This is a genomic window from Sorangium sp. So ce426 (genome assembly GCF_051475585.1).
GTDB lineage: Bacteria > Myxococcota_A > Polyangia > Polyangiales > Polyangiaceae > Sorangium > Sorangium cellulosum_B.
The window spans coordinates 12,927,940-13,043,282 of sequence record NZ_CP150341.1 but is presented as its reverse complement, the minus strand read 5'-3'; the positions used below and the strand labels follow the sequence as shown (position 1 = coordinate 13,043,282).

84 protein-coding genes (1 of these 84 running past the window's edge) are annotated in these 115,343 nt (G+C 70.6%); 46 read left to right on the top strand and 38 right to left on the bottom strand.

The window, feature by feature from the left end:
- Together WMF44_RS49080 and WMF44_RS49075 are read right to left on the bottom strand one after the other, a co-directional pair.
- A protein-coding gene (locus WMF44_RS49080) for a T6SS phospholipase effector Tle1-like catalytic domain-containing protein (RefSeq protein ID WP_437296946.1) crosses the window boundary here: on the bottom strand, positions 1–391 show its 5' end (the start). The gene continues 1,043 nt to the left of window position 1, outside the view; 391 of the gene's 1,434 nt are visible here — the first part of the coding sequence; its start codon is at positions 389–391; its stop codon lies beyond the left edge, outside the window.
- Complete coding sequence (locus tag WMF44_RS49075) at positions 384–779, bottom strand: hypothetical protein (protein ID WP_437296945.1); 396 nt, start codon at positions 777–779, stop codon at positions 384–386. The genes WMF44_RS49080 and WMF44_RS49075 overlap by 8 nt, the downstream gene beginning before the upstream one ends.
- A gap of 409 nt (positions 780–1,188) precedes the next feature.
- On the opposite strand from WMF44_RS49075, the gene istA reads away from it, so the two are divergent.
- Positions 1,189–2,754, top strand: a complete 1,566-nt coding sequence (gene istA / locus WMF44_RS49070) for an IS21 family transposase (RefSeq protein ID WP_437296944.1) — start codon at positions 1,189–1,191, stop codon at positions 2,752–2,754.
- Complete coding sequence (locus WMF44_RS49065; protein WP_437296943.1) at positions 2,754–3,575, top strand: ATP-binding protein; 822 nt, start codon at positions 2,754–2,756, stop codon at positions 3,573–3,575. Before istA ends, WMF44_RS49065 begins: the two co-directional genes overlap by 1 nt.
- Positions 3,576–4,162: 587 nt before the next feature.
- Here the strand turns inward: WMF44_RS49065 and WMF44_RS49060 are convergent.
- From WMF44_RS49060 to WMF44_RS49035, 6 genes are all read right to left on the bottom strand, one after another.
- A complete protein-coding gene (locus tag WMF44_RS49060) occupies positions 4,163–6,226 on the bottom strand; it encodes a type VI secretion system Vgr family protein (protein WP_437296942.1) in 2,064 nt (687 codons plus the stop codon).
- Between the two features lie 4 nt (positions 6,227–6,230).
- A complete protein-coding gene (locus WMF44_RS49055; protein ID WP_437296941.1) occupies positions 6,231–7,163 on the bottom strand; it encodes a DUF4123 domain-containing protein in 933 nt (310 codons plus the stop codon).
- Entirely contained in the window at positions 7,163–7,552 is a 390-nt protein-coding gene (locus WMF44_RS49050; protein ID WP_437296940.1) for a PAAR domain-containing protein, read from the bottom strand. Before WMF44_RS49050 ends, WMF44_RS49055 begins: the two co-directional genes overlap by 1 nt.
- A 59-nt stretch (positions 7,553–7,611) precedes the next feature.
- Positions 7,612–9,690, bottom strand: coding sequence for a type VI secretion system Vgr family protein (locus tag WMF44_RS49045; RefSeq protein WP_437296939.1), 2,079 nt, complete (start codon positions 9,688–9,690; stop codon positions 7,612–7,614).
- Positions 9,691–9,949: 259 nt separating this feature from the next.
- Positions 9,950–10,561, bottom strand: coding sequence for a hypothetical protein (locus WMF44_RS49040; RefSeq protein WP_437296938.1), 612 nt, complete (start codon positions 10,559–10,561; stop codon positions 9,950–9,952).
- A 38-nt stretch (positions 10,562–10,599) separates the two neighbouring features.
- Complete coding sequence (locus tag WMF44_RS49035; RefSeq protein ID WP_437296937.1) at positions 10,600–13,032, bottom strand: DUF2169 domain-containing protein; 2,433 nt, start codon at positions 13,030–13,032, stop codon at positions 10,600–10,602.
- Between the two features lie 227 nt (positions 13,033–13,259).
- Between WMF44_RS49035 and WMF44_RS49030 the strand changes: the two genes are divergently transcribed.
- The 19 genes from WMF44_RS49030 to WMF44_RS48940 all read left to right on the top strand — a co-directional run bounded on the left by WMF44_RS49030 (position 13,260) and on the right by WMF44_RS48940 (position 33,171).
- A complete protein-coding gene (locus WMF44_RS49030) occupies positions 13,260–13,643 on the top strand; it encodes a (2Fe-2S) ferredoxin domain-containing protein (RefSeq protein ID WP_437296936.1) in 384 nt (127 codons plus the stop codon).
- Between the two features lie 14 nt (positions 13,644–13,657).
- On the top strand, positions 13,658–14,101 hold the full coding sequence (locus WMF44_RS49025) for a hypothetical protein (RefSeq protein ID WP_012241832.1): 444 nt from the start codon (positions 13,658–13,660) through the stop codon (positions 14,099–14,101).
- A gap of 5 nt (positions 14,102–14,106) precedes the next feature.
- Positions 14,107–14,673, top strand: coding sequence for an isochorismatase family protein (locus tag WMF44_RS49020; protein WP_437296935.1), 567 nt, complete (start codon positions 14,107–14,109; stop codon positions 14,671–14,673).
- A 139-nt stretch (positions 14,674–14,812) separates the two neighbouring features.
- A complete protein-coding gene (locus WMF44_RS49015) occupies positions 14,813–16,219 on the top strand; it encodes a sigma-54-dependent transcriptional regulator (protein WP_012241830.1) in 1,407 nt (468 codons plus the stop codon).
- Positions 16,220–16,424: 205 nt separating this feature from the next.
- Positions 16,425–17,402 (top strand): type II secretion system protein GspC, encoded by a 978-nt coding sequence (gene gspC, locus WMF44_RS49010; protein ID WP_437296934.1) that lies wholly within the window; start codon positions 16,425–16,427, stop codon positions 17,400–17,402.
- Between the two features lie 41 nt (positions 17,403–17,443).
- Positions 17,444–17,761, top strand: coding sequence for a hypothetical protein (locus WMF44_RS49005; protein ID WP_437296933.1), 318 nt, complete (start codon positions 17,444–17,446; stop codon positions 17,759–17,761).
- Between the two features lie 55 nt (positions 17,762–17,816).
- Positions 17,817–20,390: a type II secretion system secretin GspD gene (gene gspD, locus WMF44_RS49000; RefSeq protein ID WP_437296932.1), complete on the top strand. Its 2,574-nt coding sequence runs from the start codon at positions 17,817–17,819 to the stop codon at positions 20,388–20,390.
- Positions 20,387–22,165, top strand: coding sequence for a type II secretion system ATPase GspE (gene gspE, locus WMF44_RS48995; protein ID WP_437296931.1), 1,779 nt, complete (start codon positions 20,387–20,389; stop codon positions 22,163–22,165). Before gspD ends, gspE begins: the two co-directional genes overlap by 4 nt.
- An 8-nt stretch (positions 22,166–22,173) precedes the next feature.
- On the top strand, positions 22,174–23,400 hold the full coding sequence (gspF, locus tag WMF44_RS48990) for a type II secretion system inner membrane protein GspF (protein ID WP_437296930.1): 1,227 nt from the start codon (positions 22,174–22,176) through the stop codon (positions 23,398–23,400).
- 6 nt (positions 23,401–23,406) lie between these two features.
- The gene (locus tag WMF44_RS48985) at positions 23,407–23,820 is read left to right on the top strand and encodes a type II secretion system protein GspG (RefSeq protein ID WP_437296929.1); all 414 of its coding nucleotides are present in this window, start codon (positions 23,407–23,409) and stop codon (positions 23,818–23,820) included.
- A gap of 3 nt (positions 23,821–23,823) precedes the next feature.
- Positions 23,824–24,273, top strand: coding sequence for a type II secretion system protein (locus WMF44_RS48980; protein ID WP_437296928.1), 450 nt, complete (start codon positions 23,824–23,826; stop codon positions 24,271–24,273).
- Positions 24,274–24,297: 24 nt separating this feature from the next.
- The gene (locus WMF44_RS48975) at positions 24,298–24,996 is read left to right on the top strand and encodes a pilus assembly FimT family protein (protein ID WP_437296927.1); all 699 of its coding nucleotides are present in this window, start codon (positions 24,298–24,300) and stop codon (positions 24,994–24,996) included.
- Entirely contained in the window at positions 24,996–25,655 is a 660-nt protein-coding gene (locus WMF44_RS48970; RefSeq protein ID WP_437296926.1) for a type IV pilus modification PilV family protein, read from the top strand. Before WMF44_RS48975 ends, WMF44_RS48970 begins: the two co-directional genes overlap by 1 nt.
- Positions 25,656–25,657: 2 nt before the next feature.
- Complete coding sequence (locus tag WMF44_RS48965) at positions 25,658–26,371, top strand: type II secretion system protein GspJ (RefSeq protein WP_437296925.1); 714 nt, start codon at positions 25,658–25,660, stop codon at positions 26,369–26,371.
- A gap of 3 nt (positions 26,372–26,374) precedes the next feature.
- Positions 26,375–27,844 carry a general secretion pathway protein GspK gene (locus WMF44_RS48960; protein WP_437296924.1) on the top strand — a complete coding sequence of 490 codons (1,470 nt, stop codon included), beginning with the start codon at positions 26,375–26,377 and terminating at the stop codon, positions 27,842–27,844.
- A gap of 27 nt (positions 27,845–27,871) precedes the next feature.
- Positions 27,872–29,386, top strand: a complete 1,515-nt coding sequence (gene pilM / locus WMF44_RS48955; protein WP_437296923.1) for a type IV pilus biogenesis protein PilM — start codon at positions 27,872–27,874, stop codon at positions 29,384–29,386.
- Positions 29,383–29,979 carry a hypothetical protein gene (locus WMF44_RS48950; RefSeq protein ID WP_437296922.1) on the top strand — a complete coding sequence of 199 codons (597 nt, stop codon included), beginning with the start codon at positions 29,383–29,385 and terminating at the stop codon, positions 29,977–29,979. Before pilM ends, WMF44_RS48950 begins: the two co-directional genes overlap by 4 nt.
- Positions 29,976–31,256, top strand: coding sequence for a type II secretion system protein GspN (gene gspN / locus WMF44_RS48945; protein ID WP_437296921.1), 1,281 nt, complete (start codon positions 29,976–29,978; stop codon positions 31,254–31,256). The genes WMF44_RS48950 and gspN overlap by 4 nt, the downstream gene beginning before the upstream one ends.
- Before the next feature lie 73 nt (positions 31,257–31,329).
- Positions 31,330–33,171, top strand: a complete 1,842-nt coding sequence (locus tag WMF44_RS48940) for an STAS domain-containing protein (RefSeq protein ID WP_437296920.1) — start codon at positions 31,330–31,332, stop codon at positions 33,169–33,171.
- 28 nt (positions 33,172–33,199) lie between these two features.
- Here the strand turns inward: WMF44_RS48940 and thrC are convergent, their stop codons facing one another.
- The gene (thrC, locus tag WMF44_RS48935; RefSeq protein WP_437296919.1) at positions 33,200–34,540 is read right to left on the bottom strand and encodes a threonine synthase; all 1,341 of its coding nucleotides are present in this window, start codon (positions 34,538–34,540) and stop codon (positions 33,200–33,202) included.
- Between the two features lie 52 nt (positions 34,541–34,592).
- Positions 34,593–35,678, bottom strand: a complete 1,086-nt coding sequence (locus WMF44_RS48930) for a serine/threonine-protein kinase (RefSeq protein WP_437296918.1) — start codon at positions 35,676–35,678, stop codon at positions 34,593–34,595.
- Positions 35,679–35,820: 142 nt separating this feature from the next.
- Between WMF44_RS48930 and WMF44_RS48925 the strand changes: the two genes are divergently transcribed.
- Positions 35,821–36,129 carry a hypothetical protein gene (locus WMF44_RS48925; protein ID WP_437296917.1) on the top strand — a complete coding sequence of 103 codons (309 nt, stop codon included), beginning with the start codon at positions 35,821–35,823 and terminating at the stop codon, positions 36,127–36,129.
- A complete protein-coding gene (locus WMF44_RS48920; RefSeq protein ID WP_437296916.1) occupies positions 36,104–36,760 on the top strand; it encodes a nucleotidyl transferase AbiEii/AbiGii toxin family protein in 657 nt (218 codons plus the stop codon). Before WMF44_RS48925 ends, WMF44_RS48920 begins: the two co-directional genes overlap by 26 nt.
- Before the next feature lie 79 nt (positions 36,761–36,839).
- On the opposite strand, the gene WMF44_RS48915 is transcribed toward WMF44_RS48920, so the two are convergent.
- Positions 36,840–38,204 (bottom strand): NAD(P)/FAD-dependent oxidoreductase, encoded by a 1,365-nt coding sequence (locus WMF44_RS48915; protein ID WP_437296915.1) that lies wholly within the window; start codon positions 38,202–38,204, stop codon positions 36,840–36,842.
- 56 nt (positions 38,205–38,260) lie between these two features.
- On the opposite strand from WMF44_RS48915, the gene WMF44_RS48910 reads away from it, so the two are divergent.
- Complete coding sequence (locus WMF44_RS48910) at positions 38,261–39,496, top strand: hypothetical protein (RefSeq protein ID WP_437296914.1); 1,236 nt, start codon at positions 38,261–38,263, stop codon at positions 39,494–39,496.
- A gap of 24 nt (positions 39,497–39,520) precedes the next feature.
- On the opposite strand, the gene WMF44_RS48905 is transcribed toward WMF44_RS48910, so the two are convergent.
- The 9 genes from WMF44_RS48905 to WMF44_RS48865 all read right to left on the bottom strand — a co-directional run bounded on the left by WMF44_RS48905 (position 39,521) and on the right by WMF44_RS48865 (position 50,211).
- Complete coding sequence (locus tag WMF44_RS48905; RefSeq protein ID WP_437296913.1) at positions 39,521–40,588, bottom strand: GAF domain-containing protein; 1,068 nt, start codon at positions 40,586–40,588, stop codon at positions 39,521–39,523.
- 50 nt (positions 40,589–40,638) lie between these two features.
- Positions 40,639–41,607, bottom strand: a complete 969-nt coding sequence (locus tag WMF44_RS48900; protein WP_437296912.1) for a histone deacetylase family protein — start codon at positions 41,605–41,607, stop codon at positions 40,639–40,641.
- Positions 41,604–43,010 (bottom strand): aminotransferase class III-fold pyridoxal phosphate-dependent enzyme, encoded by a 1,407-nt coding sequence (locus WMF44_RS48895; protein ID WP_437296911.1) that lies wholly within the window; start codon positions 43,008–43,010, stop codon positions 41,604–41,606. The genes WMF44_RS48900 and WMF44_RS48895 overlap by 4 nt, the downstream gene beginning before the upstream one ends.
- A gap of 34 nt (positions 43,011–43,044) precedes the next feature.
- Positions 43,045–45,369: an FdhF/YdeP family oxidoreductase gene (locus tag WMF44_RS48890; RefSeq protein WP_437296910.1), complete on the bottom strand. Its 2,325-nt coding sequence runs from the start codon at positions 45,367–45,369 to the stop codon at positions 43,045–43,047.
- Positions 45,366–46,235 carry a formate dehydrogenase accessory sulfurtransferase FdhD gene (locus WMF44_RS48885; RefSeq protein ID WP_437296909.1) on the bottom strand — a complete coding sequence of 290 codons (870 nt, stop codon included), beginning with the start codon at positions 46,233–46,235 and terminating at the stop codon, positions 45,366–45,368. Before WMF44_RS48885 ends, WMF44_RS48890 begins: the two co-directional genes overlap by 4 nt.
- Positions 46,236–46,463: 228 nt before the next feature.
- Positions 46,464–47,243 (bottom strand): hypothetical protein, encoded by a 780-nt coding sequence (locus WMF44_RS48880; protein WP_437296908.1) that lies wholly within the window; start codon positions 47,241–47,243, stop codon positions 46,464–46,466.
- A 9-nt stretch (positions 47,244–47,252) separates the two neighbouring features.
- Positions 47,253–47,696: a hypothetical protein gene (locus tag WMF44_RS48875; RefSeq protein ID WP_437296907.1), complete on the bottom strand. Its 444-nt coding sequence runs from the start codon at positions 47,694–47,696 to the stop codon at positions 47,253–47,255.
- 98 nt (positions 47,697–47,794) lie between these two features.
- Positions 47,795–48,793 (bottom strand): hypothetical protein, encoded by a 999-nt coding sequence (locus WMF44_RS48870; RefSeq protein WP_437296906.1) that lies wholly within the window; start codon positions 48,791–48,793, stop codon positions 47,795–47,797.
- On the bottom strand, positions 48,790–50,211 hold the full coding sequence (locus WMF44_RS48865; RefSeq protein WP_437296905.1) for an aminotransferase class III-fold pyridoxal phosphate-dependent enzyme: 1,422 nt from the start codon (positions 50,209–50,211) through the stop codon (positions 48,790–48,792). The genes WMF44_RS48870 and WMF44_RS48865 overlap by 4 nt, the downstream gene beginning before the upstream one ends.
- Before the next feature lie 81 nt (positions 50,212–50,292).
- On the opposite strand from WMF44_RS48865, the gene WMF44_RS48860 reads away from it, so the two are divergent.
- On the top strand, positions 50,293–51,735 hold the full coding sequence (locus WMF44_RS48860; protein WP_437296904.1) for an aldehyde dehydrogenase family protein: 1,443 nt from the start codon (positions 50,293–50,295) through the stop codon (positions 51,733–51,735).
- Between the two features lie 68 nt (positions 51,736–51,803).
- Here the strand turns inward: WMF44_RS48860 and WMF44_RS48855 are convergent, their stop codons facing one another.
- From WMF44_RS48855 to WMF44_RS48840, 4 genes are all read right to left on the bottom strand, one after another.
- On the bottom strand, positions 51,804–52,601 hold the full coding sequence (locus WMF44_RS48855; protein WP_437296903.1) for a DUF4142 domain-containing protein: 798 nt from the start codon (positions 52,599–52,601) through the stop codon (positions 51,804–51,806).
- Between the two features lie 163 nt (positions 52,602–52,764).
- Positions 52,765–54,255: a ferritin-like domain-containing protein gene (locus WMF44_RS48850; protein ID WP_437296902.1), complete on the bottom strand. Its 1,491-nt coding sequence runs from the start codon at positions 54,253–54,255 to the stop codon at positions 52,765–52,767.
- Positions 54,256–54,653: 398 nt separating this feature from the next.
- Positions 54,654–55,223: a hypothetical protein gene (locus WMF44_RS48845; RefSeq protein WP_437296901.1), complete on the bottom strand. Its 570-nt coding sequence runs from the start codon at positions 55,221–55,223 to the stop codon at positions 54,654–54,656.
- A 60-nt stretch (positions 55,224–55,283) separates the two neighbouring features.
- Positions 55,284–56,768, bottom strand: a complete 1,485-nt coding sequence (locus WMF44_RS48840) for a serine/threonine-protein kinase (protein ID WP_437296900.1) — start codon at positions 56,766–56,768, stop codon at positions 55,284–55,286.
- A 290-nt stretch (positions 56,769–57,058) separates the two neighbouring features.
- Between WMF44_RS48840 and hemL the strand changes: the two genes are divergently transcribed.
- Entirely contained in the window at positions 57,059–58,372 is a 1,314-nt protein-coding gene (hemL, locus tag WMF44_RS48835) for a glutamate-1-semialdehyde 2,1-aminomutase (protein ID WP_437296899.1), read from the top strand.
- Between the two features lie 145 nt (positions 58,373–58,517).
- Here hemL and WMF44_RS48830 read toward each other — a convergent pair whose 3' ends face one another.
- Positions 58,518–60,266, bottom strand: a complete 1,749-nt coding sequence (locus tag WMF44_RS48830) for an FG-GAP repeat domain-containing protein (protein ID WP_437296898.1) — start codon at positions 60,264–60,266, stop codon at positions 58,518–58,520.
- 294 nt (positions 60,267–60,560) lie between these two features.
- Here WMF44_RS48830 and WMF44_RS48825 point away from each other — a divergent pair, with 294 nt between their 5' ends.
- The 3 genes from WMF44_RS48825 to WMF44_RS48815 all read left to right on the top strand — a co-directional run bounded on the left by WMF44_RS48825 (position 60,561) and on the right by WMF44_RS48815 (position 63,123).
- The gene (locus WMF44_RS48825; protein WP_437296897.1) at positions 60,561–61,163 is read left to right on the top strand and encodes a hypothetical protein; all 603 of its coding nucleotides are present in this window, start codon (positions 60,561–60,563) and stop codon (positions 61,161–61,163) included.
- 14 nt (positions 61,164–61,177) lie between these two features.
- Positions 61,178–62,671, top strand: a complete 1,494-nt coding sequence (gcvPB, locus tag WMF44_RS48820; RefSeq protein ID WP_012241772.1) for an aminomethyl-transferring glycine dehydrogenase subunit GcvPB — start codon at positions 61,178–61,180, stop codon at positions 62,669–62,671.
- Between the two features lie 143 nt (positions 62,672–62,814).
- Positions 62,815–63,123 carry a hypothetical protein gene (locus WMF44_RS48815; protein ID WP_437296896.1) on the top strand — a complete coding sequence of 103 codons (309 nt, stop codon included), beginning with the start codon at positions 62,815–62,817 and terminating at the stop codon, positions 63,121–63,123.
- Positions 63,124–63,134: 11 nt separating this feature from the next.
- Here WMF44_RS48815 and WMF44_RS48810 read toward each other — a convergent pair whose 3' ends face one another.
- On the bottom strand, positions 63,135–66,977 hold the full coding sequence (locus WMF44_RS48810; RefSeq protein WP_437296895.1) for a serine/threonine-protein kinase: 3,843 nt from the start codon (positions 66,975–66,977) through the stop codon (positions 63,135–63,137).
- A gap of 386 nt (positions 66,978–67,363) precedes the next feature.
- Here WMF44_RS48810 and WMF44_RS48805 point away from each other — a divergent pair, with 386 nt between their 5' ends.
- From WMF44_RS48805 to WMF44_RS48790, 4 genes are all read left to right on the top strand, one after another.
- Complete coding sequence (locus WMF44_RS48805; RefSeq protein WP_437296894.1) at positions 67,364–68,479, top strand: ABC transporter ATP-binding protein; 1,116 nt, start codon at positions 67,364–67,366, stop codon at positions 68,477–68,479.
- Entirely contained in the window at positions 68,472–69,365 is an 894-nt protein-coding gene (locus tag WMF44_RS48800; protein ID WP_012241768.1) for an ABC transporter permease, read from the top strand. Before WMF44_RS48805 ends, WMF44_RS48800 begins: the two co-directional genes overlap by 8 nt.
- A complete protein-coding gene (locus WMF44_RS48795; RefSeq protein ID WP_437296893.1) occupies positions 69,362–70,192 on the top strand; it encodes an ABC transporter permease in 831 nt (276 codons plus the stop codon). The genes WMF44_RS48800 and WMF44_RS48795 overlap by 4 nt, the downstream gene beginning before the upstream one ends.
- Positions 70,193–70,678: 486 nt before the next feature.
- Positions 70,679–73,795 (top strand): TonB-dependent receptor domain-containing protein, encoded by a 3,117-nt coding sequence (locus WMF44_RS48790; protein ID WP_437296892.1) that lies wholly within the window; start codon positions 70,679–70,681, stop codon positions 73,793–73,795.
- Positions 73,796–74,151: 356 nt separating this feature from the next.
- On the opposite strand, the gene WMF44_RS48785 is transcribed toward WMF44_RS48790, so the two are convergent.
- Entirely contained in the window at positions 74,152–74,379 is a 228-nt protein-coding gene (locus tag WMF44_RS48785; protein ID WP_437296891.1) for a hypothetical protein, read from the bottom strand.
- Between the two features lie 262 nt (positions 74,380–74,641).
- Here WMF44_RS48785 and WMF44_RS48780 point away from each other — a divergent pair, with 262 nt between their 5' ends.
- Both WMF44_RS48780 and WMF44_RS48775 read left to right on the top strand, forming a co-directional pair.
- Positions 74,642–76,153: a flavin monoamine oxidase family protein gene (locus WMF44_RS48780; RefSeq protein ID WP_437296890.1), complete on the top strand. Its 1,512-nt coding sequence runs from the start codon at positions 74,642–74,644 to the stop codon at positions 76,151–76,153.
- Between the two features lie 84 nt (positions 76,154–76,237).
- A complete protein-coding gene (locus WMF44_RS48775; protein WP_437296889.1) occupies positions 76,238–77,098 on the top strand; it encodes a carbon-nitrogen hydrolase family protein in 861 nt (286 codons plus the stop codon).
- Positions 77,099–77,266: 168 nt separating this feature from the next.
- Here WMF44_RS48775 and speB read toward each other — a convergent pair whose 3' ends face one another.
- From speB to WMF44_RS48750, 5 genes are all read right to left on the bottom strand, one after another.
- Positions 77,267–78,253, bottom strand: coding sequence for an agmatinase (speB, locus tag WMF44_RS48770; RefSeq protein WP_437296888.1), 987 nt, complete (start codon positions 78,251–78,253; stop codon positions 77,267–77,269).
- Between the two features lie 354 nt (positions 78,254–78,607).
- A complete protein-coding gene (locus WMF44_RS48765; RefSeq protein ID WP_437296887.1) occupies positions 78,608–79,681 on the bottom strand; it encodes a polyamine ABC transporter substrate-binding protein in 1,074 nt (357 codons plus the stop codon).
- A gap of 704 nt (positions 79,682–80,385) precedes the next feature.
- Positions 80,386–82,602, bottom strand: a complete 2,217-nt coding sequence (locus tag WMF44_RS48760) for a SulP family inorganic anion transporter (RefSeq protein ID WP_437296886.1) — start codon at positions 82,600–82,602, stop codon at positions 80,386–80,388.
- Between the two features lie 216 nt (positions 82,603–82,818).
- Entirely contained in the window at positions 82,819–85,905 is a 3,087-nt protein-coding gene (locus tag WMF44_RS48755) for an AAA family ATPase (protein WP_012241760.1), read from the bottom strand.
- Positions 85,906–86,344: 439 nt separating this feature from the next.
- Positions 86,345–88,021, bottom strand: a complete 1,677-nt coding sequence (locus WMF44_RS48750; protein WP_437296885.1) for a protein kinase domain-containing protein — start codon at positions 88,019–88,021, stop codon at positions 86,345–86,347.
- Positions 88,022–88,599: 578 nt separating this feature from the next.
- Between WMF44_RS48750 and WMF44_RS48745 the strand changes: the two genes are divergently transcribed.
- On the top strand, positions 88,600–89,727 hold the full coding sequence (locus tag WMF44_RS48745) for a serine/threonine-protein kinase (protein ID WP_437296884.1): 1,128 nt from the start codon (positions 88,600–88,602) through the stop codon (positions 89,725–89,727).
- A 34-nt stretch (positions 89,728–89,761) separates the two neighbouring features.
- The gene (locus WMF44_RS48740) at positions 89,762–90,748 is read left to right on the top strand and encodes an NAD(P)H-quinone oxidoreductase (protein WP_437301696.1); all 987 of its coding nucleotides are present in this window, start codon (positions 89,762–89,764) and stop codon (positions 90,746–90,748) included.
- 13 nt (positions 90,749–90,761) lie between these two features.
- On the opposite strand, the gene WMF44_RS48735 is transcribed toward WMF44_RS48740, so the two are convergent.
- Together WMF44_RS48735 and WMF44_RS48730 are read right to left on the bottom strand one after the other, a co-directional pair.
- Positions 90,762–91,313 (bottom strand): DUF2452 domain-containing protein, encoded by a 552-nt coding sequence (locus tag WMF44_RS48735; RefSeq protein ID WP_437296883.1) that lies wholly within the window; start codon positions 91,311–91,313, stop codon positions 90,762–90,764.
- A complete protein-coding gene (locus tag WMF44_RS48730) occupies positions 91,288–92,472 on the bottom strand; it encodes a hypothetical protein (RefSeq protein ID WP_437296882.1) in 1,185 nt (394 codons plus the stop codon). The genes WMF44_RS48735 and WMF44_RS48730 overlap by 26 nt, the downstream gene beginning before the upstream one ends.
- 189 nt (positions 92,473–92,661) lie before the next feature.
- Here WMF44_RS48730 and murA point away from each other — a divergent pair, with 189 nt between their 5' ends.
- The 5 genes from murA (at position 92,662) to sucD (ending at position 98,046) form a co-directional block, all read left to right on the top strand.
- Entirely contained in the window at positions 92,662–93,930 is a 1,269-nt protein-coding gene (murA, locus tag WMF44_RS48725; RefSeq protein WP_437296881.1) for a UDP-N-acetylglucosamine 1-carboxyvinyltransferase, read from the top strand.
- Positions 93,927–94,562 (top strand): ATP phosphoribosyltransferase, encoded by a 636-nt coding sequence (hisG, locus tag WMF44_RS48720; protein ID WP_012241753.1) that lies wholly within the window; start codon positions 93,927–93,929, stop codon positions 94,560–94,562. Before murA ends, hisG begins: the two co-directional genes overlap by 4 nt.
- A 125-nt stretch (positions 94,563–94,687) precedes the next feature.
- Positions 94,688–95,638 (top strand): hypothetical protein, encoded by a 951-nt coding sequence (locus WMF44_RS48715; RefSeq protein ID WP_437296880.1) that lies wholly within the window; start codon positions 94,688–94,690, stop codon positions 95,636–95,638.
- A gap of 234 nt (positions 95,639–95,872) precedes the next feature.
- A complete protein-coding gene (gene sucC / locus WMF44_RS48710) occupies positions 95,873–97,069 on the top strand; it encodes an ADP-forming succinate--CoA ligase subunit beta (protein WP_437296879.1) in 1,197 nt (398 codons plus the stop codon).
- A 95-nt stretch (positions 97,070–97,164) separates the two neighbouring features.
- On the top strand, positions 97,165–98,046 hold the full coding sequence (sucD, locus tag WMF44_RS48705) for a succinate--CoA ligase subunit alpha (protein WP_437296878.1): 882 nt from the start codon (positions 97,165–97,167) through the stop codon (positions 98,044–98,046).
- An 829-nt stretch (positions 98,047–98,875) separates the two neighbouring features.
- On the opposite strand, the gene WMF44_RS48700 is transcribed toward sucD, so the two are convergent.
- Positions 98,876–99,916, bottom strand: coding sequence for an oxidoreductase (locus WMF44_RS48700; protein ID WP_437296877.1), 1,041 nt, complete (start codon positions 99,914–99,916; stop codon positions 98,876–98,878).
- A 420-nt stretch (positions 99,917–100,336) separates the two neighbouring features.
- Between WMF44_RS48700 and WMF44_RS48695 the strand changes: the two genes are divergently transcribed.
- The gene (locus tag WMF44_RS48695; protein ID WP_437296876.1) at positions 100,337–101,359 is read left to right on the top strand and encodes a hypothetical protein; all 1,023 of its coding nucleotides are present in this window, start codon (positions 100,337–100,339) and stop codon (positions 101,357–101,359) included.
- Positions 101,247–102,722 carry an HTTM domain-containing protein gene (locus WMF44_RS48690; RefSeq protein ID WP_437296875.1) on the top strand — a complete coding sequence of 492 codons (1,476 nt, stop codon included), beginning with the start codon at positions 101,247–101,249 and terminating at the stop codon, positions 102,720–102,722. Before WMF44_RS48695 ends, WMF44_RS48690 begins: the two co-directional genes overlap by 113 nt.
- A gap of 87 nt (positions 102,723–102,809) precedes the next feature.
- Here the strand turns inward: WMF44_RS48690 and WMF44_RS48685 are convergent, their stop codons facing one another.
- Positions 102,810–103,754, bottom strand: a complete 945-nt coding sequence (locus WMF44_RS48685) for an alpha/beta hydrolase (protein WP_437296874.1) — start codon at positions 103,752–103,754, stop codon at positions 102,810–102,812.
- 268 nt (positions 103,755–104,022) lie between these two features.
- On the opposite strand from WMF44_RS48685, the gene WMF44_RS48680 reads away from it, so the two are divergent.
- A complete protein-coding gene (locus WMF44_RS48680; protein ID WP_437296873.1) occupies positions 104,023–109,152 on the top strand; it encodes an AAA family ATPase in 5,130 nt (1,709 codons plus the stop codon).
- Positions 109,153–109,234: 82 nt separating this feature from the next.
- On the opposite strand, the gene WMF44_RS48675 is transcribed toward WMF44_RS48680, so the two are convergent.
- Both WMF44_RS48675 and WMF44_RS48670 read right to left on the bottom strand, forming a co-directional pair.
- Entirely contained in the window at positions 109,235–112,771 is a 3,537-nt protein-coding gene (locus WMF44_RS48675) for a PHP domain-containing protein (protein ID WP_437296872.1), read from the bottom strand.
- Positions 112,772–112,925: 154 nt separating this feature from the next.
- Positions 112,926–114,353, bottom strand: a complete 1,428-nt coding sequence (locus WMF44_RS48670; protein WP_437296871.1) for a porin — start codon at positions 114,351–114,353, stop codon at positions 112,926–112,928.
- Positions 114,354–114,836: 483 nt separating this feature from the next.
- On the opposite strand from WMF44_RS48670, the gene WMF44_RS48665 reads away from it, so the two are divergent.
- A complete protein-coding gene (locus tag WMF44_RS48665) occupies positions 114,837–115,292 on the top strand; it encodes a hypothetical protein (RefSeq protein WP_437296870.1) in 456 nt (151 codons plus the stop codon).
- Positions 115,293–115,343 lie beyond the last annotated feature (51 nt).

Below are 115,343 nucleotides of genomic sequence, written 5' to 3'. Positions count from 1 at the left end.
CTTCGATATAGATGGTCAGGTGTCGATCAACGCACGGACCGGGCCGATCCAGCCCCGCGCTCTCCAGCTTGGCCACATTGGTGAGCCCGGCGGCATAGCTGTCGTCACTGTTGTGCTCCGGGCCGAGACTTACGTTAGTCCTGTTGTTGCCCGTACCGTCAAAGAAGAAGCTGACGCGGATGCGGATCGGCGGTAGCGGCGATGGTCTAGGGGGCTGATCGTCGTGACAGATTTGCACCGGCCCGTTCACCTCGTCGGACATGGGCACGCCAGCAGGCAAGGGGACACCGCCGTCGACCGGTTCCGGTGGTTCAAAGGGTGACTGCGAAAGCCAGTTGCCGGACCCCGCCGAGGGATCGTCCGGAAGGCCTGCATCTGTGCGATCACGCATCGTCGCGCTCCATCGCTTCGAGGTCGGCGTCGAGCGAGATCAGGATAGGTTTCTTCGCGGCCACAAGCGCGGCGGCGAAATTTCGGACCCGCGTCCCTTCGTCGAAACCTCGCTGTGTCAGCCGATAGCCGACATAACCTGTGGGCGGCATCGAGAACCCCGGCTCCGCCTGGAGAGCAATCAGCCAGAGCACGTTGCTATCTCGGGTTATCCCAAGAGCCCGAGCGAAGGCGATCACCGAGGTCACATGCCGCGCGACATCTACATCGTCTCGGCCCCGGCACCACTCGGAATGATGCTCGCGAAGATAGGCGATAGCACGCATGCTGAAAGGCCTCCCGAGCGCGTCGGAGATTGCCTGGAGTTGCTCTTTCGGGACGATCATCATTTTCAAACAAGTCAGCAGAGAGAATCGCTTGGAGCACAGCCGTGCGACAGCGGCGACGGTACCCCACGGGTAGCTTGGGAAGAATGCTACCTGGATGCATCCGTGCGTCAAGCAATGACAAGCATCGAGCATCTATATTCGTCGGTCTGAGTGCCAGTTCGCAGGGTCATGGGGCCACCTGACGGCGTTTTTCGCAGGGTCATGGGGCCACCCCAATCGCAGGAGGATGGGGCCACCCGCGCGGGGGCGTGACCCAGTTTTTCGCAGGGTCATGGGGCCAGCTTTCGAGGTTTTTCGCAGCCTCATGGGGCCAGCCCGGGACGCCGCGGTCGGGATCTGAGACGGGCTCCTTCCGACGACGGCGCGGGTCGCCGTCGGAAGGAGCCCGATGCCCTACCGAGAGCTGATCATGGTTGACATCAAGGAAATGCTCCGCCGTCGTGCGGCGGGGCAGAGCGCGCGTCAGGTGGCGCGCGAGACGGGGTTCGATCGCAAGACGGTCGGCAGGTACTTCGAGGCCGCGGCGACGCTGCCACTGCCGCTCGACCGCGAGCCGACGGACGAGGAGGTCCATGCGATCGCCCAACGCGTGCAGGCGCGCCCGGTGCCCGACGCGAGCGACGAGAGGAAGCAGATCGACGCGCATCGCGTGCGTATCGAGGCCTGGCTCGCTCAATCTCGCCCGCTGAAGCTGCGGAAAATCCACACGCTGCTCCAGCGCGACCACGGCGTCACGGCGAGCTACGACACGCTCTGGCGCTTCGCCAAGGAGGAGCTCGCGTGGCGCAAGAAGACGCCGACTGTTCGTGTCGCGGATACCGAGCCCGGCGAGGTCGCGCAGGTCGACTTCGGCCTCATGGGCAGGCTGTTCGATCCTGCGACGCAGCGAGTTCGCAACCTGTGGGTGCTCGTGGTGACGCTCGTGTACAGCCGCTACCAGTTCGTGTGGCCGTCGTTCGAGCAGACCACCGTGGCGGTGTGCGCGGGCCTGGATGCGGCGTGGCGCTTCTTCGATGCGATGGCGCGCGTGATCATTCCGGACAACATGAAAGCCATCGTGCTGCGCGCCGACGAGGTCGCCCCCGTGCTCGCGCCGGCCTTCCTCGACTACGCTCAGACGCGCGGGCTGTTCGTGGATGCCGCGCGTGTCAGGTCGCCGAGAGACAAGGCACGTGTCGAGAATCAGGTCGCCTACGTGCGGGAGAGCTGGTTCGACGGCGAATCGTTCACGAGCCTCGACGACGCGCGCGCGTCGGCTGAGCGGTGGTGCCGCGACGTCGCCGGCGCGCGCGTCCACGGCACGACGCGCGAGGTACCGCGCGAGGTGTTCGAGGCGCGCGAGAGGAGCGCCATGAAGCCGGCGCCGGCAGCGCCGTTCGACGTGCCGCACTGGACCGACGCGAAGGTCCACCCCGATCATCACGTGCAGGTGCTCCGGTCGCTCTACAGCGTGCCCACCCGCCACGTCGGCAGCACGGTGCGCGTCCGTGCCGACAGCGCGTCGGTGAGGATCTACGCCGGCACGGAGCTCGTGAAAGTGCACGCGCGCGTCGCGCCGGGCAAGCGTTCCACCGATCCGAGCGACTACCCCATGGGCAAGGACGTCGCGGCGGTGCGCGACGTCGCCTCGCTCATCGCGAGCGCGAAGAAGTGCGGAGTGCACGTCGGCGTCTACGCTGAGCGACTGCTCGCGGTGCCATTGCCCTGGACGCGCATGCGGCTGGTCTACGCGCTGCTGCGTCTGTGCAAGAAGTTCGGTAACGGGCGTGTCGAGGCGATCTGCCAGAGCGCGCTCGCGTTTGATGTCGTCGACGTGCAGCGCGTGGCGCGCATGCTCGAGACGGCGAAGACGCCGGCGTCACCGTCCACGGGTCAGCGCACGGTCGTTGCGCTGCCCACCCCGCGGTTCGCGCGCAGCACGGAGCACTTCGCGACGCGCATGCCGGCGGCTGCCGCGACCAAGGAGGACTCGTGATGAGCGCGAGCGAAGTCGACCCTGCGCTCATCACGGCGCTCAAGCGCCTTCGTCTCGGCCGGATCGCGGCGACGCTGCGCGAGCGTCTCCTGGTCGCCGAGAAGCAGTCGATGGGACACGAGGAGCTGTTGCTCATGCTGCTCACCGACGAGATCGCGCGTCGCGAGGCCAGCGCGACGGAGAGCCGCGTACGCGACGCCGGGCTCGACCCGGCCATGCGCCTGGAGCTCTGGGACAAGACCGCGAAGGTCAGCTTCGACAAGCGTCTGCTCGGCGGGTTCACGAGCCTACGCTTCCTCGAAGAGCACAAGCACATCGTCATCCTCGGCTCTGTCGGCGTGGGCAAGACCTACCTCGCGAACGCGCTCGGACACCTCGCGTGCCAGCACGGCTACAGCGTGCGCTTCTTGCGCGCGGACGCGATGCTGCGCAGGCTGCGCCAGAGCAGACTCGACAACTCACGCGACGCCGAGATGGTCGCGCTCACGACCGTCGACCTGCTCATCCTCGACGACTTCGCGCTCGAGGCGATGAACAAGGAAGAGAGCCGCGACGTGTACCAGCTCTTCCTCGAACGTACAGGCAACGCTTCGATGATCGTCACGAGCAATCGCGACACGGCCGAGTGGCTCGCGATGTTCGACGACGTGCTGCTCGCGCAGAGCGCCGTCGATCGGTTCAAGAACGCGGCGTTCGACTTCATCATCGACGGCGAGTCGTACAGACCGCGGCTCAAGCCGAAGCTCGACGAGAGCACCACGGCCGCGCCGGTGCCCGCGCGCAGCAAGCCGCCAACCCACCCACGCGGCAGGCGGCGATGACCGCTGCGGCCTCGGCGAGGACGTCGAGCCTGGGGCCGCGCCTCTGACCCCTCGCTCCGATCGGCGTGCCTCGCCCACCCTCGTCGACGGGAGCGCGGGTGTCGCTGGGGGCGGGGTGAACCTGCCTGCTCCTGAGCGTCGCGGACCCTGCCGGGATCTGCCGGGGGCCTGTGTGGCCCCATGACCCTGCGAAAAGAGAGACGTCGCCGGTCGCTGCGCGCCCGGCTCCGGGGACCTCGACACGCTTCGCGGTCTCGGGCATGGTCGAGACCGATCACGGCGTCTCCCCCCTGGCCCCATGACCCTGCGACGGGGTGGCCCCATGATCCTGCGACGTGGCAGTCTGAGCATGCTTGTCGATGTCAGCATGACCGCAAGAGTGTTCAGACCGGCCTGAAAGAGATCCAACGATTGATGTTTGATTGGCTCGCTCGGATCGAGCTGGCCGAACACTGCAAACGACAATTCGACAGGTTGTTTCGATGCCGTGCCTTCCCCTCACGCACCGTTCCGTCGTCGAATTTGGACAGATGCCGCTCGAAGGAGAGAGGTCATTGGAGATGGTTCTCCTCGAAGAGCACGACTTCCTACAACGTGTCGTCGGAGTCCACCCCCACCGGCTCCTCCGGCGTCCCCGGATGGGCTCCCCCACCTTTCCCAGCTGAGCCGCTCACGTTGATCTTGACGAGCGTGCCCTTGATGGTGACCCCCGCCGCATCCATCCGGATGAAGCCGCCAGGCCCGCGGATCGTCACGTCCTCCGTGCCCTCAGCAACGAAGTCCTCACCGGCGGCATAATGCATCTTCTTCGCCGCGCGGAGCGCGTAGCGGCCGCCAACTCGCTCACGCTGACCCAGCTCGACAGTACACGACTGCGTTCCCCGAACCTCCTCCCGGAGGCTCGCGCGCACTTCGATGTGGCAGCTCGCCTCGATCCGCTCGCGCGTATCGCGCCCGGTGACGGAATCCACCTCCTTGCCCACCCATTGCTTGGCGTACCCGTCAATCCGCTCGGTCGCATCGTTCTTGACGAGCTTCTGGCGATCATGACCCACCGTGCTCTGCTCGTCGTTCTTGACCAGCCGCCTCCGGTCTCTCTGCGCCTGTTGCCAGACGAGCTCCTTGCCCTTCAGATCCTCGAGCATCACCTCGTTGAACCCGCCCGAGCCTGGCGAGGAATCGCTCTTCCATGTGCTGCGGGTACCGTGCTCGGGCAGCGTATATGGAACGCTCTGGACCGCATTGTACGCGCGACCGATCACGACGGGCTGGTCGGGATCACCCTGAAGGAATGTGACAAGAACCTCCTGCCCGACGCGCGGCAGAGCGATCATGCCCCAGCCGCCGCCGCCCCATCCCTGATGCACGCGCATCCAGCAGGAGCTGTGTTCGTCCTTTTGTCCATCGCGGTCCCATGCGAGCTGGACGCGTACGCGACCGTACTCGTCCGCATAAATCTCCTGGCCACGTGGACCCACGACGACCGCGCTCTGAAAGCCATGGACGACCGGCTTCGGAGCGCGCCGCGGGGGGCGATACGGTGAATCGGCAAACACTGCCTGCCCGGAGAGCGTCCACTCGCCTTCTGGTGTGCCCTCGAAAGAGCTCTCCACGACGAGGAGCTTGCGTCTTGCAGGCAGCTCTGGATGGGGGTGGCTGTCGATCGAGAAGACGACGCCCGGGACAAGGTCGAAGGCGTTGGTTTCATACGAAATGCCATGAAGGCCAACACGCTCCCCGTAGAGCTCGCAATGCACCAGCTCATGTCCGTATCCAGCGTCGTGACGAGCGAAGCCTTGGTCGTCTGCAACCGGGCTGCCAGCTGGCTTGCCAGTCTCCGCGAGAAATGCGCCGGGCCGGTATCGGTACTGCTCGTAACGGTCCTCGGCAGAGGCGGCTCGTGCGGTCTCTGCAAGCGGAAACATTGGACGTCGGAAATCGTGGTCCCGCACGCTCACGGTGCCAGGCCGAACCTCACGGCTGAGGCGCACGCCGGTAACGAACTCTCGCCCGGCGCTGTCGCTCGGGTCGCTCACATAGAGAATCGGCGACATCGGACAGGGTGCCGTTGCCTCCAGGCGGTCGCTGAAGATGGGCGTCGCGAGATGCCCGTCATCGTCGGCAAAAGTGAAGGCGATGCCAGCTTCCTCGAGGAGGCGGCTCAGGAACAGGTAATCGGTCTCGGCGTACTGAACCTTGTAGTCGAGCTTGGGATAGCGGGCGCGATCGATCTTCCACCCAGCATCGATACGCCACTCGCTGAGAACACGGTCGATGATGTCGGGGATGGACAGGTGCTGGTAGATGCGGCTATTACAGCGCTGCGTAAGCTGCCATAAGGTGGGGACCAGACGGAGGTGGTACGTGGAGACGTTCAGCTGGCCGGGTGCAGTCTTGACGGCATGCACCAGCTCGGCTCGGCTGATCAGGCCGCTCCACGTTCGGCCGCCCGGCCGGGGTTCGAAGCCATAGCCAGCGTCGGCGTGGAAGGTCCCCGGGCGGCCGACGATGCCCGCGAGATCGATGGCAGGATCGGGCGATCGCGCCCAGAGCGAGACCGAGAACGGCATCGAGAGGGCCTCGTGGACCGCGAACCGATGCACAACGAGCGAGTCCTCTCGGGTCGATAGAGTCAGCGTGAGGATGGGCATCCTGTCACCCCTTATGCGGCGGGACAGCCGTCTCCGGCGCCTTGGCGAACCGCTTGAATATCGCAAGCTCGGCGCCGATGCTCGCGAGACCATGATCGGCGGCCTCGTAGAGGATGCGTTCGTTGGCGCCCAGCATCTCTTGGATCTGGAGCGGCGTACACGTGGGAATGAAGACGCCGATCACGCCAGGATCGTAAAATCTGAAGTAGACACGCTGTCCCGATTCCTCCAGCTCCACCATCAAGAACCGCCGGAAGTGCCGTCGGACCTCACGGAACGGCTCCAAGCTCGTGCAGTAGATGCCCCAACGCCTTCCCCATCCCTCGAGCACGAGCCGCGATAGCAGCGTCGAGCTCGGATCCATGGGACCAGCCAGGTAAGGCGCTACGTGCTCCAAAGGTTCGCCGGGCGGCCCTTCGTAGAGCGACTGGTGGCGCTCCACCGACTCTCGCAAGAGCTCCAGGATCCGGTCGTCGCGGGCGGCGTCCAGGAGTGCGTACAGGGGAACGCGCGAGGACGCCTCCCGCAGCCTCTCCAGCGCTCGCTCCGCGAGCGCGTGGCGCTTGGCGCGGAGGCGCCCCGCGTCCTCATCGACCTCGTCCTCGTTCTCCTCTTCCGGCGGCGGTGTACGGGCCTCGAAGTAGACCATGAAATCCGCTTCACCGGCGTGGATCCATGCGCCGTGCTCCACCTCGGCTTCGGTCACCGGCGCGCCGTTGAGCTGCGTGCCCGTCATGCTCCGGAGGTCCCGCAGCGTGCAGCGTGCGCCGTCCCACGCGAGCTCGAAGTGCACCGCCGAGAGTCTAGGATCGTGCCGCACCACGAGCTGCGCCATGTCCCCTCGCCCAACCCGCAGCGTCTTGCCGGGCTCGATGGCGACCTTCGTGCCTGCGAGCCTCCCCCAACGGACCTCGACGATACACCGCGGCGCCGGCATCAGCGCCGCTCCCGCTTGCGGCGCGCCTCGCGCTCCTTCCGTTTACGCTCGCAGTCCTCGCAGAAGGGCTTCTCCGTCCTCAACGTCTCCGCCTGAGGGCTCGACCCGATGAGCACCGTAGGACAGCCCTTCACGATCACCCCGCCGTGTGACGTAGGATCCCCCATCCGCGCCGCATCCTTGTAGCCGATGATCACTGTGGGTTCCCCCGCGGAGATGCTGTCGACTGCAGGAACGCACTTGGCGCTGTCGCCGACGCGTGCGGCGGGCTGGAAGCCGATCAAGACCGTACCTTCTCCGCCCAGCACCGGACCACCGACGTGGGGGACCGGTCCGGGCTCGACCATCGGGCAAGCGTGCATGTCCGTGATGCGTGCTGCCGGAGGCATATCTTTCCTCCTCTCCTCAAGCGTTGCAAACGTTCAACCGTGCCAAGCCCAGCACCGGATCACTGCCCTATCAGCGTCCGGCTCACGTCATCGGTGACGGCCTCCATCGCCTCGTCCGGCTCCTCCGGGCTTACGCCCTTGCCGCTGCCAGGCGAGCCGCCGCTGTTGATGCGCACGACCTTGCCCCGGATGGTGATGCCGCTCGCGTCGATGCGAATGAACCCGCCCGGGCCCTTGAGCGTGAGGTCCTTCGCCGCCTCGATGACCAGCGCCGTGCCGGCCGCGACGTGGATCTCCTCCGCCGCCGCGAGCGCGTGGTTCTTGCCCACGACCTCATGGCGATCTCCGCCCACGATCAGCGAATGCGAGCCGTTGATCTTCTGGTTTCGCTTCCCCCAGACAGAAAGGTGGCTGTTGCCTTCCACGCGCTCCCGCTTCTCTTGCTTGATGACGATGTCCTGATCCTTGCCGACATAGACCTTCAGGTTGCCGAGCGTGCGCGCTTGCTCGTCGTTCTTCACGAGCAGGTGGCGGTCGTGACCGATCGTGATGGTTTCGTCATTCTTGACGAGCCGGCGACGATTCCTCTCCGCCTGCTCCCAGACGAGCTCTTGCCCCTTCAGATCCTCGAACATGATCTCATTGAATCCGCCGCCGCCCTGCGACGAGTCGCTCTTCCAGGTGCTCCTCGTCTTGTGCTCCGGGAGCTTGTAGGGGACCTGCTGGGTGGCGTTGAAGACGCGCCCGACGATGATCGGCTGGTCGGGATCCCCCTCCAAGAAGCCGACAAGCACCTCCTGGCCGACACGGGGGAGGACCATCATCCCGTAGCCCGTTCCGGCCCATCCCTGGCTCACGCGGATCCAGCACGAGCTCGCGTCATCGTGACGACCCTCGCGATCCCAGGGGAATTGGACGCGGACCCGCCCGAACTCGTCGGTGTGGATCTCCTGTCCCGCGCGGCCCACGACCGTGGCGCACTGTGCGCCTTCGACGCGAGGCCTGGGGGTGCGGAACGAAGGAAGGTAGGGGGAATCCGTGAAGAGGGCGCGGCCTGACATCGACCACTCCTCACCAGGGCTGCCCTCGACCGAAAACTCGGTGACGAGCAGCCGCGTGCCATCGGCGATCTCAGGATGCGGATGGCCATCGATGCCAAAAACCACGCCGGGCCAGAGGTCGATCGTGTTCGTCTCGAAGGAGATCGCGCGCCGGTCGACGCGCTCGGCACCGAGCGCGCGCTCGGCCAGCCTCTTCCCGAAGGACTGCTCGTGACGCGTGACCCCCTTGTCGTCCGCAGCCGGCGTGCCACCACCCTTGTCCGCATGGATCAGGAAGGCGCCCGGTTGGTAGTGGTACTGCTCGTATTTGTCCTCGGGCATGGGTGCCTTCTGCGCCTCGCCGGTCAGAGGGAACGCCGGGCGGCGAAAATCGTGGTCGCGGATCGTATAGGCCCCCGGACGGACCTCGTGGGAGAGCTGAACGTTGGCGACGAACTGGTTGTCCAGGGGTTGGTTGGGGTTGTCGGCATAGGTCAGCGGCGCGCCCTCGCGCAGCGGATTCTGGTGCAGATGGTCGCTCAGCGTCAGCCTGGAGCCCGCGCTATCGTCATCTGGAAAGGTAAACGCGATGCCGGCCTCTTCCCAGAGACGGCTCAGGAAGGCATAGTCGCTCTCGCCGTACTGGACCCTGTACTCAAGCCTGGGATAGCGGCTTCGATCGATCTGCCAGACGGGCTGCAGGTTCCACTCTGCGAGCAGTCGGTCGGAGATGTCCGGGATCGTAAGATGCTGGTAAATTCGGTAGTTGCGGCGCTGAGTGAGCAGCCAGAGGTCCGGGACGATGCGCACGTGGTAGCTTGATATGGCCGTCTGACCGTTGCTTGGCTGCACCGCGTGGACCTGCTCGACATAGCTGCATATGCCCGTCCAGAGGCGCGCACCTACGCCGGCATGAGACAGGCCGCCGACGACGCGCAAGCGCGCCGGCCTGCCGATGATCGCCTCCAGGTCGAGGGCGGGGTTCTCGGATCCTGCGAGGACCGAGACGGTGAACAAGCTCGATACCGCTTCCTGCACCGAGAACCGGCGCACGGAAAGCGGGCCCTCGCCGCAAGCAAAGGTCACCTCGAGACTCATCGGCGGGTTCTCCTTCGTTCAGCCGGCGAGCGCCTCCCTCACCCCATGCCAGGCTCACCGGTTCGATCGAATGCTACGCGATCCACCGCCGTCACCAAAGCAAGAAAACGATCTCGACAAACGAGAAGTTCGAGGCAGCGACCTCCTCTTCGATGACGAAATCATGACTCGCGCCTCGACGAATGGAGCAGCGCGAACAGACCGAGGCTAGCTCAGCTCTCCGCTGAGATGATGCAGCGCCATGCGGTCGGTCGCGCCGTCAACTCCTGGGCAGCCGCAGGAGCTCCGCAGCCGCCGTCCTGAAGATGCGCTCGCAGGCCCCCCACGCCGACTCCAGACGCGCACGGACAACCTGGACGGCAGCCTCCACCTTGGCCCGCTCGCGCGCGTTTCCCTGGACCTGTTCAAGCAACCGCTGGAGGGCACCAGGGTCTTCCGCCACGCGTGTCATATGAAAGAAGGCCTTCCGGACGCGCGTGATGTCAGGCGTGAGGTCCCCCTCGTTCAGGTAGGATCGCGTCCGCGCGATCTTCGTGAACAGGCGGATCACGGCGTCCTGGAACGCCTGTGCGTGCATGGAGTAGGTTTCGTTGTTGGCGTCCTCGCCCAGATAGGTTGCCGTCTGCAGCGACTCTCTCAGGTTCTTTAGGGCCACATCGTCGCGAAATGCCGCCAGCAGGCTCGATGTCCGCGGCATGGATCGCCGCATCCAGTCGTCACGCGCTGCTCTGCTATGGATGAGGGTGCCGAGCGGCGCCGACGCGGCCGAGCCGCTGGCGAGCTTCTCCCGCGCATAAGCGATGAACCCCGCCTCGAACGCGCCATTCACTTTAGCAACGATGTTGTTGAAGACATGATCCCCCTTCGACATGCCGACCTCCACGTCGCGACAGTTGCACGCCCCACGCGTTACGCTCGCTGCGCCCCCATCAACCTCGCAAGCGCCGTCACCCGGAGCGCCGCCGGATGTGCTTCGTAGTGATCCTCCTGCAGCTCGACCACCGCGATCACCTTCGCCTTGAATCGCGCCTGCATCGGCAGCTTCATCGCCAGGTCCTCGGGCAGGTACGCCGGCACGGGCCGTGACGAGCCGTCCAGCTGCAGCAGCGCCCGCAGGTGCGCCGCCCCGAACACCGCGCGCCGCTGGTAGCATCGCCGCTCCACGAGCACCCGCTCTGCCTGCTCCCCCAGGTATCCCTGCGGTACGGAGCGCTTCCCTCTCGCGAAGGCGTCCTCGATCCGCTTCGTGAACCCCTCGGCCACCGCCGGGGGACTGAGCAGGTGCGGCATGCTCAGGAAGGTCTTCGCCTCCTCGACGGCAGCGCTCAACACCTCATCCCCTGCCGCGAACGAGGCCGCCGTCGTCATGGTCGCCTTCAGCCGATCGAGCTCGTCGAACGGCAGACACATCTCGCCGGCCAAGAGGAGCAACGGCGCGACGAACTTCCCGTCCTCGCGGACCGCCCGTTCTAGCGCTCCGCTCAGCCCCGCCTCGTCCGCTGCCTCGCCGCGCGCAAGCACCTCGAAGACCTCACGGCGATCCTCCACCGCCATTGGATCCTTCGCGATCGCCGGATCGTCCACCTCCCCGTCGAGCGGCCTCTCCGAAAGCTCGCGGAGGATCTGCTGAAACGCTGGCTTCCGCCGGACCCGCGGCACCTCCTCCGGGTCGTACCAGATGAACTGCAGCGCCGCGCCCGTCTCGATGCGTGGCGTCGCCACCGGCACCGGACGCCCCGGCGCGGCCTCGGGCCTGGCGACCTCCGGGCTGACGACGTGCGCCGCGAGCTGCCCAACCGTCATGGGAGCCGGCTGGCCAGCGCGAGGCTCGACCGCCCACGGACTGCTGTCGCGCGCCGGCGGGATCGCATCCACCAGCGCAGGAGCCACGACCATGGGCGGCGCTGGCGGGGGCGGCGCAGGTGCGAGGAACACGTCCGAATCCTCGCTGCCCATGCGCGTTCGGCGGGACGGAGGCGCCGGGGCGGGCTGAGCCCCCGCCCCCCATGACGGCGACGACTGGCTGAGCGACGGTGCGGAGCCCGGCGGCGCGGGCGCAGAAGGCGGCGCAGCAGCGCTCCACCCAACACCAGCGCCCCATCCGGACGAAGACTGGGACAGCGGCCGCGGCGGGCTCTGCACTGGAGGTGCCCCGAAGCTCGGCGCATGTGGCGCAGCACCTGACGGCGCGAACGGAAGCACTGCGCCCGCCGGCTGCATGCCCCCCGGAACCGGAATTAGGGTCCCCCCGAAGCTCTCCTCTTCTTCAGACGACGACGCCGGTGGAGGAACGGCCGTCTCCGCAACGTCGAGCCCTCGCGGCTGCGACGCCATCGGTGCGCGTCCCATCGCTTCCCCGGGCCAGCCGGCGCTCGGCCCGGCCTGCGCGAGCTCGACAAGCACTCTTCCCCGCTCCTGCGGGTGCTCGATCGGAACTTGCGCCCGCCACGTCAACGCGCACACCGACCGGTCCGTGTCGATCCACAGCGTATCGCAGCGCATGGTGAGCGGCTGCTGCGCCCCCTTGGCCCGCTCGAGCACCGCGCGCGGCCGAATGCCGGGCAGGCTCGTGACGAGGCTCGGGTGCTCCGGATGGAGGTTCTCGAGCGCGATACGCGCGTCCTCACGCAGCTCCTTGAGCTGCTGGTCCTGCGGAGCGTGGTTGAAGCACGAAAAGTCGATGTCCTCGGGGAGCGGCTGCTTGTACCAGTCTCGCAGCGTCCCCTGTCCCGCCTTGCGGCCCAGCTTCTCGCGCCTCGTTGGCCACGTCGGTGCCAGCGGACCGAAGCCGATCGGCGCAATGAAATCAGCCGGGGATGTGACCTTCGCCCCGGTCTGCTGGAGGTTGGGGACCATGACCCTCCGTTGCGCATCCTGCATCCCAGGGCGAACCCCCACAGGATTGACGGTGTCCGGCCCGCCCGCAGCGCGCTCATAGATCAACGGCAGCCGCGAGAACTTCTGTCCTTCGTGGAGCGTTCCGTCCTGAGCAAATACACGATCACAGAATACCGCGACCGACTTGTCCACCTCGCCCACGCTGAGCCGGGCGATGAGCGAACGCACCGGTTCTCCCCTGGGCGCGAACGCATGACCCACCAGCACGACGTCTGCCCAGGGCTTCACGGGCACGAGATCGCAGGCTGCCCGAAGGCTCCGGCGGGCATCATTTTGCCAGTACTGATCGTCCTCGTGCGGGGGCTCCTGCTCCCTTGCCATCACCGCCTCGCCTGCGCGCAGCAGGAACGTCGCCTTGCAGACGACGGTGAGCATCCATATCGCGGGACGTGGCTGCCAGACGACCGAAGCGACCGGCAATGCGCAATTGGAGACGACATCCATAGCGGCGGTCATCATCATACACACCTCGGCGATAAAAAGTTGTCCCGCCAACATCGAGCTCGCGGCACCCGGGAATACCTTCCGCCCGCGCAGCCTGGTCATGGGTTCGCCGACCAGGAGACCTTGCCAACGAACCAACTCTCCAGAGCAGCTCCGCGGCTCGCTCCCCGCCCCCGCCTCCCCTCCCCAGCTTGACCTGGCCCCCGCGACGCACGAGGATCCGCCTCGTGCCCCAGCGAAAGCGCTACCTCTTCGTCTGCGTCAACCGCCGCCCCGACGGTGTTCCCAAGGGCTCCTGCGCTCAGCGCGGCGCCGACGGCATCCACGTGCAGCTCAAGGCCGCGCTCGCCGAGCGGGGCCTCGCGAAGGTCGAGGCGCGCGCCTGCTCCGCGAGCTGCCTCGACGTCTGCTGGGCGGGCCCCGTCATCGCCGTCGAGCCGGACGGCTACTTCTACGGCCGCGTGACCCCCGCCGACGTCCCGGAGATCGTCGACGCCCTCGCGTCCGGCCGCCGCGTCGAGCGGCTCGTGCTCCCGCCCGAGGACTTCACGGAGGCGACGGCCGCCCCGCCGCTGCCGGCGCCGCCCCGCGGCGCGCCCCCGCAGGCGTGAGGGGCGGAGGCGTGATGCGCGGCTTCGAGTTCTGCGAGACCATGGCCGGGAGCTTCCACCTGGTCGACTCGCCCTCCGACGAGCGGCCCATGTCGTTCACGATCCGGGCGCGCTCGCGCGGCCTCCTCGACTTCCTGCGCAAGCCCGAGGTCGAGATCGAGGGCGAGATCGACGCCGAGGGCTTCGCCGACCACCGCTACCTCTCCGGGCGGCTCGGCCTCGACGTCGTGCGCACCGGCACCCTGCCCTACTCCTTCGAGTTCACCGCCAACGACGGCCGCCGCTGCGCGTTCGCCGGCCGGAAGACCGTGCGCCCCGGCGATCTCATGACGTCGATGACCGTCCTGCCCGGCGTCCTCGTCGGAGACGGCGGCGCCCTGATCGGCGAGGCGCTCCTCCGCTTCGACCTGCGGAGCGACCTGCTCCGGTTCCTGAGGAGCTTCCGCGCCACGAGGTAACCACCATGCAAAGGATCGAGCCCGCAGACAGCGCGGTCATCGTCATCGACGTGCAAGAAAAGCTCGCCGCCGCGATGCCGGCGCCCCAGATGGACGCGCTGACCCGCGCGGCCACGGTGCTGATCGAGGCGGCGCGGCGCCTCGGCGCGGCGGTCGTCGCCACCGAGCAGTACCCCGCGGGCCTCGGCCCGACCGTCGCGCCCATCGCCGAGCGGCTCGCCCAGGCAGGCGCGCCCGTCCTCCCCAAGATGGAGTTCTCCGCCTGCGGCTCCCCCGAGTTCGAGCGCGCCTTGCGCACGCCGGCCGGGCGCGCGCCCCGCGCCGCCATCGTCGTCGGCATGGAGGCGCACGTCTGCGTCTTCCAGACCGCGCGCGACCTCGCCGCGCGCGGCGTCCTCGTCCAGGTGCCGCTCGACGGCGTCGCCTCCCGCCGCGACGACCACCGGCTCGCCGGCCTCGATCTCTGCCGCGCCGCAGGCGCCACCATCACCACCGCGGAGACCGTCGTCTTCGACTGGCTCAGGATCGCCGGGACGGACGACTTCAAGCAGCTGTCGAAGCTCATCCGCTGACCGATCCCGCGATCTTCGCGATCTTCGCGGGGAGCGCGCGGGGACCAGGCCGGCGTGTCAGTTTGTCATGCGCCGGATCGGACTTTGTCAGACCCGTGCTCTCCTGGACATGCCGCTGACGTCTGTGACACAGTGGCGCATGGCTGACGATCTGGCACAAGTCCCCCCGAGCGCGCCGCCTGCTGGCCCCGCTGCGCCGCCGCCCGGCGCGCCGACGGTCCTCGTGGTCGACGACGAGCCGTCGAACGTCGCCTCCATCGAGAAGATCTTCCAGCGCGACGGCATGCGCGTCATCACGGCGGACAGCGCGAAGGCGGCCCTGGAGATCGTGCGCAGCCGCCGCGTCGAGGTCGTCCTGACCGACCTGATGATGCCGGGCGTCAGCGGGCTCGAGCTGCTCCGCGCGCTGAAGCAGCTCGCGCCCGACACCGAGGTCGTGATGATGACCGCCTACGGGACCGTCGAGACAGCGGTCCAGGCCATGCGCGAGGGCGCCTACGACTTCGTGGAGAAGCCGCTCAAGCGGATGACGATCATCAAGAGCGTGCGCAAGGCGGCCGAGCGCCAGTCTCTCGTCGCCGAGAACCGCTCGCTCCGGCAGGAGATCAAGCTGCTCACGAAGCGCGAGATCGTCGGATCGAGCCCGACGCTCCGCCGCGTGCTCGACATCGCGACCCAGGCGGCGCCCTCGAGCGCCACGGTGCTCGTGCTCGGCGAGAGCGGCACCGGCAAGGAGCTGCTCGCGCGCTTCATCCACGAGCGCAGCGCGCGATCGCGCGGGCCGTTCGTCGCGGTCAACTGCGCGGCCATCCCGGAGACCATCCTCGAGGCCGAGCTCTTCGGCCACGAGCGCGGCGCGTTCACCGGCGCCCTCGCGAAGCGCGACGGCCGCTTCGCCAAGGCGGCCGGCGGCACGCTGTTCCTCGACGAGATCGGCGAGCTCTCGCCCGCCGTGCAGGTGAAGCTCCTCCGCGTGCTGCAGGAGGGCGAGTACGAGCCCGTCGGCGGCGACACGGTGCGCGCCGACGTGCGCCTGGTCGCGGCCACCAACAAGGACCTCCGCGCCGAGGTCGCCGCGGGCCGCTTCCGCGAGGACCTGTTCTACCGGCTCAACGTGATCGCGATCACGGCGCCCCCGCTCCGGACCCGCCGCGAGGACATCCCGCTCCTCGTCGACCACTTCCTCGGCGTCTACTGCACGAAGAACAACCGCCCCCGCCTGGAGGCGCCGCGCGACGTGCTCGCGCGCCTGACCGACTACACGTGGCCGGGCAACGTCCGCGAGCTCGAGAACGTGATCGAGCGCGCCGTGGTCCTCTGCCGCGGCGATCAGCTCTCCGTCGACGACCTGCCCGACTTCATCCGCGAGGCCGCCCCCGCCGAGCCGAGCTCGCTCACCTTCTCGGTCGGCACGCCCCTCGACGAGGTCGAGCGCAGGCTCATCCGCGAGACGCTCCGCCACGCCCGCGGGGACAAATCCGTGGCCGCGCAGTTGCTCGGCATCTCCACGCGCACCATCTACCGAAAGCTCGGCGAGCTGGAGTGACGCCGCGCGCGCCGTCCCGCGGACACGGCGCGCTCCCGTGCGCCGGCCCCCCGCGAAAATCCATTTGTCACTTTGGCAACGAAGGCCGCCCGGCGCGGCTGGGGTGCGTCACCTTGGCGGGACAGCTTCCGAAATTTCGTGAAGACGCGGGAAACCACCGGCGATTGACCGCTGGCATGAAACTCGCCTAGAGGAGGGTGGGCGCATGGGCATCGACGCGATCCTGAAGCGGTATTTTCCCTGGGTGCTGGGCGCGCTGATCGCGCTCGCCGCCTACTTCCAGGCGTCGGGCATGGGCCAGCTCGTGGCCTCGAGCGTCGCGATCGACGCCCCGCCGGCGCCGCCGAGCCCTCCGACGCGCCCGGCGTCGTTCGGGTCGACCGCGAGCAGCACGGACCACGCGACGAGCGCCGCGGCGATCCTCTCGCGCAACCCGTTCGACTCGGTGACAGGGCCGCTCGACGGCAAGCCGGTCGAGATCCCGAGCGCCCCGCACGAGCTGCCCAACAAGGACCCGTACGCGGACCCCTCCTGCGACGGCGCCCGCGTCCTGCTCATCACGCAGGCCGACGATCCCGCGTGGTCGTTCGCGGCCATGGCCGGCTCGGACGGCAAGGCGATCTTGCGCCGGCAAGGGGATGAGATCAGCGGGCAGACCGTTTACTACGTGGGGTGGGATCGGGTCTGGCTGACGTCCGGCAGCTCGCGGTGCCAGGCCGTCGTGGGCAGCAACCATGTCGTCGCCCGCGCCGCGCCGGCGCCGGCGCCCGCGACGACGTCGACGAGCGCGGCGGCGAAGCCCGCCGCCCGCGGCGGCAAGAAGATCCCGCCGGAGCTCGCCTCGAAGATCCAGCGCGTGAGCGAGAACGAGTTCAACGTGGAGCGCAGCGCCGTCGACCACATCCTGGAGAACCAGGGCGAGCTGATGCGCTCCGCGCGTATCGTCCCCGAGAAGGAGGGAGACAAGGTGGTGGGCATCCGTCTCTTCGGGATTCGCCCGGACTCTCTGCTGGGGACGCTCGGGCTGGAGAACGGAGATCGGCTGTCCAGCATCAACGGGTTTGAGATGAGCGATCCGCAAAAGGCCCTCGAGGCCTACGCGCGGCTCCGGACGGCGGACCGGCTCACGGTGAGCATCAACCGCAAGGGCAAGCCGATGAACATCGACTTCAACATCAAGTGAGCGCTCCGGACTGAATCCAGGGACGAAAGCAGGGTAGCGGCATGGCGCGATGGATAGGGACGCTGAACGAGGGGAGCCTGCTCCGGCGGACGCTGATGGTGATCGGCACGTTCGTCCTCGGCTCGCTCACGTTCGTCGGGGTCATGAGCCTCATCCTCGTGTCGGTCGCCAAGGCCGTCCTGCCGCCCCACGACAAAGAGTCCGCGACGGACGCGACGGAGGAGGCCGACAGCGAGGCCTCCGCCAGCGCGAGCAAGACCGCCCTGGGCAAGACCTCCCGCTCGAAGCGGCCGCGGCCCCCCTCGCCGCCCGCGCGCGAAAGCGCGCCGAGCGCGCCGAACGCGCCGAACGCTGACTGAGCGGCGCCGCCTCCCCTACCAACCAACGCAGAGAATATCGAGTCGACTGATGGTGATGACGACCCTCGAGCGATCCTGCTGCCTCCGGAGGAGGCTCCTCGCCGCGCCGGTGGCGGCGCTCGTGCTCGCCGCCGCGGCGCCGCCCGCCGCAGCGCAGCCCGCGAACCGCGGCGCCCCCGTGCTGCGGACCCCCGGCCAGGTCCCGCCGCCGCCCGCCCGCCCCGCGCCGGGCGCGCCGGCCGCAGGCGCTCCGCCAGCTGCCGCGCCGGGTGCGCCTGGCGCTCCGGGCGACGCCGGGGACGACCCGCTCGCCGCGGTCAAGCAGGGGGTCCAGGAGATCGAGTTCAAGCCGAAGCCCGGCGGCTACAAGGTCAGCTTCAACCTCGACGAGGCCGACCTCCCCGAGCTCGTGAAGGCCATCAGCAACATCACCGGGCGCCGCTTCATCTACGGCGGCAAGCTCCGGCAGATCAAGGCCACGGTGTACGCGCCGGAGAAGGTGACCGTCGCCGAGGCGTACAGCGCGTTCCTGTCGATCCTCGCCTCGAACGATCTCACCGTCATCCCCCACGGCCGCTTCCTCAAGATCGTGGAGACGCCGGGCGCCGTGTCCGAGACGACCCCCGTGTTCGGGACCGCCGCGCCCGTGCCCGCGGAGGACCGGTTCGTCACCCGCATGTACCGGCTGTCCCATATCGACGCCAACGAGGCGGGCGGCGTCCTGAGCAAGTTCAAATCGAAGGACGGCGACGTCACCGTCTACCCGCCCGGCAACCTGCTCATCATCACGGACACCGGGACGAACATCCAGCGCATGCTCCGGATCGTCGAGGAGATCGACGTCGGCGGCGCCGGCGATCAGCTCTGGGTGCAGCCCGTTCATTACGGCTCCGCGGCGGAGGTCGCGACCAAGCTGAACGAGATCGTCGACCCGAGCCGGGGCGCGGCGGGCGGCGGCAGGCCCGGCAGGGGCGGCGCCGGCGGCACCGGCGCCCGCATCATCGCGGACGACAGGACCAACTCCCTCATCATCACCGCCACCGAGCCGGACTACCTGCGCGTCCTCGGCATCCTGAAGCGCCTCGACGTGGCGCAGACGGGCGAGGGGCAGGTCCACGTGCTCTCGCTCCAGCACGCCGGCTGCAAGGAGCTGTCGGCGACGCTGAACCAGGTCCTCACCGGAGGGAGCGGCGGCGGCGCGCCCGTGGGCGGCAGGCCGGGCGCGCGCGCCGCCCCCGCGGTGCCCGGCTCGACCGACGACATCTTCGAGGGGCAGGTCAAGGTCACCTGCGACGAGGCGAGCAACAAGCTCCTCATCACGTCGTCGCCCCACGATTACGCCCAGCTGCGCACCGTGATCGACGAGCTCGACGAGCCGCGGCGGCAGGTGTTCATCGAGGCCGTGATCATGGACGTGAACGTCAGCCGCTCGCTCGATTTCGGCATCGGCTACCACGCCGGCGCGCCGTTCGACGGCCTCAACGCGGACGACAGCGTCGTCTACGGCGGCAACAACATCCGCCAGTCCGTCATCGGCCTGCCGGCGCAGCTCGGCGCGCTCGCGCTGGGCATCAAGGGCCCCGCGATCACGGGCTCGAACAACATCCTCGGGACGGGCATCTCGATCCCCGCGTTCGGCGTCGTCCTGCACGCGCTGGCCCAGGACGGCGACTCCAACGTCCTCGCGACGCCGCACATCCTCGCGACCGACAACGTGCCGGCCGAGATCTCGATCGGCCAGAACATCCCGCTCCAGACCAACGTGGGCGGCGGCGGGCTCAACCAGCTCGCGAGCCTGGCGGGCGGCGCGGGCGCCGCGGCGGGCGGGCTCGCCGGCCTCGGCGGCCTGCTCGGCGGCCTCGGCGGCATCGGCGGCACCGCCGCGCGCCAGGACGTCGGCACGAAGATCAAGGTCGTCCCCCACGTCAACGACTCGGACCAGGTGCGGCTGGAGCTCTCCGAGGAGATCTCCGACGCCGGCGCCCCCCTCGAGGGCGCGCTCGGCGCGATCCCCATCAACAAGCGCACCGCGAGCACCACGCTCGTCGTCCGGGACCAGCAGACGGTCGTGATCGGCGGCCTCATGCGCGACGGCATGACCACCTCGGAGACGAAGATCCCCGTGCTGGGCGACATCCCGGTGCTCGGGTTCCTCTTCCGGCAGCGGGTCAAGACGAAGACGAAGACGAACCTCCTCCTCGTGCTGACGCCCTACGTGATCCGCGACCAGGACGACCTCCGGACCATCTTCGAGCGCAAGATGCAGGAGCGGCAGGAGTTCATCGACCGCTACTTCGTCTTCAGCGAGAGCGCCGCGTGGGAGCCGCCGCGCGACTTCGGCCGCGCGAACGGGCTCCTCGAGGACATCCGCCAGTCGATGCTGGCCGAGGAGGAGCGGGCGCGCCTCGAGGAGGAGGCGCGCCCGAAGGGGCCGCGCGAGCACGTGCCGGTGGATCCGGTCGGCCTGCCGACGTTCGGCGGCAAGGCCACCGGCGCCGCGCACATGCAGCCCGGCGCGGCCGACATGGAGGGCGAGCCGGCCCAGCTGCCGCCGCCGCCGAACGGCGCCCCGCCGCCGCGGCCCACGCGGCGGCCGCCGGGTGGACGGCAGATGGAGCGCGTGGAATGAGCCTGCAGCAGCAGCAGTACCTCGGCGAGATCCTGGTCCGGCGGGGCGTCGTCCCCGCGGAGCGGCTCGCGCCGCTCTACGACACCGTCCGCGAGCGCGGTCAGGCGCTCGCGGACCTCATCGTCTCGTCCAACATCGCCGACGAGGCGAGCATCGCCAAGGCGCTCGCGGAGGAGTGCGAGGTCGGCCTCCTCCCGCGCATCGACATCGACGCGGTGCCGCTCGAGCTCGCGAGCCGGGTGCCGATCACCTACGCCAAGCAGCACAAGATCCTGCCGCTCGCCGAGCACGACGGGGTCGTCTACTGCGCCGTCGCCGACCCCCTCGACACGACGGCGATCGACGACGTGCGGGCGCTGTTCGGCAAGCCCGTCGAGATCGCGGTCGCCACGAGCGACGCGGTGCTGAACGCGATCAACCGCATCTGGGAGCGCAAGGAGGACGGCGGCGCGAAGCTCGAGGGCGACACGGCGCTCGAGGAGGACAACCTCGTCGACATCATCGACTCGGACGACGACGCCCCGATCATCGCCTGGGTCAACGGCCTCTTCGCGCAGGCGGTCCGCGAGCGGGCGAGCGACATCCACATCGAGCCCGAGGAGCGCGACGTCGTCGTCCGCTACCGGATCGACGGCGAGCTCTACGTCGCGAAGCGCGCCTCGAAGCAGTTCATGGCGCCGATCATCGCCCGCGTGAAGATCATGGCGGCGCTCAACATCGCCGAGAAGCGGCTCCCGCAGGACGGCCGCATCACGCTGAAGATCGCGGGCAAGAGCGTCGACATCCGCGTCTCGACCGTGCCGACGAGCCGCGGCTTCGAGCGGATCGTGATGCGCATCCTGCACAAGGCGTCGGTCCTGCTCGGGCTCGACGACCTCGGCTTCGCGCCGCGCGAGTACGCCATCATGGACGCGCTCATCCAGCGGCCGGACGGCATCATCCTCGTCACCGGCCCGACCGGCAGCGGCAAGACGACGACGCTCTACGCCTGCCTCAACCGGATCAACGAGCCCAGCCGGAACATCCTCACGGCCGAGGACCCGGTCGAGTACGAGATCGGCGGCATCCACCAGATCCACGTCCACCCCGGGATCGGGCTCACCTTCGCCTCGGCGCTCCGCGCGTTCCTCCGCCAGGATCCGGACGTGATCATGGTCGGCGAGATCCGCGACAAGGAGACCGCCGAGATCGCCATCCACGCGTCGCTGACCGGCCACCTGGTGCTCTCGACCCTCCACACGAACGACGCGGCCGCCGCCGTGACCCGCCTCGTCGAGATGGAGATCGAGCCGTTCCTCGTGCGGAGCAGCGTGATCGGCATCCTCGCCCAGCGCCTCGTGCGCCTTTTGTGCCCGGCGTGCAAGGTCCCCTACCGGCCCTCCGATTACGAGCTGCAGCAGCTCGGCCTCGACGAGGACCGGCTCGCCTGGAAGGCGCGGCGAAAGGTCTCGACCCGCTACAGCGTGCACGGACAGAAATACGACTACATCGGTCAGGACATCGACCGGGCCGTGTTCTACAAGCCCGGGGGCTGCGACGCCTGCAACCAGAAGGGCTTCATCGGCCGGCGGGGCATCTACGAGCTGATGGTCGTCGACGACGCCGTGGGCCCGCACATCCTGAAGAGCGCGGACGCGCAGACCATCAAGCGGGTCGCCATCTCCCAGGGGATGGATACGCTCCGGGATGACGGGGCGCGCAAGGTGCTCAAGGGCATCACCACCGTCGAGGAGGTCCTCGCGGCGACGCAGGAAGACGTCATCGTCGACGAGTAGGGAAGGCCGTGGCGGTATTCGAATACAAAGGCATCCTCGTCGGCACCGGCAAGCCGGTCAAAGGGGTCCGCGACGCGGAGAACGCGAAGGCCCTCCGGGCCGCCCTGCGCAAGGACGGCGTCATGCTCACCGGCGCGACCGAGGAGCAGGCCGCGAAGGCGAAGGCGAAGCGCGATCTCAAGATCTTCGCCTTCGCGGGCCGCCCCTCGACGTCGGACGTCGCCCTGATGACCCGCCAGCTCGCGACGCTCATCGGCGCCGGCATCCCGCTCTTCGAGTCGCTCAACGCGCTCATCGAGCAGGTCGAGAAGGAGTCGCTGAAGAAGGTGCTCACGCAGGTGCGCGAGCAGGTGCGCGAGGGCACGAGCTTCGCCAAGGCCCTCGAGGCGCACCCCTCGGTCTTCCCGCCGCTCTACGTGAGCATGGTGCGCGCCGGCGAGGCGTCCGGCACGCTCGAGGGCGTGCTGACGCGCCTGACCGTCTTCATGGAGAACCAGGCGAAGCTCGTGGGCAAGGTGACCGCCGCCCTCGCCTACCCCGCGCTGATGGCGCTCATCGGCATCGGGCTCATCTCGGTCCTCATGATCGCGGTCGTGCCGAACGTGACAGGCATCTTCGCGTCCATGGACCAGGCGCTGCCCTGGTACACGGCGGCGCTCATCGGCACGTCGGCGTTCGCCTCGAGCTACTGGTGGCTCGTCCTCCTCGCGCTCGTGGGCGCGGTGTACGGGTTCCGCCGCTGGGTGCGGACGCCGAAGGGCCGCCTCGCGTGGGACACGTTCGTGCTGCGGGCGCCCATCTTCGGCAAGCTCATCCAGATGCTGTCCATCGCGCGCTTCTCGCGGACCCTCGCGACCCTGCTGTCGTCGGGCGTCGCGCTCCTCAGCGCGATGGATATCGTGCGGAGCGTGCTCGGCAACGCGGCCCTGGAGAAGGTCATCGTCGACGCCATCGCGTCGATCCGCGAGGGCCAGAGCATCGCCGAGCCGCTGAAGCGGAGCGGCCGGTTCCCGCCGATCGTCACCCACATGATCGCCATCGGCGAGAAGAGCGGGCAGCTGGAGGCGATGCTGGAGAACGTCGCCAACGCCTACGACTCCGCCGTGGAGACCCGGGTCCAGGTGCTCACGAGCCTGCTCGAGCCGCTGATGATCGTCATCATGGGCGGCGCGGTCGCGTTCATCGCGATATCCATCCTCATGCCGCTCATCCAGATGTCGAGCTTCGTCGGGTAGGTGGCTATGGGGCGGCGCAGGCAGCGAGAGAGCACGATCTTCTTCCCCTGGGAGCGCGGCGGCGGGCTCTTCCGGCGGACCGGCATGGCGCGGGTGCGGCCCTTCGCCGCGGGCCTCGCGATGGCGGTCCTCCTGCTGCTCCTCGGCGCGCGCGAGCGGCGGCTCGTGGGAATTCGATCGACCCGCGCCACGTTGTCCGTCGTCCACGGGGCGATCACCCTGTACCGCGCCGATCACGAGCGGCGGTGCCCGGGCTCCCTGGAAGAGCTGAAGCGCGAGGGATACCTCGCGATCGACCCGGTCGACGCGTGGGGCAGGCCGCTCCGGCTCACCTGCCCCGGAAGAAAGGATCCGGACGGGTACGATCTCATGAGCGACGGACCGGACGGCGAAATAGGCGGCCTTGACAGGGTGGAGTGAGAGATGGAGACGAACAGAGCAAGCAGCGCAAGAAGGATTCGACGGCTGAGCCGGAAGCTCTCGCGGGGCGTGACCCTTGTCGAGGTGCTCATCGTCGTGACGATCATGGCGATCATCGCCGGCGGCGCCACGCTCGTTGTGTGGCCGAAGCTCAAGCAGTCGCGCGTCAAGAGCGCCTATACCGGGGCGACGATCATCAAGAGCGCCGCCGAGCAGTACCAGCAGCTCGGGGCGGGCGGCGATGGGTGCCCGACGATCCAGGCGCTGGTCAGCGCGAAGCAGATCGACGGCAACAAGACGGACGATCCCTGGGGCCAGCCCTACAAGATCAAGTGTGACGAGAACAACGACGTCCATGTCGTCTCGTCCGGCGACGACAGGAAAGAGAACACCCCGGACGACATCCGGGATGACATGAAGCAGTCGGATCTCAACAAGATCGCGGAGATGTAGCGCCGCGCGGGAGCAGGAGCGCCCATGGCACGCCGTCGCACGAGGGGACTCACGCTGGTCGAGGTGCTGATCACCGTCACGGTGATCGCGCTCATCAGCGGCTCGGTCATGCTCGGCATGGGCGCTGTCACGAGCGCGCGGCTGAAGCGCAGCGCGGCGCTGCTCGCGGGCGCCGTCCGGGTCGCCTACGCCCACGCGAACGCGAAGTCGAAGCCGGTGCGGCTGGTCTTCGATTTCGAGGAGCGGATGATCGTGCTCGAGGAATCCGCGGGTGAGCTGCTCGTCGAGCGGAACGATCGGGCCGGCGGCGCCGCCGCGGCGACGGAGGCCGAGAAGGCCGCCACGGCGGAGGCCGAGGCGATCCTGAAGGGGCCGCGCGCGCCGCGGCCCTCGTTCGAGCCGGCGAAGGCGTACGGCTTCAACCCCGAGAAAGACAGGCCCGGCAAGGAGCTGTCGAGCGGCGTGCGCTTCCTCCAGGTGGAGACCGGACACCAGGACGAGCCCGTGACGGAGGGGCGGGCCTATCTCTACTTCTGGCCCGGAGGCCAGACCGAGCACGCCGCGATCCAGCTCAGCCTGGGCGGCGGGGAGACCGACGACGCGGTGATGACGGTGCTCGTCTCGCCGCTGACCGGCAAGACGGAGCTCAGGAAGGGCAAGGCGAGCATGCCCAGGCCGCGCGACGACGCCGAGGCGTCGGAGCGCGAGGACACGGGGCTCTGATGCGCGCCCGCGGCTTCACCCTGCTCGAGGTGATGGTGGCGGTCGCCATCCTCGGCCTCGGGCTGACGGCGATCCTCTCCGCGCAGGCCGGCGCCTTCTCGGCCGCGGCGCACGCGCGGAACCTCAGCCTCGCGAACGGGCTCGCGCGCTGCAAGATGACCGAGCTCGAGGAGCGGCTCGCCAAGGACGGCCTGCCGGCGCTCGACGAGGCCGACAGCGGGCCGTGCTGCGAGGGCGACGAGTCGCCGAACCTCAAGTGCAGCTGGCGCATCGAGAAGCCCGAGATGCCCGAGCCCAAGTACGGCGATCTGGACCTCGACACCAACCTCGAGGGGCTCGGGGCGCTCGGCAAGCCGGGCGAGTCGAGCGGCACCGCGGCCCCGAGCGGCGACATCAACGATCTCGCGCAGTCGCTGGTCGGCGGCGGCGCGGGGGGCGGCGAGTCGGGCGGCGGGATCTCGGGGCTCCTGCAGCCGTTCGTCGACATGCTCGCGCCGACGCTCCAGCCCATCTTCGAGGCGAGCGCGCGGCGGGTGACGGTCAAGCTGACCTGGCAGCAAGGGTCTCGAGAGCACGCGTTCGAGCTCGTGCAGTGGGTGACGATCCCCCAGATGGGCCAGCCCGAGGAGGGCGCGGGCGGTCAGGGAGGAGGAGGTTGACCATGGCGGCGCGAAGGGCGAGATCTCTCCGCAGGCGCCGCGGCCGCGCGCGCGCGGTGACCCTCCTCGAGGTCCTCGTCTCGGTCGGCATCCTGGCGCTCATCGGGACGCTCATCTACGGCGCGTTCGACGGCATGAGCCGCGCGCGCTCGGGCATCTCCCGGATGGGCGACCGCTACCACCAGGGCCGCGCGGCGATCGCCCGCATCTCGCGCGAGCTCCAGACGGCCTTCCTGTCCAGGCACCAGCCGGCCGACAAGAACATCGTCGTGCGGCTCACCGCCTTCGCGGGGGACGACTCGTCGCCCGCCGACCGCGTCGATTTCACCGCGTTCGCGCACCGGAGGCTCCTCCGGAACGCGCACGAGTCCGATCAGTGCGAGATCGGCTATTTCGGCGCGCGCGACCCGGAGCGCGACAGGCTCGATCTCGTGCGGCGAGAGGCGAGGACCATCGATACCGAGCCGACGAGGGGCGGGGTCGTCAACGTGCTCGCCGAGGACATCGAGAGCTTCAATCTGCAGTACCTCGACCCGATCACCGGGGAGTGGGTCGACTCGTGGGACTCGACGCAGCCGGCGGCGCAGCTCGACCGGCTCCCCTCGCAGGTGTGGGTGACGCTGGTCCTGAACGGCGGGCCGGGCGGCGAGCCGATCAAGTTCGAGTCGAAGGTGCCACTCCCGATGCAGGTCCCCATCGCCTTCGGGGCCAACTGAGCCATGAGCCGCCCGAGGAGCCCCCACGCCGAGGACCGCGCCGCAGAGAGGCCGACTTCCGGACCCGCGCGCCGCCGCCTCCGGAGGCGGCGCGATCGGCGCGGCGTGGCGCTGGTCATGGTGCTCGGCGCGATCACGGTGCTCACCGTGTTCCTGACCGAGCTCCAGGAGGAGACCTCCACCGAGCTCTCCGCGGCGCTCGCCGATCGCGACGCGCTGCGGGCCGAGTACTACGCGAAGAGCGCCGTGAACCTGTCGCGGATGCTCATCGCCTCCGAGCCGAGCGTGAGCACGGCGATCGGGCCGATGCTCGCGATCGTCGGGATCAAGGGGAAGTTCCAGGTGCCGGTCTGGAAGTTCACCGACATGTTCCTCGGCCCCTTCAACGCGCAGCTCGCCGCGGGCGAGGGCAGCGCGGCGCCCCCCGAGGCCGCGGGCGAGGGCAGCGCGGCGGGCAAGAACCTGGGGCTCACCGGCGGCGGCCGCTTCGAGCTCAAGATCGTCGACGAGGACTCGAAGATCAACGTCAACCGCGCCGCCGACGACGTGGGCGGCATCTCCGATCAGATCGCGGTAGGGAACCAGCTGCTCAGCCTGATGAGCGACGCGCAGTACAACATGCTCTTCGAGGAGCGCGACGGCGACGGCCAGTTCTCGGACCGCGCGACCATCTGCAGCGCGCTCATCGACTGGGCCGACCCCGGCGACCAGACGTTCGCCTGCGACGCGACGCCGAACGCCCCGAGCTCCACCGGCGCCGAGGACAGCTTCTACCAGACGGTCGGCCTCTCCTATCAGCGCAAGAACGCCCCGTTCGACTCGGTCGACGAGCTGCGGCTGGTCCGGGGCATGAACGACGACTTCTGGGCGACGTTCGTCGACCCGGATCCGAGCAACCCGGACAAGCGGGTCCTGACCGTCTGGGGCAGCCGGAAGCAGAAGGTGAACGTCTCGTCGGCGAACGCGCTGACGCTGCTCAGGCTCACGTGCACCGCCGATTTCGTGGATATCGCGACGACGCCGCTCTGCAGCGACGTGAACCAGCAGACGGCGTTCCTCACCGTGGCGTCGCTCGTGCAGAGCATGACCGGGGGGCTGCTCTTCCCCACCCCGAAAGATTATGTCGATGCGATGACCCAGAAGGCGGGCAACTCGCTCGGGGGGATGCTCGGGCAGCAGTTCAAGGCCATGGGCGTGGAAGCTGTGAAGTTCAAGCCGAACGTCACGAAGTCCCTCGGCAACAAGACCAACTTCCTGAGCATCTACGCCGATGGCATCGTCCCGGGGAACAAGCGTGAGACGCGCGTGCGCGTCCATGCGGTGGTCGATCTCACGGGGGCGACGAAGCTCCCCGATCCGGCCAAGGATCCCAAGGATCCCGCTCAGCCCAGCACCCCTCCGACGCCGGAAACGTACGAACAACAGGTGCGATCGAACCCTGCCGGGACGATCATCTACTATCGCATCGACTAGGACACCCCTCCGGGAAGAAGCGCGCAAATGCACAGGCTGCTCGGGATAGATGCTGGAAAATCCGTGGTGCGGGCGGCGCTCATCCGCACCACGTACAGGAGGGTCTTCGTCGAGGCCCTCGGCGAGGCGGCCGTCACGGACGCCGTCTCCGAGGCCGAGGCCATCCGCGCCGCCGTGGGGCTCCACCGCCCCGACGCCGCGGCGATCGCGCTCTCCGGGGAGAAATCGTTCTACCGCCGCCTCGACCTGCCGGCGGCCGCGCAGAAGGAGGTCGAGAACATCCTCGGCTTCGAGCTCGAGGCCACGGTGCCGTTCGAGATGGAAGACGCTGTCTTCGACCACCGCCTGCTGAAGCGGCCGCCCGGCGTGGAGACGCTGCCGGTCTTCGCCGCCGTCGCGCGCGCGGACGACGTGCGCGAGCGCATCGCCGTCGTGAAGGAGGCGCTCGGCTTCGAGCCGGAGCGGGTCGCGCTGGGCGCGGTGGCGCTCGCCAACCTCGAGGCGGTGATGCCGGAGCTCGCCGCGCCGTCGCCCGCCAGCGCGCCGATCGCCCTGCTCGACCTCGACTACCTCACGTCCGAGATCGTGATCGTCTCCGGCGGCGAGCCGGTCTTCGCCCGGACGCTGTCGCGCGGGACGGCCGGCCTCCCCGGCACCGCGCCGGCGCTCGCGCGCGAGCTCCGCCAGACGCTCGCGGCGTGGCGCAACCTCGGCGGCGAGCCGCTCGCGGGGCTCTACCTGGTCGGCGGCGGCGCCGCCGCGCAGGGCGCGGAGATGTTCCTGTCGACGCAGCTCGGCCTCACGATCCTGCCGCTGCCGGCCCCTCGCATCGAGGGGCTCACGCCCGAGCAGGCCGCGGCGCTGCCCCGCTTCGCCAAGGCGCTCGGGCTCGCGCTCGGGCTGACGCCGAAGACCAAGGGGTTCAACCTCCGGAAGGGCGCGCTCGAGGCCGAGCGCAGCTACCCGTTCCTGCGCGAGAAGATCCCGATCCTCGCCGGCCTCGGCACCGTCATCGCGCTGAGCTTCGGGTTCTCCATCGTCGCGGAGCTGCGCACCCTCGACGCGGAGCGGGAGCTGCTCGCCGCCTCGCTCGCGACCGCGTCCCACGACGTGCTCGGCGAGGAGACGAGCGACCCGCAGAAGGCCCGCGAGCTGCTCGAGCAGGGCCCCGGCGCGGCCGACGAGGACCCGATGCCCCGCGTCGACGCCTTCGACGTCATGGTGCAGCTCTCGAAGGCCGTGCCGAAGGAGATCACGCACGACGTGCTCGAGCTCGACGTGAACCGCGGCCACGTGACCCTCCAGGGCGTCGTCCCGTCGGTGTCGGACGCGCAGATCATCGCGGATCACATGAAGGAGCACCGCTGCTTCCGCGACGTGAAGGTCGGCCGGACGAGCCAGTTCACGGAGGGCAGGCACAAGTACGTCCTCGAGCTGGATCTCAAGTGCGAGGACAAGACGAAGAAGAAGAAGACCGGCGCCGCCGACGCGGCGGAGAGCGCCTCGGCCGGCGCGCCGGAGAAGCCGGAGGGATCGCGATGACGCTCCGCGAGCGACTCGACAAGCTGGAGCCGCGCGAGCGCAGGCTCCTCACCATCCTCCTCGGATTCCTGGCGGTGATCGTCCTCTTGCTCGTGCCGATCGGGCTCGCGAGCGTCGCGTCCAGCAAGCGCGCCGAGAACCAGGAGATCCGCGATCTGCTCCAGTCGATCTACGAGGCCTCGGGGAAGGTCAGCGAGCGCAAGGCGCAGAAGGACGCGCTGCTCGCGCGCTACGCGCGGCCGGCGCCCGCGCTCGCGGGCTTCATCGAGGACGCGGCGAAGCAGCAGCAGCTCACCGCCGCCGAGTCGCAGGATCGCCCCGACGTCCCGCACGGCAAGAAGTACACCGAGCGGATCACGGTGGTGAAGATGCACAGGATCGGGATGCTCGGGCTCGCCAAGATGCTCGAGCACATCGAGAGCTCGGGCCACCCGGTCGCGGTGACGAAGCTGAACCTCAAGCCGCGCGCCGGGGAGCCGGACTCCTACGAGGTCGAGCTCGGCATCTCCGCGTTCGACCGGAAGGGCGAGCCCCAGCCGGCGACCCCCGCGCCGTCCGCGCCCCCCGCCGCGGACGAGGAGCAGGAGCCATGAAGGCGCGGCTCGTCAAGATCGCGAAATGGGCGGTCTACCCGCTCTTTTACCTCTTCTGTCTCGGGCTCTTCGGCTACCTCACGTTCCCCTACGACCGGCTCAAGGACCGGCTGATCGCCGAGTTCGACCGCACGCAGCAGAAGCGGGGCCCGAACCAGGCGCAGCGCCTCGAGATCGACGAGCTCGACTCGTACTGGTTCACGGGGGTCGAGATGAAGGGCGTGCGGCTCATCCTGCCGCCGGGCGAGCTCGGCGCGAGCAGCAGGCCGAGCGGCGCCGCGGCCTTCGCCTCGGGCGACGCCGCCAAGGACAGCGCGCCGAAGCCGAGCGTCATCGAGATCGACGAGGCGCACGCGCGGGTGAAGATCCTGCCCCTCCTGATCGGGCGGACGCGGATCTCGTTCTGGGCCAGCGTGTTCGGCGGCGAGATCGAGGGCGTGGTCCCGTGGGGCCGATCGAGCGGCGACGTCCACGTCGAGGTCTCGGACGTGGAGCTCGCCAAGGTGGGTCCGCTCGGGGACATCCTTGGCCTGCCCATCGCCGGCACGCTGAGCGCGAACCTCGATCTCAGCGCGCCCGACGGCAAGTTCAACAAGGCGAACGGCGCGCTCGAGGTCTCGGCCAAGGAGGTCTCGGTCGGCGACGGCAAGACGAAGATCCAGGGGCTCATCGCGCTCCCGGAGGCGAAGCTGGGGGAGCTGCTCCTGTCGGCGGAGGCGAAGGACGGGGTCCTCAAGGTCACGAAGATGTCCGCCAACGGCCAGGATCTCGAGCTGGACGGCGACGGCAAGGTCACCATGCGCGAGCCGTGGAACAACTCGACGGCGGATCTCTACGTGCGCTTCAAGTTCACCGACGCGTACCGATCGAAGAGCGATCTCACGAAATCGCTGCTCGGCGCGCCGGGGTCGAGCATGCCCGGGCTGATCGAGATGCAGCAGCCCAAGATGAAGCGGTCGAAGCGAGCGGACGGCTTCTACGGCTGGCACGTCCACGGCCCGCTGAAGAAGCCCCGGTTCGACCCGCACGCGGCCGAGTCGCCCGCCGCGCGGGGCCGCGGCACGCCGGGCGCGAGCCCGGCGACGACCACGAGGAAGCCCGGCGGCGTGAACCTGCCCCTCGGCGCCTCCGAGGCCGCCCCGAGGGAAGGTGGTGAGGATCACGAGCCCCCTGCGATGCCCCCGCCTCCGCCCCCGCCCTCCACCGAGGACGAGTCCCCCACACGGCCGCCGTCGCCTCCGCCCGTAGACGGCGAGGGCACGCCTCCCGTTGAATAGAGCGGGGCGCAGCTTCGTGCGACGAGGACGCGCCCCGCTCTAGGACCCGGACCCACGCTCCAAGGACTCGGTGATGGGGGATCCCAGCTGGCAGCAGAACCGGCGCGTTTTACTGATCGACGACGACGAGGCCATCCACGAGGATTTCCGCAGGACCCTCCGATCCGAGGTGGAGGGCTCGACCTTCGCGAGCCCCCAGCCGACGCTGTTCCGCGAGCCGCCCGCCCGGCGGCCGGTGAGGTTCGAGCTCACGTCCGCGACCCGCGGGGAGGAGGGCCTGGCGAAGGTCCGCGAGGCGCTGCACGGCGGCGCGCCGTACGCGCTCGTGTTCGTGGACGCGCGCATGCCGGGGTGGGACGGCGTCGAGACGCTCTCGCGCATCTGGAAGGAGGACGGCGCCATCCAGGCGGTCCTCTGCGCGGCGGACGCGGATGACTCGTGGGAGGAGATCGCCGCCCGGTTCGGGCAGACCGACAACCTCCTCATCCTCGCCAAGCCGTTCGACCCGAGCGAGGTCCGCCAGATGGCCTTCGCGCTCACCGAGAAGTGGAACCAGCGCCGCGCCCTCGCGGCGGCCAATTACAAGGTGTCGACGCAGTACACCGTGACCAGGATCCTGGTCGAGTCGACGACGCTCTCCGAGGGTGTCCCGGCGCTCCTCGGCGCGCTCGGGGAGACGCTCGGCTTCCGGTTCGCCGCCCTGTGGCTCGGCGACGACGAGAGCGACGGGCTGCGCTGCGAGCACACCTGGAGCGCCGCGCCCGACGACGCGATCGCGCTCGAGGCGGCGACCCGGGGCGCGCGGTTCGCCCGCGACGCCGGGCTGCCCGGCCGCGCGCTCGCCCAGGGGGAGCCGACCTGGTTCAGCGACATCGACGCCGAGGCGGACGACCCGCGCGCGCAGGCGGCGCGCGGCGCCGGCCTCCGCTTCGCGGTCGAGCTCCCCATCGCGGTCCGCGCCGACGCGCAGGTCGCGGCCGTGCTGGAGCTCATGGACGCCGAGCCGCGCGCGCCCGATCCGGGGCTGCTCGACGTCCTGCTCGCCGTCGCCGCCAAGGCCGGCCACTTCATCGGCAGCAAGCGCGTGGAGGCGGCCCTGCGCCGGAGCGAGGCGAACAACCGCGCGCTGCTCTACGCCATCCCCGACACGATCCTCCGGATCAGCGGCGACGGCATCTGCCTTGATTTCAAGGCCTCCCGGGATCCGAGGCCGTCGCTCCGCGCCGAGGATCTCCTGCACAGGCACGTCGCCAACGTGTTCCCCGCCCACGTCGCCGAGCAGATCACCGGCCTCGTGGCGCGAGCGCTCGCGGACGAGGCGACGCACGTCTTCGAGTACCAGGAGCAGTCGGCGGGCGGCGCGCGCGACTACGAGGTCCGGATCGCCGGCAGCGACAGGGCGGAGGCGGTCGTCATCGTGCGGGACATCACGGAGCGGAAGCGCGCCGAGGCGGAGACCGAGGCGCGGCGCGCCCGGGAGGAGGCCCTCCGGGCGCAGAACGAGATCCTCGCGGCGCTGTCGACCCCGCTCATCCCGATCAGCGACGACATCGTCGTGATGCCGCTCGTCGGCGCCCTCGACAGCCAGCGGACGCGCCGCGTGCAGGAGACGCTGGTCCGGGGCGTCGCCTCCCGCCGCGCGCACGTCGCGATCCTCGACATCACCGGGGTGCCGCGGATCGACGGCCCGTGCGCCGACGCGCTCCTCGGCGCCGCGACGGCGGTGCGCCTGCTCGGCTCGGAGGTGATCATCACGGGCCTGAGCCCCGACGTGGCCAGGACGCTCGTCGAGATCGGCGTCGACATGAGCGGCATCGTCACGCACAACACCCTGCAGAACGGCATCGCCTCCGCGATGATCTCCGCGAACGCGCGCGGACGGCGCCGGCGGCGCCGCGCGAGGTCGCGCGGGTAGCGGCCGGCGGCCCGATCTCGCCGGCGCGTCAGCGCTTGCCGGTCTGCGCGGCGTGCCTGTCGAGGGCGGCGAGGACGCGGTCGTAGTCGGGCGGCAGCTCGACCGGCGGGTTGGCGAGCCGGCTCGTCACGTCCGCGAGCGCGCGCTCGTGGTATTTCACCTTGAACTCCGTGAACTTGAGGCCGTTCGCGGTCGAGACCACGACGACCCGCTGGCGCTTCTCGACGAGGCCCTTCTTCACGAGCTTCTCCAGCGCGGCGAGGGCGACCGCCGTGTGCGGGCAGGTGTACATGCCGGTGCGATCGGCGCGGGCCGCCGCGTCGCAGAGCTCGTCCTCGGTGACCTCCTCCGCGACGCCGTCCATCGCCTTGAGGGCCAGCATCGCCCTCGGCGCGCTCACCGGGTTGCCGATCTGGATCGCGCTCGCCAGGGTCTCCCCCGCCTTCATCGGCACGACCTCGCTCCGCCCCTCGGACCACGCCTTGAAGAGCGGGTTGGCCCGCGCCGCCTGCGCCACGCAGAGGCGCGGGAACCGCGTCGTCAGGCCGAGGTCCTTCAGCATCTTGAAGCCCGCGTAGAGGGCGTAGGCGTTGCCGAGGTTGCCGCTCGGGAGGATGACCCAGTCGGGCAGCGTCCAGTCGAACTGCTGCACGATCTCGATGGCCACGGTCTTCTGGCCCTCGAGCCGCAGGGCGTTCATCGAGTTCGCAAGGTAGACGACGCCGTCGGCCGAGAGGCGCTGCACGATGGCCATGCAGCCGTCGAAGTCGGTGTCCAGCGAGAGGACCAGCGCCCCCGACGCGATCGGCTGGACGAGCTGCGCCGTCGACACCTTGCCCCGCGGCAGCAGCACGACGACGGGCAAGCCGGCCGCCGCCCCGTACGCCGCGAGCGACGCCGAGGTGTCCCCCGTCGACGCGCACGCGATCGCGCGCACCTCGAGGCCCTCGCGGATCGCCTTGTTCACCACCGAGACGAGCACCGTCATGCCGAGGTCCTTGAACGACCCCGTGTGGCTGTTGCCGCAGAGCTTCACCCAGACGTCATCGAGCCCGAGCGTCTTGCCGTAGCGGTCCGCCCAGAACAGGTTCGAGCCGCCCTCGTCCATCGACACGATGGCCTCGTCCGGGACCTCGGGCGCGACCCACTCCCGCTTGCCCCAGACCCCGGAGCCGTAGGGCCACACCGTGCGCTTGTAGCGCTCGTCGAAGAGCTTCATCCACGTCGCGGGGCTCCGGTCACGGAGCGCCTCGATGTCGTGGGCGACGTCGAGCAGGCCGCCGCAGGTGGGGCAACGGTAGAGGGGCTGCGTCAGCGGGTAGCTGCCGGCACAACCGGTCAGGCATCGGAATGCAGCAGAGTAGGCCATGGCAATCGGATCTCCTGGGTGGCGGGAAGCGCCCGCGGGAGGTGGTGTCGGTTCAGTCGAAGCGTGGGGCTTCCATGCCGAGCCGCCTATAGAAGTAGATCGCCGCGTTCCTGGCAAACGATCCCTGCGGGAGGTAGACGTCGCTGGGCTCGCGCAGCGGCTCGCCGGCCGAGAGCGGCCCGTCCCGGTCGCCGGCCAGCCGCTCGAGATCCTCGAGGAACGCTTCCATGGAGGGATAGCGGTTGTTCGGGCTCTTGCGGATCGCCTTCAGGATCACGGACTCGAGCAGCGGATCGAGGCTCCGGCGCTTCTCCGAGGGGCGGGGCGGCGGGGTCACGAGCTGCCTGGCGAGGAGCTCCGACTGCTCCGAGCGCGGGAACGGCAGCTCCCCGGTGAAGGCCCGGAACATGACGACGCCGAGCCCGTAGACGTCGGTGCGGGCGTCGGGCAGGTCGCTCACGACCTGCTCGGGCGCCATGTACTCGAGGGTGCCCACGGCGGTGCCGGTCGCCGTGATCAGGTCGGCGGCCTGGATCTTCGCCAGGCCGAAATCGAGCACCTTGACCGCGTACGGGTCGCCCTGCGGGCCCACGAGGTAGATGTTGTCCGGCTTCACGTCGCGGTGGATGATCCCGGCCCGGTGCGCGGCGGCGAGCCCGGACGCGGCCTGGGAGAGCACCGGGATGGCGAGATCCGCGTCCATGCGGCGCTCGCGCCGGAGCCAGTCGCCGAGCGACTCGCCGAAGAGGTACTCCATCACGAGGTAGGGCGCGCCGTCTTCCGAGCGCGTGCCGGCGTCGAGCACCCGGACGATGTTCGGGTGCCCGATCGTCGCGGCGCTCTGCGCCTCGCGCACGAACCGCTCGCGTGTCCGCTCCGCCCGGGCGGCGAACTCCTCGAGGACCTTGATGGCGACCGGCTGGCCCGTCGCGATCTCGACCGCGAGGTAGACGCGCGCCATCGCCCCTTTGCCGAGGTAGCCGCGCACCTCGTAGCGCTCGCCAAGGACGGTCCCGCGCAGCCGGGTCGGCTTGTACCGGAACAGGTCGACGCGCCGGCCCTCGGTGAGCTCCGCGCCGTCGTAGGGGCAGAACCGATGGCCCGCGTCGTACTCCCGGTGGCAGCGCGCGCAGAACATGGCCCCGCATCGAATAGCGCCCCGCGCTCCGGCCACGCAAGCCCGCTCGGGAGAGGCCGCTCGGCCGAGGGGATTCTCCTTGCGGGCAGGTGCTGCCTCCGGCAATTTGCGAGGGTGGCGCCATCGTGTGCCGGGGGACGACATGCCGCTGCCGCCGACCTCACAACGCCTGCTCGATCCCGACGCCGTGCCGTATTTCCTGTGGGATCTGGGCATCACCGTCGCGGAGGCGCGTCGGATCCTCGCGCGTGAGGCTTCCCCGACCCGGGATGACCTGATCGCCCGCATCCTCCGTGAGGCCAACAGCCGCGACGTATGGACGCTGCTCGATTGGCCCGCCATCGAGGAGGCCTGGCCTCGGGTCGTGCACCGCCTGGGGCGCGCCCGTGGCGTCTGGACGATGATGCTCGAGCGTCGCCGGGAGCATGTCCGGACTACCGCGGCTGCCTGAGCTGGCCGAGCGCTTGGTCCTCGCGGCCCAGGACGCATCGCCCGCGGTGCGGCTGGTCGGAGGCTCAGGGCTCGCGTTGCTGCTCGATCACCGGCGCTCCGACGATCTGGACCTCTTCTGCGGGTTGCGCGAGGACGTAGAGCCGATTGTCCGCGCGCTGGAGGCTGCGGCGGCCGCCTCGACCGTCGGCGTCATGCGCGTGAGGTCTGCACCTGGCTTTGTGCGGCTCGAGGTTGCCTCTGGACCAGAGGTCCTCCGCGTCGATGTCGCGTCGGATGCATCGCCGAGGCTGGTCGAGGCGGACACGTACGTCGGTCGTATCCGGGTCGAGGCGCTCCGCGATCAGCGTGCGAACAAGATCGTGGCGCTCCTCGGGCGGTCGGAGCTGCGCGATCTCGTCGACCTGTTCTTCATCGACCGCGCCGGCTTCCCGATCCTCCTGGGCTTTGAGGATGCCCTGAAGAAAGATAGCGGAATGGATCCGGCGTGGTTCGCCTGGGCGGTGTCCCAGATCGAGCTGAAGCCGCTGCGCGGCATGGTCGTGCCGCTCCCAGAGCAGGAGTTGGAGGCGTTCAAGGAGTCGCTGCGCCGAGGAGCGCTGGACCGCGCCGGCGCAGGCGAGAGCGTCTGACGGAGCAAGCTCTGAGAGGTGACGGCGATGCGTTCGCGCGCGAGTTCCCGGCGCGCGCAGGAGCTGCCTCGCGCCGCGCTCACGCCGCCTTGCGCGGCGAGCGCCCCGTCAGCTTGGTGTACGCGTGATAGCCGAGCCAGCGGAGCGGCTCGGGCGGGACGCCCCGGAGGGGGGCCATGTAGAACGGCAGATCCCGCCACCGCGCGTCGTCGCCCGCGTAGATGTCGCAGAGCACGCGGCCCGCGAGGTTGGCGAGCGTCACGCCGTGGCCGCTGTAGCCAAGGGCGTAGTACACGTTCCGGTGCTCGCCGCGCACCCCCATGCTGCAGAGCCGGCTCATCGTGATGCCGAGGGTGCCCGTCCAGCGGTGCGCGATCCGCAGCCGCTCGGCCGCAGGGAAATAGCCGGTGAGCCGGCGCCGGATGGCCTCGAACGCCGGCCCCGCCGACCCGGGTGTGCCCGGGTAGGAGGTCTTGTTCCCGTAGAGGTAGGCGTACGCTGCGTTGCAGCCCCCGCCGAACACGAGCTCACCGGCGGGCGTCATGCTGGCGTACGCGATCCGGTCGCGGTCGTCGCTGAAGCCGGCGACCTGCCCCCAGCCGAGCGCGGCGCGCGCCTCGGCGTCGAGCGGCTCGGTCGCGATGACGTGCGAGTGCAGCGGAAAGATGCCGGTCTTGAAGTAGCCGAGGCGCGGCGTGTAGCCGTTGGTGGCGAGCACGAGAGCCGCGGCCCGGACGACGCCGCCCGGCGTTGTCAGCTCGATCGTGCGCCCCTCCCGGATCCCGAGCACCGGCGTGTCCTCGTGGACGGCGACCCCCCACGCGAGCAGCAGCGGGCGCAGGCAGCGCAGCAGGTCCACCCCGTTCAGCTGCCCCTCGGTCGCGTCCAGCACGGCCCCGGCCGCGCCCTGGATCCCGAGCCGCTTCGAGAGCGCCGCGCTGTCCAGGTACTGTAGCGAAATGCCCCAGCTGGCCAGCTGCTCCACCCGCGCGTGCGCCGCCTCGGCCCTGCGCGCGTCGGTGAGCACCTCCATGCATCCGTCGCGGCGGTGGCGCACCGGGAGGTCGTGCTCCTGGATCATCCCGACGATGCCGTCGATCCCCGCGCGCGTCGTCTCGTACACGCGGCGCGTGAGCTCCGGATCGCGAGAGCCCACCCCGTTGATCCAGTTCAGCATCATCCCCCCGTTGCGCCCGCTCGCGCCGTTCGCGAGATGACGCGCCTCGAGGATCACGACGCGGAGGCTCGGAAATCGACGGATCAGATGGTATGCGGTGGAGATCCCGGTGAACCCTCCTCCGATGATGGCCACGTCGGCCGCCGCGTCCGCACGCAGCGGAGAGGCGGGCTCATAGACCGGGCCCGCCTCGCTCCACACGGAGCGCGCGGAATCGATGTGCGTGTGCATGGGCGTGTGCGTGCCGACGAGCGCTGCGCGAGCCACGATGATCACCTATCAGAGGGATGCGCCTCTGGCACCATGAACCCCGGGAGCCCTGCTTGAAGCGACGTGTCCGGCTCTGCATGAAGGATCTCTTCCACCAGGACGTGGTGGAGATGATCGAGCGCGAAACCCGCAAATACCAGATCTGGTCCATCGAGGATCCTTCCGACCCGGACTTCGACGCGGCGTATCAGATCCTCTGGGACTGCTTCGGTCCTCATGGAGAGATGGAGCGCAAGGAGGCGATCGAGGCGTTCCTCCGCGACGACCCGTTCACGCCCGAGCCGTCGGGCACGTACATGCGCTACTTCCTGCTCGTGGCGCGAGACGCGGACGGAAAGGTGCGCGGCGTCCGCGACGGCACCGTGCTCATCAATCCGGCGTACGCCCCGGACCTCTGCGTCATCTACCTCGCTCATATCTTCATGATCCCCGAGGCGCGCGGGACGGTGCTGTCGTACTGGCTGCGCATCTCGCCGGTCGAGCTCGCCATGCAGTACCTCACCGACCTGCACGCGATGGGGAAGATCACGCTCCCCGCGCCGTCGGCCCCGGGCAAGTACTTCGGGATGAACGTCGATCTCGCGGCCGAGGTCGAGTACTTCACGCCGGAAGAGCGCCTGTCGTGGCAGCGCATCCTGTTCTACGGCCGAGGCGGGTTCGACGCCATCAACCCGCGCCACTTCCCCTACCGCCAGCCCGACTTCCGCGATCCCGAGGTGATCCGCGCGACCGGCAACCAGCCGTCTCCCTTCATGGTCCTCGTGCGGCGCATGGGCCGCGAGCGGCAGGCGCAGCTGCCGATCGACGAGGCGAGGGCGCTCATGCGGCTCCTGTACGACGACTTCGCGGATCACTGCGCGCCGCACCTGCTCGAGAACAGCCTCCAGCTCGTCCTCGACCGGCTGGAGGAGCGGGCGAAGCGGAAGAGCTTCGTCGAGCTCTTGCCGCTCCCGACCGGGCCCAGGGATCTGCACCGGCTGAAGCCGCTCTTCCGGTACAACGTGTTCACGAGGTACTATCCGGACAGCCCCGACATCCGCGGTTACCTGAAGAACAGCGGCATCCGTGAGAGGCTGCTCGCGAACCCGCGCCACCTCGACGAGGAGCTCGCCCGCATCGCCCGAGAGCTGGAGACCCGTCCTCCGTTCGTCTACGGGAGCCGGGACAAGACCGCGACCTGGGAGGGCACGCCGCTCGCGCCGGGCTCGGAGCCGCTCGCTGACGGGCCCGACGCGGGCGAGATCACCCGCGAGGTGCCGGCGCCGCCGTCGACCCTGCCGCCGCGGTGATCCCCCAGGACGGCGCCGCGCTGATCACGCCGCCCCGGGCGGAGCGGCGCCACCGCGCCCGGGGCCGGCCGTCGCGGCCCGCGCGCGCAGGGCGCCCGCGCGGAGCCTTTGCACCGCGGCGGAGGCGGCCTCGTGGGCGTCGAGCGCGCCGCGCAGCACGAGCGCCCGCCCCTTGGCCGCGGCGGCCTCTCCCAGCGTCCCATCGAGCACGCCCTCGGCGAGCCGTACGAGCGGGCCGATCTCGGCGAGGTTCCGCGCGAGCGCCCGGGCCTCCGTCGCGAGCCCGGACGCCGCCTCGCAGGGCGAGGCGCTCGCGATGGCCGCAGCCTCCTCGCAGAGCCCCTCCGCGACGGGGCCCATGTCGCGCCAGCACGACACGGCCGCGCGCAGGCTGGCCGGCGTGACGTGCGTCGCGCGCGAGGCGTGCGAGGCGTGCGAGGCGTGCGACACGTCGATCGCGCGCGCCGCGTCGACCCGCGGCCCCGCCGTCGCCGCCTGCGCCGCGGCGATGACGGGCGAGAGGGCGAGGAGCGCGCGCTCCAGGGCGCGGGTGGCCTGCTCGACGCGGACGAGGCGCTCCTGCACGTCGGCGCTGGCCAGCGGGGCGTCGCTCAGCGTGAGCGCCGAGAGCCGGCCGGAGACGTCGATGGCAAGCTGCTCGAGGGCGCCGACGATGCGCTGGTCGAAGCGGCGCGGGACGACGTCGAGCACGCAGAGCGCTCCGAGCACGTGCCCGTGCGCGCGCACCGGCACGCCCGCGTACGCGCGGATGCCGTAGCTCTCGACGAGCTCCTTCGGGACGCGCTCGTCGCGCAGCGCGTCGTCGACGATGAGCGGCACCTCGTCGAGCACGACGAGCTGGCAGAAGGAGTTGCTCCTCGACGTCGCGCAGCTCACGGCGAGCTCGAGGGGGAGCCCGTGCTGCGCGCGCAGGAGCTGGACGTGGCGCACGAGCAGGCTGACCACGGCGATGGGCGACCGGGCCAGCTTGGCGGCCCGCACCACGCAGGCGTCGAGGATGGCGTCCGCGTCGGCGCGCAGCACGGCGCCGCGCAGCTCGGCCAGGCGGACGGGGTCGTTCAGGTCGGCCATCGCGCGATGCTATCTCGCCTGGCGGGGCGCGGGTCGGCCGAGGTCACCGGTCACCCCGCGCGCGCCGCCGCTTCCCTCGCCCGCACCGCCGCGATGAAGGTGCGGAGGTGCACCTCGACCACCCGGCTCACGTCGGGCGTGTACCCACCCGCGAGCACCCACGCGATCGGGACGCCCCGCTCGAGCGCGGTCCGGAACACGATCTGGTCGCGCGCGTGGAGATCGTCGTGCGTCAGGTCGAGCGGCGAGTACGGGTCCTCGCGGTACGGATCCGCGCCGGCCTGGTAGAGGATCAGGTCGGGCGCGGCGCGGTCGATCGCCGGGCCGAGGTGCCGCTCCAGGATCTCGAGGTAAGCGGCGCCGCCGCTCCCGTTCGGGACCGGGACGGACCAGCAGTTCTCGGTGTCCGGGGCGCGCTCGCCCTCGACGTCCCGGTGCGCTTTGTTCTGCTTGTACCAGCTGCCGTAGATGGAGAGCTGGGACGCCCAGGGGCGCGACGCGAGCAGCGAGGCGGTGCCGTTGCCGTAGTGGAGGTCCATGTCGACCACCAGGCCGCGGCGGATGCGCCCCTCGGCGCGCGCGCGCTCCAGCGCGACGACGAGGCCGTTGAAGGTGCAGAAGCCCTCGCCGTGGCCCTCGTGCGCGTGGTGGAAGCCGCTCGCGAGGTTGCCCGCGACGCCGTCCTCGAGGGCCGCGGCGGCGGCGGCGACGCAGCCGCCGTTCGTGAAGCGCACCGCCCCGGCGAGCGCCGGCGACCACGGGAGCTTCTGCGACTCGGCCAGCGCCCGGGGCTCGCCTGTCGCGATCGCCTGGACGTACCCGGGCGCGTGGACGCGCAGGAGGTCCTCGTCGCCGATCGCCTCGGGCTCCTCGATGCGCGCGGGCAGGCCGCTCCGCTCGATCGCCTCGCGCACGAGCGCGAACTTGCGCATCGGCATGACGTGCTCGCCGATGTCCGCGAAATAGCGCGGCGTGTGGAACACCCGGATCGGCGGCGAGGCGGCGGCGTCCGAGGTCACTTGCAGACCGACTCGAGGTGATCGAGCGCCTCGCCGACGTGGCGCGGGGCGAAGATCAGCGCCGGCCGGAAGCGGAGCGTGCGCTCGCCCGAGCCGCCCACCTCGAGGCCGCGGTTGCGGAGCGCGGTGAGCGCCGCGTCGCGCCGGGCGGCGTGGGGGAAGTCGACCGCGGCGAAGGTGCCGCTGCCGCGGGCGCCCGAGAGCACCGCGGGGTAGCGCCGGCAGAGGTCCTCGAGGCCGGCGACCAGGCGCTCGCCGGTCGACCGCGTGTTCTCGAGGAGCCGGTCGCGCTCGATGACCTCGAGGATCACCTCGAGCTGCGCGCCGCGGAGCGGGTCGCCGAGCCAGGTGTTGAAGACGCGCAGCGGCTCGATCGGCGCGAGCTCCTCGCGGCAATAGAAGCCGCCGAGCTGCATCTTCTTGGAGAACGTGACCATGTCCGGCGGCTCGGGCAGGTCCCACGCCTCGTGCGCCCAGAGCGCGCCGGTCCCGCCGCCGCAGGTCTGCACCTCGTCGAGGATGAGCGCGACGCCGCGCTCCGCGGTGAGGCGGCGGAGCGCCTGGAAGAAGGCCGGGCTCGCGTGCCGGTCGCCGCCCTCGCCCTGGATCGGCTCGACGATGACCGCGGCGACCTCGTCCGGGTGGGCGTCGAGCGCCGCCTCGACCGCCTCGAGCGAGCGCGCCTCGGCGGCGCGGTTCTGCTCGGCGTGCGCCGCGAGGGGGAAATGGCTCGCGGGGAACGGCGCGACGGGCCAGTCGAACGCGGGGATGTCGAGCTTGTGGATCGGCTTGCTCCGCGTCGCCGAGAGGGCGCCCATGCTGCGGCCGTGGAAGCCGCCGTCGAAGGAGAGCACCTTGAAGGCGTTCACGCCGGGCTGCCGGTTGAGCATGACGGCGGCGAGGTCGCCGTCGCTCGGCTGCGCGCCGCCGCGCCGGCGCCGGGCGAGCCGGATGAACGCGGCCTTGAGCGCGTTCTCGACCGCCTCCGCGCCGGTCGTGAACGTGAAGACGCGCGTGTGCCCCTTCGGCGCGACGCGCATCAGCGTCTTCTCGACGAGGTCGACCCACTCGGGCGCGGGCGCGACGCCGAGCGCGGAGCGGTAGCCGGCGCACCAGTCGAAGCGGCCGCTGCGCCACGCGGCGAGCAGGTCCGGGTGGTTGTAGCCGATGGGCACGGCGGCGATGTGCCCGTACACGTCGAGCAGCACGTTGCCGTCCACGTCGACCATGTAGTTGCCCAGGCTCTTGCGCGCGTCCTGATAGAAGTGGATCGGTCGCGCGTCCTGGTGGCGATGGTGGCGGGCGCGGAGCGCCTCGGACGCAGGCCCCGGGATGGCGGTGCGCATCGAGGCGCGCTCGGGCTCGCCGGGGATGGGCGGGGGGATGTCGGTCGGGGCGTTCATGGTCGGACTCCAATGCAACGGGGGCGGCGGAGCGTCACGCGGATCCGTCGGTCGCGACCGCCGCCCGGACGCGCACGACGATCGATTTCGACGCGGGCGTGTGGCTCTTCTCGGCGATGCTGCCGAGCGGCACGAGCACGTTCGCCTCGGGGAAGTAGGCCGCGACGTTGCCGCGGGGGATCGTGTACAGCACGACGCGGAACGCGCGCGCGGCGCGCTCCCCGTCGGAGAAGCGGCTCGTGACGTCGACGAGGTCCCCCTGGGCGAGCCCGCGCTCGGCCGCGTCCTCGGCGTTCATGAACACGACGCGGCGCCCGCCCCGGACGCCGCGGTAGCGGTCGTCGAGCCCGTAGATGGTCGTGTTGTACTGGTCGTGGCTGCGGATCGTCATCATCAGGAGCTCGCCCGGCTCGAGATCGTGCCGCGGGAGCGGGTGGATCACGAAGTTCGCCTTGCCCGTCGCCGTGCGGAACTCGCGCCGCGCCGCCGCGTTCGGCAGGGCGAAGCCGCGCGGGTCCCGGACACGCGCGTTGAAGCCGTCGAACCCGTCGATCGTGCGCTCGATGAGATCGCGGATCCTGTCGTAATCGGCGGTGAGCTCCTCCCACGGCACGCGCGAGCGCGCGCCCAGCGCCGCGCGCGCGAGGCCCGCGACGATGGCCACCTCGCTCCGCAGCAGCTCCGAGGCCGGCGGGAGGCTGCCGCGCGAGCTCGAGACGACGCCCATCGAGTTCTCGACGGTCACGAACTGCGGCCCGCCCGCCTGCATGTCGCGCTCGGTGCGGCCGAGGCAAGGCAGGATGAGCGCGCGCCTTCCCGTCACGAGGTGCGCCCGGTTCAGCTTGGTCGAGACGTGCGCGGTGAGGTCGCACCGGGCGAGGGCGCGGGCGGTCAGCGCCGTGTCAGGCGTGGCCGAGAGGAAGTTGCCGCCCAGCGCGAAGAAGACGCGGGCGCGCCCCTCGGCCATCGCCGCGATCGCGGCGACTGTGTCGAGCCCGTGGCGGCGCGGCGGGGAGAAGCCGAAGTTCTGCTCGATCCGATCGAGGAGCTCCGCGGGCGGGCGCTCCCAGATGCCCATCGTCCGGTCGCCCTGCACGTTGCTGTGCCCGCGCACCGGGCACGCGCCCGCGCCGGGCCGCCCGATGTTGCCGCGGAGGAGCAGGAAGCTCATCACCTGCTGCACGTTGGCCACGCCGTTCTGGTGCTGCGTGAGGCCCATGGCCCAGCACGCGATCGTGCGCTCGGAGCGCATCGCGATCTCGGCCGCCGCCCTGATCTGCTCGCGCGGGACCCCGCTCTGCGCGACGATGTCGTCCCAGGGCGCGCCGCGCACGGCCTCCGCGAACGCCTCGAAGCCGTGGGTGTGGCTCTCGATGAACGCGCGATCGAGCACGGCGCCCGGCCTCCGCGCCTCCTCTTCGAGCATCTCCTTGATGATCCCGGTGAAGAGCGCGACGTCGCCGTTGATGCGCACCTGGAGGAAGAGCGTCGAGAGCGGCACGCCCGAGCCGACGAGATCGAGCGGGTGCTGCGGGTGCTGGAAGCGCTCGTTGCCGGCCTCGGGGAGCGGGTTCACCGTCACGATCTCGCACCCGCGCAGCCGCGCCTCGCGCAGCGCCGAGAGCATGCGCGGGTGGTTCGTCCCCGGGTTCTGCCCGACGACGAAGATCGCGTCGGCCAGCTCGAAATCGTGGAGGGAGACCGTCCCTTTGCCCACGCCGATGGCCTCGCGCAGGCCGACGCCGCTCGACTCGTGGCACATGTTCGAGCAGTCGGGCAGGTTGTTCGTCCCGAGCTCACGCACGAAGAGCTGGTAGAGGAACGCCGCCTCGTTGCTCGTGCGGCCCGACGTGTAGAAGACGGCCTCGTCCGGCGAGCCGAGCGCGCGCAGCGACGAGGCGACGACGTCGAGCGCCTCGTCCCACGACACAGGCCGGTAGTGCGACGCGCCCTCGTCGAGCAGCATCGGGTGGGTGAGCCGCCCCTGCTTGCCGAGCCAGTGGTCGGACTGCCGCGAGAGCGCCTCGACGCTGTGCTCCCGGAAGAACTCGGGCGTGACGCGGCGGAGCGTCGCCTCCTCGGCGACTGCCTTGGCGCCGTTCTCGCAGAACTCCGCGACCGAGCGCTTCTCCTCGGGCTCGGGCCACGCGCAGCCGGGGCAGTCGAAGCCCTCGCCCTGGTTCACGCGGAGGAGCGTGCGCACGGCGCGCGCGACCCCCATCTCGCCGACCGCGTGCCGGAGCGTCGCGCCGACCGCCGGGAGCCCGCCGGCCGCCGCGCTGCGCTCGCCGATCCGGGGCGCCTCGGGCTCGAGCGGCGGCTCGGCCAGCACGTCGCGCGGCACGTCGCGGGCCGTCACGACGCGGCCTCCGCCGGGACCGCGACGGGGACCTCGACGCGCTCCCGGCCCGCGTACACGTTGAACCGCCCGTCGCGGGCGAAGCCGACGAGCGTCATCCCGTGCGCCGCCGCGAGCTCGGCGGCCAGGCTCGAGGGCGCGCCGACGGCGACCATCACCGGGATCGAGGCCCGGAGCGCCTTCTGCACGAGCTCGAACCCGGCGCGCCCGCTGACCATGAGCACCGCGCCCGGGTCGGGCAGCCGCCCCGCGAGCAGCGCGGCGCCGATCAGCTTGTCGACGGCGTTGTGGCGCCCGACGTCCTCGCGAAGATCGGCGAGCGCGCCTCCCGCGTCGAAGAGGGCCGCCGCGTGCAGCCCCCCGGTCCGCCCGAACACCGCCTGCGCGCCGCGGAGCCGCGCGGCTAGGCCATGCACGACGCCCGGCGCGAGCCGGGGGACGCCCCGCGCGAGCGGCACAGGCGGCGCGAGCGCCGCGACGTCGATCGACGCCTTGCCGCAGACGCCGCAGCTCGCGCTAGCGACAGCGAGGGCGCGCTCGGTGCGCCCGAGATCGACGGCAACGTCATCACCGAGCGTCACGCGCACGAGGTCGCCCGAGGGGCCGACGGCCTCCTCGACGGCGACCACGTCGGCCGCGCGGACGATGACGCCCTCGGCGAACAGGAGGCCGACCGCGAGCTCGCGGTCGTTGCCGGGCGTGCGCATCGTGATGCCGAGGCGGCGCGGGGCGCGGCGCTCGTCCCCGGGGGCGCGCCCGACGACGACGATCTCGAGCGGCTCTTCGACGGCCAGCAGGTCCTCGGTGTCCGAGGCGCTCTCGTCCGTGATCCTGCGGATCGAAACGGGGGTGGTGCTTGACGGCATGACGGGCTCGTTCCCTGCTCCATCCTACCGCGCCAGCGGCGCGGCGCCCGATCGAGCAGACCCCTGCGCAGCTGCGCTCGATCGGCGCAGACGCCTCGGGCGGCGCCCCGGTTGGAAGGCGACCGGTGGCCACTCCCTCGGATTCTGACGGATACGTAGGTGGCATCCCCCGCGCGGACGACGGGGCTCATCGTCGACGCCCTCCTCGAGGTGATGCCGGGGTCGGCGTCAGGACGGCGGCGATCCCAGCTTGCGAAGCTCGACGAGCATGGTGTCGAGCTGGCTGTCATTCAGTCCAGAAAGGAGCTTTTGAGCTTCCCTTCGGCGCGGGTCGGGGCTCGTCGGCTGCGGGGTCGGCCAGCCTCGCCCGTTGTCACGCTGCCAGAGAGCCTTCGCGCCAGCGAGGTTGAATTTGGGCAGATAGACGAGCCGCCGCTTGGAGTACACGTCACGCGGCAGCTTGCTGGTCGTGCCCCCGACATCGAACTCTTTCGAGTTTGCGGAGAGCACAGCTGCCTCTGGTGCACGTTCGAGATCGCGATCGGCCAGGATGGCGCTGATGATGTGGAGATCGACGACGTCGGTTCCCCGCATACCCACGCTGGGGAGGAGCGCATCGAGCGCAGCTTGCTCCTCTTGCGGATGGTGGATCATGAAGGGCTTACACCTGACGGTCAGAGCATCCAGCTCCCGCTGCGGATCGGGAAGGTGATACGATGATTCCGCCTTCAAGACGTCTCTCGCGACGGCGAGGAGCGCAGGTTCCTTCAGGTTCCGTGCGGCGGCGGATAGACCTTCAGACACGGCTTTCACCGCCCTGGCATGGTCCTCCGTCTCCCTGTGGACCACGTGTCGCGCCTCGAGAAACGCGGCGACCGGGATGCGCAGCTGGCACTCGCCTCGGTCTGCCGCATCAAGGAGCGACCGCGCTTCGCTCCGCCACGGATGGTGCGGCAAGATGTACGAGACCAGCCAGTTTGTCTCCAGGTAGACGAAGAACGCGCTCATGACGCTTCCTCACGCTGCGTCAGGCAAGCCTTCGTACTCCTCGAGGTCGGCCTCGGCGAGCCCGATCATGGCAGGGAGCATCATCGGAAGCGCCTCGTCCGGCACGGAGCTCCACCATGAGCGCCCCACCGCCTCGAGCCATCGCCTGACCTGAACGTAGAGCCCTTCGCCATGCTCGACGTCTTGGGCAATGCGACTGAACAGCTTGCCAGTCGGTAGCACCTTGACATCATAGGACTCGCTGGAAAAATCGACGGATGTGAACCGATCGGTGATGAAATGAGCGGTCCTGGGCGTGACGAGCACGCCCGCGTGAATGTGACGATCATAGAGCCGGTGTTTGAACCGCTCGATGTCTGGAGGACCCGCCCCGTCGAGCAGGTCGGGTCGCGCCTCGATCAACGCCTCATGCTTGCCCGATCGCGGGTCGGATGCGATGAAGGTGCGCGCCATTCCACGCAGCTAGCATGATGGCGCTGTCCTATCAAGAACGCGGCGGATGGGGCAGAGAGCGCGCTCGTCGAGCGCTCGCTGCAGCAGCACCGCCCAAGCTAGCGCTCTCCTCCGCCGCCCCACGCCGCGCAGAGCCTCTCGAGCTCCCGCTCGGGTACGTCGAGCGGCGCCTCGCCGCGCCACGCCTCCGGGAACAGCGGCATCACCGCGCTCCGGAGCACCGGCGCGAACCCCGCGACCTCCGCCGGCCCTCGCGGGATCCGGATCAGGGGCACGCGCTCGCCCGGGAACGCCGCGAGGCGCGCGAGCGCGTTCTCGCGGATCGGCGCGAGCTCGTCCTGGCTCACCTCGCGCGCGTGGACGGCCTGGTAATGGCGCAGAAACGACTCGGCCCGGGCGCGCGGGATGTCGTCGCGCTCCTCCTCGCCGACCTGGCGCACCACCGCGAGCAGCGGCAGCGGCACCGGCGTGACGCCGAGCGCCGCGGTGTCGCGAAAATCCGGCTGCGCGTACGGGAGCACGTCCGGCGGGACGATCGCGAACCCCGCGCGCCCGTACGCGATGAGCCGCACCACCGTGTCGCGGTCGTCCGGGTCGACGGCCTCCATCTCGGCGGCGAGCATCACCTCCGCCCCGCCGCCGCCGGCCCCTTGGCCCCCAGCGAGCCCCGCGTCGACGATCGCCCGGCGCGCCAGCGCGACCGGCGCCGCGCGCAGCAGGGCGGCGAGGCCGGTGCGGCGGAAGGCCGGCAGGACGAGCGCGTGCGACAGGAGCGCCACGCAGCGCCGCGCCGCCCGGTCCAGCGTGACGTAGCAGTCGCGCACGCCGGCGAGGTGCCCCTCCGCGTCCCGCGCGAGCAGCAGGTGGTACGACGCCGTGATCGGCGCCCCCACGTCCGTGTGCGCCCCGGTGAGCCACGCCCAGAGCACCTCCCGGCGCTCGAGCTCGCCCTTCGGCCCGAAGACCGCGTCGAGCGCCCGGTAGCCCTCGTCGAACGCCGCGCCGTCCCGCGCCTCGTCCACGGAGAACCGCGCGAGCGCCTGCGCGACCTTCTCCGGCCCCTCCCCCGGGCAGACGTCGCGCGGATCGACGATCATCCGGCCATCTCGCGCAGCACCGCGTCGAAGACGCCGATCGCCTCGTCGACGTCCGACATCGTCGTGATGAGGTGCGGCCGCAGCCGCACCGAGCGCGTCCCCGTGTAGCTCGCGAACACCCCGCGACGGAGCGCGCGCGCGAGGAAATCGTCGCGCGCCGCGGTCGTCGGCAGGTCGAACGCGAGCAGGAAGCCGCGGCCGCGCGGCTCGCTCGCGAGCGCGGGGTAGCGCTCGCAGAGCTCCTCGAGCCGCGAGAGGAAGTGGCGGCCCGCCGCGCGCACGTTGCCGAGCAGGTCCTCCGACTCGATCGCCCGGAGCGTCGCCAGCGCGATCGCGGACCGCGCGCGGTCGCCGTTGCGCGTCTGGTACATGCGCCCGAACTGCGCGACGTCGTACGCGCTCGTCGCGAAGAACCCGCCCATCTGCATCTTCTTCCCGAAGCACATGAGATCGGGCGGGCGCGGCAGATCGAACTGCTCGTGCGCCCAGAGCGTGCCGGTGATCCCCATGCCGGTCTGCACCTCGTCCAGGATGAGCGCCGCGCCCGCCTTCCCGGCGAGCTCCTGCACGCGGCGGAAGAAGGCCGCGCTCGCGTGCCGATCGCCCCCCTCGGACTGCACGGGCTCGACGATCACGGCGGCCACCCGGCCGCCGTGATCGCCGAGGATCCGCTCGAGCGCGGCGAGCGCCTCCGCCTCGGCGCGGTCGTTCTCGTCGGCGAAGCGCGCCAGCGGGAAGCGGCTCGCCGGGAAGGGCGCCGTGGGCCAGGGGAACGCGGGCAGGTCGGCCTTGTGGATCACCTTCGAGTGCGTGGCGGACATCGGCCCGAGGCCCCGGCCGTGGAACGCGCCGGCGAACGACACGACCACCGCGTCGGTGCCCGCGTTGCCGAGGATGAGCTTCTGCTGCTCCTCCGGCAGCTCCAGCGGGTTCCTCGGCAGCCCGGCGGCCTCCCGCCGGCGCTCGCCGTGCCGGATGAACGCCGCCTTGATCGCGGACTCGACGCCCTCGCCCCCGGCGTCCACGCAGAAGACGCGCGCCATGCCGCGCGGCGCGAACCGCTGCTCGAGCGCCTCCACGAACTCGAACCAGGCCGGCGTCGTCACGAACGGCGTCGACGTCGGGTTCGCGACGGCGCGGATGAAGCCCTCGCGGTGCGCCGCCTCGACCAGCGCGGGGTGGTTGTAGCCGAGCGCCCCGAGCGCGAAGTTCGCGAACAGGTCCAGGAACACGTTGCCGTCCACGTCGACCAGCGAGCACCCGCGGCTCGCGATGTCATCCATCACGACCGCGCGGTACCTCGACTGCATGTCGAAGCCGCCGCGCGCCATCCAGGCGCGCGCCTTCGGCCCGGGCAGCTCGGTGACGACTCTTCGCGGAGGGACGGACGGGAGCGTGGGGCGATCGGAGAAATCCATAGGCAGCGCGAGTATCCCGCACGCCGGGGCGCCTGTCATCGCCGCTTGCCGCGCCCGGGTGCGCGGGTTTACGACGGGGGCATGGGTGACACGCGCGAGACGGTGAAGGGTCTTTGGATCGACAACGCCGAGCGGGAGGCGCTCTCGGGCGAGACGTTCGAGACCGCGAACCCCGCGACGGGCGGGGCGCTCGCGCGGCTCGCCCGTGGCCGCCGCGAGGACGTGGACGCCGCCGTGGCGTCCGCGCGCGCGGCGTTTCCGCGCTGGGCGGCGATGGATCCGAACGAGCGCGCGCGCATCCTGTGGAAGGCGGGGGAGCTGATCCTCGCGCGGTGCGAGGAGCTCGGGCGGCTCGAGGCGCTCGACACCGGCAAGCCGATCTCGGCCGCGCGGACGATCGACGTGCCGCGCACGGCGGACACGTTCTTCTACTTCTCCGGGTGGGCGACGAAGCTCGGCGGCGAGACGATCCCGGTGCGGGGTCCGTTCCTGAACTACACCGTGCGCGAGCCGCTCGGCGTCATCGGCGCGATCATCCCCTGGAACTTCCCGCTCTTGCTCGCGGCGCGGAAGGTGGCGCCCGCGCTCGCGGTGGGCAACGTGGTGGTCGTCAAGCCGCCGGAGGAGGCGAGCCTCACGACGCTGGAGCTGGCGCGCATCCTCGCGGAGGCGGGGGTGCCGCCGGGCGTCGTCAACGTCGTCACGGGGCACGGCGAGGAGGCGGGGGCGGCGCTCGTCGAGCACCCGGGCGTCGCGAAGATCTCGTTCACGGGCGGCACGGAGACGGGCAGGACGATCATGCGCGCGGCGGCGGGCACGCTGAAGAAGGTGTCGCTGGAGCTGGGCGGCAAGAGCCCCAACATCGTGTTCGCGGACGCGGACGTGGAGAGCGCCGCGAAGGCGGCGGTGACGGCCATCTTCTACAACCAGGGCGAGCTCTGCACGGCGGGGAGCCGGCTCCTCGTGGAGCGGTCGGTGCACGACCGCGTGCTGGAGGTGGTCACGAGCGGCGCGCGCCGGCTGGTCCCCGGCGATCCGCTCGATCCGTCGACGCAGCTGGGCCCCCTCGTCTCGGAGGCGCACTTCACGAAGGTGCTCGGCTACATCGACCGTGGCGCGGCCGAGGGGGCGCGCCGCGAGACCGGCGGGCGCCGCGAGGGTCCGGGGTTCTTCGTCGAGCCGACGGTGTTCTCGGCGGTCTCCCCGTCGATGGCCCTCGCCCGCGAGGAGATCTTCGGCCCCGTGCTGGCGGTCCTCCCCTTCGACGACGTGGAGGAGGCCGCGCGCGTCGCGAACGCGACCGAGTTCGGCCTCGCGGCAGGCATCTGGACGCGCGACGTCGGCAAGGCGCACGCGCTGGCCGCGCGCCTCTCGGCGGGCACGGTCTGGATCAACACGTACAACCGCTTCGACGCGGCGAGCCCGTACGGCGGGTACAAGCAGTCCGGCTTCGGGCGGGAGAACGGCCGCGCGGTGCTCGACGAGCTGACGCAGCTCAAATCGGTCTGGGTCTCTCTCAGCTGAGCGGGACGCATCGGCGCTGACGACGCGCCCCGCTCTCGTCTCCTTCTGCCGTCCTCGCCTGCGGCCAACTACTTCGGCGGGGGCGCGGCCTCCTGCGTGCCGGGCTTCGTGCCAGGGGCCGGCGGCTGCGCGCCGCCCTGGGTCCCTGTCGCGCCCGCGCCCGCCGGGCCGAGCTTCTGCGAGAGCGCCTCCGCGTCCTTCAGGTGCTTCTCGATCGTCGGCCGGAGGTCCTTCTCGACCATCGCCTTCAGATCGGCGTTCTTCGCGTTCGGCAGCGCCTTCCTGTCGAGGAAGTCGAGCGTGTTCTGGTGATCCTTGATCATCGTGGCCACGAACTGCTGATCGAAATCGGCCCCTTGCAGCGCCTTCAGCTGCTCGATCGCGCTCTGCGTCTCCTCGGTGAGCTGCTTGCTCTTGTCCGAGTCCGCCGCCGTGATACCGAGCTTCTTGACCAGCTTGGCCTGCTTCGCCTTGGCCTCGGTGTGGTGCTGGGCGATGGCCTTGGCATAGGCCTTCACGTCCTTGCTCTTGGCCTTCGTCTGCGCGAGCTGGGCCTCGTCGATCTCCTTCTTGTTCGAGGCGTCGAGCACGGCGAGGATCTGCTCGTCGGTCAACGGGGCCTCGGCCGGGGCGCTCGGCGTCGTGGCCGTCCCCGGCTGCGCCGCCCCCGCCTGCGGCTCGGTGCCGGGCGGCGGAGCCGGCGGCGTCGCGGGAGGCGCCGCCTCCGGCAGCGGCGGGGCGGCGGTCGGGGCCGGCTGCGGAGGTGCTTCGTTCGTGCTGGGGCTGCTCGCCGGGGGCGTGTTGGAGCAGCCGACGCCGACAGCGAGACCGATCGTCAGGACGAGCGCGTTGCGCGATGCGACCATGGGTAAAGACCTCCTCACGTGGATTCGAGTGCCGGCCCCCCGTGCAAGATCCGGTGCACGGCACAGGTGCCCCCTTTTCTCCCGAATCCACGCGACTGCCTCCCTCCCCGCTGTGGCAAGTTGCCACGGGAGTGAGCGAATCTGCCTCATCAATCCGCTGCGGTCAGGAGGATGCCTGTGGCGGACTCGACGGTTGCGCTGCGGTGCTGTCGCACGACAGCCCCGGTAAGGCCGCGCGGCACGGCGCGATGACCTCGGCGAGCACCTCGCGGCGCAGCGCCCCGAGCGCGCGCGCCGGGAGCAGGCCGAGCGCCTCGTGCACGGCGGGCCCGGGGGCCGGGTCGACGGCGTAGCGGGCGGCGGCGCGGGAGAACGCCCGCTCCGCCGCGGAGCGCGCCGGCTCGCCGAACGTCGCGAGCATCCACGAGAGCGCCCTCCACGAGAGCGCCGCGTGCCGTTCCTCGTCGGCGGCGATGCGCGCGAGCGTGGCCGCGAGCGCCGGATCCCCCGCGCGCTGCGCGATCTCACGGCCCTCCGCCGCGCCCAGCGCCTCGCCAACGCAGCCCTCCTCGACGAGCGCCTCCACCACCTCGGCGACGCCGGCGCCGAGCGGCGCCGTTGCCGCCTCGAGCAGCGGCCCGGGGCCGATGGCCCGGCCGGCGAGGCGGGAGGCGACGCCGTAGGCGAGGCGCGCGTGCTCCACCTCGTCGAGCCCGGCGCGGTGCGCCTCGCCGACGAGGGCGGCCGGCGCGCCGAGCGCGAGCAGCTGGAGGGAGAAGCGGGCGAAGCTCGCGATGGACGCGTGCTCGAGCGCCGCCACGGCGGCGTAGTGCGCCGCGGCGAGCTCGCGCAGCTCGGGCGAGAGGGACGCGACATCGAGCTCGGCGGGAGCGCGCCAGTCGTCGCGCGCGGCGCCCTGCGCGGCGCGCGCCTGGCCGTCGACGACGAGCGGGCGGCCGATGGCGCACGAGATCCCGGCGCACTCCCAGCGCACGCTCTCGGCATCCGGGTCGGTGACGACGCAGGCGGCGCCGCGGCTCTCCTCCGATCGGCAGTCCGCGTCGCTCTGACAGGTATCTTCCTTGGTGCGGCAGGCGAGCGTCACCTGCTCCCAGCAGCCGTTGAAGTACGCCGACAGGCCGCAGGTGCTGCCGGGGCAATCGGCGTCGACCGAGCAGAGGGCCTTTGCGCAGACCGAGTGCTGCTCCCGGAGGGCGCCTGTCCCCTTGCACACGCAGGCCTCGGACGCGCCGCACTCCGCGTCGCTCTCGCAGGCGTACTCGCAGCCGCAATACGCGCCTATCTGCCCGAACGAGCTCACGCACTTTCCGCGAGGTCCCTCGTTGCAATCGGCGTCCGTCCTGCACTGGAACGTTCGTTCGGTGCCGCTGCACGCGCGCTGATCGATGGTCGCGTCGCACCGGACCCGCGTGGCGCGGTGCACGGTGCCATCCCGCTCCGTCACCCAGCCGACGCCGCGCGGCGGCCGGGGCGCAGGCGCGGTTTGTTCGTCCGGGACGCCGGCGTCGCGAGGCGTGGCCGTCTGCGGCTCGCCGAGCGTGACGACCGCGATCTCGGGGCTCTTCGCGTTGGAGCAGCCGGCGGCGCCGGCGGCGAGGAGGAGGGTCATGCGGAGCGAGCGGTGGCGTTCCATTCGCGGCAGGGTAGCAGAGGGGCGCGCGACGCCGGACCGGCCGGCTGCGCGCGGCGCCGCCGCGGTGCGAGCGCGCTTCACCCGAGTCGAACGGTTCGGGCATGGACACCGATGCTCGCCGGACCTGCCGAGAAGCGCGCGCCCTCGGCGGTGCACGGTCCTCTCCGGGATTCCACGCCAGAGCGAGCCGTCTCGGCGACCGTGCCAGGTTTTCTGAGGGGTCCAGTCTTCCAGTCCTCAGAGCACCTGCTCGGAGCCGAGCGACTCTCCATGATCCATCTTCGGCGGAGCTGCCTCAGCGCGCTCGTCCCTCACACCGTCCGGAGCCGAGCAGCGAGATGAGCTGCGGTGTGGAGACATGGTCGCGAAGCCGCGCGCCGCTGCGCACGGCGCGGCAGCTACCTCCTCGCCCTGCGCCCGATCCCGCGTGCGTCGCGCCCGATCGGCTCGCCCAGCTCGAACGCCGGCTCGCCGGTCCTCGCCGGCGGCGCTTGCGGCTCGCCCGCCTCGAGCGGGCCGTGCGCATGCTCGGCGTCGTCGATGGATGGATAGCGCTCCACGTCGCCGTCGACCCGGAAGCCCCCCTGGCGCGCCGGGCGCACAACGCGGCCGAGGACGAGCCCCTCGTCCCAGATGCCGCGGTGCTCGATCGCGATCGCGGCGCCCACCACCACCTCGGAGAGCCGCGCGAGGGCGCCCTCCGGCCGCTTCGGCGTGGGCCGCCACCGCAGGATCACGTCCTCGTGAAGCACCACCACGGCGCGATCGCCGGGCAGCTCGGAGACCCCAAGGGCAAGACGGACGCGGCATCCAGGAACGCTGGCTCCCGCCCCACGCTCGTCAGCGGCAACGCCCTCCAGGTCGCCAGCAGCGCCCTCCAGGTCGCCGCGCGCGGCGCCCTCCCCCTCATCGCCCACCTCATGGATCGCGATGCTCTGCCCCGGACGCAGATCCTCGAGCGCCGTCATGCGAGGTCCTCCCCCGGAGATGTCGGCCACGGACATGGCGCCGTCAAGCCGGCCGCGCGGCTACCTCGGCGCCGGAGCGACCCTGCTGCCCGGCGGCGCCGCGGTCCCGGCCTCGCCCTTGCGCGCCAGGTTCAGCTGGATCCGCGCGGGGGACTCCGACGTGATCTCGACCGTCTGCGAGACGCCGTCGCTCGTTCGCACGTCCACCGAGAGCGACACCCCAGGCATCGGCCGCGCGATGACCTGGCTGCCCACGCCGAGCACCACGCCGTTCAGCCGCACCACCGCGGCGCTCGGCTCGATCTGCACCGCGATCGGATCCACGAGCGACCGCTGATCCCTCGGCCGGCTCAGCGCGACGAACATGAGCGACGCCACCGCGACGCCCGTGGACACCGAGGCCACGAGCCACGGCAGCGCCACCGGGCGCAGCGCGTCGCCGCCGGCGCGCATCAGCCCGCCGAGCCCCCGCCGCGGCTCCGAGCGCACGCTCCGCCGGCCCTCGGAGGGCGGCCCCGCGGACAGCGTCGCGCCCGGCTTCGGCCGCCACCCCGCGCGCTGCTGCGGGGCGACGGCGGCCGCGATGCGCTGCCGCTCCTCCTCCATGCTCTCCCCGCAGCGCGAAAGGAGGAGCTCCGCCACGTGCGCGGGCGTCACCACGCCCGACCTGCGCATGAGGAAATCCTCCAGCACGCTCGCCATCTCGCCCGCCGTCTGGAAGCGCTTCCGCGGATCGCGCGCGAGCGCCTTCACGATGATCTCCTCCAGATCTCGCGGGCAATGCGGCGCGATCAGCGTGGGGCGCGGCGGCTCCGGCACCCCGGTCTGCGGCAGCACGAGGTCGTGCAGCACCTGGAACGGGAGCGCGCCCGTCACCGCCTCGAAGAGCACCACGCCGAGCGAGAAGATGTCCGAGCGGCGATCGACCGGCTGGCCCTGCGCCTGCTCCGGCGACATGTACTCGCCCTTGCCCTTGATCTCGCCCGTCTGCGTCGTGTCGCCCAGGCGCTCGAACGCCTTCACGATCCCGAAATCGGCCACCTTCACCGTGCCGTCGCGATCGATGAGGATGTTCTGCGGGCAGACGTCGCGGTGCACGATGCCGAGCGGCTCCCCGCGGTCGTCGTGGAGGTCGTGCGCCGCGTGCAGCCCGTGCGCCGCGTCGGCCACGATGCGCGAGGCGATCGCCGGGGAGAGCGGCATCGGACGGAGGCCCGGCCGGAGCAGCTGCTGCATCGTCTGCCCGTCGATCCACTCCATCACGAGGAAGAGCACGCCGTCCGTGTCGCCGAGGTCGAGGATCTCGACCACGTTGCGGTGGTGGATCTTCGAGGCGAGGTTCGCCTCGTCGAGGAACATGCGCTGGAACTGAGGATCGCGCGCGAGCGCCGGGATGAGCGTCTTCAGCGCGACGACCTTGTGAAAGCCGCGGGAGCCCTCCATGCGCGCGGCCCATACCTGGGCCATCCCACCCTCGCCGATGAGGCGCAGAAGCTCATATCGCCCGAGACGCTGCCCCGGACCGGGGTCCTCGGAGATCCGCATGGCTCACCAGATGCTGGTGCTCGGGGAGCCGCGCCCGCGGTCCCCAGGAGCAGCCCGGCCGCGGGTCGCGGCCCCTCTCTCCAGACGATCACCATAGCCAAGCGCGACCGCGCCGGAAAGGCTCGTGTGGCGCGCCAGCGCCCGCGACGCCTCGATCCCGGCGTCCGTGATGCCCGCGACGCCCCGCGCCCGGCATCCGCGATGCGACGCCCCGCGTCCTCCACGCCCCTCTCCCCGCGCCCGCGATCCGCGTCGCTCCCTCGCCTCGCCCCTGCTATGGCCGGAGCACGATGACGAACGCGACAAGCGCTCCGCCCGCCCGCGCGGACCGGGCCCCCGCCTCCAAAGCCCTGTTCGACCGCGCCGCCGCCGTCCTGCCGGGCGGCGTGAACAGCCCCGTGCGCGCCTTCCGCGCCGTCGGCGGCGACCCCCTGTTCATCGCGCGCGCCCGGGGCGCGCGGCTGTTCGACGCCGACGGGGCCGAGTACATCGACTACGTCGGCTCCTGGGGGCCGGCCATCCTCGGCCACGCGGACCCCGCCGTCATCGAGGCCGTCCGAGAGGCCGCCCTCGGCGGCCTCTCGTTCGGCGCGCCGACCGAGCTCGAGGTCCGCTTCGCCGAGAAGATCCGCGAGCTCTACCCGAGCATCGACATGCTGCGCTGCGTCTCGAGCGGCACCGAGGCCACGATGAGCGCCATCCGCGTCGCGCGCGGCTTCACGCGCCGCGACGCCATCATCAAGTTCGAGGGCTGCTACCACGGCCACGCCGATCACCTGCTCGTCAAGGCGGGCAGCGGGCTCGCCACCTTCGGCGCCCCCGACTCCGCCGGCGTCCCCGAGAGCATCGCCCGCACCACGCTGTCCTTGCCCTACAACGACCCGGCCGCCCTCGAGGCCGCCTTCGCCGCGCGCGGCGGCGACATCGCCGCGGTCATCCTCGAGCCCGTGGTCGGCAACATGGGCTGCGTCCCGCCCGAGCCCGGGTTCCTCGCCCTCGTCATCGACCTCTGCCGCAAGCACGGCGCGCTCTCGATCTTCGACGAGGTGATGACCGGCTGCCGCCTCGCCCGCGGCGGCGCGCAGGAGCGCTTCGGCCTCCGGCCGGATCTGACGACGCTCGGCAAGATCGTCGGCGGCGGCATGCCCCTCGCGGCCTACGGCGGCCGCGCCGACGTGATGCGCGTCGTCTCACCGCTCGGCCCCGTGTACCAGGCGGGCACGCTCAGCGGCAACCCGCTCGCGGTCACGGCGGGGCTCGCGACGCTCGATCGCCTGACGCCCGCGCTCTACGAGCGGCTCGAGAAGCTCGGCGCTTCCCTCGAGGCGGGCCTCCGGGCCGCCGCCGAGGGCGCCGGCGCGGCCGCGTGCGTCCAGCGGGTCGGCTCGATGATCACGCTGTTCTTCACGAAGGGCCCGGTCCGCTCCTGGGCCGACGCCGCCACGTCCGACACGAAGCGCTTCAGCGCCTTCCACGCGGCGATGCTCGCGCGAGGCGTCTACTGGCCTCCGTCGCAGTACGAGGCGGCGTTCCTGAGCGGCGCGCACTCGGAAGAGGACATCGAGCGGACGATCGCCGCCTGCCGCGAGGCGCTCGCGGCCTGAGCGCCTCGCCGGCCTCTCCCAGGAGGACCCCCGCGACGGCGAGGCCAGGACGGCGAAGGGCCGACCGCCGCGGCGATCGGCCCTCTCAGCGCCGGCGCTCCTTCTTCAGCTTCAGCGCCGGCGCGCGAACGGTCCTCGGAGCGTGTCAGTCGGCCGCGCGGACCCAGCCGTTTCTGTAGTAGTTGCCGCGGGCGGTCGGCCAGAGCAGGCAGTTCGTCGCCGATCCCGGCACCGTGTACACGTACGTGTTCGGCTCCGGGTCCGCCCCGTTCCACCCGATCTCGCGGAGCGACACGACGATCTCGATCGTCCCGTCGCCGTTCACGTCGGCCAGCGTCGGCACCGGCATCGCGCCGAGCCGCGGCAGCGGGATCTTGTGGAGGATCGTGCCGCCGGCGTCGAGGACGAAGAGGTGGCTCCTGTTCTCATCGGTCGAGTAGGTGTTGAACACGATCTCGGGGATGCCGTCGCCCGACAGATCCCCGACCACGACGCCGCCCGTGAGCACCTGCGTGTCGTCCGTGTAGGTGACGTCCCAGAACTCGGTCTTGTCGGCGTAGACCGCGTGGATCCGCCCGTCCAGGCCCGCGAAGATCATCTCGGGCCCGGCGCGCGTCGCGTCGAGATCGGCCACGGTCACCTGCTGCGTCATGGCCACGATGTTGCCGTCGAAATCCTCGCCGCCGGACAGGTAGTCCGAGGCGTAGAACGGGCTCTCCCACCCCTCGATGCGGCTCGCGTCGTTGCGGACCGCCCACAGGCCGACGCCCTGGGACTGGTCGTTCATGGCGACGTCCTCGGCCGCCGCGAGCATGACGATCTCCGGCGTGCCGTCGCCGTCGAGGTCCGCGATCGCAGGGGCCGAGTTCTTGAAATAGGCCTGCAGGTCGCTGCTGTCGCCGAAGCCCTGCTTCGCGAGCTCGAGATCGTGCATGTACCGCACGCCCGGCGTCTTCGGCCGGCCCTCGAACATGGGATTCGCGTCGAAGGCCTCCCCCGTGCCGTGATAGAACCCGGCATAGGAGTTATCCATCGGCGAGACGATGTCCTGCGATCCATCGCCGTCGAGATCGCCGATGGCCAGGTTCTGGTCGTAGCCGCCCACGATCCAGCACTCGGCGTCGTCGCTGCGGCGCGCGTCGCAGCCGATCGTCTGGCTCTCGATCGGCGGGAAGCCCGCGACCGCCGACCCGCTCGCGTGGAAGGCCATCAAAATGTCGGAGTAGTCGGACCTGCCGGTGCTCGCGGCGACGACGTCGAGCTGACCGTCGCCGTCGATGTCGCCCGCGGCGAGGGAGCGGATCTCGTCGTTCCAGGTGACGGGCCAGCCGCTCACCAGCCGGCCGCTCGCGTCGAGCATGTAGATCGTGGTGCGCGCCGCGAAGACCACCTCGAGCTGCCCGTCGCCGCGGAAGTCCGCGACGATCGGGCTCGCCCAGATGCGGCCGTTCTGGCGCGACTCGGTGTACCGCCACTTCTGCTCGCCGTCGGGGCCCCAGACGACGACGTTGCCGTTGTGCGTCACCAGGATCTCCTGCTCGCCGTCGCCGTCGAGATCGGCGACCACCGGCGACCCGAGCCACGCGCTCTCGTCGTCGTCGGACAGCTGGAGGAAGAGCTGGGGCTCCGCGACGTCGGAGGAGCCGCTCGACGCAGGAGCGCACGACGCGGCGGCCGGCAGCGGCTTGGAGCCCCCACCGACGGGGGGGCGGTAGCCACCGGAGCCAGAGGAGCCACTGCCGCTGCCGCTGCCGCTGCCGCTGCCGGTGGTGGGAGAGGTGCCGTCCAGGTTGCCGAGCTGCCCTTCGCAGGCCGCGAGGGCGAGGACGCTGGTGAAGAGAGCGATTCTACCGGGAATTACAAAACCTCGGTTGGAGACAAGGGAGTTCATCATGCCAGGGAGCTTACCAGCGCTCTGGGCCCTACAAGGAGGTGGAAGCGGAAAATTGACGCAGTCGCGCACATCGCGCACACGCCGAACGGTACGTTACGCTCCTCCTTCTGGCGCGCAGGTGGCACACGTCATTGCAGGAGGGAGGCAAGTACACGTTCGTGACGTAGCGCGCACGCACGCGCTCCACCCCCGTTCCCGTTCCCGTTCCCCACCTCCGCTCGCGCCCCCGCGCGACGTCGGAGGCGCATGGCGGGGGTATGGGTGCGGGTAGGTGCTGTGCTAGGCTCCGCCGCCATGAACGTATCGCGACGGCTTTGGATTGCTGGCGCCGCATGTGCCCTCCTGATGGGGACGACGGCGCTTGGCTGCAGCTCGAATCCCCCGCCCAAGACGGCCAAGGTGCAGGCCGGTGACATGCCCGAAGGCGGCGACTGGACGGGGGTCTATTACAGCGAGCTCTACGGCTACCTGCACCTCGTGCAGGACAACGACGCCATCGAGGGGCGCTGGATCCGCCCCGTCAAAGATCGCTGGGGCGTGCTGCACGGGACGGTGACAGGCGACCTCATCAAGTTCACGTGGACCGAGCACACCATCGGCGCGATCGGGCAGAGCGCGACCAAGGAAGGCCGGGGGTACTTCAAGTACCAGCGGCCTGAGGGCGAGAACGTCGACGACCGGCTGGCAGGCGAGATCGGCCGCAACAAGGACGAGGTCGGCGAGCCCTGGGAAGCGGTCAAGCAGCGCAACATGCTCCCGGATCTGAAGTCGATCGGGGGCTCCGGCGCCTCCGACATGGGCGGCGGCGACTGGGACAGCGCGAACCAGGAGGAAGGCGCGCCCGAGCCGCCCGCATCTCCCTCCGACGAAGCACCTGCCGAGCCCCCCGGCCTCTGACATAACAGCCCCCGATGACCCAACCGCAGCCTCGAGGCATTCAGTTCCGCGAACCCCCCATCTTCGAGCGTGGCACGCCGGGCAGGACCGGCGCGTCGCTCCCCCCGCTCGACGTGCCCGAGGTCGAGCCCGCCGCCCACTACGGCGCGCTCGCCCGCAAGGAGCCGGCCGGCCTGCCGGAGGTGAGCGAGCCGGAGGCCTTCCGGCACTTCATCCGGCTCTCGCAGTGGAACTTCTGCATCGACGGGCAGATGTACCCGCTCGGGTCGTGCACGATGAAGTACAACCCGAAGATCAACGAGTGGGCCGCGCGCATCCCCGGGTTCGCGAAGCTGCACCCGATGACGCCCGACGAGCTCAGCCAGGGCTCGCTCGAGGTGATGTGGCGCCTGCAGGAGGCGCTCTGCGAGGTCAGCGGGATGGACGGCTGCTCGCTGCAGCCCTCCGCGGGCGCGCAGGGCGAGCTCGCCGGGCTGATGATGATGCGGGCGTTCCACGAGTCGAAGGGGCGCTCGCCGAGGAAGGTGTTCATCCCGGAGAGCGCCCACGGCACGAACCCGGCGAGCTGCGCGCTCAACGGGCTCGTGGCCGTCCGGATCGAGAAGACCGCCGACGGCATCACCCACCCCGAGCAGGTCCTCGCCGCGATCGAGCGCGAGGGGTCGGACGGCGACGTCTGCGGGCTGATGATCACGAACCCGAACACCCTCGGGGCCTACGAGACGCACCTGCCGGCGATCATCAAGCTCATCCACGACAAGGGCGGGCTCGTGTACGGCGACGGCGCGAACACGAACGCCATCATGGGGCACGCGCGCCCGGGCGACGTCGGCATGGACGTCATCCACATCAACCTGCACAAGACGTTCACGACCCCGCACGGCGGCGGCGGCCCCGGCTCCGGGCCGGTCTGCTTCAAGAAACACCTGGAGCCGTTCCAGCCGTCGCCCGTCCTCGTGCGGCGCGGCGACGCCTTCGCGTGGGACCGCGACCGGCCCCAGAGCGTCGGGCGGCTCCGGGCCTTCACGGGCAACTTCGGCATGTTCATCCGGGCGTACACGTACATCCGCGAGATGGGCGGCGACGGCCTCACGGCGGCGAGCAGCCTCGCCGTGCTCAACGCGCGCTACCTGTGGGCCAAGCTGAAGGACCACTACCTCGCGCCGGTACCGCAGCCGTGCATGCACGAGGTGGTGCTCTCCGACAGCCAGCTGGAGAAGGAGACCGGGGTCAAGACGCTCGACGTCGCCAAGCGGCTGCTCGACTACGGCTTTCACGCGCCCACGGTCTACTTCCCGCTGGTCGTGCCCGGCGCCCTGATGATCGAGCCGACGGAGACGGAGACCCGCGAGACCCTCGACGAGTTCGTGGCCGCGATGCTCAGCATCCTCAAGGAGGCGCAGGAGACGCCGGAGGTCGTGAAGCAGGCGCCCCACGGCACGGTGGTCGGCCGCCTCGACGAGGCCCGCGCCGCGCGCCAGCCGCGCCTGCGATGGTCGAAGGCCTGAGCTCCCCGGCGGAGGCGGCCCGCGGTCGGCCTCCTCCGGCGGCGCCAGCCGGCCGCGCGCTCCAAATTCGCGAATCTCCGCCGGACGCGACTACAATGAGCGCCGAGGGACCGCAGTGAGGCACCTCACGGGACGAGCGACGCGTGGCCGATACCGTTGAGAACGAAGGCGACATCGAGACGATCAGCCAGACCACCCCGGTCTCGGTCGGAGACACCGTGCGCCTCGTGTTCCGCGCCTACGACGAGGCGACCCCGCCGTTCAACATCAAGATCCGCTCCCCTTCGGGGAAGATCATCATCGAGCGTGTGCTGCGCGATCTGCCCACCGGCAAGCCGCAGAGCGCCTCGCCCGTCGAGTTCAGCGCGTCGTCCCCCGGCGAGTACAAGATCGAGATCAAGCAGCTCTACGGCAAGGCGAAGGGCACGGCCGTCCTGCGCGTGAAAGCCTGAGGCGCTCCGCGCTAGCTCGCAAAACCGGGGAGGAGCATCGCGGTCATGCGGTCCGGGTTCACGATGCCCTGCTCGTGCATCCAGCCGTTCGCCGCCTCGACGGCGGCGCGGCCCTCGTCGCCCTTCAGCAGCTCGCCGTGGCGGCGCCGCGCCGCCGCGGCGTAGAGGGCCATGCCGGCGGCCTCGAAGCCGCGCAGCGCGTCGGCCAGCTGCTGGACGGCCGCCTCCCCCTCGCCGCGGGCCGCGGCGATCGCCGCGCGCACCGCGGCCGCGAGCGGGTCGGCCCAGGGCATGTGCTCCGCGTCGATCTTGCGGGCGGCGCGCGTCGCCTCCTCGTACAGCGGCTCCGCGTCGGCCGGCGTGGACGCGGCGGCGGCGGCCAGCGCGGCGCAGGCCCGGAGGTGGGTGATGATGATGCGCACGGCCTGGATGCGCAGGACGAGCGAGCTCTCGAGGCCCGCCCGCTGCTCCGCGAAGAGGCGGTACGTCGCCTCGCCCTCGCCCCGGTACAGGCCGATGTGCGCGCGGGCGACGAGATCGAAGTAGCTCTGCAGCTGGAAGCCCGCCTTCGACCAGCTCCGGATGGCGTCCTGCGCCTGGCGCAGCGCGGAGTCGGGGTCGTCTCCGACGAGCCAGTAGGCGTTGCTCTGCGAGGAGCGGAGGCTCGTGGCGAGGTAGCGGTCGCCGCGCTCGTCGGCCGCCTGCAGGTACATCGGGACCCGGCGCATGAACTCGCGCGTCTCGCCGCCGTACCAGAGCGCCCAGACCGAGAAGGTGTGCGCCCAGCTCCGCTCCCACGTGACGCCGGTGCAGCGCTCGCGAAAGATGGTGTCCGCCCGGTCGAGATCGGCCACGCCCTGCTGCCAGCGGCCGAACAGCGTCGCGGTGACGCCGCCGACGAAGCCGACGAGGCCGAGCGCGTGAGGCCTGCCGATGCGCGCCGCGATCGCGCTCGCCGTCGAGAGCAGGTCGGCGACGCGGGACGCGGACGGGCCGCCGTCGATCGCGAGGTAGGCCGCCTCGAAGGCGAGCGCGCGCGTCACGCGGTACGGCTCGCCCGCCTTGAGCGACAGCAGGAGGTTGCGCGCCTGGAAGTCGGCGCCGCGCGTGGGGTCGACGATGGCGAGCCCCATCGCCGCCGACCAGCAGACGTCGATGCGCATGAGGTCCTCGGGCGAGACCTCGTCGGCGGGGCGCTCGACGAAGTTGAGCCCGCGCAGGCGCACCTGCGCGCGCCGCAGCATCAGCGACGCGACAGCGAGCTCCGGCGTCTTCGGCACCTGCATGCCGACCGCGCCGAGCACCGAGCGCAGGCCCGCCATCCCGGCGTCGACGTAGCCGGCGCGGAGCAGGTTCTCCGCGGCCCGGCGGCCGAGATCGATCGCCTCGGACTCCGGGGCGCCGTCGCTCGCGGCCATGTAGGCCTCCGCGGCCTTGGCGCCGCGGCCCGCGCTGCTCAGGGCGTCGCCGAGCTTGGCGAGCACGACCCGCCGCTCCGCCGCGCCGGGCAGGTGGAGGTCGATCGCCATGCGGTAGAGGCGCGCCGCGTGGTCGAACGCGAACGCGGCCTCGGCGTGCTCGCCGGCGCGCACGGCGTAGCCGGCGGCGCGCTCGGGATCCCCGGCGGCGCGCCAGTGCTCGGCCAGCGCCTCGAGCTCCGCGCGCCCCGACGCCTCCAGCGCCAGCGCGAGCCGGCCGTGCCAGCTGCGCGCCGCCTGCTCGTCGAGCCGGCTCGCCACCGTCTCCCGGATGCGGTTGTGGAACGGCTCGAGGAACTCGTCCTGACCCGAGCCGCCGGTCCGCACGAGGTTCGCCGCGCGCAGGGCCGAGAGCACCCGGGTGAGCTCGCCGAAGTCGGCCGCCATGGCGTGCGCGGCCACTGACGTCAGCACCGGCGCGCCGGCGCATACGACGAGCTCGAGCAGCTGGCGCGCCCGCGGGTCGAGCCGGCTGATCCGCGCCCAGAGGACGTCGTCGAGGCGCACCGGACCGCCGTCGGCGTCCGGGGACATCATCCGGTGGCGCAGGAGCGCGTCGATGAAGAGCGGGTGGCCGCCGGCCTCCTGCGCGATCGCCTCGATGCTGAGCGGGCGGCCGACCTGGGCTTGGGCGCCGCGGAGGAGGAGCGCGCAGAGCTCCTGCGCCTCCGCGAGCGACAGGCGGTGGAGGATGATGTGCCCGAGCGAGTCGATCGGCACCCCGAGCTGCCGCGAGACGGGCGGCGCGGTCTCCGAGGCGGTCCGCACCGTCGCCACGAGCATCATCGCGCGCGGGCGCGAGGGGTCGACCAGCGCGCCCGAGGACACGGGCCCATCGAGGCCGGCGAACGAGCCGGGCCTCGTCGCGGCGTGGAGATCGGCCTCGGTCCACGGGCGCATCACCTCCGAGAGCAGCGCGACGCTGTCGGCGTCCGCCCACTGGAGATCGTCGATCGCGAGCACGAGCGGCCGCTCGGCCGCGAGCCGGCCCAAGAGCTCCCGGAGCGCGGCGAAGACGAGGGCGCGGATCTCGGGCGGGTCGATCGCCTTGCGCCGGGCGCGCGCCTCCGTGATCGCCGGGACCGTCCGGAGCACCGGGAACACGGTGCCGAGCAGGCCCGCGTTGGGCGGCAGCAGCGCCTTGACCTGCTCGGGGGGGCGGCGCACGAGGTGCCGGCTCAGCCCGTCGATGAGCTCGTCCACCGCCTTGTAGGGGACGGCCTCGCGCTCGTAGCAGCGCCCCGCGAGGACGAGCGCCTCCTTGTCGATGCGCTCCAGGAACCGGCGCAGGAGCGCGCTCTTGCCGACGCCCGACTCGCCCTCGATGAACCGCGTGACCGCGCGCCCGAGCTTCGCCTCCGCGAACGCGCCATCGAGCGCGGCGAGCTCGCTGCGCCTGCCGACGAAGCCGATGCGCTGCGAGAGGACGGGCGGCTCCTCGATGAGCTCCTGCACCTGCAGCCGGCGCAGCACGTCGCGCGCGGTCGGCCGGGCGGCCGGGTCGATGCGCAGCATGTCCACGCAGAGCTCGTCGATGTCGGGGGGCATGTCCTCGACGAGCCGGCTCGGCGGCGGAGGCTCCGCTCGCCGCATCATGTCGAGCGCCGCCTTGGGCGCCGTCTGGAACGGGTAGACGCCGGTCAGCGCGAGGTAAAGCATGACCCCGACACTGTAGATGTCCGCCTCGGGCCCGGCCGCCTTGGCCTCGGCCTGCTCGGGCGCCATGTAATGGAGCGTTCCGACGACGGCCTGCTCGCGCCCTGTGCCGCTCGCGTCGGCGACGAAGCCGAAGTCGAGGAGGACCACCCGCTCTTCCGCGGTCACGAGGACGTTGGAAGGCTTGATATCGCGGTGAACCTTGTAAGCCGCATGCACCGCCGCGAGCCCCTGGGCGAGCTGCGCCAGGGCCGAGCGGAGGCGGGCCTCGTGGAAGGGGCGCTTGATCCGGGGCTGTGGCTCCGAGGCGGGGCCCTGCACGGCAGACCACATGGGGCTCGACGGCAGGGTCGAGCGGCGCCCGACGCCCGCGGGCTCGCCCCTCGGCCCGGCGTCGCCCTCCTCGTGGAGCCGCACGTGGACCACGAAGTCGACGCCGCGGATGAGCTCCATCGTGAAGAAGAGCTGCCCTTCTTCCTCGTGGAGCTCGCCGAGGCTGACCAGGTTCGGGTGCTGGATGTCCTGGAGCGCGCGGAACTCGTTCTTGAACCGGAGGCGCGCGTCGGCGCTCAGATTCCGGAGGATCTTGAGCGCGACCCGCCCCTTCCGCTCGCGATCGAAGGCCTCGTAGACAACCCCCATCCCGCCGCGGCCCACGACGCGAACGACCTGGAAGCGACGCGTGCCTCCAAACTCGGGTCTCGCGTTCCTCAGGCCCATGCGTGGGACCAAGAAATCACCGGCGCCGAGCGGTGGCAAGCAGTGCGTGGGGAGCGCGTGGGGAGTGCGTGGGGAGCGCGTGGGGCGCGCGTGGGGAGCGCGTGGGGAGCGCGCGGCGAACGCGTGGGGAGCGCTCCAGCGCCGCGCAAGCCCTGCGCGGCGCTGGAGCGCGCCGCGAGCAGGATCGGCAGAAAGGTGGCACGCCCAGGGGAAGGGCGGTAGCGTACGCCGCCTGCGAGCGAAAAGAGCCCGGCCGGGCGCGCGCCGCTCAGCCGGTCAGCCCGGCGCGCACCCAGTTGACAACGGGAGGGCATCATGGTCTGCGTAGTACGCTCCGAGGCTTCGGAAGCGGTTCGGAAAGCGCCACGCGCGAAGGGTTTGCTGGGGTGATCCAGAGGTTGAGAGACTTCTTCTCGTCGCCGGGGCAGCGCAGCATGACGCCCCTGACCGAGAGCGCGGCCGAGCGCAACCCGGGATGCAGCCTCGTTGTAGAGAACGTCAGCAAGAGCTTCGGTAAGACACAGATACTGAACGACGTGTCGTTCACGGCGGAGGCCGGCGAGTTCATCACGCTCCTCGGGCCTTCGGGCTGCGGCAAGACGACGCTGCTCCGCATCATCGCGGGGCTCGATCGCGCCGATCGGGGGCAGATCCTGCTCGCGGGCAGGGCGGTTGACCACCTGCCGGCGAACCGCAGGCCGGTGAACACCGTGTTCCAGAACTATGCGCTGTTCCCGCATCTGAGCGTGTTCGAGAACGTGGCCTTCGGCCTGAGGTCGCGCAGCTTCCCTGACGCCGAGGTGCGCGAGCGCGTGCGTTCGAGCCTCTCGATGCTGAAGCTCGATGACCTCGCGGAGCGGTATCCGCACCAGATCTCGGGCGGTCAGAAGCAGCGAGTCGCGCTCGCGCGCGCGGTCGTCAACGAGCCTGAGGTGCTGCTGCTCGACGAGCCGATGTCGGCGCTCGACGCGAAGCTGCGCGCCGAGGTGCAGCTCGACCTGCGCCGGCTCCAGCGCGCGCTCGGCAAGACGTTCGTGCTCGTCACGCACGATCAGGACGAGGCGATGACCGTCTCGGACCGCATCGTGCTGATGAACAAGGGCCGCATCGAGCAGCAGGGGGCGACGGCCGAGGTCTACGAGCGGCCGCAGAGCCGCTTCGCCGCCGAGTTCTTCGGCGCGGCCAACCTCATCTCCGCGCAGCGCGTCGGCGCCACGCTCGTCTTCACGACGGTGGGCGCGCTGAGGGTGCAGACCAAGCCTCAGTGGGAGTACGGCACGCTCGCGATCCACCCCGAGTGGATCGAGCTCTGCGACAACGAGCCGCCGGAGAACGGCGTGCGCGGCGTGGTGAAGGAGAGCTTCTACCGCGGCGATCACGTGGAGCTCATCATCGAGCCCGGGCCGCTGCGCGTGCAGCTCAGCCCCCGCTCGCGGCTCAAGCCCGGCTCCTCGGTCTGGCTCGCCCTGCCCGCCGAGCGGCTCGAGGTGCTCAGTGACTGAGCCCACGGTCTGGTATGGCCAGCTCACGACGCGGCGCAGGCTCCTCGCGCGGGGGTCCCTGCTCATCGCGGGCGGCGTCTCCTGGCTGTCCGTGTTCCTCCTCTTGCCGAGCCTGGCGCTCCTCGTCGTGTCGTTCCTCAAGCGCGACGCGGACGGCGCCCTGCTCTGGGAGCTGTCGTTCGAGTCGTTCGAGCGCATCTTCGGCTCCGCGTCCGGCGAGAACGCGCGCATCCTCATCAGGAGCATCGTCCTCGCGCTCGTCGTGACGACCGCCTCCGTGATGCTCGCCTATCCGATGGCGTTCTTCATCGCGCGCGGCTCTCGGCGCCGGCGCTTCTTCTGGCTCGCGCTCATCATCGTCCCGCTCTGCACGAACCTCGTGATCCGCACGTTCAGCTGGAAGCTCCTCCTGTCGGCGCAGCTCCTGCCTGCCAAGCTCGCCGCCTGGCTCGGGTGGATCGACCCGGGCCGCGACGTCTATCCCAGCTGGACGGCGGTCACGATCGGCCTCGTCGCGGCCTCGCTCCCGTTCGCCGTGGTCCCCCTCTACACGAGCATCGATCGCCTCGACTGGTCGCTCGTCGAGGCCGCGCAGGACCTCTATGCGTCGCGGCTGCGCATCTTCCTCGCGGCGATCCTGCCGCAGACCCTCCCCGGCCTCAGCGTCGCAGTCCTCCTCACGTACGTCCCCGCGATGAGCGTCTTCGTGGTGAGCGACATGCTCGGCGGCGCGAAGCACTGGCTGATAGGGAACCTCATCCAGCACCAGTTCGGCCCGGGGAGGAACATCCCTTACGGCGCGGCGCTCAGCCTGGTGCTCATCGTCCTGACGCTGGGCGGCGTGTCCCTCTACCGCCGGAATGGCCGCTCCGTGGAGATCCTGTGAAGCTCGGCCGGCGCCTCTGGCGCGCGCTGACGACGATCGCCGCCTTCTTCGGCTTCGCGCTCCTCTACCTGCCGCTCTTCGCGGTCGCCGTCTACTCGTTCAACGCCGCGGAGCGGGGCCTGCTCTGGACCGGCTTCTCGGTCCGCTGGTACCTCGATCTCTTCGCCGATCCCGAGACCAGCCGGCGCGCCATGGAGATCCGCGAGGTCGCCGTGAACACCCTGATGCTCGGCGGCGCCTCCACGCTCATCGCGACCGTCCTCGGGACGCTGCTCGCCCTGGGGATGCACTTTCCGTGGCCGAGCTCCGTGAGTCGCGTGCTCGAGTCGATCGTGGACATCCCGGCGGTCGCCCCCGATATCACGTTCGCGGCGGTGCTGGTCATGGCGTTCAACGTGCTCCGCCGCCTGGTGGACCATTGGTTCGAGCCCAGCATGACGACGATGATCATCGGTCATGTGACGTTCGAGATCGCGTTCGTGACGCTCATCGTCCGCAGTCGGCTCGTCGCCATCGGGCCGACGCTGAGCGAGGCCGCGATGGACCTCTATGCGTCGCCGTGGCTCCACTTCCGGAGGGTCACGCTCCCCCTCCTGTGGCCGGCGATCGTGGGGGGCGCCATGCTGGCGTTCACGCTGTCGCTCAACGACTTCGTGATCAGCTTCTTCACGTCCGGCCCGCGCTCGGTCACGCTCCCGCTCTACGTCTACCAATCTCAGATGCGAGGCGTGCGGACCGACCTGTTCGCGATTTCAACGCTCCTCCTGATCGGCGTGGCGGTGTCCATCGTGATCCTGGAGCGGCTCACCCGCTGGAGGCACGATTGAGCCGCCGGCCCGGGCTCGCGGCGGAGGCGGCGGAACTCAGCGCGCCGGGCGCCGGGCGGCCACGCCGCGCGGAGCCCGGCGGACGCCTGCGCGTCAGCGCAGCGATGCACCGCCCTTGTTCACCTTGGCGCTGGGCCTGACCAGCGCTCCACCTCGCTCTGGCTCGCGCGGCCCGGCCCCGGGGCGCCGAGCTCGAGCGCTTGCCTGACGGCGCCTCCCGCGGAGCGCCGGGCCCGGACCGCGCACCGCCCGGGTTCCGCTCACTCTGTCATGCGCTCCGCGCACGGCGCCTACACAGCGGCGTCCACGCCGGCGTGAGGTCCACGGCCGCCTGTGCGAACAGGTTGGATCAGCTGACGGCTTACGGTAAGCTGACCCGGCAATGCGGCTGTTTCGTCCCAAGCTCGCCGGGTTTTTGCGTGACGGCTGGACCCGGCGGACGGCGCTTTGCGCTCCACTTCGACCGTTGGGAATCGAGATCGAAAGATGAGCTTTCGTCGCTCCGCACTCCTACTCATACTCGTAGCACTCCTCACATTCTCCGGTCGGCCTGCCTGGGCGGATGATCTGGCCGATGAGGCCGATCTGCACTTCAGGATCGCCACGGAGCGCTATTCGGCGCGTGACTACCGGGGCGCCCTGGAGCACTTCCTGGTGTCGAACCGGCTTGTCCCGAACCGAAACGTCATCTTCAACATCGCCCGAACATACGAGGCTCTCCAGGAGTATCCAGACGCATTTCGCTACTACGTTCAGGCGCTCGATCTCGAGCCCAACGCCGCGCGCAGGCCGGCCATCGAGGAGGCGCTCGCGCGCATCCGGCCCAACGTCGCCGTCATCAACGTGACGACGGACCCGCCCGGAGCGACGGTGTACATCAACCGCCGCGATCTCGGCGGCCGCGGCAGCACGCCCCGCCTCCTCGGCTTCCAGCCCGGCAAGCACAAGATCATCGTCGATCTCGAGGGGTACGAGCCGGCGGAGGTCGAGAACGTCGAGGCGAAGATCGGCGAGCAGACGAACGTCGCGGTCAAGCTGAAGCGCATCGTCGGGACGGTGCGCGTGGTCGGCGAGATGGCGGGCACGACGGTGCGGGTCAACGACGCGAGCGGCCCCCCGGCGTGCACCGCGCCGTGCGATCTCACGCTGCCTCCTGGCCGGCACCGCCTCTACCTTTCGCAGGAGGGGTATCAGCCGTCGGAGCAGGACGTGAACGTGGCGGCCGCGAGCACGGTGACCGCGCGTTACCGGCTCAACCCGCTCACCGGCAGCCTCGTCGTCAACGCGGACGAGCGCGACGCGCTCGTCGAGGTCGACGGGAAGCCGATGGGCTTCACGCCCGCGGTCCTCAACGTGCAGAGCGGCCAGCGCCGCGTGCGCGTCTCGCTGCGCGGCTTCCGCCCGGTCGAGCAGTCGGCCACCGTGGTGGCCGGACAGCAGACCCGGATCGACATCTCCCTCCGGCAACTCGAGGAGGTCGAGGCCGCGTCGCGTACGGCGGAGGCCGTCGAGGACGCGCCCGGCTCGGTCACCATCATCTCGGGCCAGGAGCTCCGCGCGATGGGGTATCCGACCGTCGCGGAGGCCTTGAGGGGCATGCGCGGCGTCTACACGACGTACGACGGCACCTACTCCTGGGTCGGCATCCGCGGGATCAGCATCCCCGGCGACTACAGCAACCGCGTGCTCGTGCTGCTCAACGGGCACTCGATCAACGACACCTGGGACGGCCTCGCCTTCGCCGATCAAGCCGCGCGCACCGACCTGGAGGACGTCGAGCGGATCGAGGTCGTCCGTGGCCCGGGCTCGCTGCTCTACGGTACGGGCGCGTTCGTCGGCGTCATCAACATCGTGACCAAGGGCCGCCCGACGTCGTTCGGCGCGGGCGTCGGCGTGGGCGCGGCGCAGCACGGCTTCATCCGGGGCCGCGCCCAGGCGCAGGTGCCCTTCGGGCGCGACTCCGGCATGTGGCTGTCGGTCGCCGGCGGCCACAGCCAAGGGCGAGACTACTTCCTGCCGATCCCGACCGGAATCGCCGGAATTGATGAGCAGTGGAAGAACAAGGATCCCAACACCCGCGACGCCGACCACTTCAATGTCGGGACGATCCAGGGGCGGCTCTGGTACAAGTCCCTCTCGGCGCAGGTGTTCTACAACGAGCGCAGGAAGGCGCTCCCGAGCGGCGCCAACAAGACCGTCGTCGGCGACGACAGGACGTTTTACCGCGACAGGCGCGGGTTCGCCGAGGTCACGTTCGCGCCGCGGATCTCGGACACCTTCTCGACGGTCACCCGCGTGGCCTACGATATCCAGTTTTATGACGACACGCTGTGGCTGGTGAACGACAGCACCGGCTTAAGGATCTCCGATGTCGAGCAGTACCAGGACATGTTTTTGCTCGCGGATCAGCGATTCGAGATCACCCCGTTTCCACAGCTGAAGGTCACCGTGGGCGTCGAGGGCCAGATGCACTTCGTCGGCAGGCAGCGCATCGAGGAGACCTACTGCGGCCCCACCGGACGCTGCGACGACTTTCTCATCCTTCCCGTCCCGGTCGGGAGAGAGGACGTTGACCAGGATGGTAACGTTGAGCAGCCTGCTGCTGACACCATCAGCGAGGACGATGATGATCTCAACGACGACGGTATAATCAACAAGGATGATGTCGCCATCTTCAATGCGCGAGATGACGGTCTGTTCGACGCGCACCCTTACCAGATCCTCGCTGGCTACGGCGTCGTCGACTTCGTCCCGTCCGACCGCGTCCGCGTCTCCGCGGGTGCTCGTATCGATTACTACAACTACGGTAAGGACGACCTCAGCTTCAACTCCGGGATCAGCCCGCGTATCGCGCTCGTCGTCAAGCCCTACGAAGGGGGCAACCTGAAGGTGACCGGCGGCCGCGCGTTCCGCGCTCCGCCCATCTACGAGCTCTTCCTGCAGGTGCCCGCAGGCAACTTCAAGCCGGGGTACGACCCGGTTGAGGGCGCGTCGGTCGATCCCGAGAGCATCCTTTCGGGAGAGGTCGAGTTCACGCACCGGCTCTCGTCCACGCTCTCCCTGCTCGGCGCGGGGTACGTGAACTACATGACCGACATGATCGCGCAGACCGGCGACTTCACGGAGGCTGTACCGGGGAGGTACGACAACACCAAGGAGCCGATCCTCGTGCTGGGCGCGGAGGCCGAGCTGCGCCGCGAGTGGCGCCAGGGCTGGATGGCCTCTCTCTCCTACTCCTATTCACGGGCGCGGTACCTCGATAAGGGAGACGTCGACGAGGTGCTCACGAAGGTGCCCAACTCGCCGGAGCATATGGCCGCCGTCAAGGGGACCGTGCCGCTGTTCGGAAAGGCCCTGATGCTGTCGACGCGCCTCACCGTCGAGTCGCCGCGCATCGACAAGACCCTGAAGGAGACCGACGCCGCGGTGATCTGGGACGTGGTCCTCTCCGGTCAGACGGAAGTGGCCGGCCTCCGCTACAACATGGGCGTCTACAACGTCGCCGACTGGGAGTATGAGGCCCCCATCTCGCCCCAGTTCACGGCGACCAGGATGCCGCAGGCAGGCCGCACCTTCCTCCTCTCTGCCAACCTGAACTTCTGATCATCGCGCGGCCGTCCTGGCCGCGCGCTCTCCACCTCACGCCCATCACCCCTCGGCGCAACGCCCCCGCGCCGCCCTGCTCGACCGCGGCGCAGGGCGGCCCGCGCAGCGCGTGGCCTCGCGCCCCGCGGGCCATCGAGCGGCGTCTCCCCTGGCGGCCACATCCATTCCAGGCGTGGCGCAAGCCACACCTGCGGTACCGTTCCACTCTGGCAGGAGCGCCACCGCCGCACGCGGTTCGCGCCACGCTCGAATTCAGCGTCTCGCGTGAACTCAGCGCCTGGACCGGCCTCGCGTGTCATGCAGCGCTCTCGTGTGTTTCCTTGCTCGACGCAAATCGTGCGCCGGGGCGCAAATCACGCACGTTCCTCCGCAATCCACGATCGAGGCGCGATGGTGTGGGGCGGTGCGTTCGCTTCATGGCCGCCGCCGGAAACGCCGCGATCTGACGGCGCGCGGCCGCGCGCCGCGCGCGCCACGTAACCAAGTGACCAAGTGACCACATCCTCGGACGCCCGCGCACTCTTGTGACAATCCGCGCGGTCATGATTTTGCTTGAAAGCAAAACATCGCTTGTCCATCATGGTCACTCGTGAATATCCGCTCCTCGACCTCGGATCACGCGACACACGGCGCGCGCGGTCCGGCGCGACGGCGGAACGACGGGCGCGCCGCTCGGCGGATCGCGCCGCGAACAGGAGCGACCAGGAGAGCGATGGGCGTCGATTTTCGCGCCGAACCGTAGGCCGCGAGAGGAGCGCGCGTCGGGTCTGCCACCCGCGGCGCGCCGTCTCGGCGGCGTTTTTGCCAACCTGACCATCGTCAGCCAGCCCGAGCAAGAGGTCCATGTTGTCCGACCGCCCGATCGATGTCCCCGAGCAGTCGTTCGCTTCCGTCTACGACCGGCGTCGCCTCGCGGCGGCAGGGGAGATGTTGCCACAGCTGTGGGACACCCTGCCTGAGTGGCCGAGCGTCGGGGGCGGGCGCCGTGTCATCGTGCTCGGCGGCGGGATTTCAGGGCTGTGCACCGCATGGTCGCTGCGGAAGGCCGGGTTCGACCCGATCATCCTCGAGCGGAATGACCGTGTCGGCGGCCGCTTCTACACGCTCCGGAACCACTTCGGCGACCAGTACGCCGAGCTCGGCGTCACCCGGATCGCCGACACCCACGTGCTCACGCTCGCCTATGCGCGCCACTTCGGGCTGGAGATCCTCGAGTATCCGCTCGACGCGACGCAGCTGTACTACGTCATGGGCCATCGCTTCCTGAGCACCTCGCGGGGCAAAGCGCACTATCCTGCCGACTTTCCGCTCTCTCCGGAAGAGCGGGATATCGACGCAGAGTCCCTCAACCTGCAGCTCGCGGCGAAGGCGTTCTCGGTGATCGGCGACCCGCGGGACACGCAGTGGCCACCGGCCACCGTCCGCAAGGACTTCTCGGGCGAGACGTTCTACCGCAGCCTGGATCGGACCGGGGCCTCGCACGCCGCGAGGGAGATCTGCCGCGCGTACGAGGGGACGGAGATCGAGATGTTCAGCGGCCTCGCCTGGTCGGCGAACCAGCGGCTCGACGCCAAGTGGTTCCACACCTACGCGATCGCCGGCGGGAACGACCGGCTGACCACCGCGTTCGCCGACGATCTCGGCGATCGCATCCTCAAGGGGGCCCATGTGCAGCGGGTGATCTCCCGCGAGGACGGCGTGACCGTCGAGTTCCTCAGGAACGGGGACCCCGAGACGATCGAGGGCGACTTCGTTGTGTGCGCGCTCCCCCACCGCATCCTGCTCGAGGTCGCGTTCGACCCGCCGCTCTCCGGCCCCAAGCACCGCGCCGCGTCGGAGATCCCGATGTTCACCGTCACGCGCCTCAACTTCCAGTTCTCGCACCGGTTCTGGGCGGATGAGGGCATCGTCGGGCTGCTCGCGGCCTGCACGACCACGCCCATCGAGCGTCTGTGGGACCTGACCTCGCTCCAGTCGGGCACCCCGGGCATCCTCACGGCCTACGTGCAGGACCGCAACGCCGCGGCGCTCGACGAGCTGCCCACCGCGGCCGATCGCATCGAGTTCGGGCTCAAGACGATGGAGTCGTTCTTCCCGAACGCTCGGCAGTACTTCCAGAAGGGGCTGTCGTTCTCGTGGCACCATCAGCCGTACACGCGAGGCGGCTGGCCCGCGTACCGGCCCGATCAGACCGACCTGATCGCGGATCTCCAGCGCGGTGAGGGGCGCGTTGTCTTCGCCGGCGACCACACGTGTCTCTACACGGGCTGGGCGCAGGGTGCCCTCGAGTCGGCGCACTTCGCCACGGCCGAGGTGATCGCGGCGGCTCGCGGGTCGATCGAGCCGACCATCTGAGCGAGCTCGCCAGGCGCCCCGCGGCGCGACGTTCACGACGCCCCTCGAACACACGCCGCAGAGGGGGTGTATAACGTCGCTGGTATGGCTCGCCTCCTCCACGTCATCGGAGTCCAGTCCCGGCCCGTGCCTGGCGACCCTGCTGCGACGCTCGAGAAGCTCGAGCGCGAGGTGCAGACGCTGGGCGTCTCGTTCCCCGAGGCGCAGCTCTACCTGTTTCCCGAGCTGTGGCTCACGGGGGATCACCCGTTCCGCCACACCACCCCGTCGCACGAGCTCGCCCAGCCGATCCCGGGGCCGCTCACGAAGCGGCTCGGCGCGATCGCGCGCAGGGCTCGGAGGTGGCTCTGCGCCGGGTCAATCTACGAGCGCGCGGGGGACAAGCTGCACAATACCGCGCTCGTCTTCTCGCCGAGCGGCAAGCTCGTCGCGCGGTACCGCAAGCTCTATCCCTGGATGCCCTTCGAGACCTGCGCGCCGGGCGATGAGCCCGCGCCCGTGTTCGACATCCCGCGCGTCGGCCGGCTGGGGCTCATGATCTGTTACGACGGCTGGTATCCCGAGGTCGCGCGCGGCCTGGCGCTGCGCGGCGCCGAGGTGATCCTGCACCCGACGCTGACCACGACGCCGGATCGCGAGGAGGAGCTCGTGCTCGCCCGCGCCCGCGCGATCGAGAACCAGTGTTATGTGGTGAACATCAACGCCGCGGTGGAGATCGGCGGCGGGCGCTCCATCGCTGTCGATCCCGAGGGCCGCGTCCTCTTCCTGGGCGGCTCCGGCGAGGAGTACCTCGGGGAGGTGCTCGATCTCGACCGCGTCCAGACGGTCCGCGCCCACGGCACGCGCGGCCTGAACCGGGTGCTCCGCCAGTTCACCGAAGACTCCCCAGAAGCCGTCTTCGCGCCGTACCGAGCGCGGTCTCCGCGCCGCCGGACACGCCGGTGACTGCTAGAGCACCGACGATGAGGCAACCCCGAGAATTTTCACAGGGAGGCGGGGAGGCGGGGAGGAAGAAGAAAATGAATTTCTCCCTCTTGCCGTCTCTCGCTCCCCGCCTCCTCGCCTCCCTGTGAAATTCCTGCTCTTTCTTGTGGTTTCAGGCCGTTTGTCGCTCTAGGTACCCGGACGCCGCTCTCCGTCGGCTGGCTCCCTTGCTTTGGCGCCAGGCCGGCACGCGATGAGCCCGAGCCCCTCCTGCGCGATCGTCGCGCCAGCCAGCGCCGTGATCTCACCCACGTCGTATGCGGGCGCGACCTCCACGACGTCCATGCCGACGAGCGCGATGCCCTGGAGCCCCCGCAGGATCTCCAGCGCGACCGCGGTGGACATCCCCCCGCAGACCGGCGTGCCGGTGCCGGGCGCGAAGCTCGGGTCGAGGAAATCGATGTCGAACGTCAGGTAAACCTCGTGGTCCCCGACGATATTGCGAACGTGCTCGATCACCGCCCTCGCGCCATGGCGATGAACCCAGGGCGCGTCGAGCACCTGGAAGCCGAGCGTATCGGCGTTGTAGGTGCGGAGCCCGATCTGCGCCGAGCGGCTGGGCTCCACGAGGCCCTCCCGCGCCGCGTGGAAGAACATGGTGCCGTGATCGACCCGACCCGATCCGACCTCGTCGCTCCACGTGTCGGAGTGAGCGTCGAAATGGATCAGCGAGAGCTTCCCGCGGCGCTTGGACACGGCGCGAAGGATCGGGTAGCTCACGAAATGATCCCCCCCAATCGAGAGGGGCGTCACCCCGGCGTCGAGGATGCGGCCGATGTGCTCCTCGATGGCGACAGGGCTCTCCTCCGGACGCCCGTAATCCCAGACGCAGTCGCCATAGTCCACCACGGCGAGCCGGTCGAGCGGGTCGAACTCGTAGCCGTACGGGCGGTTCCACGCGAGGTGCGCCGAGGCCTCCCGCACCGCGCGCGGGCCGAAGCGCGTCCCTGGGCGGTTGCTGGTCGCCGTGTCGAGCGGGATGCCGGTGACCGCCACATCGACGCCAGTCAGGTCGCGCGTGTACTTGCGGCGCAGGAAGGAGAGCGCGCCGCTGTAGGTCGGCTCGCGCCGGACGCCATGGAGGCTATCGGCCGTGAACGCGTTGTCTACGATCATGCCTCTCGCACGAGGAGTGGTCTTGGAGCGATGATCTTCCATGGGGGTCCTTACGTTCGGATCGACGCGCTCCACCTCGTCGCGCCGGGCGCCTTGAGCGCGGTGCGCTCCGGTGGTAGCGAGCTACGCCGTGCGCTCCAGCCGGGCTCGCCGCTCACGCCTCGGGAAGGCGCCGGCGAGACGAGCGCCGCACCAGAGTGACACGTCGACTGCAACGAAGCATTCCGTTTTGCCAGGGCTCCACGCAGCGGCCCGGATTCCAGCTCGGGCGTGCGCTCGACACCGGCGCGTCGCGCAGGAGTGGCATCGGTGTGATCGGAGACTGAGCACCTCGCTGGCGCCATCGCCTCGAGGTCAGTTCGATTTCACGGCCGCCCAGACCTCGTCGTAGAGCTTGGCCGACTCGCCGAGATCACGATGGGCCTCCAGGCGGGTCGCCAGATCGCCCGTCGGGTAGATGAGCTGGTTCGTGCGGTCCTCGACCGGCAGCTTGGCCTGCGCGGCGCTGTTCGGGGTCGCGTACTTCGTCATCATCGAGAGCTGCGCGCCGCCGTCGGGGGTCAGCATGTAATTGATGAACTTGTGAGCCAGCTCGGGGTGGGGCGACTTGGTCGGCACGGTCATCACGTCGACCCAGATCACGGAGCCTTCCTTCGGAATGACGAGGGCGAGGCGATCCTTGTCCTCCCAGACCACCTTCTGCGCGTCCCCGTTCCAGACGACCGCCATGTCGACGGAGCCGCCCTTCACGTCCTGCGTCGCGCCGATGCCGCCCTTGAAGCCGAGGCACTTCGGGTTGCTCTTGGCCTCCTTGAGGATGCGCCCGGCCTCCCGGATCTCTTCAGGCTTCGACGTGTTGCTGGAAAATCCCTTGTACTTCAGCGCCGCGCCGACCATGTCCCGCATCTCGTCGATCAGCACGAACGTGCCCGGCGTCTTCTGGGCGTCGAAGAGCACGCCCCACGTCGGATCCATGTTGGGGATCTTCTTCTTGTTGTAGATGATCGCGACGGTGCCCCACTGGTAAGGGATAGAGTACTTGTTGCCCTCGTCGAAGCTCGGGCCCGAGAACCGCGACTCGAGGTTCTTCAGGTTGGGGAGCTGGGCGTGATCCAGGGGGCGGATGAGCCCGCGCCGCGCGAGCCGCCCGCTGGCGTGCGCCGCCATCACGACGACGTCGTACTGCGCGTCGGCGCCCGCATAGGCGAGCTTGCTCTCCATCTCCTCGGTGGAGTCGTAGATCGTGAGCCGCAGGCGGGCGTTGTTCTGCGTCTCGAAGTCCTTGATGCTCTTGTCGTCCAGGTAGTTCGGGAAGATGAGGACGCTGAGCTCGGAGGGCTGAGCCGCAGCTTCCTTGGTGCCCGACTCTGGACGTGCTTCAGAAGGAGCCTTATCTTTGCCGCAGGCGGCGACCGATAGGACACCCAACAGAATGGCTAATACCATCAGGGGTCGACGTTGAGTTTTCATAAGTTGTCCTTTCTCCAGCTGCTCAAGGCGGACAGGCCTTCGGGTGTTCGCTGGCGCGATGCTGGCCTCTGGGATCTCCGGAAGCGAGAGCCGGCGGAGCGCGCCTGCGGACCGAGGCCCCCATCGACCGGTAGGACGCGCGCGGGATGCCGGGCAGCCCCGGCCGCAACCCTATGGTCCGTGGATTGCAAGCGCGCGTCCCCTTGTCAAGGAAAATGTGTTGCGCGGTAAGCAACACGACTGGCCTTCTCATTCGGAGCGAAACCACGACTGTTCGCAAGCTTAGGCGAATCGTACATTCCGTGGCTCTGAATCCGAAAGAGATCGTCGAAATTGCATTCAAATGTGTGTCCACCGCGCATCCACGCGCATCTGGGGTAGCGTCTGCACGAGATTGTTCTCCCCAAGGTGAAACGGCGCGCGGCACGGCAATGCGTGTTTCGACGCGACCGGAACACAGGACGGCAATGCTCGCGGGCTGTGTTCGATGCTCGTGCGCGATCGGATCTGCGGGAGCCAGGTGCTCACGCGTGCAGCATTGAAGAGCGGGCGCGCCGGCTCCCCGGCGCGCGGCGCGCACCGGCGGGAGGCGTACTGCCGTCGCACCATGCTGCAAGCGAGTCTCCACGGGAACGCAACGCTCCAGGCTGAACCGATCGAGTCTAGTTGAACAGCGCTTTCACGGGCGACGTCGCGTGCACGATCCTCTTGGCCAGCAGCGTGACCACGAAGTGGTGAAAGGCCGCAGCCAGCTCGGGCGCCTCCGCCGTCATTCGCTGCAGCGCCTCCTCCGAGAGCCGGTAGAGCGTGGACTTCTGGCTGGCGGTGACCGTCGCCGACCGCTTCTCTCCCATGTAGAGCCCGGACTCGCCCACGACCGACCCAGGCCCCATCGTGCGGAGCCGCTTCTCCTTCTTTCCGTCGATCTCGGCCCAGGCCGTGAGCTCCCCGCTCTCGATGAGGTAGAGGTCCTTCGAGATATCTCCGGCCCGGAACAGATCGAACCCGGCCGGAAGCTCCACGCGCTCGAGGTAGTCCTTGAAACGTAGCATTTCCGGGCGACCGCCGAACACATCCTGGAGATCGTAGAACAGCATCGGAGGCGGCAGCATGCTGGGCGGCGCGTCTGCGATGATCTCCTTCTCACACGCCTCGAGACCTCGATCGATATCCGGGTAGAGCAGGGAGACCTCGTCGCCTTCGGCCAGGAAGACCTCACCCCGCTCGAGGTGATTGCGGATGTCCTCACGCACCGCCGTGAAGATGAGCTTGACGCCGTTCGACTTGGCGAGCCTGCGGAGCCGGAGGAAGCTCGCGATGGCGGACGAGTCGATGCCGTTGACGTGGAGGAAGTCGAGCAGCAGGTAACGCGGCCTCTCGTCCTCGTCGCTCTGGATGCGCTGCTGGGCGGTCGAGAGCAGGTTGTACGCCGTCCCGAAGAAGATGTACCCTTGGAGCTGGAGCACGTAGAGCTGCTTGCCGCGCGCCGTCAGGGTCTCCAGCTCGCCCTCGCTGCGAGCGACGTTGCTGCGCAGGTGGACCCCGGTGATGGCGTTGCGCACCACCTCGATGCGGCTGTAGCTGAGCGCGAAGAGGATGAACGAGACGCCGAGCCCCACGCCGATGCCGACGAGGAAGCCCCGGACGGCGACGACAAGGAGGATCACCACGATGACGAAGTACTCGATGCGCCGCAGCCGGAACCAGCCCTCGTAGAGCGTGTTGATGAGGAAGTGGAACCCGAGATACGCGATCAGGCCCCCGAGGACGGGGCGCGGGAAGTACAGGATGGCTTCGGCGCCGACGAAGAGCACGATGCAGCTGATCGCCGCCGCGACCAGCCCCGAGATGCGGCTGTTCGAGCCGGCCTTGTAGCTCATCGACGACTCGGCCAGCGACAGGTAGCCGACCATGCCGCCAAGGAGGCCCGTGACGATGTTCGCGACGCCCGTGGCCCGCAGCTCGCGGTCGAGATCGATCTCCTGCTCCGTCGCGAGCTCGACGCCTGACGCGCTGAGCAGCACCGTGATGGCGGCCATGATCATCACGGCGGCCATGTTGCCTGCGCTGCCGAACAGGACCGACCAGTCCACCTTCGCGAGGTCCGAAGCGCCGATCGGGGGCCAGAGCGACGCGGTCGGGAACGGACCGAGGAGCCAGCCGCTGTCGAGCACCTGCTGCACGCTGACGCCGGCGAGGCCCAGCGAGACGTAGAACACGACGATCGAGCCCCCGAGCAGCACGGGGAGGAGCAGGAGCGACGAGAACCGCCGCAGCACCAGGAGGAGCAGGACGCCGAACACGAGGCCCGGGAGGACCCGCTTCAGGAGCTCCGGATCCATCACCACGCTCGGGAAAATGTCGAGCGTCGATGGCTGGCCGGACATCACCGAGATCGAGCCCTGGAGGAGGAGCCAGCCGGCGCCTGCGATGAAGCCGCCGGCGACGGGGTACGGGATGAAGCGGACCAGGATGCCGAGCCGTAAGAGGCCGAGCAGCAGGAAGAAGCCGCCTGCGACGACCGAGGTGATCGCGATGGCGGCCACGACCGTCGGGAACGGGCTCGCCGTCGGGTCCTTGTCCGCGATGGCCGTCGTGATCGCCGCCGCCATCGAGGCGAGAATGACGGCGGCGTCCTCCTGCGGCGCGGCGATCACCGGCTTGTAGGAGCTGAGGAGAGACACGATCACGCCGACGATGACGGAGCTGATCAGGATGATGCCGATCCCTCTCGAGAGGTAACCGGCGAGCCCGTGGTTGAAGATCAGCGCGCCAAGGGAGATATCGAACGAGACGACCAGCGTCCCCGAGACCATTCCGGCGATCACGGCGGGCATGAGCTTGGAAGGCTTCGCCTTCTCAAGGAGCTCCTCGTTCAACAGCGCAGGTGACTCCTTTGTTGCCTGTCGTGTCATGCTCTTGGGAGACCTCGTGATCGATTGTCAGCGGAATTCGCAGGGCGGCGAGGGCCGGGGCGCGCCGGCGCCGCGCGGGCCGGCGGGGCCTCTGCACCGCGATCTAGGGAACGCGCGACGACGTCGGACGGCGGGGCCGCCTTCGCGTGGGCGGAGGGCACCGCAGCGTCCCCCACCGGCTCAAGAGGCCCCCAGCTCACGCTCGATGGCAGCGGCCTGCTCCTGCAGGGCCTCCGCCTCGCCGAGGTGGCCGCTCAGCCGGTGCAGCTTCGCGAACTCGCCGAGGAGCCTCGCCTCCTCGCGCCGGTTGCCGATCTGCCGCTCGACCGTGATCGCGCGCGAGTAGAGCGTGCGGGCGGCGTCGTACCGGCCCTGGACGGCGTAGGCCATCCCGAGGCTCGCGAGCGTGAGCCCCTCGGCCGGCAGGTTGCCCGCCTCGCGCGCGGCGCGCAGCCCCTCTTCCCAGTAGGTGCGCGCGTCGTCCGGCTGCTGCATCGCCCAGTGCGTGCGGCCCAGGCCGAGGAAGCCGAGCGACTCGGACCCGCGATCGCCGAGCTTCTGCGCGTCGGTGAGCACGCGGATGTGCTCCTGCCGCGCCTCCTGGTACCGCCCCCTCGCCTCGAGGACGTCGCGGGCGAACTCGTAGCGCACGACGACGCTCTCGGGCGTCGGCTCCGGCGAGAGCTTGAAGTAGACGCGGTAGAGGCGGGTCGCCTCCTCGTGGGCGTAGCGCGCCGCCGCCTTGCGGGCGCCCGCGAGGAAGTAGCGGCGCGCGTGGTCCACCTTGCCCGCGCGGCGCCAGTGGCGGCCGAGCGCGACGAGCTGGTCCTCGAGGTCATCGCCGTAGAGGCTCTCGATCGCCTCGGCCGCGAGCCGGTGGAGCTCCTGGAGCCGCGCGCGGGACTGCATCTCGTACGCCGCGTTGCGGAGGAGCGCGTTGCTGAACTGGAAGCGCCGCTCCGTCATCTGCGACCAGATGCACTGCGCCTCGCCGATGCGCACGTGCTCCTCGAGCACGGAGGCGTCGGGGAGCATCAGCGCGAGCACGCGCAGGTCGAACTCGCGCCCGAGGACGGCCGCGGCGACGATCGTCTGCTTCACCTTCGCGTCGAGCCGGTCGAGGCGCGAGATGAGCAGGCTGTTCACGTTCTTCGGCGGCATGAACGTGTTCGAGATCGAGATGGAGCTCGAGCTCGAACCGTAGCGCCCGTCCTCGAGCCAGTAGGCGAGGATCTCCTGCGCGAAGAACGGGTTGCCGCCGGCCGTCTCGCAGAGGAGCGTCGCGAGCATGTCCGGCATCGGGCCGCCGAAGAACGGGACCGCGAGCGCGAGGAGCTGCTCGCGCGGCAGCGGCTTCAGCTCGATCACGTTCTCGGAGATGCCCGGGTCGAGCGGGATGCGGACGGGGGTGCCGTCGTCCTTGCGCCGCGTCGTGCAGATGATCGCGATGGGCAGCCCCCGGCACGCGCGCGCGATCACGCGCACCGCCTCGAGCGAGTCCTCGTCGGCCCAGTGCGCGTCCTCGAGGTGCAGGATCACCGGCTGGAGCGACGCCTCGGCGAGGAAGACGAAGCTCAGCGCCGAGAGCGTGCTCGTGTACCGGAGCTTCGGGTGCAGGCGCTCGTACGGCGAGTCCTCCCAGCGGATGCCGATGAGCGCGGCGAACACCGAGCGCGCGCGATCGAGCTCGCGCTTCAGCGCGGCCTGGCTCTCGGGCAGGCGCTCGAGGAGGTACTCGAACGCGTCGTCGAAGTTCGTGAGCTTCTCTTCCTTGCCGAGCGCGGAGGACTCCCAGAAGTACTCCTTCAGCGCGAACTCGAACGCGTTGAGCGAGCTCTGGAGCGTCTGGTCGCAGCGCGCGTCGATCCACAGGAAGGGCCGGTCGCTCTGGTGCTCCTCGCACCGGTGGCGGAAGCGCTGCACGAGGTAGCTCTTCCCGAGCCCCGGCTCGCCGTCGATGTACGTGATCCCGGCCGGCTTGCCCTCGAAGATCGGCCCGACGTAGCGCACGAGCTGCTCGATCTCCGCCTCGCGGCCGATGAGGCCGAGGTCGTAGAACTCCTTCTGGACCGAGATGCGGCGGCGCTCCAGCGAGTAGACGAGGATGGGCAGATCGAAGCCCTTGAACCGGAAGATGTTCTCCGTCGTCCACTGGTAGCTCGTCTCGCCGGCGCGGAAGACCTGCTCGTCGGCCCAGATCGCCGACCAGGGGGCCTTCGCGACGAGGCGCGCGGCGAGGTTCGTCGCGCGGCCGATGCACGCGAACTCGTGGCGCTCGGTGCCGCCGTTGAAGCCGGCGTACCGGACGTCGCGCGTGATCCCCGCGCGGAGGCGCATCTGCCGGAGGCCGCGCTTCTTCAGCTCCAGCGCGAAGTCGAGCGCGCGATCGTTGTCGTTCTCGTGGGTGATCGGGGCGCCGAAGTGGATCAGCGCGGCGATGCCGAGATCGCCCGCGTCGATGCCCGTGAAGGTGCCGCCGTAGAGCTCGGAGAGCTCGTGCAGGAGGCGCGTGAGCTCCGCGAAGCTCGGGATCTGCTCGAACGACAGGAAGACGCTCGTGACGTTGCGGAACTCGCCCTCCGGGGGCATGTCCGCGACGCCCCTCGCCACGAACGCGGTGCCCTCGCCGCGCGGCGGGTTCCTCGGGACCTGCGGCATCCTGGGCGCCGGCACGTCGCCGAGCTTGTAGACGCCCTCGCCGTGGTACTTCGCGCTCGCGGGCGGGATGCGATCGCAGAGCGCGCGGTCGAGGAGGATGTCGCCCTTCAGCGCTTGCCGCTCGATCGCGACGCACGCGGCGAGCGCCTGCCCGTGGAAGTGGTAGTACGCGCGCTCCGGGGAGATGCGGACGATGCCCCACTCGACCGAGCCCCACGCGAGCCCCATCCGGAACGAGAACGGGAAGCTGCCGAAGGGCGTGTCGCGCTCGGGGTGCTCCGCGAACAGGTCGCGCATCGCGAGCGCCGCGCCGAGCACGTACTCCGCGACCTTGCGGTCCGGCGTGTCCTGGAACAGCGCCGTGAACGCGTCGCCCGCGAAGTTCGTGATGAAGCCCCCGGCGTGGTGGACCGCGGCGATGAGCGGGTCGAAGTAGTACCGGAGCGTGCCGGCGAGCGTCTCCGCGCCCGCGCGGCCGTGCTGCATCAGCTTCTCCGTGAGCTCGGTGAAGCCGGGGATGTCGATCATCAGCACCGCCCCCGTGAAGCTGCCCTCGGTGTTGCCGAGAGCGTCTTGCTGGATGATGAAGTCGGGGACGAGCGGGTTCATTTCCTTGCTCCTCAGCAACGGATCCCGCTTGGAATCGGCCTGGGAAGCGCGTCTGCGGGACGCAGAGCCTGGAGTCTACTGCCGGCGGGAACGGATGAATACCGGGATCTTCGATCGATCGTTCGGGTGATCTGCGCGGGCTGGGTTCGCCGCGGGATTTGACGTTCCCCGCGATGCGCGGACCGGCGAGCGTGCGCGTGTTCGCGCGCGCGCTCCTGCGCACGTCCGTGCACGCGTTCGTGCGCGTACATTTGCGCAAGTTCCGGAGAATGCGGCACATCGCCTCCTTCGCCGTCACCGTGCGCACCGCGCGCGGGGTGCCCGCCGACGGAAAGCCTGGAACAAGGTGCCTCCACGTCGGCGAGGACATTCGCCCAGAGCGGCCGCGCGGTGAAGACAGACGGGGAGACGACGATGTGGTGTGTGGGGCGCTGGAGGGTCATCGTTCGATCTGGATATCCAGCGGCCGAGGAGAAGGAGGCGGGGGCGGGGGCGCCGCGTCGGGGGCGGGCGCGGGCCTGGCGGCCGGGCGGCCGGAGTACGGGCGAGGCGCCGGGGCGGCCGGGGGCGGCGTGGGCGCGGCAGGCGTGCTCGTCGGCGCCGCGACCTGCTTCGTGAGCGTGGCGACCAGGCGCACGGACTGATCGGAGGGGCCCTGGACGATCGAGTACGGCTCGTACCCCTCGTGGCGCACGGTCAACCGGCGCGGGTTGGCGCGCACGGAGCTGTTCGACAGCGACAGCTGGAGCGGCGTGTTCCCGAGCGGCTTGCCGTCTTCCAGCACCTCGGCGCCGGACGGCATGGACTCGACCATCAGCACGAATGACCCGACGTCGGCGGGCGGCGGCGCGACCTGCGGCTTCTCCGGTTGCGCGGCGGCGGCCGGCGCGGGCGGCGGCTCGCTGGAGCGCATCTGCGACATCGCGACCCCGATGCCCGCGACGGCGAGGACGCCGACCGCGACGAGCACGATGCCCTTCCGGCCCTGCGGCGCCGCGTCGGCGGGGCGCGAGGCGGCGCCGAGCGAGGCGTCGTCCACCTGCGAGGTCGTGGCGCCGGACGTCGACGTGGGCGACGACGAGCTGGCGGGGATCGCCGTCATCACGCGCACGGGCGGCATCGGCGTCGGCATCCTGCCGGTGCCGGTGGAGTCCATGGTCACGAGGCCCGTCGAGCCGAACGCCGGGGACAGGCCCATCGCCTGCGCGCACTCGCCGAGCCCGCGGATGAGGGCCTCCATGTTGGCCGGTCGGCCGTCCGGATCCTTCGACAGGCAGCGCAGCACGAACGCCTCGAGCGGCTCGGGCACGTCGGCCTCGGGGTTGCGCTCCTTCATCCGCGGGACGGGCTGCTGCAGGTGGGCGATCAGGATCTGGACCGAGTTCTGCGCCTCGAACGGGACCTTCCCGCAGAGCATCTGATAGAGGATCACGCCCAGCGAGTACACGTCCGTCCGCAGATCGACCTTGCCGTGCGAGATCTGCTCCGGCGACATGAAGCGCGGGGAGCCGAGGAACGAGCCCTGCTGCGTGAGCTCCTCCGAGTCGTCCGCGAGCACCTTCACGAGGCCGAAATCGAGGATCTTGACGAGCTCTCCGGTGTCCTCGCCGGGGACGAGCATGACGTTCGACGGCTTCAGATCGCGGTGCACCACGCCGTGCTTGTGCGCCTCGCGCAGCCCGCGGGCGATCTGCCGGGCGACGCCCATCGAGTCGGGCGCCGAGAGGCGGCCGGCCTTGCGCAGCCGCCGGAAGAGCGTCTCGCCCTCGAGGAACTCCATGGCCATGAAGTACCGCTCGGGCTCCATGTTCTCGACTCGGCCGTAGTCGAAGACCGTGACGATGTTCGGGTGCTGGAGCCTGGCGAGGATGCTCGCCTCGAGGAAGAAGCGCTTATGAAAGTTGGGGTCGATCTGGTTCGATGAGTTCGTGGGCGTCAGGACCTTGATCGCGACCTGCCGCTCGAGGGCGATCTGCTCGCCGCGATAGATGACGCCCATGCCGCCCGTCGCGAGGAGGGAGTGGATCTTGAACTTCTGATTCAAGACCTTTCCCAGCAGCGGATCGGACTCACCGCTGGCCGAGGCACCGTCCGAAAGCTTCTCCGCCGTGCTCATGGCCTCTGTCTCTTTCCCCTTCCCATCCCGCTGGCCCCCACTGCTGGCAGTCGGGGAAAGCGTACCCCGCGCCCGTCACGCGCTGCCCAACGCTCGATTTACGTTCGATTTACGTTCGATCTACGTTCGACTTACGCTCGATTTACGTACTGGTTTACGTACTCGCTTACGTGCTGGTCAACGTTCAGGTCGACGTGCCGCCTTACGCTTCGTCTTACGTTCCGGATTACGTTTCGCCTTACGTTTCGTCTTACGTTCGGATGCAAATTCTGGTACCCGCCCGGCTGCGGTACCTCTCGCGCTCGTCGGGTTGGCTTTCGGACCGGCTGCGGCACGTTTGAGCTCAGCCTACCGTAAGCCGCGAGCCGATCCAACCCAGCTGCTGAAGATGACATGGGTTGGCTACCCAACCACACGCTGTGGGCGTGCCCCCCCAGCCGGGACGCTCGCTCCCTGAACGAGCTTGCTGCATGGGCGGATGTACCCGTACTCTGACCGGGTCCCCGATGCCGCCGCAGCACTTCATCCGATGCCAGGCGTGCGGGTTGCCGCACCCGTCGGACACCGAGAGGTGCCCGGTGCACGGCACGGCGCTCACGCCGAGCGTCGCCCCGCCCTCCTCGACGCGGGTGCCGCCGACGAGCAGGGGCGAGTCGGGGTGGCCGGTGGACGGGCCGCTGCCGCCCGATATCGATCCCGATCAGCCGCGGCCGACGAAGGAAGCGCCGCTCGTCGGCCGCCTGCTGCACGACCGCTACCGCATCCTCGGCGTCATCGCCAAGGGCGGGATGGGGATGGTCTACGACGCGATCCACATCGGCCTGCGGCGCCGGGTCGCGATCAAGACGCTCCGCGGCCAGTACGCTCAGAGCAAGACGGCCATCGCGCGCTTCCACAACGAGGCCGCCGTCGCCGGCCGCTTCGGCCATCCGAACATCGTCGAGGTCTACGATCTGGGCGTGCTCGACGACGGCACGCCCTACCTCGTGATGGAGCGGCTCGAGGGCGAGACCATCACCGAGCGGCTCGCGCGCGAGCGCCCCATGCCCATTCCCGTCGTGCTGGACGTGGCCGTCCAGGTGCTCAGCGCGCTCGTCGTCACGCACACCGAGGGCATCCTCCACCGCGATCTCAAGCCGGACAACATCTGCCTCGTCGGCGGCGACCGCGGCCCGCTCACCGTGAAGGTGCTCGATTTCGGCGTCGCCGAGGCGTTCAACACGGGGGTGGCGCCGTCGATCCTCGTGTCAATGGCCGCCGCGGGGAGCCACGCCATCGCCGGCACGCCCGCGTTCATGGCCCCGGAGCAGGCGCAGGGCGTCCGCGATCTCGACGCGCGCGCGGACCTCTACTCGGTGGGCATGCTGCTCTACGTGATGCTCACCGGGCAGCTGCCGTTCAAGGCGCCGACGGCCGCCGCCCTGCTCGCCGAGATCCAGCGCGTGAAGCCGATCCGCCCGCGCATGCTGCGGCCCGAGGTGCCCCACTCGCTCGACGTCGCGACGATGCGCGCGCTCGCGCTCGATCGCGAGGAGCGCTTCCCGAGCGCGGCCTCGATGATGGACGCCCTCGAGCAGGTGCAGATCGAGGCGGCGATCGGCGGCAACGCGCCGGCCGAGCCCGAGAAGGAGCCGGCCGATCCGGACTCCGAGAAGGTGGAATACTTCTACCGGAAGAGCGTGCTCCCGCCGCCCATGGAAGAATGAACGGGGCGTGAGCGCCCCATGCGGCACATTGAAGATGCGCGCCGTCGTCATCCGCGAGCCGGGCGGGCCGGAGGTCCTCGAGGTGCGCGAGGTCGATGCGCCCGAGGTGCCCGACGGGCACGTGCGCGTCGCCGTCCGCTTCGCCGGGGTGAACCGCGCCGATCTGCTCCAGCGGCTGGGCTTTTACCCGGCGCCGCCCGGCGCGCCGCAGGACGTGCCGGGGCTCGAGTACGCCGGCGTGGTCGAGGCCACGGGGAAGGGCGCGCGCCGCTTCGCGCCGGGTGATCGCGTCTTCGGCCTCCTCGCGGGCGGCGCCTACGCCGAGCGGATCGTCGCGCACGAGCGCGAGGTCGCGCCGGTGCCGGACGGGCTCACGGACGAGGAGGCGGCGGCGGTCCCCGAGGCGTTCGTCACCGCCTACGACGCGCTCGTGACGCGCGCCCGGCTCGCGCCCGGCGAGCGCGCGCTGGTGCACGCGGTCGGCAGCGGCGTGGGCACGGCCGGCCTCCAGATCGCCCGCGCGCTCGGGTGCTTCGTCGTCGGGACGTCGCGCACGCAGGACAAGCTGGATCGCTGCCGCGAGCTCGGGCTGCACGCCGGGATCGCGACGTCGGGCGCGACGTTCGCGGGCGAGGTGCTGAAGGCGACCGGAGGCGCGGGGGTCGACGTGGTCCTCGAGCTCGTCGGCGGCGCGTACGTCGGCGAGGACCTCAAGGCGTGCGCGCTGAAGGCCCGGATCGCGCTCGTCGGGCTGACGGCCGGCGCGTCCGCGGAGCTCGACCTGCGCGAGCTCCTGCGGAAGCGCGTCGAGCTCATCGGCACCGTGCTCCGCTCGCGCCCGCTCGAGGAGAAGATCGCGGCGGCGCAGGTGCTCGAGCGCAACATCTCCCCCTGGCTCGCGAGCCGCGCTGTGCGGCCGGTCGTGGACCGGGTCTTCCCGATCGGCGATGCCGCCGCGGCGCATATTTACGTCGCCAGCAACGCGTCGTTCGGGAAGGTGCTGCTCCAGCTCGGCGGGTGAGCGAGCGCCGCGGTCAGGCGCCGCGGCCGGTGAGCCGCGCGAGCGCGCCGGCCTCCGCGTCGTGCGCCTCGGCCTCGTCAGCCGGCGTCCACGACATGTCGACCTCGAGGCGGTACGAGCCCTCGAACGCGTGCGGCGGCGAGCCGCCCCACTCCTCCGGCGAGAGCATCGAGAGGTAGGGGACGCCGTCGCCGCGCCGGTACAGGTGGTAGACGTGGCCGGGCCGCTTCTTGAAGCTGCACGCCGCGCGGTGGAGCTCGCCGTCGCGCTGCGCCGCCTCGAGGACCCGCCGCGCCTCCTCCTGGAGCGACCGGATCTGCCGCGCGATCTGCGCGAGCTTGCCGCCGGTGACCGCGCCGAGCAGCGCGTCCGCCTGCTGGATCTCCCGCGCCACGTCGACGAGCTCGTGCGGCGCGGAGAGCCGGCTCAGGGGATACGGCGAGGTGCGGGAGGGCCCCTCGTGGCGGCCGCCGCCGTGCTTCGTGTAGCCGTCGTCGCTCATGCGGTCCACGTCGTCATGGATCGTCCACGGCCCGGCGTCACGGGTCAGGGCACCCGTCTTCATCCGCGACGCCGTCCTCGTCTTCCTTCTGCGTGGGGCAGCGGTCCTCGTCGTCGAAGACGCCGTCTTCGTCGTTGTCCCCTTCGGGGCACCCGTCGTCGTCCTGGAAGCCGTCGCGGTCCTCCGCGAGCTCGCCGCACTGATCGACGTCGTCCGGAACGCCGTCCTCGTCGGCGTCGTGGACGCGCGGGGTCCAGGCCACCGAGAGGACGGCGCGCAGCGGCGTGGTGCCGACGCCGCCGGCCAGCGCCGTCTCGACGCCGGCCAGGAACGAGACGTCGCCCAGCGCGTAGCGCGCGGCGAGGCCGAGCTCGAGCGCGGCCGCCTCCTGGCTCGCGAACGGCGCGATCGGCGAGAGCGGGAGGTGCCCGTGCGCCTCCAGGAAGAACGTCGTGCGCCCTTCCGGGTCGATGCCCAGGATCTGCGGCCGGAACGAGAGGCCGAGGCCGAAGGGGAGCTCGTGGCCGAACACCGTGGGGCACGGATCGTCGCCCGCGGGGGAGGCCGGGGTCGCCTGGCACCCGAAGCGGGCCTCGCCGGCGCGGAGCTTGACCCCCGCCGCGAGGTGCGCGCCGAGCGCGATCAGGCGGTACTCGGCGAGGAGCCTCAGCTCGCTCGTGACGCCCCCCTCGCCCACGAACGACGCTTCGTCCCCCGTGGGCAGCGTGAAGCGCTCGTGCAGCGCGAGCGCGAGCCCGCCGAGATCGCCGCCGGTGGGCTGCACGAGCGTGAGCTTGCCGACGAGGCCGAGATCGCCGAGCGCCTGCGCCGGGAGCCACGTGTCGCCGAGCACCCGCGTGGCGTCGGACCTGGGCGCGTCGCCGGTCTGGTGGAGGACCACGGGCAGCGTGAGCCCGACGAGCAAGCGCCGCGCGACGCCCACGCCGGCCGCGAAATCCGCGCTGACCTGGTGGCGGATGACGTCGAAGCGGACGTCGCCCGAGGCGGGATCGCGGAGCACGATGGGGCGGTAGGCGTACGAGGCCCAGAGGCTCGCGCTCCACTCGCCCGTGTCCGGGGTCGCGGCGGGCTCGAGGTAGACGCCGGCCCCGGGGTCGATCGAGGCGCGGAACCCGCGGAGATCGGCCGACGGCTGCGCGGCGGCGAGCGGGGCCACAGACGCGGCGAGCAGCGAGGACAGGGCGATGGCGCTCGGTCGCATGGCCGGTGGAGACTAGACGAGCGCGCGGGAAGCGCACGGGAAAGTGGGCCCCGTCGCCGGCCGGCCCCGCGCGGTGCGCCGGCGGCGATCGCGACGGCCGGCGCGCCGCGCGGGGCGAAACACGGCGCGCGCCGCGCGCGCGGGCCCCGAAACATCGCGTTCCGCCGCGGGTTGTGCGATAGCGGGGGCATGGACTCCATCCGGATCCGGGGCGGGAAGCCGCTCTCCGGCAAGATCCGCATCAGCGGCGCGAAGAACGCCGCGCTGCCGATCCTCTGCGCGACGCTGCTCTCCGACGGGGAGAGCCTGCTCCGCAACGTGCCCGCGCTGCGCGACATCGAGACGACCTCGGCGCTGCTCCGGTTCCTCGGGCGCAACGTCGAGACCGCGCCGCCGCTCGTGAAGGTCGGCGCCGGCGACAACGTGCGGCCCGAGGCGCCTTACGAGCTCGTCAAGCAGATGCGCGCGAGCGTCATGGTCCTCGGCCCGCTGCTCGCGCGCTTCGGCCGCGCCAAGGTGTCGCTCCCCGGCGGCTGCCAGATCGGGACGCGCCCGGTGGATCAGCACCTCAAGGGCCTCGAGGCGCTCGGCGCGACGATCCGGCTGTCGCGCGGCTACATCGTCGCGGAGTGCAAGCGGCTGCGCGGCGCCGAGGTCGTGTTCGATCTGCCGACGGTGACCGGCACCGAGAACCTGATGATGGCCGCGGCGCTCGCGAAGGGGCGGACCACGCTGGTCAACTGCGCGCGCGAGCCTGAGGTCGAGGAGCTCGGCCGGGTGCTCAACAAGATGGGCGCGCGCGTGAGCGGCGCCGGCACCGACGTCATCCACATCGAGGGCGCGGACGAGCTGGAGCCGTTCGACCACGCGATCATCTCCGACCGGATCGAGGCAGGCACGTACATGGTCGCGGCGGCCGCGGCCGGCGGCGACGTGCTGATCGAGAACGCGCCGCTCGAGGACCTCGAGGCGGTCGCGGCCAAGCTCCGCCAGGCGGGCGTCGAGGTGGGCCGCGAGGGCGACTGCGTGCGCGTCCGGCGCGAGGGGCGGCCGCTGCGCGCCGTCGACGTCACGACGGCGCCGCACCCGGGCTTCCCGACCGACATGCAGGCGCAGTTCATGGTCCTGATGTGCCTCGCGCAGGGCACGTCGCGCATCGTCGAGACCATCTTCGAGAACCGCTTCATGCACGTCCCCGAGCTCGCGCGGATGGGGGCGCACATCGACGTGGACGGCCACACGGCGCACGTGCACGGCGGCGCGCCGCTGTCGGGCGCGACCGTGATGGCCACCGATCTGCGCGCGAGCGCGTCGCTCGTCATCGCCGGGCTCGTGGCGACCGAGGGCGAGACCGAGGTGCTGCGCGTCTACCACCTGGATCGCGGCTACGAGTTCATGGAGCGCAAGCTCGCGCAGCTCGGCGCCGACACGGCGCGCGTCGCGGGGCGGGACGGATGACGAAGCCCCTCACCATCGCCGTCCCCAAGGGGCGGATCCTGAAGGACCTCATCCCGCTCGTGCGGCGCGCGGGCCTCGACAGCACGCCCCTCGAGGAGAACGATCGCCGCCTGGTCCGGCCGACGGCGGACGGCGCGTTCCGGTACGTGTTCCTGAAGCCGGACGACGTCCCGACCTACGTCGAGTACGGCGCCGCCGATCTCGGGGTCTCCGGCCGTGACACGCTCCTCGAGCGCCGCCACGATCTCTACACGCCGCTCGATCTCGGCATCGGCCGCTGCCGCCTCGTCGTGGCCGGGCCGGAGGACACGGAGGTGCCCGATCTGCCGCGCGTCGCCACGAAGTACCCGCGGATCGCCGGGGATCACTTCGCGAGCAAGGGCGTGGTGGCCGAGATCATCCCCGTCCACGGCTCGGTGGAGCTCGCGCCGCTCGTCGGGCTCTCCCACCTCATCGTCGATATCGTCGAGACGGGCTCGACGCTGCGCGAGAACCGCCTCGAGGTGCTCGAGACGGTCACCGAGGTGAGCACCCAGCTCATCGCGAACCGCGCGTCCTACAAGCTGCGGAGCGACGTCATCCGCCCGCTGGTCGAGCGCCTGCGGGCCGCGACGGCCGGCGCGGGGCGGTGATCGCCGCGGGGGCGCTCGTCGCCGCGCGCTGATCGAGGACAGCCGCCGTCCGGAGACCCAGAGAGAGAGAGGAGGCCCAGCTGCTACCGCACCTCGCCGCGCTCCCGGCCGACATCGACACCTGGGTGGGAGGGGGGACCAGCGTCGTCGCGGGCGTGCACCGCGAGCAGCCCGCGGCCCTCCGCTTCGACGCGCTCGCGCAGGCCGAGGTCGGGCTCCGGCTCGCGAGCGGCTCGCTGTACTTCCGGCTCGATCTCGACGTGCAGGCGACCACGGCGCCGCTCGGGCTGCCGGCGTTCGGGCTGCCGGCGTTCGTCTACCCCACGTGGTCCTTGCCGACGCCGGGGATCAAGATCGGCCCACCCGAGTGGGCGATGCTCCAGATTGGCCGCGAGGATCACCACCTCCGGCTGGGCATCGTCACGCACCCGATTGGCATGGAGGACTGGGACGGCTGGACCAACTATTTCCCCACGACCTCGACCATGATCAGCACCGTCCCGGGCCGGATGCTCGGCGTCGAGCCCGGGCTCGTCCTCGGCGAGGGATACGAGATCAACCTCTTCGGCGGCTTCGATCTCGACTTCGACGCGCCGACGTTCGGCGCCGGTCTCACCACGATGCAGCCGCTCTGGTCGACCTGGTCGGGCGTCGCGCTGTATCCGTCGATCGATTTCTACTCGGCGGTCGTCGCGCTGGAGCTCTACCCGGCCGAGGCGCTGTCCGTGTCGATCGACGGCAGCGCCGGGCTGGTCGGCGCGGCGGACGAGGCGGGGGCGATCGCGCTGAATCCCTGGGTGGGAGGCGAGATCATCGCCAATGTCCTCCCGAAGGTGGCAATCCATCCGGTCTTTCGAGTCCAGGCTCTCCACGAGCCGGGAGGCGCCCTCTCTGCCTTTCTGTTCGCGCCTCAGCCGAGCGTCTCCGCGAGCGCCGGGCTCACCTGCGCGCCGTTCGATGAGCTCAAGATCAGCCTCGAAGGCAAGGTCTCCAGGGTCGAGGACGACATCCTGCCCGGCCTGTTCGCCCTCATGGCGCTCCGCCGGCCTGAGCCGCCGCCCTACGCCGCCAAGTGAGGCGACGGAAGCGGCGCCGCGCCGCCGCACTTTTCCATGGATGGGTGAGCCGGCGCGAAACACTCGAAACGTAAGGTGCCGGAACGTAACAAAACGTAACACGTGACTCGCGCGGGCAGGCAAGGCAGGCAAGGCAGGCAAGGCAGCCACGCCACCGGGCACACTGACGTCCGTCGACCCTGTTTTTCGAGTCTCGCGCGGGCGCGGCCTTGTGATAGGGTGGCGGCCCCTCTCATGAAAATCCACGAGTATCAAGGCAAGCAGCTCTTCGCTCGCTACGGAGTGCCGGTACCGAAAGGGGAGCCCGCTTTCCAGGCGAGTGAGGTGGCGCCGATCGCCGATCGGCTGATCGCCCAGACAGGCAACCCGGTCGTCGTCGTGAAGGCGCAGATCCACGCGGGCGGCCGCGGCAAGGGCGGCGGCGTCAAGGTCGCGAAGGGCGGCAGCGCGGAGGCGACCGCCCTCGCCGAGAAGATCCTCGGCATGCAGCTCGTCACCAAGCAGACGGGCCCCGAGGGGCAGAAGGTCCGGCGGCTCTACATCGAGCAGGGCCTCGACATCGCGCGCGAGCTCTACTTCGCGATGCTCGTCGATCGCGAGCGCCGCCGCGTCGCGGTGATCGCCTCGACCGAGGGCGGCATGGACATCGAGGAGGTGGCCCACAGCACGCCGGAGAAGATCTACAAGCTCTTCATCGATCCGGTGCTCGGCCTCGCCCCGTACCAGGGGCGGCAGCTCGCGATCGCGCTCGGGCTCACCGCGAAGGAGACGCAGCGCCAGTTCCTGAAGCTCGTGGCCTCGCTCTATGCGTGCTTCACCGCGGAGGACTGCTCGCTGCTCGAGATCAACCCGCTCGTCGTGACCGGCGCCGGCGACGTCTTCGCGCTCGACGCGAAGGTGAGCTTCGACGACAACGCCGAGTTCCGGCACGCCGACTGGAACGGGATGCGCGACGTCGACGAGGAGGATCCGGTCGAGCTGCAGGCGAAGCGGGCCGGGCTGTCCTACGTGTCGCTCGACGGCGACATCGGCTGCCTCGTGAACGGCGCCGGGCTCGCGATGGCGACGATGGATATCATCCTCCATTACGGCGGAAAGCCGGCGAACTTCCTGGACGTCGGCGGCGGCGCCTCGCAGGAGCAGGTGAAGACCGCGTTCCAGATCATCCTCCGGAGCGAGCGGGTCCGCGGCATCTTCGTGAACATCTTCGGCGGCATCATGCGCTGCGACGTCGTCGCGGCCGGGGTCATCGCCGCGGCGAAGGAGCTCGGGCTCAAGGTGCCTCTCGTGGTGCGCCTCGAGGGTACGAACGTCGAGGCCGGCCGCAAGCTGCTCGACGAGAGCGGCCTGACCATCCAGTCGGCGAGCTCCATGGCCGACGGCGCGCAGAAGATCGTGGCCGCCACGCGCGGCGGCAAGGCCGGCGCCTAGGGCGCCCGCGAGCACCGAGCCTCGAACCCAGTTGAGCAGCGAGCCAGCGGCGGTGGCCGAGCTCCTGTCCACGTTGAAGGTAGAGTAATCAAGCGATGAGCATCCTCGTCAACAAGGACACGCGGGTCGTCTTCCAGGGCATCACGGGCGCCTACGGGTCGCAGCACGCCCGCGCCTGCATCGAGTACGGGACGAAGGTCGTCGCCGGCGTGACGCCGGGCCGGGGCGGCCAGCGATTCGAAGACAAGGTGCCGATCTTCGACACGGTCGAGCAGGCCGTGCGCAACGAGGGCGCCGAGGTCTCGTGCATCTTCGTGCCGCCGGTCGGCGCGGCCGACGCGATCACCGAGGCCGTCGATGCGGGTTGCAAGCTCGTCATCTGCATCACGGACGGCGTGCCGGTGCTCGACATGATCCGCGTCCGTCGCTTCCTCGAGGGGAAGCCGGCGCGGCTCATCGGGCCGAACTGTCCCGGCGTGATCACGCCGGGAGAGTGCAAGATCGGGATCATGCCGGGCCACATCCACAAGAAGGGCCACATCGGCGTCCTCTCCCGCTCGGGCACGCTGACCTACGAGGCGGTCGGCCAGCTGAGCGCCCTCGGCATCGGGCAGTCGAGCTGCGTGGGCATCGGCGGCGATCCGGTCGGCGGCATGGACTTCATCGACGTGCTCGAGCTCTTCAACCAGGATCCCGACACCCACGGCGTGGTGCTGATCGGCGAGATCGGTGGGACGGCCGAGCAGCGCGCGGCGGCGTGGATCAAGCAGAACATGAAGAAGCCGGTGGCGGCGTTCATCGCCGGCCGCGCGGCGCCTCCGGGCAAGCGCATGGGCCACGCCGGCGCGATCATCGCGGGCGGCGAGGGCACGGCGGCCGAGAAGATCGCGGCGCTCGAGGCGGCGGGGGCCAAGGTGGCCGCCACGCCGGCCGAGATGGGCGTCGCGATGCAGGCCGCGATGGCGGCGGCGCGCTGATCTGATCGCCCGGCCCGGGGCGAGGGAGCTCGTTGGGCGGGGTGGGGGCCCCGCCGAACTCGCCCGAGGCACCTCTCCTCCGGCTTCGCCGGAGGAGAGGTGCCTCGGGCTCAGACATCGGCCCATCCCCCACCCCGCCCAACGAGCTCCCTCGCCCCGGGCCTACCGCCGTCCCTTTTTAACCCACCTCAGACATCGGCCCATCCCCCACCCCGCCCAACGAGCTCCCTCGCCCCGGGCCTACCGCCGTCCCTTTTTAACCCACCTCAGACATCGGCCCATCCCCCACCCCGCCCAACGAGCTCCCTCGCCCCGGGCCTACCGCCGTCCCTTTTTAACCCACCTCAGACATCGGCCCATCCCCCACCCCGCCCAACGAGCTCCCTCGCCCCGGGCCTACCGCCGTCCCTTTTTAACCCACCTCAGACATCGGCCCATCCCCCACCCCGCCCAACGAGCTCCCTCGCCCCGGGCCTACCGCCGTCCCTTTTTAACCCACCTCAGACATCGGCCCATCCCCCACCCCGCCCAACGAGCTCCCTCGCCCCGGGCCTACCGCCATCCCTTTTTAACCCACCTCGGACATCGGCCCATCCCCCACCCCGCCCAACGAGCTCCCTCGCCCCGGGCCTACCGCCGTCCCTTTTTAACCCACCTCGGACATCGGCCTATCCTCCGGGCCTACCGCTGTCGTTGGTGACGCACCTCGAATATCGGCGCATTCCCACCGAACGATAAGCACCCTCGGTACGAGGCGACGGAAGTCGCGTGAACATGCGCTCTTCAACCGCTTCTCAACGCAAGCAGCGGTCTTCCTGCGCAGCGTCGATCACGCCCCCAGCGATATCGTCCGCCGCTCGGCCGCGCTCTTCATCGCGGCCTCGATGACGCGGATCACGTCGCGCGCCTCCTCGGCGCGCACCGGCGGCGGGGCGCCGTCGAGGATCGCCGCCGCGATGCCCTCGTAATAGGCCTCGTAGGCGCCGGGCAGGCTCTCGATGACGCGGCGCTCGCCGCTCGCCGTGACGAGCGTGCCGAACCAGCGCGGATCCTCCCGTCCCCACTCCGGCACACCCGGGCGCGTGCCTGCCTTGAGCGCGTTCTCCTGGCCGTCGATCCCGTGCTTGAGGAAGCTCCCGCCGTCGCCGTGGACCGCGAAGCGCGGCCCCGGCTCGGGCACCAGCGTCGAGGAGCGCACGATCACCCGGCGCTTGCCGTAGTCGAGCGTGAGGTGGAAATAGTCCACCGTGCGCGCCCCGGATCGCTGCGCGAGGACGTCGGCGGTCACCGCGCGCGGCGGGCCGAAGAGCACGAGCGCCTGGTCGATCAGGTGCGCGCCGAGGTCGTACAGGATCCCCGAGCCCGGCGCCGCCTGCTCTCGCCAGCCCTGCTTGATGGCGGGGCGGAACCGGTCGAAGTGCGCCTCGTACGAGGCCACCTCGCCGAGCAGGCCCTGCTCGATGCAGCTGCGCACGGTGCGGAAGTCCGCGTCCCAGCGGCGGTTCTGGAAGACCGAGAGGAGCCGGCACCGGCGCGCGGCCAGCGCGATGAGCTCGTCAGCCTCGGCGCTCGTGATCGTGAACGGCTTGTCGACGACCACGTGCTTGCCCGCCTCGAGCGCGGCGCGCGCGAGCGGGAAGTGGGTCTCGTTGGGCGAGGCGATGACCACGAGGTCGATCCCCGGCTCGGCGATCAGCACCTCGGGCGTCGGATGCACGGCGACGCCCGAGTGGTCGGCCATGACCTGGCCCTCCCGGCGGGTCGCGATGGCGGCGAGGCGCAGCCGAGGGACGGACCGGATCAGCGGGGCGTGGAAAACGGCGCCGGCGAGGCCGTAGCCGACAAGGCCGACATAGACGCGCTGGGACATGGCAGGACGGGCTCGTCCGGGACGCTAGCCCGAAGAGGCGCTGGGGGGAAGCCCAGGCGCGAAGACGCCGACGAGCCTCCAGAGGCGCGTGACGGCGGCCGGCGAGCCGCCACAGGCATCCCCGCAACACCACGCACGCTCGCGCCTGGCAAGCTGCCACAGACATCCACCGCGCCCGCTACCGCGCTCGGCGATATGCCCAGAGCATCCACATCGCTCGTCAATCCCACCAGGCACTCCGCACAAGGCTTCTTCGAACCCTACGAGCTCACGCCGGAGACACGCACGAGCGACGATCACGGGCGAAGTGGTCACCGCACCTCCAATGTCGTCGCCCATGACCCCCTTCGCCGCAGCGCGAGGCGGTTCGTCAAGACGCGGCTCGGCGGTTGGGGTAGCCTCCTGCGCTTGGAGGCTTTGATGCAAGCCAAGAGCATCCTTTCCGTGGTGGCCCTGACCACCTTGATCGCCGGCAGCCCCTTCGCGGCAGGGTGCAAGACCACCGCCGAGGCCAGCGTGACCGAGGAGTCGGTCCAGGCGGTCCCCGTGGCGATCGAAGATCCGTTGATCGAGGAGCACGAAGGCGGCTCGGTCGGGTGGGATTTCGCGGCCGATGGCACAGTGAAGGCGATCGTGAAGGCGCCTGACGGCAAACCCGTCGACAAGGACGTGAGCGGCACGCTCACCTGGAAAGGGCCGAACGGCGACGCGCAGGCCCCGCTCGCGCTCGACGCGAAGACAGGGCTCCTCGTCGCGACCGGGCCCAAGCTCGAGGCCGATCTCACCGAGGTGAAGTACAACATCATCGTCTCCGGGAAGCCGTGGAATGGCACGCTCCACGTGCCCTCAGGGGGCACGAAGGTCATCGTCGAGGGCGCGAGAAAGGCCGAGAAGAGGCCCATTCCCCCCGGCAAGACGGGCCCGAACGGCGGGGTGATCCAGGTGGTCGGCGACGACACGATCGAGGTCGTCGCGGACAAGGCCTCCGGTCAGGTCAGGGTCTACGTCCTCGACGCGGACCTGAAGCCGGTCCCCGTCGGCGACCGCAAGATCAAGCTCGGCTTCGTGGGACAGGGCTCCGAGCTCGTCGTGCTCACCCCCGGCCCGGGCGGCCTCTACTGCGTCGGCAAGGTCGCGGCGAAGGTCAACCCGGTGAAGCTCACCGTCGTCGTGGCGCACCCGACGCACGCCGACGTGGTGCTCGTCGGCTACCGCCCCGGCGTGCACGTCGTCGTCGGCCCGAGCGCGCCGGCCGTGAACGTCGTGGTGGCGACGGCGTGGAACGTGGATGTGAAGGTCAACAGGGCTCCTGGCGTGGTGGTGGTCCACGATGACGACGACGACGATGACGACGGCCGACCGGTCCACATCCACGTGCACGGCAAGCACAAGGGCAAACACAAGCACCACAAGCACGGGCACGCGCACGGGCACTGGAAGTGACCTCGCGCGGCGCTGGGCGGCCTACCTCACCGCCGAGGTCGACGCCGCCTCGCTCGCCGTCTTCCGCGCCGGCTATGGCGCCCTGATCGCGTGGGAGGTCGTCCGGTACGCCCTCCACGATCGGATCTACCGCTATTACATCGAGCCCGGCTTCTTCTTCAGCTTCGTCCCCTTCGTCCGCCCGTGGGGCGGGACTGGGATGTACTGGCATTTCGGCGCCCTCTTCGTCCTCGCGCTGCTCTGCGCCGTCGGGCTCTTCTACCGGGTGAGCGCCGCGCTCCTCTGCGCCGCGCTCACGTATGTCTTCCTCCTCGACAAGGCACAATACCTCAACCACCTCTATCTCCTCTGCCTCCTCGGCCTCTTGCTCGCCGCCGCCCCGGCGCACCGCGCGCTCTCGCTGGATCGCCTCCGCGCGCGGCGCGCCTCGCCCGCCGGGGCGGCGCCCGGCGCGCCGGCGGAGACCGTGCCGCGCCTCTATCTCTTCGCCCTGAAGGCCCAGATCGCCATCGTCTACTTCTACGGCGGCATCGCGAAGCTGAACGGCGACTGGCTCCGGGGACAGCCGCTCACGATGTGGCTCGCCGAGCACGGCGACGCGCCCCTCGTCGGGCCGCTCCTTGCCTCGCCGACAGCGGGGCTCGCGCTCTCGTATGCCGGGCTCTTCATCGACCTCTCGATGGGCTTCCTGCTCTTCTCGCGGCGCGCCTTCCCGATCGGCGCGGCGCTCGCCGTGGCGTTCAACTTCTCCAACGCCCTCCTGTTCAATATCGGGATCTTCCCCTACGCGATGATCGCCTCGCTCGCGCTGTTCGGCGATCCCTCGTGGCCGAGGCGGCGCCTGCCCTTCCTGTTCAAGGGCGCGGACGCCCCCGGCGACGACGCCCGCGCCCCCTCGCCCGCCGCGCCGCAGCGGAGCGCGCTGCCGCTCGCGCTGCTCCACGGGTATCTCCTGTTCCACCTCGTGGTGCCGCTCCGTCACTGGGTCTATCCGGGCGACGTCGCCTGGAACGAGGCCGGACACCGCTTCTCGTGGCGCATGAAGCTGCGTGACAAGAATGTGAGCGAGCTCGGGATTCACGTGCTGGATCCGAGGACCGGCGTGCGCGAGCCGCTCGACGTCGAGGAGTGGCTCACGAGCCGCCAGCTCGGGGAGATGTGCGCGCGGCCCGACATGCTCGTCGACTTCGCGCACCACGTGGCCGATCGCTGGCGGGACGACTTCGGGGTGCGGCCCATCGTCACGGCCAAGGTCGTCGCGTCGCTGAACGGAGGTCCCCTCCGCGACCTCGTCGATCCGACGCTCGATCTGGCGTCGCAGCCGAGCGGGCTCCTCGCGGTCGTGCAGCCACCCCGATACTAGCCGCCAGCGCAGCGTCGCCCGGGTGGAATCACCTCGAGCTTCGGTCAGGCGACCGGAGCGGCTCGCTCCACGCGACCGGCCGTGCGCTCAAGCGGCGACCTGGCGCTGGCGCGCCCTCAACCAGTCAGCTATCAGCGACAGCACCGCGGGATCCAGCGGGTCGCCGACGCGCTTGTACGCACCGAAGATGGACGGAGGGCCGGGGTCGCTCCGCAAAATGTGCGTCAGGTTGGCAATCACGTGCCGTTCGACGTCGCCGCGCGCGACCTCCGCGATCCGCTCGACGGCGCCGGGGTCACACTGCACGTCCTTCTCGCCGCCGATGAGCAGCATCGGGCACGCGACACGAGCGAAGATCTCGCGCGGCTCGATCTCCATCATCTCGCGCAGCCATTTCGCCGGGAAGCGCTGGAGACCTACGCGGATCGTCGCCGAGTCCGACCCCTTGATGCGCTGGATCAGGCGCTTCTGCCGCTCGATCGGACCGCCGCCGAGCCCGAGCAGGAAGCGCTGCACCGCGCCCCAGGCCCCGCGCACCTCGGCGAGGTCCTGCTCGATCTGTCGAGCCTGTCGCAGCAGGAGGTGCTCGGGGTTGTCGATGAAGGGACAGAGCAGCAAGAGCCCCGCGACCGCCGGGCGCTCGATGGCGAGCAGCGGCGCGAACACGCACCCCTCGCTGTGCGCGAGCAAGAACCTCCGTGATGGATCGCAGAAATCGTACCCCGGCAGCGCGTCGAAGAGCGCGCCCGCGTCGCGCACGAGCTCTCCACAACCCGCGAGGTGGTAGTCACCGGTGCTCTTGCCGCAGCCGCGCTTGTCGTAGCGCACGCTCGCGATACCGCCGGCCGCGAGGTGACGCGCGATGGCGTTGAACACGTCGAGGCGCTGCCCCGGCATGTTCTCATCGCGGTCGAGCGGCCCGCTGCCGTGGATCATCAACACCGTGGGGAAACGTCCCGCGCCCGAAGGCACGCAGGCGGTGCCGGCGAGTCGGATGCCGGCCGTCGAAAGCTCCACGTCCCGTTCGCGCACTGTCGCCTCCCTCACGTACCGCCGACCGTAACACCGGCGGCGCTAGCCCTCCAGGACGGCGGCGCCGCACCGCCGCCCCGCGCTCCGAGCCACACACAACGACACCCAACATGACATTGCTGCGTGACACAGCACACGTCGAGCCCCCTCTCTTGTGCACTCCCCGGGTGAATCTGCAGAAGACCGCCCTATACTGTTCCTCCCCGGACGTACCCGGCCGCACGGGACGTGCGGGCGAGGCCATCACGAGGTGGAGCGCAAGCACGTAATGACCGTCACAGCACCGTTTGATCTGCCAGGACACGTCGTCGAGCAGCTGATCCATGAGGGCGGCAAGACCCACGTTTACCGTGGCCGCCGCGCCGCGGATCAGCGGCCGGTCGTCATCAAGACGCTGAAGGGGGAGCACCCGAGCGTCCGCGATCTCGCCCTGTTGCGGCACGAGTTCAGCCTCCTGCGCGATCTGGATCTCGAGTCCGTGGTGAGGGTGTGCTCGCTCGAGAGGACGCGCGGCGGCCTCGCCCTCGTCACGGAGGCGGTCGAGGGCACGACCCTGAGGGCGATCCTCGACGATCGCCGGCTGGATCTCCGCGCGGCGCTTTCGCTCTCGACGGCCATCGCCGACGCCATCGGCGCGGTGCACCGCTGTCACGTCACGCACAAGGACATCAATCCCAGCAACATCATCGTCAGCTCGGACATGCGCCGCGCCACGCTCATCGACTTCGGCGCCTCGTCGCGGCTCAAGCAGGAGTTGCAACAGTCGACCTCGGCGTCCACCCTGCAAGGCACGCTCGCGTACATGTCGCCCGAGCAGACAGGGCGCATGAACAGGGGCATCGACTACCGCGCCGACCTCTACTCGTTCGGTGTCACGCTGTATGAAATGCTGACCGGAGCCCTGCCGTTCCCGGACGGCGATCCGGTGGACGTCCTCTACAGCCACATCGCGCGGCAGCCCGCCCCGCCGCACGAGCTCCGCGGGGATGTCCCCCGGCCGGTCTCCGAGATCGTCATGAAGCTCCTCGCCAAGGCGCCCGAGGACCGCTACCAGAGCGCGTACGGCGTCAAGGCAGACCTCGCGGAGTGCCTGCGCTCCCTCGAGCAGACAGGCCAGGTCCACCCCTTCCCCGTCGGCCAGCGCGATCGCAGCCACGAGCTGCGCGTCCCGCAGAAGATCTACGGCCGGGACGCGGAGCGGGACCGGCTCCTCACCGCCTTCGAGCGGGCCCGCGCGGGCGCCGCGGAGCTCGTGCTCGTCTCCGGCTACTCCGGCGTCGGCAAGAGCGCGCTGGTCCACGAGACCTACAAGGCCATCGCCAGGGTCGGCGGCCACTTCGCCCACGGCAAGTTCGATCAGCTGAACCGCGGCGTGCCCTGCGCCTCGGTCGTCCAGGCGTTCAGGGGGCTCGTGCAGCAGCTCCTCTCCGAGCGGACAGACGCGCTGGCCCACTGGAGAGCGGAGCTCGGCGCGGCGCTCGGCCCGAACGCCGGGCTCCTCGTCGACCTCATCCCCGAGCTCGCGCTCATCGTCGGCGAGGCGCCCGCTGTCGCGGCGCTCGGCCCCTCCGAGTCGCAGAACCGCTTCGACATGGTGTTCCGGAGCTTCCTTGGCGTGTTCGCCGCGCCGTCACACCCGCTCGTCCTGTTCCTCGACGACCTCCAGTGGGCGGACCCGGCGTCGCTCCGGCTGCTCAGGCTCCTGCTCACCGACGCCGACACACGCCATCTCCTGGTCGTCGGGGCCTACCGCGACAACGAGGTGAGCCCGGCGCACCCGCTCGTCATCACCCTCGACGCCGTCCGCGCCGCGAGCGCGGCCGTGACCGACATCCCCCTCGCCCCGCTCTCGCAGGACGACGTGACGGCGCTCGCATCGGACGCCCTCGGACGCGCGGCGCAGGACGTCGCCCAGCTCTCCGAGCTCATCCACGACAAGACGCTGGGCAACCCGTTCTTCATGGGGCAGTTCCTGCGCATGCTGGGCGACGACGGGCTCCTCCTCTGCGATCCGGAAACCGGCAGATGGACATGGGATCTCGCAGCCATCGAGTCGCGGGCCGTGACGGACAACGTCGCCGACTTCATGATCGCCAAGCTGCAGAGGCTCGCGCCGCCCACCCAGCGCGCCCTGACGCTCGCCGCGTGCATCGGGCACCGGTTCGACCTGCGCACGCTCGCGACGATCTCCGAGCTGCCGGCCGCGCAGGCGGCGCAGGATCTCTGGGCGGCCATGCAGGAAGGGGTCCTGCTCCCCATCGACGCCGACTACCGGCTCGTTCACCCGGAAGACCCCTCCCACGGCGAGCCCGCGACCGACGCGTCGCTCGCCGTCTCCTACCAGTTCTTGCACGATCGCGTCCAGCAGGCGGCCTATGCCCTCATCGCGGACGAGCACAGGTGCGCCGCCCACCTGCGCGTCGGCCGCCTGATGCTGGCCAGCCAGCGCGGGGAGCCGCAGGAAGAGCGGCTGTTCGACACGGTGAATCATCTCAACGATGGCGCCGCCCTCATCGCCGATCCCGGCGAGCGCGATCTGCTCGCGCGCCTGAACCTGCGCGCCGGGAGGAAGGCCAAGGGCTCGACCGCGTACGGGGCCGCGGCGGAGTACTTCAGCGCCGGGCGGAGCGCGCTCGGAGACGACGGCGCCTCGGGGGATCACGCGCTGCGCTGGGCGCTCACGCTGGAGGCGGCCGAGTGCGAGTACCTGTGCGGCCGCTTCACCGAGGCCGAGGCGCTGTTCCAGCGGCTGCTCGAGGTGGCGGCGTCGGACCTCGATCGGGCGCGGGTCCAGAGCCTGCGGATGAAGCTCTATCAGGTCGCCGGCCGCTACGACGAGGGCGTCACCGTCGGACAGGAGGCGCTGCGCCTGTTCGGCGTCGAGATCCCCGGGGCGAGCGAGGAGATCGGCGCCGCCGTCGCCGCCGAGGTCGCGCAGATCCCGCAGAGCATGGCGGGCAGGAGCATCGAGGACATCCTGCACGCGCCGCTGCTCGCCGACGAGCAGATCCGCGCGGTCATCAACCTGCTCGCCGACTGCGCTCCGTGCGCGTACATCGGGCGGCCGGGCGTGTTCCCGCTCATCGCGCTGAAGATGCTGAACCTGTCGCTGCGGCACGGCAACACCGAGGCGTCGTGCTTCGGCTACAGCGTGTATGGGCTCATGCTCGTCGCGGCGTTCGGCGATATCCCGTCGGGATTCCGCTTCTCGGAGATGTCGATCCGGCTGAACGAGAAGCTCGGGGACGTCGCGCTGCGGGGGACGCTGCTGCACCTCCACGGCGATCACATCAACTTCTGGGTCCAGCACATCCGGAACGATCTCCCCATCCTGGAGCGGGCGTTCCTCGCGTGCATCGAGGCCGGCGACCTGGTGTACGCGAGCTACCTGGCCTTCGAGACCGTCTGGCAGGTCTACGAGAAGGGCGATCCGCTGGCGGAGGTCGACCGCGTCGCCGAGCGCTTCGCGTCGTTCGCGCGCAAGACAGGCAATCACGCCGTCCTCGAGACGATCCGGCTGGAGCAGCAGTTCCTGCGCAGCCTGAAGGGGCTCACGGCGGCCGACGCCTCGCTGAGCGAGGAGGGCTTTGCCGAATTCTCGGAAGAAGCGTGCCTGGCCGCGCTCACCCGGGCGAGCTTCGGGTGCGGTATCGCCTTTTACCACATCATCCGGCTCATCCTCCTCTATTCCCACGGCCGCCTCGAGGAGGCGCTCGCCGCCGCGGAGGCGGCGCGCCCGGTGCTCGGGGCCGTCATGGCGATGCCGATCGAGGCGACCTACCACTTCTATCTCGCGCTCACGCTGGTCGCGCTCGGCGAGCGCGACGCGCGCGAGCGCGAGCGGCACGCCGGGGCGCTCTCCGCGTCGCTCGAGAAGCTCGAGCTCTGGGCGCGCCATTGCCCCGACAACTTCCGCGTGAAACACGTCCTGGTCCTGGCCGAGGCGGCGCGCGCCTCCGGCCGCGACGTCGAGGCGATGGGGCTCTACGACGACGCCATCGACGCCGCCCGCCAGAGCGAGTTCGTGCAGTACGAGGCGCTCGCGTCGGAGCTTTCGGGCCTCTACTACGCCCGCAAGGGCCGGCGGCGCATCGCCGCGCTCTACCTGGACGCGGCGATGCACGCCTACCGGCAGTGGGGGGCAGAGCGGAAGGCCGCGGAGCTCGCCCGGCAGCACGGGCTCGACCCGCTCCCCATCGCACGAGGGCCCGCGGCGGAGCACGAGAAGGCCGCCGCGAGGACGAGCTCCCTGTCGGTGAGCCACCCGCTCCTCCACAAGCTCGCCGACGTCGCGGCGGTGCTGCAGACGACGCAGGCGATCTCCAGCGAGCTCGTGCTCGGGAAGGCGCTCGACCGCGTGATGCGCGCCGTCCTCGCGAGCGCCGGCGGACAGCGCGGCTTCCTGGTGCTCGCGCGCGAAGAGCGATTGTTCATCGAGGCGTCCGTCACCATGGATCCGGAGTCGGTCGAGGTGGAGCTCCGGCGTCCGCTGGAGGAGTCGTCGGCCCTGCCGGTCAGCGTGGTCCACTACGTGGCGCGGACGCGAGAGCTGCTCATCCTGGACGACGCCGCGGCGAGCCCTCGCTTCGCGGCGGATCCCTACCTCGCCGCGCACCGGCCGAGGTCGGTGATGGGCCTCCCGCTCGTCCACCAGAACCGGCTCACGGGCGTGCTGTACGTGGAGAACGCGCTCGCGAGCGGCGCCTTCACCCCGGAGCAGACCGAGCTGCTCCGCCTCCTGGGCGCGCAGGTCGCGGCGGCGCTCGAGAACGCGCAGCTCTACGGCCGGCTGCAGGAGGTGTCCGACAGGCACCGCGCCATGAACGATCGGCTCGAGAGCGAGGTGCAGCGGCGCACCGAGGAGCTGTTCTCGGTCAACGAGCGCCTGTCGCAGAAGGCAGACGAGCTGAACCGGGCCAACGAGCTCTTGCTCGAGGAGCTCCGCGAGCGCGAGCGCGCCGAGCAGGCCCGGGCGGCGCTCCAGGAGGAGATCATCGGGGTGCAGCGGCTGCGCCTCTCGGAGATGGCGACGCCCATCATCCCGATCACCGATCGCGTCCTTGTCATGCCGCTCATCGGGACGATGGACGCGGCGCGCGCCGCGCAGGTGCTGGAGGCGACCCTCGCCGGCGTGGAGCGCCACAACCCGTCCACCGTGATCATCGACATCACCGGCCTGAAGCACGTCGACGCCGGGGTCGCCGACTCGCTGATCCGCACCGCCTCGGCACTGCGGCTGCTCGGCGCGCAGGCGATCTTGACCGGGATGCAGCCGGAGGTCGCCCGGGCGCTCACGCAGGGCGGGATCGACCTCCGCGGCATCATCACCCGCTCGACGCTCCAGAGCGCCGTCGCCCACGCGATCACGCCGCCCCGGACCGCACGACCCCACGGATGAGCGGGCGGCGCGCTCCGCCGTCGCCCCCGCCCGTTGGTGAGGTCTGCGCGCGGGCCGCGCGCGCGCGGCCATCGTTTGGGCGCTACGGCGACGCCTGCTTGCCCTCGCAGCGGCCCAGCACGAAGATCCCGCAGACGCGCTCGTTCACCAGGCACTGCTGCCCTTCCGGGCACTGCGACGGATCGAGCACGGCCGGGTCGCACGGCCTCGCGCAGAACGGGGGCGGGCCGCGCGGGGCGTCGTAGGCGCCGTTGCCGTCGCGATCGAGGAAGATGGGGTTCGTGACCGCGTAGGGCACCACCGGGTACCAGTCGGGGACCGGCGGCGACGCCGTGAAGAACCGGGAGAGCGCCTCGACCTGCGTGAACGCGAGGCTCGCGACCCGGGGCAGCTGGAGCTCGCCGAACGACACCGGCAGCGCGACCGGCGTGAGGAGGTTCTCGTCGCGCAGGCCCATCGCCACCACGACGACCCAGCCGTCCGACGGCGGCGCCGGCAACTCGAGCCGCTCGTCGACGTCCACGATCGCCGACGGCCCCGAAGGCGGCTCGAGCACCCGGACAAGGCGGCCGCTCACGTAGACCTCGACACGATCCACGCCGAACCAGCTCGCCGTCTCGATCCGCAGGTCGAGCGGCACCGTGTCGCCCGGGGCGCGCGCCACGCCGCCGAACGTCGCGCCGCCCACGCTCGCGCGGAGGAATGGCCCGTAGGTCGCGAACGCGCTGCCCGCGCGGAGCGCCCCGGTCGCCTCCTCGAGATCGAGCGCCGCCGGCTGGTCGGTCCGCGAGCGGAAATAGGTGCGCGGGAAGCCGGGCTCCAGCGAGGCGCCGTGGCTGTCGCTGCTCCCCACCTGCGTCGGCGAGAAGCCGTGGTCGAGGTAGCGGAACAGGTCGTCGACCTGGCCCGCGTGGAAGGTGCACGGCCGATCCGCGTCCTCCGGCGGGACCGCGCCGCCCTCACCTCCAAGGCAGAGCGCCTCCCCGTCGGCCGCGGTCCTGTCGAAGTCCCAGACGGCGTCCTGCTCCTCGGGTGTCCTCGTCAGGATCCGCTTGGTCACGCTCCAGGCGAGCGCCGAGCGGGCGCGCTGCTGGCACGCCGCGTACCGCTCGCCAGGCTTGCACGCCGGCAGGCCGAAAGGGAGCTCGGCGCACGCCGCGCGGAGCGACGCCTCGTCGTTCGCGGCGTCGATCCGGGACAGGCACCGGTTGAAATCGACGACCTCCTGCACGGTGGGGGTCCGGAGCAGATCGAGCCGCTTCCCGTTGAAGACCTCCATCGCGTCGAAATCGCAGCTGCCCGCCTGGAACAGCGGGTTGCTCGCCTCGAGCGTCGGGATCGACCGGCGCAGCGTGAAGGGGTCGACGCCGAGCTGGTCGATGTACCCGATGAACCCGTCGCGCGGATGAGCGACGATCACGAGCGCGTCCTCGCCCTCCGCCGCCGTGCCGCGCACCCCGTCGATCACGTCCCCGCCCGCGCGGCAGACCCAGTCGAAGGCGCCGTGATCCGGCACGTCGAGCTCGTCGTAGCGGAGCGGGAAGCCGATGAAGTGCCCGAGCTCGAGCGTCGAGACCTCGGCGCCGACCGCCGTCTTCAGGTGCGGCTCGAGCCCCAGCTGCCTCACCGCGGGCGCGAGATCCGTGTGCACGTCGTGGTCGGTGGTCACCGCGACGTCGAGCCCCTCGACGACCGCCGAGGTCACCCGCTCCTCGAGCGGCAGGCCGCTGTCGAAGCTCGGGCGCTGGTGCAGGTGCATGTCGATCGACATCCAGCCCGTCGAGTCGACCTCGCGCGGCACGACCGCCTCGATCCGCCGGACCTCCCCGGCGCGCACCTCGAGGTCGGGGATCTCGAACCGGCCGAACTCGGGCCCGCGCGTGGCGAGGACGCGGTAGCGCCCGGGCTCGATCTCGACAGCGCCCTCGCCCGTCGCCGATCGCTCGATCTGCCGGACGCCGCTGCCGAGGCGGCCGTGGCCGAGGTAGACCCGCCTCGTGCCGTCGCCCTCGAGCGGCAGCCCCGCGGCGTCGAGCGCGACGAACGTCAGCTTGGCTGGCGCGAGCCGGCCGCCCTCGTCGACCACCCGGTACGCGATCCGCGCGGGGCTCGGCAGCTCCGCCGCCACCGAGACCGTGGCCCCGGCGCCGAGCGCCACGCGGATCGGCGCCGACACGGCGGTGCCCTCGGGGTTCTCGGCGACGAGCAGGTAGCCGCCGGGCGCGAGCCGCGCGTGGAAGTCACCGTCCTCCACCGGATCGAGCCCGAGGTCGGCGTCGATGGAGCTGAGCAGCCCCACGTCCCCCGAGCGCGCGAGGTTCGCCTCGACGAGCGCGTCGACGCTCGCGAAGGCGGCGCCCGGGTCGGGGTCGCGGAAGACGTGGACCCGCGCGTTCGGCACGGGCGCGCCCGTCGACCGCCACCGCACGGCGCCCTCGAGCGATCCGGTCGGCGTGCCCCGGGCGCCGTAGACCACCTCGGCGACGCTCGCGACGTCGCCCTCGCCCACGGCGAAGTAGCGCTCGTAGGTGAACGACCGCTTCCTGTCGCACGCCTCGTCGTCGGAACCCGCCGCGAGGCAGCTCCGCCCGGCGCTCAGGAAGGCCGTCGCCGCGCTCGTGAAGACGGGGACGTTGACCGTGGAAGGCGGGCCGCCCTCCGTCGCCTTCGTGAAATAGCCGTAGCTGACGTCGCCGCCCGCCGCGGCGACGAAGTCGAAGCCGAGCGGCTGCTGGAACGTGTCCCGGCCGGCGAAGAGGGCGTCGAACACCGCCTTCTCCTCGTCGAAGCCCATGCCGGGGCCGAAGATGTCGTTCTGGTTGCCGAAGAAGACGAAATCGCCGGCGACGATCCCGCCCTTGCGCTCGGGATCTCCGTTCCGCTCGTCGCCAAGGATGCCCCTGAAGATGTCCGAGGGGCCCGCGTAGTTGTCGAGCGAGAGCGGCTCCCCGCAGGCGCACGCGGGGCAGCCGTCGTCGCCCGCCGCGAGGCCGTCCTCGCACTCGAGCGCGCACGAGGCGACGCTCGGGCACCCGAGCACCTCGTCCGGCAGGAGGAGCGTCGTGCGGATCGTGACGAACCGCTCGCCCGGGCGCAGGACGTAGTCGGTGCGGAAGCGCATCGCCGGCTTGAGGCCGTCGAACAGGAGGCCGAGCAGGTCCTCCTGGGTCTTCAGCACGCCGAGCGCGTGGAAGAGGAAGCCGCCGTCGCCCTCGACCCGGACGACCGCCTCCTGCCCGTCCGAGCCGTCGTTGACAACGAAGACCTCGGTGGCGCCCGGATCGGGCACGAGCAGGTTGGCGACCGGGAACGACTCGGCGAAGCGGTCGCGGCCCGACGCGCTCGCGAAGCGCGGATCGGGGCGGCGCAGGTCGGCGTCGACAAGCGAGCCGCCGTAGACGCCCGGCCCCGGCGAGTGGCGGGGGCCGAGGATCGCGACCCGGATCTCGTCGTTTTCCAGGAGGAAATCGCCGACATCGGCCATCGCCACCGGGCCGCCGACCAGCTCGAACCGGTTCTCGATCGGCTTGGCGCGCAGGAGGTTCGGATCGTCGCAACCGACCAGGCCGACCGGGCCGAGGAGGGCGACCAACGCGAGGGCGGAGCGGCGTTTTCGCATGGCGGACTGCTAGAGCGACAAACGGGTTGAAACCCCAGAAAAGAACAGGAATTTGAACCGCCAAGCGCGCCAAGGACGCCAAGATTGTGTTTTGTTCTTGGCGTCCTTGGCGCCTTGGCGGCTCATTTCTCGCTCGATCAACGTGATCGGTGTCCTAGAGGTTGAGCTGCAGCTGCAGCGCCACGGCGTCGTTGTCCAGCGCTATGCCGTGGCGCTCCTGCCGGTGGGTGAAGTCGACCTGCGCCTTGAGCGTGTTGTCGATGAAGTGGTAGCTCGCGCCGGCGGTGAGGGCCCAGCTGTCCGTCTCGTCCGATAGATCGAGGTTGGGATCGAGCCACTCGAACCGCGCGTTCACGCCGAGCTTGATGCGCTTCACGAAATACCCCACCTCGCCGACGAGCCCTATCGACGTGACCGGGGCGAGCTGGCCGAGCGGCTGCGTCGGGGTGCTCTCGGGGTCGCTCTGGTTCCAGAGGAGCTCGGCCAGCGCGTGCGCGCCCGCGGCCTGGACCAGGACGTCGGCACCAATGCCGTGGATGTCGCGCGTCCCGCCGTCGCTGAAGAAGTAGCTCGCGCCTGCGCCGACGCGGAGGCGCGAGACGGCGAGGTCCTGCACCGAGCGAGGGAGGGGGCCGAGCGGCTCGGTGGCGAGCCGCGCGACGTAGGCGACGTTGTCGAAGCGGTTGCCGAAGCTCGCGGCGTTCTCGACATAGCCGGCGAAGAACTGATCCGAGCGCTGGAAGCCGTTGAACATGCCGGCGAAATAGCTGAACGCCCTGCCCCGGAAGTGCCCCTCGACGTGGAGGCCGACCTGGCGGCCGGGCGCCATGGCGCGCACGGCGAGGGGCCGCTCGACGAGCGCGCCCTCACCGGCGCCGGCCATCGCGGAGCGGCTGAACGGCACGTCGTGCGCGCCGAAGTAGAGGTTCGCGAAGGGGAAGTGGGCGTAGCCGATCCACGCCTCGGAGAGCCGCGCCGAGCCGTCCGCGCCCCCGGCGAGCTCGCCCGAGACCGCGAACGGCACGTACCCGGCGAGCCTCCCCGCGAAGCCGACGCGGGCGCGCCGCAGGCGGAACCCCTGCCCCTCGGCGACGTCGCCCGCCTGGAGGAAGGCGTCCTCGCCCACGTAGGGGACGGCCTGCGCCTGCACGAGCACGAGGGGAGAGAGCACGAGGCGGCCGATCGCGAGCTGGAACGGCGGTCCGCCAGCGGCCGGCGCGGCGGCCGATCCGGCAGGAGGCGGAGCGGCCGCGCTCGCGGCGGGCGGCGCGGCGCTGGACGGCGCGGCGCCGGCAGGCGCGGCGCCTGCTGGAGGCGGGCTGGCGGCGGGCGCGCCGGGTGCGGCGACAGCGGACGGCGCAACGCCGGTAGGCGGTGTGCCCGGCGCGGCCGCCGGGGTGCCGGGCGCGGCGCCTGCAGGTGGCGTGGCCGGCGCGCCGCCGGGGGGAGCCGCGCCGGGCGGCGGCGCGACCGGGATGGTCGGCGCGGCGGGCGGGGGAACCGGAAGCGCGTCGGCGGCTGGAGGCTGGGCTGGCAGCTGCTGGGCGGGTTGCGCGCTGGCCTGCGGACACCAGAGCGCCACCGCTGCCAGGAGGAGAGCGGCGAGCGCAGCGCCGTCCAGCGCCGTGCTGCCCCCGCGGCGCCGCGGCCGGGCACATCGAGGATCCGCACCGCGACGAGTCCATGCGCAAGGTGTCATTGGCGTCCGTGCTGGCCGGCGGGCGAGAGGAATCGCGACGAACTCGGCGACAGCGCCGCTGGCAGGCGCCTTCGTCTATCCCACGTGTCGACAGGGTGTCAACGCGCCGCCTCGCACCCGCGCGCACCGGGCGTGTTGCCCTTTCCGGGCAGCTGCGATGGGCGTACACTGATCGCCCCCGAACCCCGCGGCGCTCGACGTCGATCGCCGCCCGTTCCCGGAGGCGGGCTCGCCCCGCCGCCGCGCGGAAGGCCGGAATGACCGGCGCTCCGCGCGGTCGACCTCTCGCTGGATGTCCGTCAGCCGCGCGAAGGCGCGCAAAGGAGGTGGTGAATGAGGGTGTGCAGGAGAGCGCATGGAGCTGCCGTGGCGCTGCTCGCGGTGCTGGCTGCGCCTGGCCTGGCGCAGGCGCAGGAGGTCGGGCCGCCGCCCCGGTCGCCCGCAGAGCGGACTGCGACGGTGCTGTCCGACGCACAGTTCAAGGCGCGGTTGGAGACGCTGGCAGCGGAGCTTCCGTCCGCGCAGATGGGACGTAACTGGAAGCGTGTGGTCGACGAGGCGCTACAGCGGGTGAGCGACTTGCCGCAGGCGAGCGCGCCGGCGCTTCCGTCCTCGGATATATTCGAGGATCCGGAGGCGCTGGTGGGGCTCGACGACCCGACGCAGGGGTTTCCGGAGGCGGGCGCGACATTCGAGCTGGACCGCTATGAGGTCACGCTCGCGCCGGTGGTGCTCCCCGTGTCGCCGGTGGTCTGGAACCTGCCTGGCGAGCAGGGGATCCTTCCCGGCGCGCACGTCCGGCTGCCGTGGGCCGTTCCTTAGTCCAGCCTCCGGGTTGAGAAAAAACTCTGGCCGGAGGCTGTCGACAGCCTC

Coding starts and splice junctions, on each gene's coding strand:
- WMF44_RS49075 (WP_437296945.1), bottom strand. CDS start 779: ATGATGATCGTCCCGAAAGAGCAACTCCAGGCAATCTCCGACGCGCTC.
- istA (WP_437296944.1), top strand. CDS start 1,189: ATGGTTGACATCAAGGAAATGCTCCGCCGTCGTGCGGCGGGGCAGAGC.
- WMF44_RS49065 (WP_437296943.1), top strand. CDS start 2,754: ATGAGCGCGAGCGAAGTCGACCCTGCGCTCATCACGGCGCTCAAGCGC.
- WMF44_RS49060 (WP_437296942.1), bottom strand. CDS start 6,226: ATGCCCATCCTCACGCTGACTCTATCGACCCGAGAGGACTCGCTCGTT.
- WMF44_RS49055 (WP_437296941.1), bottom strand. CDS start 7,163: ATGCCGGCGCCGCGGTGTATCGTCGAGGTCCGTTGGGGGAGGCTCGCA.
- WMF44_RS49050 (WP_437296940.1), bottom strand. CDS start 7,552: ATGCCTCCGGCAGCACGCATCACGGACATGCACGCTTGCCCGATGGTC.
- WMF44_RS49045 (WP_437296939.1), bottom strand. CDS start 9,690: ATGAGTCTCGAGGTGACCTTTGCTTGCGGCGAGGGCCCGCTTTCCGTG.
- WMF44_RS49040 (WP_437296938.1), bottom strand. CDS start 10,561: ATGTCGAAGGGGGATCATGTCTTCAACAACATCGTTGCTAAAGTGAAT.
- WMF44_RS49035 (WP_437296937.1), bottom strand. CDS start 13,032: ATGGATGTCGTCTCCAATTGCGCATTGCCGGTCGCTTCGGTCGTCTGG.
- WMF44_RS49025 (WP_012241832.1), top strand. CDS start 13,658: ATGCGCGGCTTCGAGTTCTGCGAGACCATGGCCGGGAGCTTCCACCTG.
- WMF44_RS49020 (WP_437296935.1), top strand. CDS start 14,107: ATGCAAAGGATCGAGCCCGCAGACAGCGCGGTCATCGTCATCGACGTG.
- WMF44_RS49015 (WP_012241830.1), top strand. CDS start 14,813: ATGGCTGACGATCTGGCACAAGTCCCCCCGAGCGCGCCGCCTGCTGGC.
- gspC (WP_437296934.1), top strand. CDS start 16,425: ATGGGCATCGACGCGATCCTGAAGCGGTATTTTCCCTGGGTGCTGGGC.
- WMF44_RS49005 (WP_437296933.1), top strand. CDS start 17,444: ATGGCGCGATGGATAGGGACGCTGAACGAGGGGAGCCTGCTCCGGCGG.
- gspD (WP_437296932.1), top strand. CDS start 17,817: ATGACGACCCTCGAGCGATCCTGCTGCCTCCGGAGGAGGCTCCTCGCC.
- gspE (WP_437296931.1), top strand. CDS start 20,387: ATGAGCCTGCAGCAGCAGCAGTACCTCGGCGAGATCCTGGTCCGGCGG.
- WMF44_RS48985 (WP_437296929.1), top strand. CDS start 23,407: ATGGGGCGGCGCAGGCAGCGAGAGAGCACGATCTTCTTCCCCTGGGAG.
- WMF44_RS48980 (WP_437296928.1), top strand. CDS start 23,824: ATGGAGACGAACAGAGCAAGCAGCGCAAGAAGGATTCGACGGCTGAGC.
- WMF44_RS48975 (WP_437296927.1), top strand. CDS start 24,298: ATGGCACGCCGTCGCACGAGGGGACTCACGCTGGTCGAGGTGCTGATC.
- WMF44_RS48970 (WP_437296926.1), top strand. CDS start 24,996: ATGCGCGCCCGCGGCTTCACCCTGCTCGAGGTGATGGTGGCGGTCGCC.
- WMF44_RS48965 (WP_437296925.1), top strand. CDS start 25,658: ATGGCGGCGCGAAGGGCGAGATCTCTCCGCAGGCGCCGCGGCCGCGCG.
- WMF44_RS48960 (WP_437296924.1), top strand. CDS start 26,375: ATGAGCCGCCCGAGGAGCCCCCACGCCGAGGACCGCGCCGCAGAGAGG.
- pilM (WP_437296923.1), top strand. CDS start 27,872: ATGCACAGGCTGCTCGGGATAGATGCTGGAAAATCCGTGGTGCGGGCG.
- WMF44_RS48950 (WP_437296922.1), top strand. CDS start 29,383: ATGACGCTCCGCGAGCGACTCGACAAGCTGGAGCCGCGCGAGCGCAGG.
- gspN (WP_437296921.1), top strand. CDS start 29,976: ATGAAGGCGCGGCTCGTCAAGATCGCGAAATGGGCGGTCTACCCGCTC.
- WMF44_RS48940 (WP_437296920.1), top strand. CDS start 31,330: ATGGGGGATCCCAGCTGGCAGCAGAACCGGCGCGTTTTACTGATCGAC.
- thrC (WP_437296919.1), bottom strand. CDS start 34,540: ATGGCCTACTCTGCTGCATTCCGATGCCTGACCGGTTGTGCCGGCAGC.
- WMF44_RS48930 (WP_437296918.1), bottom strand. CDS start 35,678: ATGTTCTGCGCGCGCTGCCACCGGGAGTACGACGCGGGCCATCGGTTC.
- WMF44_RS48925 (WP_437296917.1), top strand. CDS start 35,821: ATGCCGCTGCCGCCGACCTCACAACGCCTGCTCGATCCCGACGCCGTG.
- WMF44_RS48920 (WP_437296916.1), top strand. CDS start 36,104: ATGTCCGGACTACCGCGGCTGCCTGAGCTGGCCGAGCGCTTGGTCCTC.
- WMF44_RS48905 (WP_437296913.1), bottom strand. CDS start 40,588: ATGGCCGACCTGAACGACCCCGTCCGCCTGGCCGAGCTGCGCGGCGCC.
- WMF44_RS48895 (WP_437296911.1), bottom strand. CDS start 43,010: ATGAACGCCCCGACCGACATCCCCCCGCCCATCCCCGGCGAGCCCGAG.
- WMF44_RS48885 (WP_437296909.1), bottom strand. CDS start 46,235: ATGCCGTCAAGCACCACCCCCGTTTCGATCCGCAGGATCACGGACGAG.
- WMF44_RS48880 (WP_437296908.1), bottom strand. CDS start 47,243: ATGAGCGCGTTCTTCGTCTACCTGGAGACAAACTGGCTGGTCTCGTAC.
- WMF44_RS48875 (WP_437296907.1), bottom strand. CDS start 47,696: ATGGCGCGCACCTTCATCGCATCCGACCCGCGATCGGGCAAGCATGAG.
- WMF44_RS48870 (WP_437296906.1), bottom strand. CDS start 48,793: ATGATCGTCGATCCGCGCGACGTCTGCCCGGGGGAGGGGCCGGAGAAG.
- WMF44_RS48865 (WP_437296905.1), bottom strand. CDS start 50,211: ATGGATTTCTCCGATCGCCCCACGCTCCCGTCCGTCCCTCCGCGAAGA.
- WMF44_RS48860 (WP_437296904.1), top strand. CDS start 50,293: ATGGGTGACACGCGCGAGACGGTGAAGGGTCTTTGGATCGACAACGCC.
- WMF44_RS48855 (WP_437296903.1), bottom strand. CDS start 52,601: ATGGTCGCATCGCGCAACGCGCTCGTCCTGACGATCGGTCTCGCTGTC.
- WMF44_RS48850 (WP_437296902.1), bottom strand. CDS start 54,255: ATGGAACGCCACCGCTCGCTCCGCATGACCCTCCTCCTCGCCGCCGGC.
- WMF44_RS48845 (WP_437296901.1), bottom strand. CDS start 55,223: ATGACGGCGCTCGAGGATCTGCGTCCGGGGCAGAGCATCGCGATCCAT.
- WMF44_RS48840 (WP_437296900.1), bottom strand. CDS start 56,768: ATGCGGATCTCCGAGGACCCCGGTCCGGGGCAGCGTCTCGGGCGATAT.
- hemL (WP_437296899.1), top strand. CDS start 57,059: ATGACGAACGCGACAAGCGCTCCGCCCGCCCGCGCGGACCGGGCCCCC.
- WMF44_RS48830 (WP_437296898.1), bottom strand. CDS start 60,266: ATGATGAACTCCCTTGTCTCCAACCGAGGTTTTGTAATTCCCGGTAGA.
- WMF44_RS48825 (WP_437296897.1), top strand. CDS start 60,561: ATGAACGTATCGCGACGGCTTTGGATTGCTGGCGCCGCATGTGCCCTC.
- gcvPB (WP_012241772.1), top strand. CDS start 61,178: ATGACCCAACCGCAGCCTCGAGGCATTCAGTTCCGCGAACCCCCCATC.
- WMF44_RS48810 (WP_437296895.1), bottom strand. CDS start 66,977: ATGGGCCTGAGGAACGCGAGACCCGAGTTTGGAGGCACGCGTCGCTTC.
- WMF44_RS48790 (WP_437296892.1), top strand. CDS start 70,679: ATGAGCTTTCGTCGCTCCGCACTCCTACTCATACTCGTAGCACTCCTC.
- WMF44_RS48785 (WP_437296891.1), bottom strand. CDS start 74,379: ATGATGGACAAGCGATGTTTTGCTTTCAAGCAAAATCATGACCGCGCG.
- WMF44_RS48780 (WP_437296890.1), top strand. CDS start 74,642: ATGTTGTCCGACCGCCCGATCGATGTCCCCGAGCAGTCGTTCGCTTCC.
- WMF44_RS48775 (WP_437296889.1), top strand. CDS start 76,238: ATGGCTCGCCTCCTCCACGTCATCGGAGTCCAGTCCCGGCCCGTGCCT.
- speB (WP_437296888.1), bottom strand. CDS start 78,253: ATGATCGTAGACAACGCGTTCACGGCCGATAGCCTCCATGGCGTCCGG.
- WMF44_RS48755 (WP_012241760.1), bottom strand. CDS start 85,905: ATGAACCCGCTCGTCCCCGACTTCATCATCCAGCAAGACGCTCTCGGC.
- WMF44_RS48750 (WP_437296885.1), bottom strand. CDS start 88,021: ATGAGCACGGCGGAGAAGCTTTCGGACGGTGCCTCGGCCAGCGGTGAG.
- WMF44_RS48740 (WP_437301696.1), top strand. CDS start 89,762: ATGCGCGCCGTCGTCATCCGCGAGCCGGGCGGGCCGGAGGTCCTCGAG.
- WMF44_RS48735 (WP_437296883.1), bottom strand. CDS start 91,313: ATGAAGACGGGTGCCCTGACCCGTGACGCCGGGCCGTGGACGATCCAT.
- WMF44_RS48730 (WP_437296882.1), bottom strand. CDS start 92,472: ATGCGACCGAGCGCCATCGCCCTGTCCTCGCTGCTCGCCGCGTCTGTG.
- murA (WP_437296881.1), top strand. CDS start 92,662: ATGGACTCCATCCGGATCCGGGGCGGGAAGCCGCTCTCCGGCAAGATC.
- hisG (WP_012241753.1), top strand. CDS start 93,927: ATGACGAAGCCCCTCACCATCGCCGTCCCCAAGGGGCGGATCCTGAAG.
- sucC (WP_437296879.1), top strand. CDS start 95,873: ATGAAAATCCACGAGTATCAAGGCAAGCAGCTCTTCGCTCGCTACGGA.
- sucD (WP_437296878.1), top strand. CDS start 97,165: ATGAGCATCCTCGTCAACAAGGACACGCGGGTCGTCTTCCAGGGCATC.
- WMF44_RS48700 (WP_437296877.1), bottom strand. CDS start 99,916: ATGTCCCAGCGCGTCTATGTCGGCCTTGTCGGCTACGGCCTCGCCGGC.
- WMF44_RS48695 (WP_437296876.1), top strand. CDS start 100,337: ATGCAAGCCAAGAGCATCCTTTCCGTGGTGGCCCTGACCACCTTGATC.
- WMF44_RS48690 (WP_437296875.1), top strand. CDS start 101,247: ATGACGACGACGACGATGACGACGGCCGACCGGTCCACATCCACGTGC.
- WMF44_RS48680 (WP_437296873.1), top strand. CDS start 104,023: ATGACCGTCACAGCACCGTTTGATCTGCCAGGACACGTCGTCGAGCAG.
- WMF44_RS48675 (WP_437296872.1), bottom strand. CDS start 112,771: ATGCGAAAACGCCGCTCCGCCCTCGCGTTGGTCGCCCTCCTCGGCCCG.